Here is a 114546-nt window from a genome sequence, read left to right as displayed (position 1 = left end):
GCCACGACCATGTCGTCGCCTATCTCAACGGCCACAACCATGCCGGCAACTATGGCGAGCTCAAGGGCAGGCATTTCGTGAATTTCAAGGGCATGGTCGAGACGCCGGCCACGACCGCTTATGCGATCGTCGCCGTCCATGACGACCGCATCGAGATCCAGGGTGCCGGCCGCGAGGAGAGCCGCACGCTGAAGATCGGCGCGGTGGGTTAGGTCTATCGCCTCTTGTGGCCCGCTGAGATTCTGCATTATCGTCGCGTCAGTACCTCGGGGGCTACGGGGTTCAGGGCAGATGAGCAGCACATCGGCACCCGCGACGGGTGAAGCGGGCCACCGCGACCGCAAGCGCGTGGTCTGGGCCGGCATCGTCGGCAATGTGATGGAATGGTACGATTTCGCCATTTACGGCTTCTTCGCCCGCACCATCGGTAGCCTTTATTTCCCGTCCGAGGACCCGCGCACCTCGCTTCTCGCCGCTTATGCGGTCTTCGCCGTCGGCTTCTTCATGCGGCCTCTCGGCGCCATTCTCTTCGGCCATATAGGCGACCGGGTCGGCCGCGGCCCGGCCTTGCTGTGGTCGGTGGTGGCGATGGCGATACCCACACTTTTCATGGGCCTGTTGCCGACCTATGCCGATATCGGCATCTGGGCGTCGATCCTGATGCTGCTCTGCCGTATGATGCAGGGCCTGGCGGTGGGTGGCGAATTTACCAGCTCCGCCGTCTTCCTGGCCGAGACGGCGCAACCCGGACGGCGCGGAGCTGCGGCGGCCTGGGCGACTTTCGGCGCCACCGGCGGCATATTGCTCGGCTCCGCTGTTGGCGCCCTTGTCCTCAACATCTTGCCGCTCGAAGAGGTGGTGGCCTGGGGCTGGCGCGTGCCGTTCCTGTTCGGCGTGCTGGTGGGCGTGGCGGGTTTCCTGCTGCGCCGGCGCATGGAGTTCGACAAGCCGGCGGCCACGGAAGGTTCGCCGCTGATGAAGGCCTTGCGCGAGCACCCCGTGGCGATGCTGCAGGCGGTGAGCATCAGCCTCGTCAATGCTGTCGCCTTCTATCTGATCTTCGTTTATCTCGTCACCTGGCTGAAGCTCGCCGCCGATATGGGCGCGCGCACCGCGCTGCAGATCAACTCGCTCAATATGGTGATCCTGCTCGGCGTGGTGCTGTTCATGGCGCGCCTGTCGGACCGCATCGGCCGCAAGCCGATCCTCGCCGGCGCCTCGATCGGGCTTCTGATTTTCGCCTGGCCACTCTTCGCCCTGATGCAGACGGGTGAGGTCCTTTATGTCTTTCTCGGCCAGATGGGCTTCACCTTGCTCATCGGCTCCTATGGCGCGGTCAATGCCATAGCGCTCTGCGAAGTGTTTCCGCGCGAGGTGCGCTGCTCGGCGGTGTCGGCCGCTTACAATCTCGCTTTCGGCCTCGCCGGCGGCACCGCGCCCGCGGTCGCCACCTGGCTCATCGACACGACCGGCGATTTCACCATGCCCGCTTTCTACATCATGGCCTGCGCCGCCATCTCGGCCGCCGCCGCTCTGTCGGTGCGCGAGAGCCGCAGCGGATTGCTGAAGGACGAGGCGATCGCGGCGTAAGGGTCTCTCCCCAAACCGTTATCCCGGCGCAAGCCGGGATCCATTGAACGCCGGCAAATCAGGCAGCGCTGCCCGCGCTGCGCGAGTTTAATGGGCCCCGACTTTCGTCGGGGTGACGGAGAATAAAACCGCTACCGCCACCCGAGCCCCGGCGCCACATGCTTCAGGATCGCTTCGATGACATGTGCATTGTAGTCGACGCCGAGCTGGTTCGGCACGGTGAGGAGCAGCGTGTCGGCTTCGGCGATGGCTTCGTCCTTGGCCAGCTCCTTCACCAGCACATCGGGTTCGGCGGCGTAATTGCGCCCGAAGATGGCGCGCGTATCCGCCTCGATGAAGCCGATCTGGTCGCTCGACGGGTTGCCCTGGCCGAAATAGGCGCGATCGCGGTCGTCCATCAGCGCGAAGATGCTGCGGCTGACCGAGACGCGCGGCTCCCGTGTGTGTCCCGCGGCCTTCCAGGCTGCCCGATAAGCCCTGATCTGCTCGGCCTGCTGGATATGGAATGGCTTGCCGGTCTCGTCGAATTTGAGGGTCGAGCTTTGCAGATTCATGCCGAGCTTCGCCGCCCATTCGGCGGTGGCGTTGGTGGCCGCCCCCCACCAGATGCGCGGCAGCAGGCCTTCGGATAGAGGCTCGACGCGGAGCAGCCCCGGCGGGTTGGGGAACATCGGCCGCGGATTGGGCTCAGCGAATCCCTTGCCCTGCAGAAGCTGGAGGAACACTTCGGTGTGCTGGCGCGCCATGTCGGCGTCGCTTTTGCCTTGCGGAGGCACATAGCCGAAATAGCGCCAGCCATCGATGACCTGTTCGGGCGACCCGCGGCTCAGCCCCAGTTGCAGGCGCCCGCGGGAGATGAGGTCGGCCGAGCCCGCATCCTCCACCATGTAGAAGGGGTTCTCGTAGCGCATGTCGATGACGGCGGTGCCGATCTCGATGCGCTTCGTCCGGGCGCCGATGGCCGCGAGCAGCGGGAAAGGCGAGGCGAGCTGGCGGGCGAAATGATGGACGCGGAAATAGGCGCCGTCGGCGCCCAGCTCCTCCGCCGCCACCGCGAGGTCGATCGACTGCAGCAGCGCGTCGGCCGCCGAGCGGGTCTGCGACTGCGACGAGGGCGTCCAATGCCCGAAGGAAAGGAATCCGATTTTTTTCATGGGGAGACCGAAAGTTTGAGAATGGCCTTAGGTGGGCCCGGCGGCCCGGATCCGCAAGGGCGCCGGATGAAGGGCTGGAATGCGTCGCCGGCAGGCTAGAGCATCGGCCCGAAAAGTGTGCGCGGTTTTCGGGCAAGCCGATGCGCAGAAACAAAGAACTAGAGCGTCGTGGCGATTCCATCGGAACGCCCGGCGCTCTAGGACGCGGGTTCCGTCTTCCCATGTGGCAATTACCACGTGACATCGGCGCAAATCCTGTTATCAAGCCCCGCCGTCGCGATATTGGATAGCGGCGCGGGGCCGGGGAACATCTATCGAAAGTGATGGGACGGCCGGTGTGGTGCGGGCGTGATGCGCGCCGCGTGAACTCCGAATATGTGACGGTGGACATCAACGCATGGATTTTATCCGTTTCAAGACAGTCCTCATGGCAACCATCCTGGTCGCCTTGGCGTCCGGCATGGGGGCCACCCTCCAGGCCCGCGATGCCTCTCTCTGCGCGAGCGGCGGCGTGCCCGCCGGCGCGGCGGAGGCTGGCGCCGGGTGGTGTCTCGATGTGCCTGACGCCGCCGATGCCGCGACGGGAGCCAAATCTGGCAACCCGGTTCTGCAGAGCAACAAGCCGGCGGTGGGTTCCGTCATCCCCGGTCCGGTCACGCGCACCGGGCATTTCGTCTATCGGTGGCTGCGTCCTGAAGTACCGTCCGGCGAAACGATCGTGCTCCTGCATGGGTCGGGCGGCGACGAGGCGAGTTTGTTCAGGCTCGCCGCGCGCATCGCGCCCGATGCGACGCTGCTCGGCGTGCGCGGCCGCGTCGTCCAGAAGGGCATCAAGCGCTGGTATGCGCGGGTGACGCCGACCCGCTTCGACCAGGCCGACATCCGCACCGAGGCGCGCGCTTTCGCAAAATTCCTGACCGAGCGGATGGCGGCCGAGAAGCTCGATCTCGACCGCGCCGTCTTCATCGGTTACTCCAACGGCGCCAACCTGATCGCCGCGCTGACGCTCTTGCATCCCGATCTGGTCCATCGCGCCGTGCTGTTGCGCGCCATGCCGGTTCTCGACAAGGCTCCCGCCGCCGATCTGAAGGGGACGCGGTTTCTCTCCGTCGCCGGTGAGCGCGACAAGATCTACGGCCCCTTTGCGCCGGAACTCGCCGCTTTGCTGCGTGCGCATGGCGCCGTCGTCGACACCGCGGTGGTCGCCCGCGGCCATTTTCTCGGCGATGAGGACGTGAAGGTGGTCAGCGACTGGCTGAAGGCGGCAAATGCGGTGGCGGGCGGGACGGCGGACTCTACCAAGCCCAACTGAAGGATCCGGCGAGGGCCGGCCACAGCATCAGCCCGATGCCGACGATGCTGCTGGCGAAGAGCAGCGACCGCCAGCCGGTGATACCCATGGCATAGACGGGCAGATAGAGGAGGCGGGCGGCGAGCCAGAGGATGGCGCCGGCCGCGGTCCAGAAGCTGTTGAGCCCGCCCGCCTCGACGATGAGAATGGCGGCCGCGGCGATCGGGAAGGTTTCGAAGAAATTGGCTTGCGCACGTTTCATCCGGCCGACGACCGGCGTGGGCGGCGGCAGCGTCGCCTCGCGCGAGGAGAGCGCCCAGTCGAGCCCATATTGCCGGCGCGCCAGCTGTGCCGCGACGAAGATCTGGACGACGCCCAGGACACATCCCCAGGCGAGCACGGACAATTCGATGCTCATCGTTCTCCTTTCCCTGCCGTCGCTTCGTTTATGCTCGATCCTTTGTAAGTACCGCGCTAGCATTCTGTAAATACGGACAAAAAGGGTAGCGTGGAGGAAACGATGGCTGTGGCGGAAGCGACCTCGCAAGGAGCCGGCCCGAAAGTCTCGAGCCTGACGGGATTGGACATGAGCCACATCAAGCTGTGTCCGGCCATCGCCTTCAACCAGATCATCGGCGGCCGCTACAAGCTGCACATCCTCTGCGTCTTGAACCGCGGCGCGTCGCGTTACGGCGAGATCGGCCGATCGCTTCTCCATGGCGGCCTCGGCCGCCCGATCGCGCCACGCATATTGAGCCGCGAGCTGCGCCAGCTGGAAGAGCGCGGCCTCATCAGCGGCGCGGTCCTTTCCGTGGTGCCGAGAAGAGTGGAATACCGCCTGACGGAGCGCGGCCGGGCGATGCTGCCGATCCTGGCGGAGATCATCCGCTGGGGGGCGAGCGGAGCGCATGAGGAGATGATGATACGCACGAAAGGATAGTGCGCTTATACTAGTATCTTGCCTCCGCTCCCTGATACTCCCGGCCGCGGCCGGTGACCGTCATGAAGGCCACTGTCCCGACAATCAGGATCAGAAACAGCAGGCTGGTCAGGATCGTCCCGAAGCCCAGCCCGCCATATTCGACCGGTTGTGACAGGAGATCGCCGAAAGAGGCGCCCAGTGGCCGCGTGAAGATATAGGCGAGCCAGAAGGTGAGAACCGCGTTCGCCTTGAGCAGATAGGCGGCCCAGAAGGCCATGACGATGGCGAGGAAGAGCAGTCCGGTGGCCAGGTAGCCCAGCTCGAATTTCTCCGCCACCAGATCTCCCGCCGCGGTTCCCAGCGAGAAGGTGAAGAGAATGGCCAGCCAGTACCAGATCTCGCGTTGCGTCGTGACGATCGAATGGATCGACAGGGTCTCTTCCCAGAAGTACCAGAGGACGAAGGTGACGGCGAGCGCGGCGGCGAAGAAAATAGTCGTCGTTTCGAGGCGCACGCCGAGATTGTCGACCAGATTGTCCGTTATCAGCGTGCCGACGATGCTGATCATCACCACGCAGGTCCAGTAAGCCCATGGCACATAGCGCCTCTGGCTGAACTGCAGAATGATGAAGACCGCGAGAAGCGCGCTCATGATCACGGACGTCGTCGTCAGGCCAAGCCCGAGATTGACCGCCAGATAATCGGCGGCCGTCTCGCCCATTGTCACTGCGAGCAGCTTCACGAGCCAGAAATCCAAGGTCACGAGCGGGACACGGTTCGCGGCCTCGCCAACGCCATCAAGTGATTCCATACGCATTTGCGCGCCCTCCGGGCAGGTGGTTGAAAGTGGCTATTTCTTCGCCGTGATCTTGAGAGCGTCCTCGAAGAATTTGTCGGCCCGCTTGTCGTCGTCGGCGTTGCACCGCTCGATGCCCTTGGTCTCGAGCTCGGAGACTTGGGCTTTGTCGGCCGCGCTGAGGGTCGCCGTCTTTTCGGCATCGCGCAGTTTCTGGAGCAGATCCTCACAGGGCACGGTGGCGGCATGAGCCGCGGTAAGGCCGGAAGCGAAAAGCAGAGTCGTGGCGGCGAAAGTCGCAATCCTGTTCATGTGTACTCTCCTGAATGCCGGTTCGCCCGGCGCTGTGAAATTGGTGAGATGAGTCCCGTCCCGCATCCTTATCCGACGCGTGCTGACCTCACCTTGTCCGGAACCTTACGGATCGGTAATCGCCCGGTCGAAGTTTTGCGCCACCTTGATGGACAACTGAAAGGAGGAATCCAGGGGATCTCTGAACAATGAAAAACTTTATCCGCGTTGCGGTGGCCGGTGGTGTATTGGCCGTCGCCGCGTCTGCGAAAGCCGCCGATATGGGCCAGGCAGATGAATGTGGCGTGCCGTGTTTCGAGGTTTCCGGCTATGCCGAGCTGAATGGCGACTGGTATTTTCCCTCCGACAATTCGGTGGACAGCTCCCAGGATGTCCATCCGAAGTCCGAGGTCGAAATGAAATTCACCCCATTCGACCATTTTTCGGTATTGACCAACATCGTTACCGAGCCGGTGTCCGATCCGGAGCCCGGTGAGGATCGTTTCTTCAAGGACACCGGGACATATGCGGAAATCCTCCAGGGCCAGGTCGAGATCGGAGCTTTGACCTTATTTGGCGGGAAGATCCATCCGGCCTTCGGCCGAGCCTGGGACGTCACGCCCGGGCTGCACGGGACCGACCTCGCCGAGGACTATGAATTGTCGGAACGGATCGGCGGTGGCGCAAGCCTCGCTTTCGAAGCCCTCGGTCTTTCAAACGCCCTGAGCTTCAGCGCCTTCACGGCCGACCGGACCATATTGAGCGAGTCGCTCTTCACCAACCGCGGCAGGCTGCATCTGTCGGATGGCGGCGCCGGCAATACCGATGGCATCTCGTCAGTCGCGGTTGCCCTCGATGGCTGCCTCGGCGCCGAGATCGACAGCTGCTACGCGGAAGGCACATTCGGCTACCAGATCGCCGGCCGCTATCAGAAGGGGGGCGAAGACAGCGACGGGGATGAAACGGGCATCATCGGCAGCCTCAATAAATCATTCGAGGTCGGCGAGGACATGTCGGTTCTGCTGTTCGGCGAGGTCGGCTGGTTCCAGCATTTCGATGGCGGATCGGACGACGCCTTCACGCTGACGGGCTCCGGCGCCCTCAAGGATGGACCCTTTACCTATTCGCTCGCTTATACGCAGCTTCGCACCGACGCGACGGAGCACCAGGTCGATGCGTCGGCGATTTATTCGCTGGGCGACCTTGTCAGCGTCGCGGGTGAGACATGGTCGCTTGGCGCCGGCTATACATTCGACCGCGCCGATGAGGAGGACACGCACATCGTGGGATTGCGGTTGCGCGCGGACTTTGAGGGGGCGGCATCGCTTGCCAACTAATTCTGTATTCTGGTCGCGGGAAAGCGGACGATGGCGCGCAGCCCCGGCAGATTGTCCTCGAGCGCAACCTCGATCCCGTGCAGCGAAGCGACCGCGGACACGAGCGATAGTCCCAAGCCGTTTCCGGGCGTCGCCCGGCTGGCATCGAGCCGGTAGAAGCGCTCGAAAACCTTCTCCCGCTGATCGGTGGGGATGCCGGGTCCCGAATCCGCGACCTCGGCAAAGATCTCGCTTTCGATGGACCTGAGCCCCAGCTGAATCTGCGTGTCGCGCGGCGTATGATGAATCGCGTTCTCGACCAGATTGGCGAACATCTGAACCAGCAGGTCCTGGTCGCCGACAATGCGGATGCCGGGCTCGATCGCCGCGGCGAAAATCTTTCCCTGATCCTCGGCCACCGGCCGGTACGCCTCGCCGACCCGTTCAAGGACCTCCGAGAGCTCCACCGGCTTGAAGCCTTTGCGGCGCGACCCGGATTCGATCTGCGCAATCCGCAAAAGTCCTGAAGATATGGCCAGCAATCGGTCGGCCTCGTCGATCGCGCTGTTGATGGCCTGCTCCTGGATTTTCTTCGAGCTGCCGGGCTGTATGCTCGCTTCCAGCCCCTGCTTGAGCCGGCTCAACGGGCTGCGCAAATCATGCGCGATATTCGTCGTCACCTGCTTGAGGCTTTCCAGCAGGGATTCGTTGCTGTCGAAAAGCCGGTTCAGGTTGGCGGACAGCCGGTCGAGCTCGTCCGCGGTTCCTTCCGTGGGGATGCGTTCGCGCCGGCGCCCTTCCATGATCGCCGTGCTGGTGACGTTGATGGCGTCGATCTTGCTTAAGAAACGCCGGCTGGCGAAGGCCCCGGCCGCGATGGCGACGAGCAAGGCGATGACCAGCGACCAGCCGATGGAGGCCAGGATCGCTTCCTGCGTCGTGATGGTCGCGAAGGCATCCTGCCCGACGAACAGGAACGCCCCATCATCGAATTTTGTCCCCAGTCCCCAAAGCTCGTGGTCCTCATCCGTGAGGAGGCTGGCATCGTCGGTCTCGGCGGCGGTGAAAGGCCGGGTGATCCAGCCGGCTTGCGCCGTCATCGCCTTCAGATTTCCCGCCACGCGGTTTCCCTGCGCGTCGGCAAGATAATAATACCGCGCCGACCCGGCGGCGCTGCGCAGCCGCTCGTCGATGTCGCTGATGATGGACGAGAGCCCGTCCGTCCTGACTTCCTCCGTCAGGGTCTGTGCGTCTTCCTCCACCGTCTGGCGCACCTGATGGCGCATGGCGGAGCTTGCGGTGATATAGACGATGACGATGAGGATCGCGAACGACAGGGCGAAGACGGCCGCGAAGAGCACCGACAGGCGGAAATTCGTCGTTCTGATCGCTCTAAGCGTCTTTGCGTAGCGCATAGCCGACGCCGCGTATCGTATGGACGAGTGGGAACTTGTGACCCTTGTCGATTTTCCCGCGCAGGCGGCTGATATGTGTCTCGACGACGCTGGACTGCGGGTCGAAATGGAAATCCCAGACATGCTCCAGCAGCATCGTGCGCGTCAGGACCCGTCCGTCGCTCTGCATCATATATTCGAGCAGCCGGAATTCCTGCGGCTGCAGATCTATCGTCGTCCCGCCCCGGCGAACGACGCGCTTCAGCAAATCCATTTCGAGGTCGGCAACTCTGAGCACTGTTTTTGTATTGGAGATCGGCGGCCGCCGCAGCAAGGCGGACAGGCGGGCGAGGAGCTCCGACATGGCGAAGGGCTTGGTCAGATAATCGTCGGCGCCGGCATCCAGTCCTTCGACGCGATCGTCGATCCCCGACATGGTCGTGAGGAATATGGCCGGCGCGCTCGTGCCGGTCGCGCGCAGCATCTTGACGATGTTGAGGCCGTCGATGCCGGGCAGCATCCGGTCGATGATCAGGACATCGTATTTTTCGGTGGCCGCGAGATAGAGCCCATCCTTGCCGTCGGCCGCGCAGTCGACGACATAGCCGCGCTCCTTCAGGCCCTTGCAGACGAATTCCGCCGTCTGCTTGTCGTCTTCTATCAACAATGCCCGCACGCCATCTTCCTTACCGGTTGAGCGTTCTTTCGGGGAGGCCATCACTGTCGCTTAAGCACTCCCGCGCCGCATCTTGCGCCCAACCGCCATGGCTCGGCAATGTCGTTCCGCAAGTTAGGGGATGGCCATCGCCTGAGGATTTCCGGGATCTTACATAATTGTAAACTTGGGCGCCGGCGTGCCGTCTCCAGGCCTCATCCGGCAATGGCGCCGCCGCCTTATATCGACTACGTTGCCGCCTATGAGCAAACTCGAAACAGTGGATATCCGCCGCATCGGCGCCGAGCAGGTTGCCGACTATCGCGCCATCCGCCTCACGGCCTTGCAGCTCGACCCTGATGCGTTCGGCTCCACCTATGAGGTGGAAGCGGCGCGTCCTTTGACGTGGTTCGAAGACGCCACCCGCAACCTGGCGATCTTCGGCGCTTATGCGGACGAGCGGATCGTCGGCATGATCGGCTTCGGGCGTCATACGGGCGCCAAGATCCAGCACAAGGGATTCCCCTGGGGCATGTTCGTCCATCCCTCCATGCGCCGGCATGGCGCGGGGCCGCCTTGCTCCGCGCCGCCATCGAGCATGCCTCTCCCGTGGTGGAGCAGATCATGCTGTCCGTCGTGACGACGAACCAGGCGGCCATTGCCCTCTATGAGAAATTCGGCTTTACCCCCTATGGCCGCGAGACCCGCGCCTTGAAAATCGACGGAAATTATGCGGACGAATTGCTGATGGTCCGCTTTTGCTGAATTCGGCCGTGTCGTATGCGAGCCGGAATTGGATGACAGCGCACCCGCTCTAAGTGGCGTATCCGCCGAGGTGTTCGCCCTACGGCCTCAATCGAAGTCACTGTCACCGAAGCAAGATGTCAGCCTCCACTTGCCGGAGACCATCTCTGTCACGGTTGCAAGACCGTTCTCGGCAAGATTTGCTCATCCCGCCCTCCTCACTTGCAGGTAACCACTTACGCCTGCGTACGTATTGGCACAGCGCTTCTCCGATCATAGCTCTCTCGCGAACGACAAGCCGTCTCATGAGGAGAAGAATCGTGACGAAAGCAAAACCGGATACAATGCAGGCCGCCGCCATCGACCGCTTCGGTGGCGCCGAGCTGATTACCGTGCGCGCCGTTGCAGTGCCGGAGGTCGGGCCGCGCGATGTCCTGATCCAGGTTGAAATAGCGGGCGTGGCCTCGTGGGACGCGGTCGAGCGTGAGGGCCATTATGACGGGGCTTTCGGAATGCCGTCGACATTCCCCTATGTGCTCGGCTGGGACTGCGCCGGCACAGTGGCCGCCATTGGCAGCGAGGTCAGCCGCTTCAAGGAAGGCGACCGGGTATACGCTGCCTCCATGCCGCTCCCCAAGGGTGGAACCTACGCCACCTACGTCGCAACGGATGCGGACAACGTGTCGCTCATCCCCGCCAGGCTCACGATCGAGCAGGCGGGCGTCATGGGCTGGGATGCGTTGACCGCGCTCAGCGGCCTGGAAGAGATTGGCCTGAAGCGGGGCGATACAATAATGATCTTTGGCGCCAGCGGCGGTGTCGGGCATATGGCCGTCCAGCTCGCAAAACGAAAGGGCGCCCGCATATTCGCGGTGGCGTCGGGCGATGACGGCGTGGCGCTGTCGCAGCGGCTGGGCGCCGACGCCGTCGTCAATGGGCGCAAGGACGACGTGGTGGCGGCCGCTCGTGAATTCGCCCCTGGCGGCCTCGACGCTGCCCTCGTCACCGCCGGCGGCAAGGCGGCCGACCGCGCGCTGTCGTCCGTGCGCGACGGCGGCCGCGTCGCCTGCCCCCACGGCGTGACGCCCGACCCAAATGTCCGGCCCGGCGTGGACCTCATTCACTACAACGGCGCCCGCGGCCAGGATGCCACCGACAAGCTTAACCGCCTGATCGACTCTGGCCCGTTCGATGTCCATGTCGCCCGTACATTCCCGCTCGACCAGGTTGTCGATGCGCACAGGATGCTGACCACGCACTACCTCGGCAAGCTCGCTTTACGAGTGAGATGAGCATGTGAATGTCGGTGACAGTGAGCTTAATCTAATTGACGCATCCGCCGAGGCGTTCATTCCGCGGCCTCTATTAAATGCACTGTCACCGAAACCAAACGATGCGTTCAATACCTTGGTCAGGGAGGACAGTGCGGAATGTGACGATGCTGTATCTGGGCCACATTACTTGGAATCTTGAAGAGATTCCTGGCCGCACCTAGCCGAAAGATTGGGCGAGCGCCGGCCACAGCAACAACGCAATGCCGATATTGCTGGTGGCGAGGAGCAGTGAACACCAGTCGCGCGATTCTGATAGACCATCAGTTCCGATCTTAGTGCGAGATATCGACGTCACACTGCTGTTGCGTTAGGCACGTCGAAGTAGCTTTCAGAAAAGGTGGACAAAAGGCGATGATTGAGGAGCGCGCGCATAACGTCGGGACAGGTTTCGGGGGTAATTATGAGACGGCCTTGGGGGTCAAAAACCAGATTGAGCCCGCTTTGCTGATAGGTGTTGCGAAGGCGCGTCATATACACAGGGTCAGAGTAGTAGCCTTTTGCACGGATAGCGCACGCGCGTCGCAAGTGGAGCTTGTTGGTTCCGACATATTGGACAAGCGGTGCCATGTCTCTAAAGATCTCAATAAACGCTGGTTCGGCCTGAAGGGCTACGAAATCCTCCTCGTGCGCCGCCTTGTAGGAGAGAATGCTCTCGAAAGCACCCTTGTCGGTGATAATGATGTCATTGCCAACTATGAAGAAGTCCACATCGCGGGAGATGTTGAAGTCAGGTGCCGTATTAAGACCAAGCCGATCGTCCTCGAACAGAACGTTGAGGAGGTTCGTGGTCTTCTTGGATTTCCATGACTGATCAGTTTTTCGTACAGCATGGATGACCTGGTCACCATTGACGACCTTAACGACATAAAAATCGGTATTCTGTACGTCCTTGAGCCTCGTAGCTTTCTTAGTGGTGACTTCTGCGGCTGCTTCCTGTGTGACTAGCGTCGCGTGGGTTTCCATAGTATCGACATGTAGAGCCTGACCAACCTCGACGTTAGCAAGAAGCCCATACTCCTCAACCTCAAGGATGCTATTGCGTTTGGTGATTAGGGCACTCTTGAGTGCTTGATCAAGGTGTTCGTCGGTTTCGATCCACCGGCCTTTAAACCGGGGGAGGCCATTGGGAAAAGATTTTTTATAGAGCCACATGGACACAGTGGCGTTTGTGAAATCAAACTGCTGGAGAAGCGGCGGAATGGGCATGGAACACCTAGGTGGCAGAGCCGTTAGGTTTCAGGACCAAGACGTCCTCGACTGCGATCTGACTAAGCCGATCGCCAGTGACGATAGGCTCGGAGGAAAGGGCTCTGCTCGTGTGATCAATGGTGTCGGCCCCGTACCGATAGGTTAGGTCATAGAGGCGCCATCCAAATACTATGAGCACGGGATTTAGAAGAACTTGTCCTGATTTGTGAGTTATGAAAAAGACCCACATCAAGAAAATCAGGAATCCCACGAACTTGCCGGGCTCTTGGTAATCCAGACCCATAAACGATACGATGTAGGGCAGGGTATAGTTCATGAGGTCGGTAGGAACATGGCTCGCTGACGTAACCACGATTTCATGCTTTGGCTTGACGATCTTCAGGGTAAGTAGCGTAACAAGAAAACACACGACGCACGTCGCCAGGACCGTAATAGACAATGTGGGATTCTTGAGCGGGAGGGAGCAGCCATCCTCCCAGAAAGCCCAGCACATTGGACGGGACAGCGCTCCTTCGTCATAGTTTTGAGCAAGCAGAATCAAGCTCAGGGGGAGGTAGGAGCCGATAAAAATCATCAGTGAAGCCAGCAACCTAATCCGCATGTGTTACTTGCGCTTCTTGTTGGTAAGAGTGGGTGCTTATAGCACAGAAGTTGTCGTTAAGTTAAGTGTAGATGTTCGAATTTGCGCGAGTTGGCGGCAAACTCGCCGTTAGCGCGCTTTTCCCTCGATGCATTGCTGCAGATCGCGCTCCGCGTCGCGAAATGCCCGTCAATAGGCGCGCATAATCTCTACTTTATGGGTCGCAGGTTTCGGTGAGAGTGCGCTTAATAATCTAATGGGCATAATCTAATTGGCGCATTTGCCTGAGCATTCGCTCCGTGACCTCAACTAAATGCTAGTCACCGAACACTAGCTTCAGTTTGTCGGCGTGTCTTTGTCTGTGAGGTAACACAAAATAGATCTTTTAATAGATCTTTTTTCGAGGTATGACGTTTCCACTATGAACGCCATGCCAGCGCAGCCGCTACGTCCCGAACTAGGGCCTACATCGCTCCCTAAAGTGATCGGAGGATTCTCAACCGTTTTGGCTGACCCGCCGTGGCGCTTTTCCAACCGAACGGGAAAGGTAGCGCCTGAACATCGCCGCCTCGATCGCTATTCGACAATGTCGCTCGATGCAATCAAGCAGCTTCCGGTAAAAGACGTTACAGCGCGTAGCGCTCACTTGTATCTTTGGGTTCCGAATGCCCTCCTTCCCGAAGGGTTGGATGTAATGTCATCTTGGGGCTTTCGCTATGTATCCAACATTATTTGGGCAAAGCGACGGAAAGATGGGGGCCCGGATGGTCGCGGTGTTGGATTTTACTTCAGAAATGTAACTGAGATTCTACTGTTTGGCGTAAAAGGCTCCATGCGAACGCTTTCGCCTGGTCGGTCACAAGTCAACATGATTGAGACTAGGAAACGAGAGCACTCGCGCAAGCCCGATGAACAATATGATTTGATCGAAAGCTGCTCTCCCGGCCCCTATTTGGAAATATTTGCGCGACACCCCCGGCCTACATGGATCGTATGGGGAGACGAATCCGCAGAAGACCTCGTCCCAAGAGGGAAGGTTCATAAAGGATATTCCGGGGGGGAGATTTTGCCTCCGTTGGGTGCTAATGAGCACATCACGCCATCCGTCGCGACTGCCCTTGGCCTCGAATTGAAGCACCGGTATCGGGATGGTGCCAGTGTTCGGGAAATCTCCGAGGAGACTGGATATTCGATCCAGCGAGTCCGGAGTTTGTTGGCGGGGGCTGATACGTCAATGCGCCCACGAGGACGGCGCAGCGCCTAAGTCAAGCGTAAGGCAGCCCGTTCCATGTGTTTTCATTGGCGGCAATAATGAGGATCGGACAGGCTCCCATCACACCGCGCCGTACTCGCAATTGCGCTTTGTCGAAGGCCGTAACAGTTGACGTCGTCAAATCGATGGGCAGTTTTCTGACACGCTCTGCCTCGGGCAAGGTCATCTGATACTCTTCCCAAATACGCCTTGCGAGGGTCAACAATGCCAGTCGATCCTTGGTTATGATGACGCCCGCCGAAATTAGACCGGCATCGAACCATGATCGATAAGCGGCCAAATCGCGATCAAGATTACCGTCCTTGGCGTTCCATTCCACGTCGAGGACGATTCGATTCTTGAAGTTATCGACGAGATAGCCTGCTTGTCGAATTATCGGAAGTTCGCCAAGCGAGCCTCCATCCCTCGCAAAAAGAAGCCCCCTAGTTTCGAGATCCAATCTCGTTTCCCGCCAGCCGCGCTTGGAGAACTCGCCGTCGATCTGTTCTGCAATATCTCCCCTATTTCCGCCCGCCTTGAGCCAGAAGCGGGGGTCAAGACGGTAGGTTTCAAGCACGCTCACTATGTCCGCCCACTCATTGGGGCAGACCGCTTTCATCACTGCCGAAGCGGAGTTCGTCTCCATAAAGGTCCAGTGATCGCGAGCATTCGACGGAAGAACGGCTTGGTCATCATAGGTGAAAGTTTCATACATTCATCGACCATGGAGCTTTTGAAATCGGGAAACAAGCACGTCGGCCCCATCCATCAGCTTAGCCCCGGTTCTATTGAGACACAGCAAATTGTATCCCGCAAATGAACGCCGCTACGCTAATCCTGAGGGGCCGCGCAGTCTTTATCGGCTAACTTCTCGTCGCACGATGACGATTCGACAAATGAAACCACTTGAAAACCCGTTCGGCCCAAACTGTTACGTAATCCGCGTATCCAAAGCAGGATGGCGCACCCGACAGGATTCGAACCTGTGACCTCTGCCTTCGGAGGGCAGCACTCTATCCAGCTGAGCTACGGGTGCTTCTGAAAGGGTCGGGGCGACATATAGCCGAAGCCTTGGGCGCGCCGCAACCCGGCAAAGGTGCTCTCCGCCCCGTCGCCACCGCCCCTTCTTGCATTCGTGGTCGCAGCGGACGGATACCGGCTTCGTCGAAACCGTGCCGGAGACTCATCATGGCCACTCGCAAAATTCCCTGCTCGGCCCACCCGCGGTGCGCTAACCCGTTGATTTCACTCAGCCGACCGCCGCTTTTCCGAAATTTCCCTGTAAATCCCTGTAATTCCCTCTATCCGCCCTGTATCTTGGCGATCCGCCCGGTTGGACCCCGCCTTACACCTTATTCATATTCCTGAATGAGGGTTCATCTTCCCGCGTCCGGTGCTACTTTGACTTATCGGAAGTGGGGAAATCGATGGCGGTGAGACCATCAGCACCGGGACCGGCCGCCCCCAAGCGGGCGGGCAAGGCGGATTTGACGTCGGCCGGCGAACGCCGGCAGGTCACCGCTTTGTGCTACGACCTGGTCCAGTCCACCGACCTCATGCGCCGCCTCGATCTCGAGGACTATCAGGACCTGATGAGCGCCTTCCACGCCGCGGCGGCGGAAGCGGTCACCCGCAACCGCGGCGTCGTCGCCGACACCTATGGCGATGGCGGCATGGCCATCTTCGCTTCCCCCACCGACCCCAAGGACACCGCCTCGCACGCCGTCGAGGCCGGCCTCGCCCTCATCGAAGCCTGCCAGAAGCGGAGCCTGAGCGGCATTCGCTCCAGCGTCCCCCTCGAGGTGCGCGTCGGCATCGCCACCTCCATGGCCATCATCGCCCAGGCGCCGGGCGGCCAGGGCAGCCTCACGCCGGAAAAGGTGACGGGCATCGCCCCGGCGCTGGCCGCCAGGCTCCAGACGGTGGCGCGCCCCAACAGCGTCGTCGTCTCGCAGCTCACCCGCCAGCTCGCCGGGCGGGCTTTCTCCTTCCGCTTCCTCGGCAAGCAGACGCTCAAAGGCTTCGAGCCGGAAAGCGCCTGGCAGGCGCTGCGCCACAAAATGCAGCTCGACCGCTTCTTCGCCTTCGGCAAATTGCGCGCGCGCATCGTCGGGCGCGACCGCGAATTCGCCCATGGCCTCGCCTGCTGGGAACGCGCCGCCTCAGGGCAAGGCAATGTCCTCCTCATCGAAGGCGAGGCCGGCATCGGCAAATCGCGCCTCCTGCATGAGCTGCGCAAGGCGGCCAGGCCCACCCGCCGGCGCCTCCTGCTGTTCCAATGCGCGCCGGGCGGCGTGCATGAGACCTTGCACCCGCTGCTCCAGGCCTTGACCCAGAATGCCGGCCAGGCCGGGCGCAAGGTGACGACCGCCCGTGTCGAGGCGCTGTTCCGCCGCCAGGGCATCACCGCACGCGAGGTGACGAGCCTGTTCTCCTTCCTGCTCGGCGCCGAGGATGCCGACGAGGCCGGCCTCAAGGGCGCTTCGCCCGAAGCGATGCGCGAGAAGGTGGTGCAGGCGGCCGAGCAGTGTTTAAGCCAGCTCGCCGCCGAAGGCCCGCTCCTCATCGCCATCGAGGACGCCCATTGGATCGACGCGACATCCTATATGATCCTCGCCGCGCTGGCCCGCCGGGTGCAGAAATATCCCGTTCTCCTCATCGTCACCTCGCGCAAATTCGAGCCGCAGGCGCGCCCCGGCAATGGCGCCACGAGCCACATCCCGCTCTCGGCGCTGGACCGTGAATCGACCCGCATCGCGCTCGAGCAGAGCTGGCCGGAAGCGGCTCAGCGCCTGCCGCAGGACCTCATCGAGCCGATCCACGACCTCACCAACGGCAACCCGCTCTTCGTCGAGGAGCTCAGCCAATGGATGAGCGAGAACCAGGGCGCGGTCGAAACGCTCACCCGGGGCTCTACGCTGGCCCGCGGCGAAGCCCTGGAGAACATCCTCACCGCCCGCCTCGCCAATCTCGGCCCCGCCCAGGACATTGCGCGTTACGCCGCGGTCGCCGGGCGCGACGTCGACTATTCGCTTCTGTGCAGCATCCTGCCCGACATGGATGCCGTCACCATCCTCGAATCGCTGAAAGCCTTGGGCGATGCCGGCATCCTGTTGCGCAACCGCATCCCCGGTTACCCGTCCTATTCCTTCCGCCATGCGCTCATCCAGGAGACGATCTACAACAGCCTGCTGCGCAAGACGCGCCAGGTCGTGCATGGCCGCATCTTCCACATCGTCACCGAGAACCGCGACCTGGCGCCGTGGATCGGCTCCTCATCGCTCGCCGACCACGCCGAGCGCGCCGGTCTCGTCGAGGAAGCGATCGATGCCTATGTCGACGCCGGCAAGGAAAGCTCGGCCCATTCGGCGCTGGCGGAAGCGAAGCAGCTGCTCGACCGCGCTCTGGCTCTCGTCGAGGCGGCGGAGGAGGACCATCGCGACCAGCTGAAGCTCGGCGTGATCGCGGCTCTGTGCCCGGTGCTCACAGGCATCGAGGGATCGAAGTCGCCCAGGGCATCGGAGCTTTATGAGGAGGGGGTCGCTCTCGCCAAGCGCCAGCCGGCGAAAGACCAGGCGAAGCTCTTTCCGGTTTATTGGGGCTGGTGGTTCACCGCGCCCGATTTCGCCGCCCAGCGCGAGCGGGCCCAGGTCGCGCTCGCCGATCTCAAGAATGTCGAGGACGCGGAGGTGCAGCTCCAGGCCCGCCATTGTGTCTGGGCCATCGATTTCAATCTCGGCCATCACGAGGGCTGCATCGGCGCCGTCGATACCGGCATGGCGATCTACGAGGCGGGCGGCGGCGGCCAGAGTTTTACCTTGTTCGGCGGCCATGACGCCAAGGTCTGCGGCCTCGGCCAGCGCGGCCTGTCTTTGTGGCTCACCGGCCAGGGCAAGCGCGCGCTCGACTCGGTCGAGCAGTCCCTGGCCTGGGCCGAAGCGACCACCCATCTCGGCAGCATCGCGCATGCCTATGACATTGCCGCCATGCTGCAGCGCTATCGGCGCGATTTCGACGCGCTCGCCGCCATCATCGCGCGCATGCGCCGGCTCACCGGCGCGCATGATCTGCCGCCGCTCGCCGCCAAGGCGACGATCTTCGAGGGCTGGCGCCTTGGCGTGGTCGGCGATCCTGTCGAGGGGCGTGACCTGATGGAGCAGGGCCTCGCCATTCACGCCCGCATCGAGACGCCGGAGGATCTGCCCGTCTATAGCGACATGCTGGCGGAATTGCTGGGCCGCACCGGCGAGATCGAGGCGGGCCTGCGCCAGGTCGCCGCCGCGGTGGCGGAAGGCGAGCGCAGCGGCCACCGCTACTGGCTGGCCGAGCTGCATCACCGCAAGCTGCGCCTTTTGGCGCAGGGCGGCGCCCCGGTCTCGACCTTGATCGACGCCGCCGAAGAGGCCTTGCGTGTCGCGCTCGAGCAGAATGCGCTGACGCTGCTCATCGGCGTGCATGACACCATCGAACGGCTCGGCATCTCGCCGGAGCTCGCGGCGCGCTACCGCGCCCATATCGAGCGCGCCCGCAAGGCGGTCGAGCCGGGCAGCGTGCTGATCGTCAATCCGGAATCGCTGCCCGATGGCCGATAGCGGTCGCGACGGCCGCACCGGGCCTTCGCCGGCCGATCTGCTGCGCCGGCTTCTGCCGCGCCTTGCCGATTTCGGCATCACCCGCCTGGGCGATATCACCGGCCTCGACCGGCTCGGCATTCCAGTCATGCAGGCGGTGCGGCCGCTGTCGCTCTCCAACTCGGTGGCGCAGGGCAAGGGCGCCACGGCTGAAATGGCGGCGCTGTCGGCTGTTCTCGAGGCGGCGGAATGTTTCTTCGCCGAACGGGTCGCGCAATTCGACGTGACCGAGGCGTCGGGGACAAGCCTCGCCGTCGATCCGGCGCGTTTCCTGCGCCATGTGACGGCCGACTGCCCGCCCGGCTGGGCGGATACGGACATCGCCTGGGTCATGGCGGAGGACCTCCTGTCGCCGGTGCGCCGTCCTGTGCCGCTGGCCCTCGTGCATACGGCCTATACGCATCCCGCGCCCCGGCAGGATGCCTGGTTCGAGGCCTCGACCAATGGCCTCGCCGTGGCCGGCACCCGCCATGATGCGGTGCTGCATGGCCTCCTCGAATGTTTCGAGCGTGACGCACTGGCCGGCGCCCAGCGCAGGCATGGCTTCTTCCAGCGCTGCCGTATCGATCCCGCCACGATCGGTGATGCGGGCCTGAACGAGCTCATCGAAACCTTGCGCGCCGCCGGGCTGCTCGTCGCCCTCTGGCGGGCGCAAGCCAAAGGCGGCGTGCCGGTCATCTGGTGTCATCTGCTCGAAGAGGATGCGCATGCCGGCAGTCTGGTCCCGTTCCCGGCGGACGGCTCCGCCGCCGGCCTCGATCCCGCCGCCGCCGCTGTCCGCGCCATCAGGGAGGCGGCGCAATCCCGCCTCGCCGCCATTTCCGGCGCCCGCGAAGACATCACGCGGCTCTCATATCCTCGGTATCCCGACTGGGACATGATCGAGGCGCATCGCCGATTGCTGCGCGACGGCCCGCGCCCGGTTCATTTCGATTCTCTGATCACCGAGACAGGGTCGGATTGGCTCGCCGATCTCCTGGCGCGCGGCGCGGCGGCCGGACTGTCGTCGATCCTCGTCGTCGACCTCGACACCGCGCCCTTCGAAGATCTCGCGGCCGTCAAGGTGTTCGTCCCCGATCTCGAGCCGCTGGGCGAGGGGTGAGCCATGGCATCGTCGCCCGCCATCGTCTTTCTGGGGCCTACGCTGAGGATGGCGGAGGCGCGGCAATTCGCCGACGCGGTTTACCTGCCGCCCGCCGCGCAAGGCTCGATCATCCAGGCGGTGCGCCGTTACCAGCCCCGCGCCATCCTCATCATCGACGGGCTGTTCCAGTCGGAGCCGGCGGTGCGGCATAAGGAGATCCTCTGGGCGCTGGATCAGGGCATCCCCGTGCTGGGGGCGGCCAGCATGGGGGCGCTGCGTGCCGCCGAGCTTCATCGCTTCGGCATGACCGGCATCGGCCTCATCTATCGCTGGTACCGGCGCTGGCACGGCGCGCCCGACGACGCCGTTGCGGTTGTGCACACCCCGCCCGAGCTCGGCGCCGAGGCGTTGACGGTGGCGTTGATCGATCTGCTGATGACCATCAAGCGGGCCGGCCGGCAGGGCGCGGTCACGGCCGCTCAGGCGGCACAACTGGCGCAGGAAGCGCGCCGCCGCAATTTTCGTGACCGCGACATCGCCGCGATCGCGGCCGCCGCCGGGATCGATCCCGGCCGGCTCCAGCCCTATCTTGTCGAACAGAAGAAACAGGATGCCATCGCGGCGCTCCGCCACCTCCATAAGGTTAATCCGGAACCTCGTAAGGGCGCCTTCGTCTGGACGACCAACTTTGTCCGCGACCTCGCGCATGCGAAAATCGAATTGCCCGGCGAAGTCTCGTTCCCAATCGGCTGACCTTATGGTAAGATTTGGGGCATGAGGGGTCTGGGCGGAGATTTCTTGATGATGGAAGAGGACCGCGCGCCCTCCGCTCTCGGCTGCCGTTTTCTGATCTACCCGCAAGCGCCTTATCTGTCGGGCTATGAAAAGCCCGAGCCGGTGTGGATTTCGACGCCGCCCGGCAGCCTGCAGGCAGGCCCGGCCAACCGGCGCATGTATGTGCGCGATCCCATTCTGTCCAAGGAACTCTATGAGTTTCCCTATCTCCCGCCCTTCGTCGGCGCCACGCATCCGCCGGCCGAAGCGGGGCCGGACGGTCATTTCGACCACCTGCTGCCGGGCACCCGCCAGTTCATCGCCGCCCATGCCTTCGCCTCGGCCCAGCGCGTCCTCGATATCTTCGAGAGCTTCCTTGGCCATGAGATCCCCTGGTATTTCTCCGACACCTATGATCGCCTCGAGATCATCCCCTGGGTCGAATGGCGCAATGCCCAGTCCGGTTATGGCTTCCTCGAGCTCGGCGTCGACCGCGAGGGGGAGGACGAGGTTTCGCCTTTCGCCCTCAATTTCGACGTCATCGCCCATGAGGTCGGCCATGCAATCCTGTTCTCGCTGTTCGGCGCCCCGGAAAGCGGCTTGAGCGGCGGCGACTTCGGCGCCTTCCATGAAGCCAATTCCGATCTGATCTCGCTGCTCTCCTTCATGCATTTCGATTCGGGGCTCGACCGGCTGCTGCGCCATTGCGACGGCAATCTTCTCGTCCTCAACGAGCTCAACCGCATCGCCGAGCTGACCGGCAACCGCCAGATCCGCCTCGCCGGCAATTCCCGCCGCCTGAGCGAGGTGACGAGCGAAATTCACGACCGCTCGCGGCCCTTCACCGGCGCCGTCTTCGACACCATCGTCGACGGCTTCCATTGGCGCCTCGTCGAACGCGAGCTCGCCGACGAGGCGCTGCTCGATGTCGATATCCGTGAGCTCGGCGAAGCGCAGATGCGCCGTCTTTCGAGCTTCACCGCCGACGCTTTCCGGGCGCGGCCATATCTGTTCAAGACGGCGCTCATCGAGGCGCGCGACGAGGTCGCCTTGGCGCTGGCGCGTTCCTGGCCGCGCCTCGACCCGAATACGCTGAGCTTCACCGAAGCCGCCGACATCGTCTGCCGCCTGGGGGCGGCGCAATCGGCGGGGCTGGCGGCGCGATTCGAGACCAACTTCCGCTGGCGCGAGATCTTATGAGGGCTGTTTCAGGAGAAGACGATGAGTGATGATTTTCACAGACCGACCTACACCTCGGCGAATGCCGTAAACGAGCCGACCAATACCGACGGTCATTACAACCCGACCCAGGTGCGCCTCTATGGCATTCCCGGCAAGCTGGCGCGCACTTTCGCAGGGCCGCAGGCATCCATTTCGGCCTTCAACGACGCGGCTCAGATCAGGCTCGATCTCAGCAATCCCAAGAAGCTCGGAGAGGACATCGATCATGTGATCGAGGTGCTGAAGGCCCTGAAGAAGGACCCGAAGCGAGCGACCATCGAAGCGCGTGCACCGTGGTCCGGCGGCGATGCCTCCGAAGGCAGGAATTATCAGCTGGGGCTGGTCATGCAGCTGTTCGGCACTGTCTTTCTCGACTCCGAATCCCGCAACAAGGACAAGGAGCTCTCTTCCGGCATCATGTTCGGCTATGCCTATGAGGGGCATACTTACGATTTCCCCAAGCCGAAGATCATGCTCGTGCCGTCGCAGCCGCTGGTGGGCCGCATACCCCACGACGATTCGGGCTATGACAAGAAATTCGACGAAGGCTATCGCGTCTGGCTGGTCGACAAGCTCGATCAATGCGTCGAGGTCGAGGTCAATCAGGGCTTCGTCGATGAGATCGTTCTCGAGGCCAACCTGCCCGGCAAACGTTCGCCCACCATGTACGGCGCCAAGATGGCGCTCGCCCATCGCAGCGGCAGGCTGACGGAGTAGAAAGCTAGGCGGCACGCTTGCGGCTCCTGGAAACATTCAGCGCATATCTGAATGTGACCAGGAGCGCGATCAGCAGGACCGGAAGCACGATCAGGTTCACCGCCGTCCAGCCGAAATGGACGAAGACCGTTCCGGCCGAGAAGGCGGCGACGGTCACCGTCGAGTTGTTGATGAACTCGCCGATCGCCTGCACGCGGGCTCTGACGGCGGCGTCCTGCGGTTGTGACAGCAGCACCGACGCGCTGACAAACATGAAGTTCCAGCCGATTCCGAGCATCAGCAGCGCCAGTGTGAGATGCGGCATGGATGTGCCCTGCAGCGCGGTCAGGAGGCTGGCGAACAGCAAGGCGCTTCCGAGGAACAGGATCCGCACCTCGCCGATCCGGGCGATCAGCAATCCGGTCACCAGCGACGGTCCATACATGCCGAGCAGATGCCATTGGACGACGGAAGCCGCATCCGTCACCGAGTGGCCGAAATGCACCGTTGCCAAGGGTGAGGCGGTCATCACGAAGACCATCACCGAAAAAGCGACGGCGCCGTTGACCAGTCCGGCGACGATATTCGGCTGCCAGTCGATCTGCGGCCGCAGGGCGGCGGGCCTGGCCGGTTCGGCGCGCGGCCGCGGCATGTCGAGCAGGCCCGTGACCAGGAGTGAAACGACGCTCAGGCCGGCGACGATCAGGAAAGAGCTGGTGAAGGGCGGCAGCTGGAACAAGCCTTGGGTCAGGCTGATGAGCAGGGGCCCGACGAAGACGCCGACGATGCTGCTGCCCACCACCACGGAGATGGCAGTGCCTTTCGATGCCGCATCGACGCCTTCGGCCGCCGCATAGCGGTAGAATTGCGCGAAGGCCATGAAGGCGCCCCACAGGGCCACGCCGAGACAGAACAGGCTGAAGCTCGCCCATATGACCGCGAGGCTGGTGACGGCGCCGCTGAGGCAACCGAAGAGCGAGCCGAGCAGAAATCCCCGCTTGCGCCCGAAGCGGAGCATGAAGGCGGCGGCCGGCATGCTGAGCACCGCATTGGCCAGGCACATCAGCGCGAAGGGGAGCGTCGCGAGCGATTTGTCGGTGGCGAGCTGATGGCCGACGAGGCCGCTTAGCGTCAATATGATCGCCCCTGCCGAGAGCCAGATAAGCTGGCACGCCGCCAAGGTTGCGATGAGGCGATATTCCTTGCGCTGTATCATGACGGCGGCTCCCGCGAGCGAAGGTTCAGTTCATGCGGCGCATGATGGCATGCATGGCCGCCAGGAAATGCCGGACTTCTTCTTCCGTGTTGTAGATATACAAGGACACGCGCAGCATGTTCCCGGATATGCCGAGCCTTTCGGCAAGCGGATGGGCACAGAAGAAGCCGGAGCGCGTCATGATGCCGAAATTCTCGCTGAGCGAAACCGCGACGTCGTCGAGATTGAAATGCTGCGACGGGGTGAACAAAGCTCCGACCGGTATATGCGGCTGCCGATGAGCGATGACCGGCCGGCAGCCTTTGATATCGGCGAGGGTATCGCGCAGCACATCCGCCAGCCGGTGCTGATGCGCGTGGAGTCTCTCGAAACCGACGCCCTGGAGATAGTCGACCGCCGCGGCGAGCCCCAGCGCGCCGCTGATATTGGGCGTGCCGGCTTCCAGGCGATAGGGCAGCGCGCGCAGGCTGTAGCCCGTGCGCGTGACCCGCTCGACGGCGCCGCCGCCGAGCAGCAAGGGCTCGAGCCGCTCGAGCGCCGCCAGCGCGCCGGTCAGGACGCCGATGCCGGTCGGCGCCAGCATCTTGTGTCCGCTGAAGGCGAGGTAATCGCAACCGAGCGCGCCGACATCGATCCGCGCATGCGGCGCGAGCTGCGCGGCATCGATCAGAGTCAGGACGCCCCGCGCGCGCGCCAGCCGGCAGATTTCGGCGCTCGGATTGATCACGCCCGTGACGTTCGAGGCGGCGCTGAAGGCGAAGAGGCGCGGTCTTTCGCGATCGAGCGCCGCTGCGACTTGGGCTGGGTCAAGCGGCGCGAGAGGATCATGGTCGAGCCACAGGACGGTCGCTTCGCGCATCCAGGGCAGGATATTGGAGTGATGTTCGCCGATCGGCAGGAGGATCTTGTCGCTTTTGCTCAAGCCGAGGCCGCGGGCGACCAGATTGATCGCCTCCGTCGCATTACGCACGAAGCTGACCGCCGGCGGCGGGACGGACAGAAATCCGGCGATCCTTCTCCGCGCCGTTTCGTAGGCTTCCGAGGCTTCTTCCGACAGCAGATGTTTGCCGCGATGGACATTGGCGGTGAAGTCGGTCGAATACCGGCTTTCCTTGTCGAGAACGCTTTGCGGCTTCAACGTCGTCGCCGCCGAATCGAGATAGATGATCGGCCGGCCGGCGAAACGCCGCTTCAGAACCGGGAAATCCTGGCGAATGCCGATATCCGTGGCCTCATCCGCGCTCATGCGCGCGCCGTCAGGCGAAACTTCATCGACGGTTCCGGATCGAGCCGCTGCGCCGGCCGGATGATGACGTCGTTGACCGGCAATCGCGCCCGCACGAGCCGCTCGATCTCGTCGCGCCGGACAGCTGTTCCCGGCGCCGGCACGACATCGATCGTCAAGGCGGCGTCACCGGTCTGAGTGCAGCGATAGAAGTCGATGTCGGCGATCTCGGCGAGAATATCGTCGATCTCCCGTGTGGTGAACATCCGGCCACCAAGATGAAGCACGTCTTTGCGCCGGCCGTGAAACTCCAGGCATTGCCAATCGGACAAGGCGCAGTCGCAGTCGATATCGGCGAGCCGGGCGAGATCGCCGACCTCATATCTGATCAGCGGCATGAGCCGGCCGGCCACGACGGTCGTCACGACCGAACCGATTCCGTCCGGCGACGACATCCCGTTTTCGTCCATGATCTCGATGATCGCGTGATCCTCATAGACATGCCAGTGCCCGTTTTTGCACTCGACACCTATTCGGCAACCGCCGAGCTCGGTTGCCGAATAGGTGTCATAGACCGGCGCGCCGAATAACGTTGCGAGCGCGCGCTTGTGAATCTTCGATGCATATTGATAGCTGGTCAGGATGAGTTCGATTTTCGGCAGATCGAGCCCGAGTCTTTGCGCCTCGCGGCCGAACCACATGAGGTAGTAGGGATTGACCAGCAGGATTTCAGGTCGGAACGCCCATAATTCATCGGCGATATTCCGGATCAGGGCCTCGGGAGCGCTGAACAGATCTTCGGTCGAGTTGAGATAGAGGACAATCCCATGATGCACGCGCTGCTCGAGCGGCAGCTTGCCGAGATGGCATTCGGTCGCCGAGCACAAGGGCGTTGTCAGGATCGCGGTCCGCGGCGTCCGTCCGCCGAAATCGAGGCCCCAGACTTCTTCGTAATCGGGCGGCACCTGATCGATCGTGGTGTCGGAAATGACCTGGACACGCTCATCGGTGGTGCCGCTGGTGCGGGCGATGCGCAGGCGGCCTGAGGCCAGGCCCTCCGGAATATCGACGGAGTCCGCCAGGAGGCTGTCGAAATTCTCCCGCAGCGCGGCTTTGTTCAGGACCGGCAATGTCCTCAGGCCCTCGACGTCCTCTATGTCCGCGAGGCGATAGTGCGGATTGTTCCGGTAGAATGGCACATCGGTTCCGGCAAAGCGCAGGAAGTCCCGCAAGATCTCGTTGCGCAGCTCGCTCTGCATCTGGTTGCGGAACGGACGTTGACGTTTCCTGAGTTCGGGCTCCGGCAGATCGTCGGTGAATCCGAGATCGGTAAGCGCACGGAGTATTTCAGGATTCGGTTGTCGGCCTCCGTCACTCAATCCCTCTTCATGCTCGATGGAGAGATGGAAGCCGGTGCGGCCGTCGCGCAGCTCAGCCTTCGCCTCATCGAGAGAGACGATCTCGATTGCCTTGTGCAAGCCCCATTCTTTCGATGCGATTGCGAGCCTGTCCGACATATTCTGCAAGCGGAGCATCCCATTCTTGAGTTTGACAATCGAGCAGGCTTGCAACACTATGCTTGGGTTGCAATTCAAGAATCAATACACATTAGCAACTGGAGGAGCCCCATGAAACTCAAGCTTATCCGCAAGAAGCCGGTCACCAAGCCGATCGCCACCACGCCCGCCGCTTAGTCTGGTCTCTCCGCGTCACTCAGTGACGGCCTTTTAATTCGCACAATTGGAATATTCACTCTGCGCGCTGATTGCTTGTGGAGAGAATTGATTATGTTGGGCAAAGATACCTGATTTGACTGATGGAGGAAGCGCATGAAACTCAAGCTCATCCGTAAGAAGCCTGTCATCAAGCCGATCGCCACGACGCCTATCACCTAGTCCTTCCGACTTCGGAGATGGCTCTCCGAGTTCCTGTAATCGAGCGGCCTGCTCTGTGCGGCTTTCGAGTCGCGGAGATTGGATTGATATTTACCATGGGAGCAAACAGATGAAGCTGAAACTCATTCGTAAGAAGCCTGTCGCCAAGCCGATCGCCACCACGCAAGCGATGTAGTTCCTGATATTTGGAGAACAGCCATGAAGCTCAAGCTTATCCGTAAGAAGCCTGTCGCCAAGCCGGTCGCAGCAACGCCGCAGACGTAACCGGTCGGAGTCAGCTCTGGACTCCGTGACGTTCTAGATTTTTCAGCATCTCGATCGCCGGGAGCGTCAAGCTTGCGTTCAATCGCAAGCTAAGCTCCCGGCCGCGCCTGAAGCCGAGCCGCCGATAAAAGCCCTCGGCATTCAAGCTCGCGTGACATTCGAAGTGGGTCATCCGCTGGGCACGGACCGCGTCTTCGCACCATTGATAGAGCTGGCGGCCGAAGCCGTGCCGAACGGCGTCCGGACGGACCGCGAAATGCCTGATATGGGCAAGGCCCTCGACCATTTCGCCCGAACCCGGGCGCTCCAGGCTCCAGCCGCCGCAGGCCAGAAGCCGTCCCGCATCGTCCTCGATCAGGCCATAGCGGCCGGAGGCGAGGAGGACGGGATTGGCCTTGGTGATCATCGGCAGCGCCTGGGCGAGGAGGTCAGCCGGATAGGCGCCCGCCATCAGGACCCGGTAGGACAGGCCCAACAGATCGCTCACGGAAGCCCGGTCGTCGGGAGAAGCCGTCCTTAACCGTTCCATCACCTGATTTGAGCATGACTGTCCGCCGGCTGCCAACCAGGCCTCCGGCACAGGCTTTGCGTGACAGGGCCAAAGTCCGTGCCGCTATGGCACAGGGAGAGAGGCAAAATGTTGGCTGGGGTAAACGCGGCGGAAAAGCGGGTCGACTGGGTCGATTACGCCAAAGGCATCTGTATCATTCTGGTCGTCATGATGCATTCGACGCTGGGCGTCGAAAAGGCGGCCGGTGAGCTCTCCTGGCTCAACGGCTTCATAGAATGGGCGAGACCCTTCCGCATGCCGGACTTCTTCCTCATTTCCGGCCTGTTCCTGGCGGCGCGCATCGACCGCCCCTGGCGCACCTATCTCGACACCAAGCTCCTGCATTTCGCCTATTTCTACATCCTGTGGATGACCATCCAGTTCGGCATGAAGAGTTTGGGCATCATCCAGGCCGAGGGTCTTGGCGCCGCCCTCCAAGCCTATGGAATGGGCTTCGTCCAGCCTTTTGGCACCTTGTGGTTCATCTATCTCCTTGCCATCTTCTTCGTCGCCGCCAAGGCGCTGCGCCGTTTCCCGCCGCTTCTCGTCTTCATCGCCGCCGCCCTGCTTGAAATGGCGCCGATCGAGACCGGCTGGCTGGTCATCGACGAATTCGCCGGCCGCTTCGTCTATTTCTTCGCCGGCTACTGGCTGGCGCCCAGGATCTTCGCTTTCGCCCGTGAGGTCGGCGGCCTCAATCCGCTCGCCATCCTGGCCGGCCTTGTCGCCTGGGGCACGATCAACGCCATTCTGGTCGACAAGGGCTGGTCGCATCTGCCCGGCATCGGCCTGGCGCTCGGCTTCATCGGCGCCGGCGCCGTCATCTCGACCGGCGTCTTCCTGGCGCGCTTCAGGATCGCCGAGCCGATCCGCTATTGCGGCCAGAATTCCATCGTCATCTATCTCGCCTTCTTCATGTTCATGGCCGCCACCCGCACCGTGCTCTTGAAGATGGGCGTCGTCGACGATCTGGCCGTCATTTCCCTCATTGTCACGCTCGCTGGCGTCATCGGGCCGGTACTGCTCTTCTGGGCGGTGCGCAGGACCCCCTTGAGCTTCCTGTTCATCCGCCCACAATGGGCCAAGCTGCCTGCGACACCACGTAAGCCAGAACTTGTCAGCAGTGCGCCGGGAAGGCTGGAAGCCTGATCTCCGGGGTGGCATTATGGGGGCATGTCCCAACATCGCCCCCTTAAGTCCGGCGATCATGTCTATCTGATCGACGGGTCCGGTTACATTTTCCGTGCGTATCACGCACTCCCGCCTTTGACGCGCAAGAGCGACGGCCTGCCCGTTGGCGCCGTCCAGGGCTTCTGCAACATGTTGTGGAAGCTCTTGAAGGACATGAAGGCGGGCGAGAAGCCCACCCATCTCGCCGTCGTCTTCGACAAGTCGGAACAGACCTTCCGCAAGCGCATCTATCCCGATTACAAGGCGCACCGGCCCGACCCGCCGGCCGATCTCATCCCGCAATTCGGCCTCATCCGGCAAGCCACCCGCGCCTTCAATGTCGCCTGCGTCGAGCAGAGCGATTTCGAGGCCGATGATCTCATCGCCACCTATGCCCGTGAAGCGGCCGCCGTCGGCGCCACGGTGCGCATCGTTTCTTCTGACAAGGATCTCATGCAGCTCGTGCGCAAGGGCATCGCACTTTATGACACGATGAAGGACAAGGAGATCGGCGAGCCTGAGGTTCTCGAGAAATTCGGTGTCGCGCCCGACAAGGTCGTCGATGTCCAGGCGCTCGCCGGCGATTCGGTCGACAACGTCCCGGGCGTGCCGGGTATCGGCGTCAAGACCGGCGCCCAGCTCATCACCGAATATGGCTCGCTCGAAGAGCTGCTGGCGCGCGCCGCCGAGATCAAGCAGCCGAAACGGCGCGAAAGCCTCATCCAATTTGCCGAGCAGGCGCGCATCTCGAAACTGCTGGTGACGCTCGACCAGAATGTGCCGGTCGATCACAAGCTCGATACGTTCCTCGTCGATGAGCCGCGTGCTTCCGATCTCATCGGCTTCTGCAAGACGATGGAATTCTCCTCGCTGATGCGCCGCGTCGCCGCCGATCTTTCGGCCGATGCCGCGGCGATCGATCCTATACCCGTCGAGGTCAAAGGCTGGCCGCCGGAAGGTGGTGTGGCGACACCGGCGCCGGCCCCCGCCGCGGCACCCAAGGCGGAGAAAGCCAAGCCCGCCGCCGCTCAGCCGGAAGTGAGGCCGCAGGCCTCGGCTTCTTCCGAGCGCCTGCGCGCCATCGCCGTTAAATATGACGACTATGAAACGGTGACGACCAAGGACGCGCTCGAGCGTTGGGTAGAGCGTATCCGCCAGCAAGGCTTTGTCGCACTCGACAGCGAGACGACCTCGCTCGACCCGATGCAGGCGAATGTCGCCGGCATCTCGCTCGCCACCGATCCGGGCCAGGCCTGCTACATCCCGGTCGGCCATCGCGCCGGTGACGGTCTCGATTTTTCCGGCGCCGAGATCAAGCAGCTGCCGGTCGCCGATGTCATCTCGCTTCTGAAACCGGTGCTGGAGGATCCCTCCATCCTCAAGATCGGCCAGAATCTCAAATATGATCTGCTGATCTTCCGCCGCCTCGGCATCGAGGTGGCGCCGATCGAAGACACGATGCTGATGTCCTATGCCTTGGAAAGCGGCCTCAACGGCCATGGCATGGACGAATTGTCGGAGAAACATCTGGGCCATAAGCCCATCGCCTATAAGGAAGTCGCCGGCTCCGGCAAGAGCGCCATCACTTTCGACAAGGTGCCGCTCGACCGCGCCACTCACTACGCCGCCGAGGATGCCGACATCACGCTCAGGCTCTGGATGTTGTTCAAGGAACGTCTGGCGCGTGAGCACAAGACCACCGTCTATCAGACGCTGGAGCGTCCGCTCGTGCCGGTGCTCGCCAATATGGAGTGCGAGGGCATTCTGGTCGACCGTGCCGTGCTGGCCAGGCTTTCGGGTGAGTTCGCCGCCTCGGGGGCCGAGATCGAGAAGCAGACCTATGAGCTCGCCGGCGAGCGTTTCAATATCGGCTCGCCCAAGCAGCTTGGCGACATATTGTTCGGCCGCATGGGATTGCCCGGCGGGCGCAAGACCGCGACCGGCGCCTGGAGCACCGATTCCGATGTGCTCGAGGATCTCGCCAATCAAGGCATCGAATTCGCCCGCAAGGTGCTCGACTGGCGCCAGCTCTCAAAGCTGCGCTCGACCTATACGGATGCGCTGCCGACTTTCATCAATCCCGAAACGGGGCGCGTCCACACCTCCTATTCGATGGCCTCGACATCGACCGGGCGCTTGGCCTCGACCGATCCCAATCTGCAGAACATCCCGGTCCGCACCGAGGAAGGCCGGCGCATCCGCACCGCCTTCATTGCGCCCAAGGGTTCGAAGCTGATCAGCGCGGACTACAGCCAGATCGAATTGCGCGTGCTGGCGCATGTCGCCGACATCCCGCAATTGCGCAAGGCGTTCGCCGACGGCCTCGACATTCACGCCATGACGGCATCGGAAATGTTCGGCGTGCCGGTGAAAGGCATGGATCCCTTGATCCGCCGCCAGGCCAAGGCCATCAATTTCGGCATCATCTACGGCATCTCGGCCTTCGGCCTCGCCAATCAGCTGTCCATCTCGCGCGAGGAGGCGGGGAGCTACATCAAGACCTATTTCCAGCGCTTCCCCGGCATCCGCGATTATATGGAAGCGACGAAGAAGACGGCGCGCGAGACGGGATATGTCGAGACGATCTTCGGAAGGCGCTGCCATTTCCCGCGCATCACCTCGCCCAACGCGTCGGAGCGCGCTTTCATGGAGCGCGCCTCGATCAACGCGCCGATCCAGGGTGCCGCCGCCGACATCATCCGCCGCGCCATGACCCGCATGCCGGCCGCTCTGGCCAAAGCTGGCTTAGGCGCCCGCATGCTGCTGCAGGTGCATGACGAGCTCATTTTCGAGGCCGTCGATGCCGAGATCGAGGCAGTGAAGGAGCTGGTCAAGAACGTGATGGAAAAAGCCCCCGAGCCCGTCATAAAGCTCGCCGTGCCGCTTCAGGTCGATGCCCGCGCCGCCGACAACTGGGAAGCGGCGCACTGATCCTGTTACGCCGCCACCATCTCCTTCAGCCCCGGCAGTCCGATAACGTCGGTCACGCCGACATCTTGGCCCGCTTGCGTCAGGAGAGTCGTGATCTGGCCGCGATGATGCGTCTGATGATTGAAGAAATGCATCACCAGGACCGAGGCCGGATAGGTGTAGGTGGCGGGGGTCAGGACGCTGGTGAAGGTGAAGGGCTGCGCCAGCCAGGCGGCATCGATGCCCGCCGCCCAGTCCGTGATCTCCGCATCGACCGCGATGCGCTCGGCGCGTAAGGGCTCGAGCGTCGGATGGCGCAGGGATCTGAGGTCGGTGAAGCGCAAGGGCCGGCCTTTGAAACGGTCGATCCACACCATGTCCGCAGCGAGGAGATGATTGAGCGTGCCGAGGATCGATTTGAAGAAGGCGCCGCGGTCGCGGGCGATCTCCTCGGCGCTGAGCTTTCCGGCCGCATCGTAGATCTTGCCGTTCATCCAGCTGTTATAGCTGGCCATGCTCCGCAGATAGGTCCGCGTGATCGGTGTTTCGCTCATGACGTGATGGTCTCCTTCCGCTGGCGCTTGCCATAGCAGCAGTTTTCGCGGTAACCAACAGGCCGGATCAAACATCATACAATTGGGAGCGAGAGGCATGACAGCGGCCATCTATCCGAGCCTCAAGGGCAAGACGGTGTTCATCACCGGCGGCGCCATGGGGATCGGCGAATCCTTCGTCGAGGAATTCGCGCGGCAGGGCGCGAAGGTCGCCTTCATCGATATCGCCAAGGAAGCGGGCGAGAAGCTGAAAAGCCGTCTCACCGGCGATGTCTGGTTCGGCCAATGCGACGTCACCGACATCAAGGCGCTGCAGTCGGCCATCGCCGCCGCCGCCAAGGCGCTGGGGCCGATCACCATCCTCGTCAACAACGCCGCCCATGACGAACGCCATGCCTGGGACAAGATGACCCCCGACTACTGGGACCAGCGTGTCGCCATCAACATCAAGCATCAGTTCTTCGCCGCCCAGGCGGTCATTCCGATGATGCAGAAGGCGGGCGGCGGTTCGATCATCAATCTGGGATCCTGCTCCTGGAAGATCGGCCAGGGCGGCATGGCCGCCTATACCGCGTCGAAATCGGGCGTCACCGGCCTGACCCGCTCGCTGGCGCGCGATCTGGGACCCGACAATATCCGCGTCAACACCATCTCGCCCGGCTGGATCATGACCGAACGCCAGCTGAAGCTCTGGGTCACGCCCGAAGGCGAGAAGAAGATCATGGAGCACCAGTGCCTCAAGCGGAAGCTCTACCCGATCGATATCGCGCGCATGGCGCTGTTCCTGGCTTCGGATGAAGGGTCCGGCTGCACCAACCAGGATTTCACGGTCGATGGCGGGTGGGTCTGATCTCGACCGTCATACTCAAGCCCTCACCCTGAGGTGGCCGCGCAGCTGCCCTCGAAGGGTGGCAGGCGGCAAGAACCTTGTATCTGGATCATGCTTCGAGGCTCGCTTCGCTCGCACCTCAGCATGAGGGCCACTGAATCACCCCTCCCGGAACTGCCACTCGATGCGATGGTGGTAGGTCTCGCCCGGCTTCAGCAGCGCTGAGGGAAAGTTGGGCTGGTTGGGTGCGTCGGGCCAGTTCTGCGGCTCGAGCGCCACCGCGCCGAAGCGGCGCAGGCCTTCGCCTTTTTTGCCCTTGAAGGCGGGTCCCCAATGGCCGGCGGTATAAAGCTGCAGGCCGGGCTCGGTGGTGAAGAGATCGAAAGCGCGTCCGCCGGCTGCAAGCGAGGCCGCGTGATGCAGCGTGTGGCGCTCGCCTTCGAGGCAGAAATTACCGTCGAAGCCGGAGCCGTCTTCGAAGGCCTCTTCCAGGAAAGTCGGCTCGCGGAAGTCGTAATTGGTGCCGGAGACGAAGCTGACCGCTCCCGATGGGATGAGCTCGGCATTGGTCGGCGTATAGGCCTGGGCCGAGATCTGCAATTCGTGATCGGCCACGATCTCGGCGCCGGAGAGATTCCAATAGACGTGATTGGTGAGATTGACGACGGTGGTCTTCTTGGTCGTCGCCTCGATCTCGCAGCTCAACGTGTCGCCGTCGAAGCGATAGCTGCAGCGGGCGCGCAATTTGCCCGGATACCCTTCCTCGCGATTGGGCGAAACGAGCGAGAAGACCAGCGCGTCGTCGATGATCTCGGCGACCCAGTTCTTCCGGTGGAAGGCCTCGACACCGCCATGCAGATGATTGGGCGGCGCGTTGACGGTGAGCTGGTGCGCCGTGCCGTCGATGGTGACGAGACCTTTTTCGATGCGGTTGGCGAAGCGCCCGCAAATGGCGCCGGCATAGACATCGCTTTCGAGCATGTCCTCGATGCGTTCAGGTCCGGCCACGACATCGAAGCCGTCGGGAAATTCGAGCGCCATCAGCCGGGCACCCACCGCATTGAAGGTGGCGCGGAAGCCTTGATCGCTGACGATCTCGAAATTGCGCGCCGCCTCGCTGCCGAAGCTTCCAGGTTCGAGCTCGGCGAGGCGTGCCGGCATCAGTGATTGTCGCGCGGCAGGCCCTTGGACTGCGCGATCTTCTGATATTTGACGGCCGGTTTCAGCACCATGCCTTCCGACAATTGCTCGACATTGGCGCGGAAGATCTCCTGCCACGGCGTCTGGCTCTCCGGAATATTCGTATAGCCGCCTTTGGCCTTGAGCTCGGCGCGCCGCTTCTCGAGTTCTTCCTTGGAGATCAGGATGTCGGCGGTGCCTTTGTTGAGATCGATGCGCACCCGGTCGCCGTCCTTCAAGAGAGCAAGGCCGCCGCCCGCCGCCGCTTCCGGCGATGCGTTGAGGATCGAAGGCGAGCCTGATGTGCCCGATTGCCGTCCGTCGCCGACGCAGGGCAGCGAATGCACACCCTTCTTCAGGAGATCGGTGGGCGCCCGCATATTGACGACTTCCGCCGCACCCGGATAGCCGAGCGGCCCGGTGCCGCGCATGAACAGGACCGTATGCGCGTCGATGCCGAGGGACGGATCGTCGATCCGCTTGTGATAATCCTCCGGCCCGTCGAACACGACCGCCTTCGCTTCGAAGGCATTGGGGTCCTTGGGGTCGGAGAGATAACGCTCGCGGAATTCTTCCGAGATCACGCTCGTCTTCATGATCGCCGCATCGAAGAGATTGCCCTTCAGCATCTTGAAGCCGGCATGTTTCTTGATCGGCTTGTCATATTCCTTGATCACCTCGCGGTTCGAGGCGAATTTGCCGGTGCAGTTTTCACCGATCGTCTTGCCGTTGACGGTGAGCGCGTCGGTGTGGATGCGCTTCGCCTTGATGAGCTCGGCGACGACGGCGGGCACGCCGCCGGCGCGGTGATAGTCCTCGCCCAGATATTCGCCGGCCGGCTGCAGATTGACGAGGAGGGGAATGTCGTAGCCGTGTTTCTCCCAGTCGGCGACATTGAGCTCGACGCCGATATGGCGCGCGATGGCGTTGAGATGGATCGGGCAGTTGGTCGACCCGCCGATCGCCGAATTGACCGCGATGGCATTTTCGAAGGCCTCGCGGGTGAGAATCTTCGACGGCGTCAGATCCTCGCGCACCATGTCGACGATGCGTTTGCCGGTCATGTAAGCGAGCTGGCCGCGCTCGCGATAAGGTGCCGGGATGGCCGCATTGCCGGGCAGCGTCATGCCGAGTGCCTCGGCCAGCGAATTCATCGAGGTCGCCGTGCCCATGGTGTTGCAGAAGCCGGTCGAGGGCGCCGAGGAGGCGACCAGCTCGATGAAGCCTTCATAATCGATGTCGCCGGTGGCGAGGAGCTCGCGCGCCTTCCACAGGATGGTGCCCGAGCCGGTGCGCTCGCCATTGTGCCAGCCATTGAGCATGGGGCCGGAGGACAGCGCGATGGCCGGGATATTGACGGTCGAGGCCGCCATCAGCGCCGCCGGTGTCGTCTTGTCGCAACCGATGGTCAGCACCACGCCGTCGATCGGATAGCCGAACAGGACCTCGACCAGGCTCAGATAGGAGAGATTGCGGTCGAGCATGGCGGTCGGCCGCTTGAGCGTCTCCTGGATCGGATGGATCGGGAATTCGAGGGGTACACCGCCCGCCGCGGTGATGCCGTCGCGCACCCGTTTGGCGAGTTCGAGATGCGCCCGGTTGCAGGGCGCGATATCGGAGCCCGTCTGCGAGATGCCGATGATCGGCTTGCCGGACTGCAATTCCTCGCGGGTGAAGCCGAAATTGAGCTGGCGCTCGAGATAGAGCGCCGTCATGTCGATATTGTCGGGATTGTCGAACCAGGCTTGGGATCTGAGGCGGGGCGGGGATTTTTTCATGTCATACAAATAGCACGACCCCTGGGCCCCGATGCAAGCCCGGAAATCGCGAAATCCGGGTCGGCTGCAACCCCTTGGCGCAGGCCGTCGGGCCCGCTATTCACTCATCCTATGAAGACCTTCGCCGCCGACCTCATCACCTTGCGCGACCTTTTGCGCTTCGCCGTCAGCCGGTTCACCGAGGCGGGCCTCGCCTTCGGCCAGGGCACCACGGGTGCCGTGGACGAAGCGGCCTTCCTTATCCTTGAAAGCCTGCATCTGCCGGTCGACGACATCAATCCCTGGGCCGACGCCCGCCTGACGGTTCCTGAGCGCGAAATGCTGCTCGCCCGCATCGAGGAGCGCGTCGTAAGCCGCAAGCCCGCCGCCTACCTCACCGGCAAGGCCTATATCCAGGGTGTGCCCTTCCATGTCGATGAACGCGTCATCGTGCCGCGCTCCTTCATCGGCGAATTGCTGTTCACCGATCTCTTCGGCGGCGACGGCTTCACCTTGGTGCCGGACGTCACCGCGGTTGGCCGCGCGCTCGACCTGTGCAGCGGCTCCGGCTGCCTCGCCATCCTGGCGGCGCGCATTTTCCCCAATGCCGAAGTCGATGCGGTCGAATTGTCGGCGCAGGCCATCGAGGTGGCGCGCGCCAATATCGCCGATTCGGGCTTCGCCGACCGCCTCAACCTGTTCCAGGGCGATCTGTTCCAGCCGGTGGCGAGCGAGCGCTACGACCTCATCATCACCAACCCGCCCTATGTCGATGCCGAGGCGATGGACGAGCTGCCGGCGGAATTCCGTCATGAGCCGGCGATGGCGCTCGATGGCGGCGAGGATGGGCTCGACATCGTGCGCCGCATCCTGGCCGAGGCGCCGCGCCACTTGAATCCGGGCGGCGGGCTTCTCTGCGAGATCGGCCGCGGCCGCGAGATCCTCGAGGATGATTATCCCGAGCTCGATTTCTTCTGGCTCGACACCGAGGAGAGCGCCGGCGAGGTTTTCTGGCTGACAGCGGACAAGTTCGGGCGCTGATCGGAGGGGTTGGACCAAGGGGCAATTGCCGGACCTGGACCGTTCGCCGGAAACTGGTTCCTCTCAAGGAGGAGCCCTGCCATGGACAAGCCAGTCTCGAAGATTGATGTCACACGGCGCAGCGTCCTGATGGCGGCGCCCGCCTTGGCGGCGATGCCGCTCGTCACCGCTACAATGCCAGAGGCCCTGGCCGAGGAAGCTTCGGTGCGGGTGCCTGTTTCACCCAATTGGGCCAGGGCCATGCCGCCCGCCCCCGACACGCGGGTCAAGATCACCGCCGAATATGCAAAGCATGTCGGGCGCGACGCCTATTTCTGGGCTTGGCCGCTGGTCAATATGTATAACCGCCGGCTGCATTTCGCACAGGTGAAGGAAATCGGCAGGTCGGGACCGCTGATGCAGGCGCCACTCAACCAGCTTGCCATGTTGACCGATTATGTGGCCCCCGAGGAGCGCTCCATCGCCTGTCCGAACCAGGATGTTGTTTATGGTATCGGATCGCTCGCCCTCGACGTCTCGCCAGTGGTCATCCAGGTGCCCGATTTCGGAGATCGATTCTGGGTCTATCAGATCGTCGACCTGCGCACCGACAGCTTCGTGCAACTGGGCAAGATGTACAATACCACGCCCGGCTTCTATCTGCTGGTCGCGCCGGACTGGCAGGGTGACGTGCCCAAGGGTATCACCAAGGTTTTTCGTTCGCCGACGAATACCGGCCTCGCCGCACCACGTATCTTCATGGACGACACCGACGATGATCGCCGCGCCATTCAGTCGGCGCTTACCGGCATCACGATGTATCCGCTTGCCGATTATGACGGTACGATGAAGAGCAAGGATTGGACGCATCTGCCGGAAGCACCGCCGCCACCGCCCAGCGAAGAAGAATCCCGCTGGGTATTCCCGGACAAGTTCGTCGACGAGCTGCCGCTGGTTCTCGCCGATGCGCCGCCATTGCCGGGCGAGGAGGCGCGTTATGCCCAGGTCCTCGCCGTGCTGGCCGCCGCCAAGGCAAATCCTGAGCTCAAGCAGGCGATGACCGACGGCGCCCAGGATGCCGATGAGAAGCTGGTGACGCCCTTGTTCCAGTTTCGCAATTACGGCCAGCAGCTGCCGCATCATTGGAGCACGATCTCGAATGAATCGGCCTTCGGCACCGATTATTTCACCCGCACCGCCGTCGCCAAGTCGAACATCATGGTCAACTCGCCCAACGAGACGAAATATTTCTATCAGGATTTCGATGCTGACGGTGCGCGGCTCAACAGCGCCAACCGCTACGCCGTGACCTTCGCCAAGGACGCGACGCCGCCGGTGAACGGCTTCTGGTCGCTGTCGATCTATAATGAGCATCATTTCTTCATCGCCAATCCGATCAACCGCTTTTCGGTTGGCACCAAGAACAAGGACCTCAAGCGCGCCGCGGATGGATCGCTCACCATCCATGTCCAGGCGGAAGCGCCGAGCGATCCCGACCAGCGCGCCAACTGGCTGCCGGCGCCGAAAGGCGACTTTTCGCTTTATGTCCGTTCCTATTGGCCGAAGGCGGAGATTACCGAGGGCAGCTGGACGCCGCCGCCCGTCCTCAAGGTGGCATGACGTCGGATCAGACCGCTTTGCGCCCGCTGGGTGAGGTCCCAAAACTCTCGCGGTAGCGCCTGGCAAAATGTGAGCGTGAGACATACCCCGCGGCTTCGGCGGCGCTGAGGCTCGAGGCGCCGGCCGCCAGGGCCGCGCGCCCGGCACGCAGGCGCTCGGCGCGCAGGATGGCGCGGAAAGGCCGGCCCTCCTGGGTGAGGCGCCGGCGCAAGGTCGACGCCCCGAGGCCGGTCGCTTTCGCGACCCGTTCCACGGTCCAGTCTTCGGAGGGCGCGCTGGCGATGAGCCAGGCCACCTCGTCACCGAGCGGTGCGGTGAACAGCGCCCGCGCCTCGGGCAACGGACGCAGCAGCGTCAGCACTTCCCGGAGACGTAACGTCTTCACCTCTTCGCTCATCGCCTCGGCACGGATCGTCGTCGCGGCATGGCTCAGCGCCTCGACCAGGTCCTCCGTCAAGGTGACGCTGAAGGTGGGTGAAATGGTCTCGCGCTCGAGTCTTTCGGCGAGCGTCAGGGGCGGCACGCCCTCGGGCAGCATCGGCACTTCCAGGATGAGTGATTCATAGATGCCGGTCTCGCCCGGAATATTCACGACATCCATGGGAATGTTGCGCGGCAGGATGATCACCGATCCGGGCCCGAAGGTCCGGCCCGCATCGCCGAGCCAGACTTCCTTCCGGCCTCTCAATACGATGCCGATCAGCGGATGCGGCAGCTTGATGGCGGCAAGCCTTTCACGCTCGAGCGCGCAATAGGAGAAGAGATTGTGGGCATGGGTGTGGACACCCGAGGCGGCAGGCGCCTCGAAACTTTTCAGCCGCGCGACAAGGCGCTGGCGCAGCCGGTCTCCGGTCGGAACATGGTGGATATTCATAGGCTGAGCTTAGCGCCGGCGGCGTCCTGAAAAAACCAGAGAGATGAGCGTTTCGGGCTCGAGCCTAGGCGCTTTCGGCCCATGTCTCCAGCGCCTTTCGGGGAGAGTCGCGGGAAGATCCCAAGGAGACTTGTCGATGAAATTCCTCTCTCTGATCCTCGCCGCCGGCGCGGCGGCTCTGTCCTTTGTGAATCCGGCCCGTGCCGCCGATCTGGAATTGTGGCGTCTCGACTGCGGCCGCATCGAGGTGCGCGATCTGTCCTTCTTCTCCGACAGTTTCGCCTATGGCGGAAAGTCGCGCAGCCTGACGGACAGCTGCTATCTCATCCGCCATGAGACGCAATTCATGCTGTGGGATACGGGCCTGCCCGCCGGCCTGATCGGCGCCAAGCTCGACCCGAAGGCGACGCTTGCACCCACACTCGCTGCCGATATTCCGAGCCAGCTCGCCAGGATCGGCGTCAAGCCGGAGCAGGTCGCGTTGATCGGCATCAGCCATAATCACTTTGATCATGTCGGCCAGGCAGCGGCCTTTCCCGGCGCGCGGCTGCTCATCGGCAAGGCCGATTTCGATGCGCTCAAGACCTCTCCGCCGCCCTTTGGCGTCGAACCGGCGCTATTGTCGCCCTGGCTCGAGGGAAAATCGAAGGCCGAGCCCGTCATTGGTGATTATGACGTCTTCGGCGACGGCAGCGTCACGATGCTGAAGATGCCGGGTCACACGCCGGGCGAGATGAGCCTTCTGGTTCGCCTGCCGAAAACCGGTCCGGTCCTTCTGTCGGGCGATGTCGTGCATTTCCACGAGCAGCTGGCGCGTCACGGCGTGCCGCCCTTCAACAGCGACCGCGGCGAGAGTCTCGCTTCGATGGACCGCCTGTCGGCGATCGCCAAGGAGCTTAACGCGCGCCTCATCGTCCAGCATGACGAGACGCATATCGGCAAGCTTCCCGCCTTTCCCAAGAGCGCGCGATAGCGGAGTGAAAGAGGAGGGATTGAAGGTGTCACTTCTTATCAAGAAAGGCACGCACCATTGTGACGGTCGCTTCTGGGTTCTCTTCCATGATCCAATGGCCCGATCCCGGCACGATACCTTCCTCCACATTCTCGGCGGCGAAGCGCATGATCGTGGCCATCATCGGGCCGAATGATTTTTCGCCGCCGATCGCCAGCACCGGCATTTTGAGCTTCCCGCCTTTGCTGAGAAATGCCTGGTTGTCGAGCGCATCCTGATCGAAGGCGGCGAACTGCGAGAAGCCTGAATGCATGGCGCCCGGCAACGCATAGAGCTTGGCATAATGTTCGCGCGCCGCTTCGCTGAAGCGGGTGCGGTCGGCGGAGAATTCGTTCCAGAAGCGATCGAGATAGATGCGTTCGCGCCCGGCCACGAGCCGTTCCATGTCGGGCCCGCCGAAACGGAAATGCCACAGCAACGGGTTCTTGAGGACCTCCTCCCAGGGCCCGATGCCGGGCAGCGGCGCATCGATCAGGACGAAACGTGTGACCCGTTCCGGATGCTGCGCGGCAAAGGCATAGCCCACCATATTGCCGATATCATGCGTGACGAGATCGGCCTTCTCGATTTTCAGTGCGTCGAGGACGCCGGCGACGTCGCCGGCCTGCGTCTTCTTGTCGAAGCCGTCGGCGGGCTTGGCCGAGAGGCCGAGGCCACGCAGATCGGGCACGACCACGGTATGGTCGCGGACGAGATCGGCTGCCATCGGCGCCCACATGTCGCCGGTCTCGCCATAGCCATGGAGCAGGACGACGGCCGGACCGGCTCCCCCGACGCGCACATGGATCGTGGTGCCGTTGGTGGCGATTTCCTGTGTCGTGAAGCTTGCCGGGAAAGGCGGGACCTGCGCCGCGGCGGGAATGGCAAGCGCCATGGCCAGGCTGACGGCGGTGACGAAGTGGCGGATCATGATGAACTCGTGCGCTGGGCGGGCCGCAATGGCGCGTCTTCTGGGGCAGGAGCTTAGGCTCACCCCACAATCCCCGCCAGCCCGCCGGACCGAATGGGATAGACGGTCAATTCATCTCTCACCTTTGCGATAGGGGATCATCAGCGCACGCGGATAGGAAGCGCGCCGCGACATGATGATGAGCGCCAGGATGGAGAGCGCATAAGGCAGCATCAGGAAGATCTGATAGGGCACGAAGGCGCCGGCGAGCTGCTGCAGCCGCAGCTGATAGGCATCGAAGGCGGCGAAGAGCAGGGCGCCGAGCAGCGCCTTGCCCGGCCGCCAGGAGCCGAAGACGACCAGCGCGATGGCGATCCAGCCGCGGCCATTGACCATCTCGAAATAGAAGGAGTTGAAGGCCGACAAAGTCAGGAAGGCGCCGCCGATGCCCATCAGCGCGCTGCCCGCCACCACGGCAAGGATGCGCACCTTGGTGACGTCGATGCCTTGCGCCTCGACGGCGGCTGGATTTTCGCCCGCGGTCCGGACCGCGAGGCCGGCGGGCGTGCGGTAGAGGAACCAACCGACGAGCCCCGCCGCGATGAAAGCGAGATAAGTGAGCGGCGTCTGGCGGAACAAGGCTTCGCCGAAGAAGGGAATATCGGAGAGGACGGGAACGGCCCAGGGCTGGAAGGGCTCGATCTTGGGCGGCGAGGTCACTTCCGGGAAAGCGAGGCGATAGGTGTAATAGGTAAGGCTCGCGGCGAAGAGGGTGATGCCGATGCCGGTCACATGTTGCGACAGGCCGAGCGGCACGACCAGGATCGCATGCAGGAGGCCGAAAGCCGAGCCGGCGAGTGCGGCGACGAGCACGCCGAGCCACAGGTCGCCGCCCTGATAGACGGTGAACCAGCCGGCAAAGGCGCCAACCGTCATGATGCCTTCGATGCCGAGATTGAGCACGCCGGCGCGTTCCGAGATGAGCTCGCCCAAGGTCGCGAAGATCAGGGGCGAGGCGATGCGGATGGCGGCGGCCCAGAGCGAAGCGGAGAAGAGCAGTTCGAGCGCGTCCATGGGTCTATTTCCAGCGCAGGCGATAGCGGGTGAACATCACCGCGGTGACCATGGCGAGCAGAGCGGAGGCCACCATCACTTGCGCGATATAGCTCGGCACTTGCGCCGAGCGGCTCATCGCATCGGCGCCGACGAAAATGCCGGCGACGAAGATCGCCGCGGCGACGACGCCCAAGGGATGCAGCAGCGCCAGCATGGCGACGACGATGCCGGCATAACCGAAGCCCGGCGAAAGATCGAGGGTGAGATTGCCCTTGAGGCCTGAGACTTCCGAAAGCCCGGCAAGGCCGGCGAGCCCGCCCGATAGCAGCGCCGTCTTCAGCATCACCCGGTCGACCTTCATGCCGGCAAAGCGCGACGCGCGCGGATTGAAGCCCACCGCTTTCATCTCATAACCGAGCGCGGTGCGGGTATTGATGACCCAGACGGCGACCGCCGCGACGAGCGCCAGGATGAAGCCGAAATGCAATCGCTTGCCCTGGATGAGCTTCGGCAATTGCGCCTCGGCGATCACCTTTTTGGTCTGCGGCCAGCCCATGCCCATCGGATCCTTGAGCGGACCTTCCAGCAGGAGGCTGACGAACAGAATGACGATGAAATTGAGAAGCAAGGTCGTCACCACTTCATCGACGCCGAAGCGCACTTTGAGGAAAGCGGGCCCGAGCAGCGTGAGCGCGCCCGCCAGCGTCGCGACGATGAGCAGGATGGGGATCAGGACCGGCGACGGCAGCGGCAAGAGCCCGGTGCCGAAGACGACGGTGGCGACGGCGCCCATATAAAGCTGCGCCTCGGCGCCGATATTCCACAGCTTGGCGCGGAAGGCGACCGCCGCCGCGAGTCCGGTGAAGATCAACGGCGTAGCGCGCGTCAGCGTCTCGAAGAGAGCGAATTGCGACCCGGCCGCCCCCTTCAGCACGAGGCCGAAGACGGAAAAGGGATTGGCGCCGCTCAGCGAGACGAGGAAGCCCGCGAATACGAAGACGGCGAGGACCGCCAGCGCCGGATAGGCGATGGTGATGAGGAGCGACGGCTTCTCGCGCGGTTCAAGCCGCATGGGCGTCTCCCTCGGAGAAGCCATGGCCCGCCATCATCAGGCCGAGCTCCTGGATCGTCACCTGCTGGCGGGGCAAAGGCTCCGAGATGCGGCCGCGATAGATCACCGCCACGCGGTCGGCGAGCGCCAGGATCTCATCGAGATCGTCGGAGATCAGCAGCACCGAAGCGCCGCTTTTGCGCGCTTGGATCAAGCGTTCATGCACATAGGAGACGGCGCCGATATCCAGGCCGCGCGCCGGCTGGCACGCCAGGATGAAGCGGGGGGCCAGCGACAGAGTGCGGCCGAGAATGAGTTTCTGCATGTTGCCGCCGGAGAGCAGCCGCACCCGTGTCGTGGGTGACGGGCATTTGACATCGAAGCCCTTGATGATCTCCTCGGCGAAACCTTCAGCGGCGCGCCAGTCGAGAAAGCCGCGTTTGTTGAAGCGCGGCTCGCGATAGATCTCGGCGATGACATTTTCGGTCACCGACATGTCGGCGACCAAGCCTTCGGCGTGCCGGTCTTCCGGAATGCGGGCGATGCGTTTCCGGGTGACGAGGTCGGGCGTCCAGCGCGCGGCGTCCTCACCGAAGATATGCAGCGTGCCGCTCTTGGGAGGACTGAGGCCGCTCAACAGATTGGCGAGCGCCGTCTGGCCATTGCCGGAGACGCCGGCCAATCCCAGTATCTCGCCGCCATGCAAAGTGAGGTCGGCATGATCGAGCCCGTCCGCCGTCGTGACCGCGCGGATCTCGACATGGATGTCGCCGTGCGGCTGCGGCTCGATCTTGGGCTCAGCGATCGGCCGGCCGACCATCAGCTCGGCCAGCTCCTTGCGCGTCGTGCCTTTCGTCGGGCGCTCGGCCACGAGCCTGCCGGCACGCAACACGAAGATGCGGTCCGAGACGCTCAGCACTTCGTTGAGCTTGTGCGAGATGAAGATGATCGAGAGGCCTTGTGCGGTGAGCTTCTTGAGCGTGGCGAAGAGGCTCTGGCTTTCCTGAGGGGTGAGCACCGCGGTCGGCTCGTCGAGAATGAGGATGCGCGCCTCGCGATAGAGCACTTTCAGGATCTCGACGCGCTGGCGTTCACCGACCGAAAGCTCGGCCACGGTCTTGTCGGGCTCGATGGCGAGGCCGAAATCCTGGGCGAGTTTCGTGAGGCGCTGGCGCGCTTCCGATTTGCGCGAGGAGAGGCGCCACGGCTTCTCGGTGCCGAGCATGATGTTGTCGAGCACGGTGAGATTGTCGGCGAGGGTGAAATGCTGATGCACCATGCCGATGCCGGCCTGGATTGCCGCGCGCGGCTGGCCGGGAGGCAAGGACTTGCCGAACACGCTGATCGATCCGTCATCGGCGACATAATGTCCGAACAGGATATTCATCAGCGTCGTCTTGCCGGCGCCGTTCTCGCCCAGCAAAGCGACGATCTCGCCCTGCTTCAGGTCGAAGGAAATCGCGTCATTGGCGATGAGCGCCCCGAAGCGCTTGCTGATCCGGTCGAGGCTGAGAACAGTGTCGGTCATGAGTTACCCTCGCCCGTCGTCAGTTTCCTCCTCTCCGGTAATCGGAGAGGAGGAAGCAGGAGAGGGCTTTGCGGGCCCTTATATCACGACGATTTCGGTTCCGAATCGTCCACCGCGACGGTGAAGGCGCCGGATTTGATCTCAGCCTCACGCGCCGTGACCTTGGTCATCACATCGGCCGGCACCTTGCCGTCGAACGTGCCGAGCGGGGCCAGGCTGCAGCCGCCATGTTTCATGAAGGAATACTGGCCATAGTCATCGGCCTTGAAGGCCTTGTCCTTGATCGCCTTGATGGCGGCATCGAGGGTCGGCTCGAAATGCCACAGCGCCGAGGCGACGACCGTTTCCGGATAATCGGCCTGGGTGTCGATGACATTGCCGATGGCGAGGATCTTGCGTTCCTTCGCCGCGTCCGACACGCCGAAGCGTTCGGCATAGAGGATGTCGGCGCCGGCATCGACCTGGGCGAAAGCGGTTTCCTTGGCTTTCGGCGGATCGAACCACGAGCCGATGAAGGCGACCTGGAATTTGACGTCGGGCTTGGTCTCCTTCACGCCGGCCATGAAGGCGTTCATCAGCCGGTTCACTTCCGGGATCGGATAACCGCCGACCATGCCGATATTGTTTTTCTGCGTCATGGCGCCGGCGATCATGCCGGTGAGATAGGACGCGTCCTGGATGTAATTGTCGAACACCGCGAAATTGGGCACCGCCGCATCGGGCTTGAAGCTTGAGCCGATGAGGAAGGCGCGGTCGGGATAATCCTTGGCGACGGCGCGCGCCGCGTCTTCCACCGCGAAGGCCTCGCCGACGATCAGCTGATGGCCGGCCTCGCAATATTCGCGCATCACGCGCTCATAGTCGGTATTGGCGACCTTTTCCGAGAAGGTGTATTCAATGTCGCCGCGTTCCTTGGCGGTGAGTGCGGCCTTGTGGATGCGGCTCACCCATTGCTGCTCGACCGGCACCGTATAGATGGCGGCGGTTTTGATCGCACCCTCGGCGCGGGCAAGTCCCGAAAATGATCCGATGACGGGCAGCGACGCTGCCGAAGCTGAGAGCTGCAGAATCTTCCGGCGTGACAGACGCATAGTTCCCTCCTCTGTTGTATTTTTACCAGTTGATCAAAAGCCTTCCGTACTGTCAATTGGCCGTCCCAGGTTGTTTGCAGCAAAATATTCTTTTGCCGCGCTTCCCGTCAAAGTTGCTCGACTTCGGCGACAAGGAAGCGCGCCAAAAAAGGGGAATAGAGCCTTCCCGGATATGGAATTCCAATTGGGAAGGCTCTATGGCTCCGACATGGGACGCGCGGGTGAGGCTGCATGGCGAAATTGAATCTGGTGGGCGACATTGGCGGGACCAATTCGCGCTTCGGCCTGGTCGAGCCGGGTTCGATGACGGTCACCCACATCGAGCGGCTCAAGAATGATGATTTCGCCTCATTGGAAGAGGTGGCCGCCGCTTATCTCGAGCGCCAGGGCATCGCCGCTCTGGGGACCGCCGCCCTGGATGTCGCCGGCATCGTCACCGAGGATGATTTCCCGCTCACCAACCGCGACTGGATGGTGCGCCGGGCCCCGCTCAAAGCCGCCCTCAAGGCCGACCGCCTGATCATCCTGAATGATTTCCAGGCTTTGGCCATGTCGCTGCCCTATCTCGACGCGGCCGATCTCATCCAGATCGGTGGTGAGGCGCCGGACAAGCCGTCGGTGAAGCTGGTGCTCGGACCCGGCACCGGCCTCGGCATGGCGTCTCTGGCGCCCTTGCCGCAAGGTGGCTGGATGGCACTGCCGGGCGAGCTCGGCCATGTCACCTTGCCGGTCGTGACCCAGGAGGAATTCGATCTGCGCGCGGCGATGACCGAGCCTGGCACCGTCTTCGAATCGGAATTCGCCATCACCGGTGGCGGCCTGCATCTCATCTATACGACGCTTGCCCGCATGGCCGGCCGCAAGCCGGCGCTGGAGACGCCCGAGGCCATTCTCAAGGCGGCGCTCGCCGGCAGCGACGCTGATGCGGTCAGAACGCTCGACCATTTCATCATCTGGCTCGGCCGCCTCGCCGGCGACGCCGCGATGATGATGCAGGCCCAGGGCGGGGTCTATCTGGCCGGCGGCATCGCGCCGTCGATCGTCGGGGAATTGCAGAAAGGCCCGTTCCGCCACGTCTTCGAGGAGAAAGGCCGTCTCGATCTCCGCCATGTGCCGCTTTACGTCATCATGGACGAATATCCAGCTTTCAAGGGCTGCGCCGCCGCCCTCATTTCCTGATAGGCGTACATCAAAAATTGACAAGATCGCCGCGTTCGGCTCAATTGCCCGGCGATGGGAAAAATCACGATACTCGATGTCGCCCAGTCGGCCGGGGTGAGCGTCGCCACGGTCGACCGCGTCCTCAACCGGCGCAACGGCGTGCGCAAGGTGACGGTGGAGCGCGTCGAATCCGCCATCCGTCAGCTCAATTACCAGCCCGACCGGCTCGCCGCCCGCCTCGCCCGCTCGCGCGATTACCGCTTCTGCTTCGTGCTGCCGACCGGCAACAATGTCTTCATGGTCACGCTGGGCGAGGAAGTGCGCGCCGCCGCCGAGCGCATGGCGCCCGAGCGCGTGGTGATCGACATGCGCCTGACCGACGTCTTCGACGGTCATGCGCTGGCCCACACGCTCGACCAGATCGGCGACATATATGACGGCGTCGCCGTCGTCGCCCTCGATCATCCGAGCGTGCGCGAGGCGATCAGCGGCCTGACCCAGCGCGGCGTCACCGTGGTGACGCTGGTCTCCGACATTCCGGGCTCGAAGCGTGTCCATTATGCCGGCATCGACAACACAGCCGCCGGGCGCACCGCGGCGAGTCTCTTGGGCAAGTTCCTTGGCAGCCGCCAGGGCGAGGTCGGCCTCATCGCCGGCTCCCTCGCGCTGCGTGATCACATCGAGCGCCAGTTCGGCTTCGAGCAGATCATGACGCATGAATTTCCGCATCTCTCGATCCTGCCGGTGCGCGAGGGCCGCGACGACTGGCAACGCGTCGAGGAAGTGACGACGCAGCTGATGAAGGAGCATCCCAATCTCGTCGGCCTCTACAATGCCGGCGGCGGCACGCGCGGTATCATCTCGGCGCTCGAAAAGGCCAAGCGCGAGCGTGATATCGTCTTCATCGCCCATGAGCTGACCGATCACGCCCGCAAAGCACTGATCCGCGGCACGGTCGACGCCATCATCAACCAGGATGCGGGCCACGAGGTCAGAAGCGCGGTGCGCGTGCTTCTCGCCAAGGCCGACAATGGGCCTTTGATCGAGGCGCAAGAGCGTATCCGCATCGACATATTCCTGCGCGACAACCTTCCATGAGATGAACCCATGTATCTCGGTCTCGATATCGGCACCTCCGGCGTCAAAGCGATCCTGATCGACGCCAAGCAGCGCATCATCGCCAGCACCACTGCGCCATTGAAAGTCTCGCGGCCCAAACCCGGCTGGTCGGAGCAGGCGCCGGAAGACTGGTGGAAAGCGTGCGGCGTCGCGGTGAAGGCGATCGCCAGGCAGAAGCCGAAGGCCATTGCCGCCGTCGAGGGCATCGGCCTGTCCGGCCAGCAGCACGGCGCCACCTTGCTCGACAAGGCCGACAAGGTTCTGCGTCCGGCGATCCTGTGGAATGATGCGCGCTCCTTCGCCGAATGCCGAGACATCGAGGAACGCGAGCCGCGCGCCAGAAAAATCGCCGGCAATATTCCACTCGCCGGCTTCACCGCGCCGAAGCTCGTCTGGGTCAAGAAGAACGAGCCGCGGGTTTTCGACAAGGTCGCGAAGGTGCTGTTGCCCAAGGATTATGTGCGCCTGCGCATGACCGGCGAGCACGCTTCCGACATGTCTGATTCCTCCGGCACCTTCTGGCTCGATATCGCCAAACGCGCCTGGTCGGACGAATTGCTCGCCGCCACCGACATGTCGCGCGACCAGATGCCGAAGCTCTATGAAGGCACCGAGGCGACGGGAAGATTGACCGTGGCTGTGGCCAAGGCCTGGGGCATGCCGAAGCGCCCCGTGGTGGCGGGCGGCGGCGGCGACAATCCGGCCTCTGCCTGCGGCATCGGCGCCGTCAAGCCGGGCGAAGCCTTCGTGTCGCTCGGCACGTCGGGCGTGCTTTTCGTCTCCAATGAGCGGTTCATGCCCAATGCGGCGCGCGCCGTTCATGCTTTCTGCCATGCGGTGCCGGGCGCCTGGCATCAGATGGGTGTCATCCTCTCCGCCACCGCGAGCCTCGAATGGCTGGCGGGCCTCCTCAAGACGCCGGCGCCGAAACTCACCTCAAGCTTAGGCAAGACGCTGTCAGGCCCGTCGCCCGCTTTGTTCCTGCCTTATCTCTCGGGCGAGCGCACGCCGGTGGCCGATGCGCAGATCCGCGGCTTGGTGATGGGCATCGGCCATGAAACCGATGCGAAGATTCTCACCCACGCCGTGCTCGATGGCGTCGCTTTCGCCTTCCGCGACAGTCTCGAAGCGCTGAAGGCGGCGGGCACCGATATCGGCCGGGTGATGGCAGTCGGCGGCGGCACACGCTCCGAGCTGTGGCTCAAGATCATCGCGACGGCGCTCAATCTTCCCGTCGACGTGCCCGCCGATGGTGATTTTGGCGGCGCCTTCGGGGCGGCGCGGCTCGGCCTCATCGCCGCGACCGGCGCCGATTTCACTGAAGTCTGCACGGCGCCGCGCATCGCGCGCAGCATCAAGCCCGAGGCCAAGGCGCGCGGCGCCTATGAAAAGGCCTATGACCGTTATGTCGAAATCTATCCAGCCATCCGGGAGATTTGATTCATGCGCTTCTATTCCGTGACCGAGCCGGTCAAATATGAAGGACCGGACAGCACCAATCCGCTGGCCTTCCGCTACTATGATCCCAAGCGCAAGCTCCTCGGCAAGAGCATGGCCGAGCATTTGCGCTTCGCCGTGTGCTACTGGCACACGCTGTGCTGGCCGGGCCTCGATCCTTTCGGTGGCGAGACGTTCCTGAGGCCGTGGCATCAGGCGGGCGACCAGATGGATCATGCCCGCCGCAAGGCCGATATGATGTTCGAGACGCTGCGCCTGCTCAATGTTCCCTTCTTCACCTTCCATGATCTCGACATCGCGCCCGAAGGTTCATCGCTCAAGGAGTTCAACCGCAATGTCTCGACCATTGCGAGCCATCTCCTGAAGAAGATGGACGAGACCGGCGTGAAGCTCCTGTGGGGCACCGCCAATATGTTCTCCAACCGCCGCTTCATGGCGGGAGCCGCCACCAATCCCGATCCCGACGTCTTCGCTTATTGCGCCGCGCAGGTGAAGCATTGCCTCGATGTCACCAAGGAGCTGGGCGGCGAGAACTATGTCATGTGGGGCGGGCGTGAAGGTTATGAAACGCTGCTCAATACGGATTTGAAGCGCGAGCTGGCCCAGGCCGGCCGCTTCCTCAACCTTGTCGTCGACTACAAGCACAAGATCGGCTTCAAGGGCCCGATCCTGATCGAGCCCAAGCCGCAGGAGCCGACCAAGCATCAATATGATTACGACGTGGCGACCGTCTACAGCTTCCTCAAAGCCAATGGCCTCGAGAAGGAAGTGAAGGTCAATATCGAGCAGAACCACGCCATTCTCGCCGGCCATACGTTCGAGCATGAGATCGCGCTCGCTTCGGCGCTTGGCATTTTCGGTTCGATCGATCTCAATCGCGGTGATTATCAATCGGGCTGGGACACCGATCAGTTCGCCATGAATGTGCCCGAACTGGCTTTGGCGCTCTACGAAATATTGAAAGCCGGCGGCCTCACCACCGGCGGCATGAATTTCGACGCCAAGATCAGGCGCCAGTCGATCGACCCCGACGATCTGCTCCATGCTCATGTAGGTTCGATGGATGCCTGCGCCCGCGCTTTGATCGCGGCGGCGAAGATGATCGAGGACGGCCGCCTCAAGGCGGAAGTCGACAAGCGTTATGCCAAATGGGACGAGCCGAAGAACCAGGCGATGCTCCACGGCAAGGAAAGCCTCGCCGACATCGCCGGCCGCGTTCTGTCGGAGAATATCGATCCCAAGCCGCGCTCCGGCCGGCAGGAATATCTGGAGAATCTGCTCAACACATACGTCTAAACAACAAAAACGGGAGAAACGGAATGGCGAAGAACATCAAGGGCCCGGCGATTTTCCTGGCCCAGTTTGCAGGCGATCAGAAGCCCTTCAATTCATGGGACGCAATCTGCAAATGGGCGGGAAATCTCGGCTACAAGGGCGTACAGATTCCGACCTGGGACGGCCGGCTTTTCGATCTCAACAAGGCGGCCCAATCCAAGACCTATTGCGACGATATCAAGGGCGTGGCCAAGAGCCATGGCGTCGAGATCACCGAGCTCTCCACCCATTTGCAGGGCCAGCTCGTCGCCGTGCACCCGGCTTTCGACGAGGGCTTCGACGCCTTCGCGCCGGCGGCCGTGCATGGCAAGCCGAAGGACAGGCAGAAATGGGCGGTCAAGCAGGTCATGGCCGCCGCCAAGGCGTCGCGTAATCTGGGCCTCAACGCCTCGGTGACTTTCTCCGGCGCACTCGCCTGGCCGTTTGTCTATCCCTGGCCGCAGCGCCCGCAAGGTTTGATCGATACCGCTTTCGCCGAGCTGGCGAAACGCTGGCTGCCGATCTTCGATGAATATGACAAGCATGGCGTCGATGTCTGTTTCGAGCTTCATCCGGGCGAGGATCTGTTCGACGGCGCCACTTTCGAGATGTTCCTCGAGCAGGCGAAGAACCATAAGCGCTGCAACATCAATTACGACCCGTCGCATTTCGTGCTGCAGCATCTCGATTATCTGGCCTTCATCGACATCTATCACGAGCGTATCAAGGCCTTCCATGTGAAGGATGCCGAATTCAATCCCGACGGCCGCCAGGGAGTCTATTCGGGCTTCCAGCCCTGGGTGAAGCGCGCCGGGCGCTTCCGTTCGCTGGGTGACGGCCAGGTCGATTTCGGCGCCGTCTTCTCCAAGCTCGCGGCCTATGACTATGACAGCTGGGCGGTGCTCGAATGGGAATGCTGTCTGAAGGACTCTCAGCAGGGTGCCGCCGAAGGTGCGCCTTTCATCGCGAGCCATATCATCAAGGTCACCGAGAAAGCCTTCGACGATTTCGCCGGCGGTTCGGTCGACAAGAAGCAGATCCAGCGGATGCTGGGAATCTGAGCCGGCGCCATGGGCCGAACGCTGATGCGCTATGCGATCACTTTCGCCGTAGTCTATATCGCGGGTTACCTGGCTTTCCGCATGATGCAGCAGGAAGTCTGGACCGGAGACGGGAAGACCTATGTGATTTTTCCCGAGGGCACCCTGGTGCTCTATTATTTCTGGCGGCCCTTGATGTATCTCGACGGCACGCTCACCGGCATGGCCTTCCATATCGGCCCGCACTGACCAGACATTTGCAAATCTCAGGAGGAAACAATCATGGCCATCGAAGGAAGAAGCGACGCCAAGCAAGGCGGGCGCATCAGGCTCGGCATGGTGGGTGGCGGCCAGGGCGCCTTCATCGGCGCGGTACACCGTCTCGCCGCGCGTATGGACGATCAATATGAGTTCGTCGCCGGCGCTCTGTCGTCGAGCCCCGAGCGCTCACGTGCCTCGGGCGCCGAGCTGGGGCTTGCTCCCGACCGCATCTATACCGACTACCGCGAGATGGCGAAGGCCGAGGCCAACCGCAAGGACGGCATCGAGGCGGTCGCCATCGTGACGCCCAACAACATCCATGTGCCGGCGGCGAAAGCTTTCATCGAGGCGGGCATCCATGTGATCTGCGACAAGCCGCTGGCACTGTCGCTGAAAGAGGCGAAGTCGCTCGAGACCTTGCTCAAGAAGAAGAATGTCGTCTTCGCGCTGACCCATAATTACTCGGGCTATCCGATGATCCGCCAGGCACGCGAGATGGTGGCGAAAGGCGAGCTCGGCCAGATCCGTCTCGTCCAGGCCGAATATCCACAGGACTGGCTCACCGAGGACATCGAGAAGTCCGGCCAGAAGCAGGCGGCCTGGCGCACCGATCCGAAGCAGTCGGGCGGCGGCGCCATCGGCGATATCGGCACCCACGCCTATCAGCTCGCCTGCTTCGTCTCGGGCCTCACCCTCGACGAACTCGCCGCCGACATGACCAGCTTCGTGAAGGGCCGCAAGGTTGACGACAATGTCAATGTCATGCTGCGTTTCAAGAACGGGGCGCGCGGCATGTTGTGGGCAAGCCAGGTGGCGCCCGGCAATGAGAACGGCCTGCGCCTGCGTGTCTATGGCACCAAGGGTGGCCTCGACTGGACACAGGCCGACCCGAATTATCTGTGGTTTACACCGTTCGGCCAGGAGAAACGTCTGATCACCAGGGGCGGCGCTGGCTCGGGCGCCACGGCCGGCCGCGTCACGCGTGTGCCGCCCGGCCATCCGGAAGGGTATCTCGAAGGTTTCGCCAATATCTACACCGAAGCCGCCCGCGCCATCATCGCCCGGCGTGCGGGCAAGAAGCCCGACAAGGACGTCAATTTCCCCGGCATCGAGGACGGCGTCGCCGGCATGGCCTTCATCGAGGGCTGCAAGAAGTCGTCGGCCAGGAACGGCAAGTGGACGAAGGTTTGAACATCTCTCTCACCCGTCATCCCGGCGAAAGGCTGGGATGACGGTGAGGGGTCATGTGTCGGCGCGCTTCTCCATCAGCTCGATCCGGTTGCCGAAGGGATCATCGACATAGACCCGGTCATAGCCGGGCAATGGCTCGTCCCGCCGGGCAACGACGCCGCCTTCCGCCAGCCGCGCAACAAGCCCGGCGAGATTTTCCACCAGGAACGCCGGATGCGCTTTTCGGGCCGGCCGGAAATCCGCCTCGACGCCGAGATGGACCCGGATCGTGCCGCGCTCGAACCAGCAGCCGCCCCGCTTCTTGAGATTGTCCGGTTTCTCCACCTCAGCGAGGCCGAGAAGCGCGCCATAGAAGTGGCGCGCCTGATCCTCGCCGCCGGCCGGCATGGCGAGTTGGATGTGGTCGAGCTGAAGCAGCGGCATGTCACGATTCCCGTCTTGCGGTCGACCCCGATTTAGCATAACAGGCGAGCCCCAATCGAGGATCGCGAGGCCATGGCGGTGCGTGAAGGCGAGGTGCTTCTGGTCATCGACGTGCAGAATGATTTCTGCCCCGGCGGCCGCCTCGCTGTGCCCAAGGGCGACGAGGTCATCCCCGTCATCAACCGGATGGCGCGCGGCTTCCGCCATGTGGTGCTGACCCAGGACTGGCACCCGGACGGCCATTCCTCCTTCGCCTCCACGCATCCCGGGCACGACGCCTTTTCGACCATCGCCATGCCTTATGGCCAACAGACCTTGTGGCCGGATCATTGCACCTGGGAGAGCGCCGGCGCCGCATTCCATCCCGGTCTCGACATCCCGCAGGCGGCGCTCGTCATCCGCAAGGGCTTCCGCCCTGAGATCGACTCCTATTCCGCCTTCTTCGAGAATGACCGCAAGACCCCGACCGGCCTTCTGGGGTATCTGCCTGAGCGCCAGCTGACCCGCATCGTCTGCGTCGGCCTCGCTTTTGATTACTGCGTCCGCTACTCGGCCGAGGACGCCGCCCAGCATGGTTTTGACACGATCGTGGTCGAAGAAGCCTGCCGGGCTATCGATTTGAACGGCACCGCCGCCCAAACCAAAGCGGCCTTTCGTGACAAAGGGATCAAGCTCACATGAATCTCCGTGACCGCGTCCTCGATTTCGTCGTCGACCTCGCCCCCTTGCCGGCCGTGCCGGTGGCGGGCACCCGCAAGACTTTCCCGGTGCGCCGGCTTTATTGCATCGGGCGCAATTACGCCGAGCATGCCCGCGAAATGGGCCATGACCCCAAGCATGAAAAACCCTTCTTCTTCCAGAAGGCGCCGGATTCGGTCGTGACCGACGGTGTCTTTCCCTATCCGCCGGCCTCCGCCGACGTTCAGCACGAGATCGAACTGGTGGTGGCGCTGAAAGCGGGTGGCCACAATGTTCCCGCCGCCAAGGCGAAGGACCTCATCTATGGCTATGCCGTCGGCCTAGACATGACACGCCGCGATCTCCAGGCCGAGGCCAAGAAGCAGGGCCGGCCCTGGGAGACCGCCAAGGCCTTCGACCGCGCCGCACCCATCGGCGCCATCACGCCGGTCGAGCAGACGGGCCTTCTCCTCAAGGGGCCGATCACCCTCGATGTGAATGGCGAGCGCCGCCAGTCGGGCGATCTCGCCGACATGATCTGGCCGGTGGCCGATGTCATCGCTGAATTGTCGCAGTTCTTCATGCTGGCGCCCGGCGATCTCATCTTCACCGGCACGCCGTCCGGTGTCGGCGCCATCAAGCGTGGCGACAAGCTCCATGGCGAGATTGTCAAGCTGGCGCCTCTCGATGTGACGGTGACCTGATAAAGCTATCCTCCCTCCGCCGCCCAAGGCGGGGAGGGAGATTCTCCACGCACCGCTTTTCACATCGCGTTGATATAGGACGTCTTGGTCGCGGTGTAGAATTCCGCCGCATGGCGGCCCTGCTCGCGCGGACCATAGCTCGAGCCTTTGCGGCCGCCGAACGGCACGTGATAGTCGACGCCCGCCGTCGGCAGGTTGACCATCACCATGCCGGCCGCCGAATTCTTGCGGAAGTGATTGGCATATTTGAGCGACGAGGTGCAGATGCCGGAGGACAGGCCGAAGCTCGTGTCATTGGCGATGGCCAGCGCCTCGTCATAGGACTCGACCTTGATCACCGAGGCGACCGGTCCGAAGATTTCCTCGCGGTTGATGCGCATCTTGTTGGTGGTGTTCACGAACAAAGCCGGGCTCAGATAGTGGCCCTTGGTGTCGCGGTTGAGGAGTTCGCCGCCCCAGGCGAGCTCGGCGCCTTCATGCCGGCCGACATCGATATAGGAGAGATCCTGCGCCAGCTGGTTTTCGTCGACCACCGGGCCGATCTGGGTGCCGTCCTTCAGCGCATGGTCCACTTTAAGCGCTTTCAGCGCCGCCACCGTCTTGTCGATGAAGGCGTCATGCAGCTTGCTCTGTACGATGAGGCGCGAGGAGGCGGTGCAGCGCTGGCCGGTCTGGAAGAAGGCCCCGTCGACTGCGGCCGCCACCGCGGTGTCGAGATGGGCATCGTCGAGCACGATCAGCGGGTTCTTGCCGCCCATTTCGAGCTGGAACTTGGCGCCGCGGGTGGCGCAGGCCTGGGCGACGCGGGCTCCCGTCGCCACCGAGCCGGTGAAGGAGATGGCACTGACGTCCTTGGAGTCGAGCAAGGTCTGGCCGACCACCGAGCCCTTGCCCATCACCAGATTGAGCACGCCCTTCGGCAGACCGGCGCGGGAGAGGATCTCCACCAGCGCCCAGGCCGAGCCCGGCACCAGATCGGCCGGCTTGAACACCACCGTATTGCCGAAAGCGAGCGCCGGCGCCATTTTCCAGGCCGGAATGGCGATCGGAAAGTTCCACGGGCAGATGAGGCCGACGACGCCCAGAGGCTCGCGCGTTACCGTGATATCGACGCCCGGGCGCACCGAGGCGATGGCGACGCCCTCGACGCGCAAGGTCTCCTGAGCGAAGAATTTGAAGATCTGGCCGGCCCGCATCGTCTCGGCGATCCCATTGGCGAGCGGCTTGCCTTCCTCGCGGGCGAGCAGCTTGCCGATCTCGTCCTTGCGGGCGAGGAGCTCGACGCCCGCCGCTTCCAGGATGTCGGCGCGCTGCTGCGGCGTCGTGGCGGCCCAGGCGGGAAAGGCGGCCTTGGCGGCGGCGATGGCGGCTTCGGCGTCGGCCGCATTTGCCTGCGTATAAGAGCCGATGATGTCGGAGAGGTCGGACGGGTTTATATTGTCTTTGGCATGGTCGCTGCCGACCCACTCGCCATTGATGAAATTCTTGTGCAGTGTCATTAGGGTAACCTCTCCCGATTTGCGGCGGCGGAAGCTATAGCATCTGATTGCCGCGATGCGAAAGGACGCGAGATGAAGGTCGGTTTCATCGGTCTGGGGTTGATGGGGTCCGGCATGGCCGGCCATCTGATGGCGGAAGGCCATGAGTTGTGGCTCATGGCGCATCGCAACCGCAGCTTCATCGATCCCTTGCTGCAGAAGGGCGCGCATGAAGCGGCGGATTTCAAGGCCCTCGCCGCCAATACGCAAGTGATGATTCTCTGTCTCACCACCGCCAAGGTGGTGGAGGAGACCCTCACCGCGCTCAAGCCTCATCTGGGCCGCGGTCAAACGATCATCGACACCGGCACCACCAGACCGGAGACGACGCGGCGCCTCGCCCATGAGCTCAAGATGCTGGGTGTCGCTTATGCCGATGCGCCGATGGCGGGCGGGCCGGAACAGGTGGCGAAGAAGGAGGTGGGCGTCCTCATCGGCGCCGAATGGGAAACCTACGAGGCGATCCTGCCGATCGTCTCCGCCTATGCGAGCCGCGTCAAATATTTCGGCCCGCCCGGTTCGGGCCATGTGGCCAAGCTCATCTCCAACTATCTGGTCATCGGCATGATCGGCCTCGTCGCCGAGGCTTTCCGCACCGCTCATGCCGCCCAGGTCGACTGGCAGGATCTCTATGAGGTGATGCAGAACGGCTCCGGCAATTCGGGTGTCCTGCGCAAGATGATGGATGCGGCCTTGGCCGGCGATTTCGACGGCTACAAATTCTCGCTCGCCAATGCCGCCAAGGATATCGGCTATTATGCGAGCCTCGCCGACGAGCTCGGCCAGCTGACGCCGCTCACTCAGGCGGTGGAGCAGATCTTTGCTGAAGCCGTCGCCACCGGCCATGCCGGCCGCAATGTCAGTCACCTTCTCGATCCAGCAATCGATGATGTGACATAATTTTCAACTCTCCAGGAAAAGTCGCAGGACAATGCTCAAGCTCAATCCCAACATCACCGTCATCGAAGAGGAAGGCGCCTTCGCCGTTCTCGACCGCGCTTTGGCGCTCAAGGCGAAGGGCGCTCCCGTCATCAATCTCGGCATCGGTCAGCCGGATTTCTCGCCGCCGCGCCACATCTTGGAAGCAGCCGAGAAGGCGGTGCGCGATGGGCCGCATGGCTATACGACGCCAATCGGCATTCTGCCTCTGCGCGAAGCGGTGGCGGCGCATATTGCGGGCCGCTTCAAGGTTCCGGTCAGCGCCGATGAAGTCGTCATCGTGCCGGGCGGCAAGGTGACCTTCTATTTCGCCTGTCTTCTTTTCGGTGGGCCGGGCGCCGAGATTCTCTATCCCGATCCGGGCTTCCCGCCCTATCGCGAGGCCATCCGTTCGGGCGGCGCCAAAGGCGTGCCTTATCCGATCCGCGAAGAGAAGGATTTCGGCTTCGATGCCGATGAGGTGCTTTCCCTCATCACACCTCAGACGCGCCTCATCATGATCAATTCGCCCGCCAACCCGACCGGCGGCGTCGTCGATGCCAAGGAGATCGAGAAGCTCGCGCAGGGTCTGGCGAAACATCCCAATGTCGCGATCCTGTCGGACGAAATCTACAGCCATCTCGTTTTCGCAGGCGCCAAGTTCACGAGCTTCCTGAGCTTCCCCGAATTGCGCGACCGCACCATCATCCTCGACGGCTGGTCGAAGACCTTCGCCATGACCGGCTGGCGGCTGGGCTTCGGCATCTGGCCCAAGGCGCTCGTCGATCACGTGCGCAAGCTCATCACCGTCGATCATTCCTGCGTCAATGTCGCGGCCCAGATGGCGGGTCTCGCGGCGATGACTGGGCCGATGGACGAGATCGAGGGTTTCCGCAAAAGCTTCGAGAAGCGCCGCGGCATCGTCGTCGATGGCTTGAATGCGTTGAAGGGCGTCAGCTGTCGCATGCCCGGCGGCGCCTTCTATGCCTTTCCCAATGTGAAGGGCACCGGGCGCAATTCCCGCGATCTCGCGCGTGAGCTACTGAACGAAGCGCATGTGGCGCTCATCCCGGGCGAAAGCTTCGGCGACAATGGTGCCGGCTATCTGCGCCTCTCTTATGCGGCGAGCGAGGCCGAGCTCAAGGAAGCGCTGGCGCGGATGAAGAGCTTCTTGGGATAGGCCCAGCGCCGGCACGCCGCCGTGAACTGATCGCATTTTGGCTGGATGGCCGGGTCAAGCCCGGCCACAAGAAAGGGCCATGCCGGGCGCGCGATCCTTTAAGGGGCTGAGGGTGAAAAGGCGGCGCCGGCATGGCGGGGCAGTCGGGTGATGCCAGGAAATAGGGAACGCAACTGACGCCTCCTGGTGTTCTTAACCTGCCTTTAATTTGTGACAGGGGAATGACGCGCCCTTGCTACAGCGGATGATTCACGCCAGCCTGAGCGCCACGGCCCCTATCACGATCAGGACGGCGCCGAGCAGCCGGAGGCCCGTCACCTTTTCCTTCAGGAAATAGGCCGACATCAACATGACGAACAGGATGCTGGTTTCGCGCAGCGCCGCCACGGCGGCGATGGGCGCCAGGCTCATGGCCCAGATGACGATCCAATAGGCCGCGCCCGAAAAGAGGGCCGCGGTCACGCCACTTTTCCAGGACGGCAGCACCTGCGCGAAGACTTTCGGGCCCCGCATGATGAGCGCGGCCATGATCATGAACACGCCGTCGAGCACGAACAACATGCCGGCATAGGCCGAGGCCGAGCCCGACAGGCGGGCGCCCAAGCCGTCGACCAGCGTATAGGCGGCGATGAAACCCGAGGTGCCGAGCGCGAAGAACAGCGTGAGGCCGTCGAGCCGGATCGACCGGCTGCCCGGCCTGGCCGTGAGCCAGATGCCGGCGACGAGGAGCAGGATGCCGAGCGCGCCGAAGCCGGTCACTGCCTCTCCGGCAAGGACCCAGGCGCCGATGAAGGTGAGAAGCGGCGCCGTACCGCGCGCGATCGGATAGACCTGCGAGAGGTCGCCGGTGCGGTAGCTGCGGGCCAGGAAGATATTATAGCCGGTATGGAGCAGCCCCGAGGCGATGATATAGGGATAGCTTTCGGCTTTAGGCCACGGAAATACGCTGAGCATCACGGCGCCCATGACCACCATGACGCAGGAGATCAGGAGCAGCGCCAGGAAGCGGTCGAGATCGAGCTTGACCAGCAGATTCCAGCTCGCATGCAGGAGGGCTGCGACCAGGACGGCGAGAAAGATGTGAAGTTCCACTTGGGCCCGAAGTCAGATGTCCGGCGTGGGGCCGGATTTCATGATTTGAGCTGCTCTATACCGCAAGTCGCGCCGTCGGCAAATTGCTGGAATACAGGGCTGATCCGAACGTGCCGTCTCAGCTGCAGCCGGCGGTGCAGTCGAGCGTCTTGCCGAGCCGCGGCCGCATGCTGATCTGATAGGTCATGGTCACGGCCTTGAACTTGAAGACGCTCAACACGATGGGCTGCATCGTGGTGCACACTTCGGCGATCAGGATGTCGTTGGCCTCGGTCATCTCGCCGGTTGCGATGGCCAGCAGTCCTGCGGCATCGGGAGCATTGCTGCAATCGGCCCCCCGGCTATAGCTCCATTGCCGTTTGGCGCTGCCGCCGTCCTTGCGAAAGTTGCGAATGGTCAGATTGACATTGGAGAGGGTGAGCGGGGCGATGATGTCGCCGACCGCCGTCCAGTATTGGCCGATCTGCGTGCCCGTCACGGTGCCCGGATTCTGGGTGGTGAGATCGGCGATGGTGCTGCCCGCAACCACCAGCCGGCGATGCGCCATATACCAGTTTGTGAGGTCGACGGCGCCGAAATAGATGAGCAGCAGCAAAGGGGCGATCAGCGCGAATTCGATCGCGGCGAGGCCCTTCTGGTCACGGGCGAAGCGGCTGATCTTGCGGACGGGCTGGCGCATGGTTTCACCCGCCAAAAGGTTCGTTGCGGAACAGGGCGCCGGCGACGATGCGGCGTGTGTTCTCGTCGACATTGCCGAGCATGCTGATCTTCGGAATGAACAGCTTCCAGTCGTAGCTCACCTGCACCAGGGTCCATTCCGAGGCCGCTCCCACCTCCCAGCGCTGCTGCGTCGTCGCGGTCGCCGTCATCAGATTGGTGCGGTTGGTGAAGGTCGGCGTCGAGGATTTGGTGACGAACACCCGTATCTTGGAGCAGTCGAGATAAAAGGCGACATTGCCGCACAGGATCTCGCGGAAGCGCCCCTGGCTGATCCCCTGGGTCTGCACCTGTCCCGTGCGGATGAGCCTGGCGGTCTGATTCACGCCATTCTGCAGCGAAATGTCGGTGAAGAGCATCGTCGCCGTCTCGAAGACAAGGGAGATCAGCGCGAAGAAGGGAAGCGCGATGAAGGCGAATTCAATGGCGGTCGCACCATCGTCCTTGCGACGGAAAAGCCGAAGCCGTTGCTTGAAGCCCTTGATGCTGCGCCGCCCCATGGGAGATTCTGGCCCTGTTCAACCGATGAGTATCGTGGCGGCCGGTGTATCAGCCCGCCATTGCGGTGGATTGAAGAAATTCATTCAAATTTTAGGGAAATCCGGGTGAACGTGGATTACTCCGCCTTGGACGAGCCGTTCGCCAGGTCGGCCTTGGTCTGTATCTCTTTCGAGAGCGGATCGAATACACGCACCACGTCATCGCCCACTTGCAGAGTCTGCTCGCAGGTCGGTGCGCAAGCCAGGCTCATGCGCCCACCCGCCTTGAACACATGGACGGCGTTCTTGTCGGTGATCTGGACCGTGACATCGAGCGCGGCGAGCTGATTGCCTTCGCGGTCGAGAATGATGAGATTGGTCACACCATAATTGCGGCCCATCAGCACCACCTGGTCGCCACGCACCGTGACATCGGCGATATTGGGATTGCCGACCACCACCATGCCGGGCTGGCCGCTGACACTGATGATCTTGGCCTGGTCGGCGTTGATCACCACATCGCTCGCGGCGAGCGCCGGCGCGGTCAGGGCGGTGAGGATGGCGGCACAAGCGAAACTGGTTAAGGAAAGCTTAATCATGGGGAGGACCCTCATAGATCACGATCAGGTCAGGTCGGTTCCCGATCTGAGCTGATAAACGTGATCGAATCTCGATTTGCGCGTAATCGGACGGAAAACCGGCAGCCAATTTTCCTGATCACGCGCTAGCGGGTGCGATTTGACCCGAGAATGGTGAATCTTCCCTTACAGGCGAGGCTTTACTTCCGCCCGATGGCCTTGAACTTCCGCGTCTGCTCGATGAGGGCGCGTTCGACCGGCAGGCGCTCCATCGACGAGGCGCCGTAGAAGCCGTGGCAGCCGGGGCAGGATTTCAGGATGAAGTCGGCATCGGCCGGCTCGGCGATCGGTCCGCCATGGCAGAGGATGATGATGTCGTCGCGGATCTTGCGCGCCGCCTTGATCATCGCATTGATGAGCTTGGCGCTGTCGTCAAGCGTGAAGGCGGTGGATGCCCCGATGGCGCCGCCGGTGGTGAGCCCCATATGGCAGACCAGGATATCGGCGCCGGCTTCGGTCATCTGCACCGCCTCGTCCACGGTGAAGGCGTAAGGTGTCGTCAGCATGTTCTTCCGATGCGCCAGCCGGATGAGATCGACCTCGAGCCCGTAGCCCATGCCGGTCTCTTCCAGATTGGCGCGCATCCGGCCGTCGAACAGGCCGACGGTGGGAAAATTCTGGACGCCGGCGAAACCGAGCGCGCTCAGCCGGTCGAGGAAGTCGTCGAAGATACAGAACGGGTCGGTGCCGTTGACGCCTGCCAGCACCGGCGTCTTCTTGACGACCGGCAGCACTTCGCGCGCCATGTCGAGCACGATGTCATTGGCATTGCCATAGGCCATCATGCCGGCGAGCGAGCCTCTGCCCGCCATGCGGTAGCGGCCTGAATTGTAGATGATGATGAGATCGATGCCGCCCGCTTCCTCGCCCTTGGCGGAAAGGCCGGTGCCGGCGCCGCCGCCGATGATCGGCTCGCCGCGTTTGATCATGTCGCGGAAGCGGGCGATCAGCTCTTCACGTTTGAAACGGCTCATGAGGTCTCCGTGATCTCGCGGAAGGCCGTGACCAGCGCATCGGCGAAGTGAGGGTCATTGATATGAAGCGGCAGCTTGATCAGAAGGTGATCCGGGCTCGCCTCGAAATCCTGCTCGATCGCCCTGAAGAGCGCGTCATCCGCCGCTTCGTCGCAGAAAGGCTTGCCGGCCTCATCGAGCGCGGAAACGCCTTTCATCGGCAGGAGGAAGCGCACTTTGCCCTTCATGCGGTTGAGCTTCTGCGCGATGAACCGGCCGATCCGTGCATTCTCCTGGGGCGTGGTGCGCATCAGCGTCACATTGGCATTGTGGATATGGAATTGCCTTTCGCCGAACTGCGCCGGCACGGTGTCGCGGGCCCAGAAATTCACCATGTCGAGCGCGCCGACGGAGCCGACATACGGAATGGCGTGCTCGGCGAAGACATCGAGGCGCCGGGGCCCGGCGCTGAGCACGCCGCCCACGGTCTCATCGGCGATCTCGGTGGTGGTGATGTCGAGCACGCCGGTGAAGAAGCCCGATCCGGCCAGCGTCTCGAAGGACTGTCCACCCGATCCGGTGGCGTGGAAGACGATGCAGTCATATCGCTCGTCGAGCAGCTTCGTCACCGCTTGCACGCAAGATGTCGTCACCCCGAACATGGTGAGGCCGATGGCGGGCTTTTCGTCGGCACCAGGAAGCGGTTGGGCCCGCATCATGCCGGCAAGCGCTCCCGCCGCATTGGCGAGGACCGTGCGCGAGATGCGGTTGAGCCCCGAAATATCGGTCACCGGATAGAGCATGGCGATGTCGGAGGACCCGACATGCGGACGCACATCGCCGCTCGCGATGGTGGAGACCATGAGTTTCGCGACACCGACGGGCAGCGCCCGCATCGCCGGCGTGGCGAGCGCCGTGGCGCCGGATCCGCCGGCGGAGATGAGGCCACCCAGATCGTCGCGCGATTTGGCGAAGATGGCGAAGGCTTCCGCCATGCGGGCGACGGCGCTGCCGCGTTCGCCGGTGAAGACGGCTTGCGCCGCCAGCGGATGAAAGGTCGCGACCGTCGTCGCGGCGATGTCGGCTTCGGCCGGGCTTTTGGCGCCCGACGTCGAAAGGTCGACGGTCACCGTGTCGATGCAGTGTCCTTTCAGGCAGTCGCGCAAATAGAGCAGCTCACGCGCTTTGGTGTCGAACGTGCCGGCGACATAGGCCCGCTTGGTGTCGTGTTTCCCCGCCATGGGTCGACTGTGCATGAGTGGCGGCGCCTCGGCAATATGACTTCCGTCGGTCGGGGTTAATCTCGTTCGCGGTCGTGATTTTGGCAATGCGGCATCTGCCTGTACTATGCGGACCATGATCAGAACCTTGCTCAGCTCCGGCCTCTTGTTCCTGGCTCTTACCGGCAATGCCCTGGCGGCGCCGCAGAAGGAAACCTTCCGCGACTGGGCCGCCGGCCTGGACGAGGTCAATACCGGCGAAGACCTGCGCAAGACCTGTCGGGCCGAGACATCGACGTCGGCTGATGGCGGCCAGACCGCGACGCTCGCCATCGCGATCGGCGATGGCGATGTGCTGCCGCCCGATGCCTATCCGGCGATCACGATTTCCATGACCGCGCCCGCGCCCGCGGGCGAGGGTATCCCGGTGGCTTTCGAAATCGGCGGCAAGCGCCTCGACATTCAGGCGGTCGGCGACGGCAAGCAGGTGACCATCAATAATGCGAAGGAAACGAGCCTCACGCTGTTGCGCGCCATGGCCGCGGGCAGCACGATCGATATCACCGTGGCGGGCAAGCCGGTTCCGGCTCTGTCGTTGAAAGGCTTCACCGCCGCTTACCGCCAGATCGGCGCCTGGTGCGGATTCCCAACTGGCGACGTCGCGAAATAGGAGAGCTGCCATGTTCCGGTCCAGTCTATGCGCCGCGGCCGTCGTGGCAATCCTTGCCGCGTTGTCTTCCGTCGCTTCGGCCGCAAGCTTCGATTGCGGCAAGGCGGCGAAGCCCGACGAGATTGCCATTTGCAAGACGCCGGACCTCTCTGCGCTCGACAGCGAGATGGGCGGTCTGTGGTTCGCCTTCCGCAAGGTGCCGATGCTGATGGGCGGCAGCGGCGCGCGCATGGACGACGCCCAGAATTTTCTCCAGGCGCGCACTCAATGTGGCGGCGACCTCGCTTGTCTGCGCAAGCTCTACGAGGCACGCATCGCCACGCTGAAGGAGCAGATCGCCCAGGCGATGCAGAATGTCTATGACCAGGAGAATGCCGATCCGGTGATCGAGCCCTGGTCGGTGGGCAACCTGCCCGAGGCGTTGCAGGAGACCGCCGGAACTTATGGCGAGGAGTGCCGCAAGCTCGGGGGCGCCCTGAAAACGGGCGCCGATCTGCCGCGGCTTCTCACCGGCGATCTCGATGGTGACGGCCTGCAGGATGTCGTCTTCGATCCGCAGGCGCTCGACTGCACAGGTGCTGCCACCGCTTTCTGTGGCAATGGCGGCTGCACGATCAAGGTCGCCGTCTCCGGCAACGACTATCGCGATCCGGTCGAGATATTGGGTGCTGCGCCCACATTGACGCTGACCCAGGACGCATCTTCGCTCGATCTCTGGGTCGACAAGACGAATTGCAATTTCACCGGCCAGGACAAAGCCTGCTGGGCCACCTATCGCTGGCCTAAGAGCGGGCGGCCCGAGGTGACATACGCGCTCCGTCCGCTGCCGCAATAAAGAAAGTCAGCGTGGCCTCCTCGTCTCCACGTAAGCGATGGCCTTTGCCAGTGCTTCTTCGCGGCTGAGGTCGGAGGAATCGAGCACATAGGCATCGCTCGCGGGAATGAGCGGCGCGTGGGCACGGCTGCTGTCGCGCGCGTCGCGGGCTTTGATCTCGGCCAGCACGACATCGAAAGCCGGCGCCGCGCTGCGCTCGGCGATCTCGGCGAGCCGGCGTCTGGCGCGCACCTCCGCCGATGCGGTGACGAAAATTTTTGCTTCCGCGTCCGGGCACACCACGGTGCCGATATCGCGTCCGTCCAGCACCGCGCCCGGTTCCTTGCGGGCAAAAGCGCGCTGGAAACCGAGCAGGGCGGAACGAACTTCAGGGTTGACGGCGACGATCGAGGCGGCTTCGCCCACCGCCTCGCTGCGCAGATCCGCGTCATTCACCTTGTCGGGCCGCAAGCTTTCGGCCGCCTTCAGCGCCGCCGCCGCATCGCGCGGATCGCCGCCGGCGCTCACGACACCGAGCCCGACCATGCGGTAGAGCGCGCCCGTATCGAGGAAATGGTAGTTGTAATGCTGCGCCAATGCGCGGGCGAGCGTGCCTTTGCCGGCGGCGGCGGGGCCGTCGACGGCGATGATCATGACAGAGGCTCGATGCGGCAGCCGAGGCCGTTCATGAGGCCGGAGAAGTTCGGGAAGCTGGTGGCGATCATGGCGCCGTCATCGACGCGGACCGGCTTCAGGCTGGCGAGGCCCATGACCAGAAAGGACATGGCGATGCGATGATCAAGATGAGTGGCGACGAGGCCGCCGCCTTGAACCTTGCCGCCTTCGACCTCGAGCCAGTCGGGTCCGGAGCGCGTCGTCACGCCATTGGCGTTGAGACCCGCTTCGACGGCGGCGAGCCGGTCGCTCTCCTTCACCCGCAATTCGTCGAGCCCTGCCATATGGGTGACGCCTTGGGCGAAAGAAGCGGCGACGGCGAGGGCTGGATATTCGTCGATCATCGACGGCGCGCGGCCGGCCGGCACCTTGATGCCTGTGAGCTTCGAGGAACGAACGCGCAGGTCGCCGACTTCCTCGCCGCCCGCCAGTCTCTTGTTCTCGATGGTGATATCGCCGCCCATTTCGATGAGCGTGGTGATGAGGCCGGTGCGCGTCTCGTTCAGCATCACATTTTCGATGGTGATGTCGGAGCCTGGCGCGATGAGGGCGGCGACGATCGGGAAGGCGGCCGAGCTCGGATCGGCCGGCACGTCGATGATCTGCGCCGTGAGCTCGCGCTGGCCGGTGATGGTGATATGGCGGCCGTCAGCCTTGTTCTCGATCGAGATATCGGCGCCGAAGGCCTTCAGCATGCGCTCGGTATGGTCGCGCGTCGCCACCGGCTCGATCACGGTGGTGCGCCCGGGCGTGTTGAGCCCGGCAAGCAGCACGGCGGACTTGACCTGGGCGGAGGCGACCGGAAGCTTATAGGTGATCGGCACGGGATGGCGGGCGCCATGCAGCGTCAAAGGCAGCCTGCCGCCTTCCGCCGTCTCGAAGCGGGCGCCGATCTCGGACAGCGGCACGGTGACGCGGCCCATGGGCCGGCCTGACAAGGAGGCATCGCCGATGCAGCGCGCGGTCAAGGGGGTGGAGGCCATGAGGCCCAGCGCCAGGCGCACGCCGGTGCCGGAATTGCCGAAATCGAGGTCGCCTTTGGGGCTCATCAGGCCCGAAACGCCGACGCCCTGGACGTGCCAGACACCGTCATCCGTGCGCTTCACCTGGGCCCCCAGGGCCTGTACGGCCTTGGCGGTATTGACCACATCCTCGCCCTCGAGGAGCCCTGAGGCGCGGGTTTCACCGACCGCGATCGCCCCCAGCAAGAGCGAGCGGTGCGAGATGGATTTGTCGCCGGGTACCCGCAAGCGGCCTTTGAGGCCCTGGCTGGCTGAGGATTGGAGCGGCGCTGGGCTTGAGCCGTGCACGGAAATATCCACAAATTAACGGGTTTATTTGTCGGGATGGGCTCCTAACATAGGGGTTTTCGCCTGTCACCTTTGCTTTTGACAAGCCAGGCCGGCCATGGCATGGAGCCCCCATCACTCTCATTTTATTAGCCTGTAAAGGATCAACCGTGGTCAAGGCTGAACTCGGAACCAAGCGTATATGCCCGTCCTGCGGGTCGAAATTCTATGATCTCCTGAAGTCGCCGATCATTTGCCCGAAATGCGGGGTGAGCTTCATCGCCGCGCCGTTGCTGCCGTCGAAGGGCGAAGTGCCGCAGGCGGCACCCAAGCGCGAGATACCGAAGCCGGCGCCGGAAGATGCCGAGGAGGTCTCGGAGGTCGAACTCGTCAGCCTCGAGGAGGTCGATGAGGGGGGCGATGGGGATGACGAAACCGCCGCCGTCGCCGATGTCGATCTGGGCGAAGAGGACGATGGCGCCGAGGCCGAAGAGGATTCGACCTTCCTGGTCGAGGACGAGGAAGAGAATTCCGACGTGACCGGCTATCTGGACGGTGGTCCGGGCGGTTCCAAGGAAGGCGAGGAAGAGGTCTAGAGCGCTTCCCGCCAAAGTTGCCCGACTTTGGCGATAAGGAAACGCTCCAGGGGATGGCTCCAAAGCCACCCTTGCCCTGTCGGTAAAACTATCTCGCGCGCCGGCGCAAGTTTTGCTTGATAAATCATGAGGGCGGCACTAGGTTCCGCCCGCTTCGCAAGGCAACCGCCTTGCGGGGCTCCCAATTCGAGGGCCGGACTTAAAGCCCTTGGAAACCCAGTGTGGGGTCATAGCTCAGTTGGGAGAGCGCTTGAATGGCATTCAAGAGGTCGTCGGTTCGATTCCGTCTGGCTCCACCATTTCCCTCTCAAGGGATAAACTCAAAATAATCAGCGATAGATCGTCCGGCGCCTGTTGATGCCGGTGACGGCCCTATTGGCCTTCGCCCATATCGCGAATGAATCTCTGCAAGACATGGACGGCGACGGTGACGTCGGGAGCCTCGACCGCTTCGAGCGGCGAATGGCTGATTCCTTTTTCCGCAGCGCACGAAGATCATCGCGATCCGAGCAAGAGTCGATCCCGGCGCTGCGGATCGCGTCATTCAGTTTGCCGATGTTGCAGTTGGGGAGCAGCGCGGCCGTCGTCGACCTGTTGCGGATGAGCGTCAGTCCATTTTGGGGCAAAAAGCCATATTGTTAGTTACGTAGGATTACTCGCTTGAGTGAAAGCAATTCTTCTCTTAGATCGAAGAGGGGGATTCGAGACTGGGCTGACTCAGTAATGCGTCAGCAGAGTTGCAACATGGAGTTGCACCGGGCCTGCGGCGCTTGCCGATAGAGTACGGTTCTTACAGGGGCGGGACAGTCTGAATATGGTGAGGTGGCTCAAAGCTGCGTGGAACATCTGCGCGCAGTTTCAAGGCAAGGCGCACGCCGTGGCGCTCGCGCTGCCGGCGATCCTGATCCTTCTCTCGCCGATCGCGGCCAAGGCCGCCGACGGCGACGGCTGTAACTATCTCAGGAACAATCTCACCTTCTACGACAACGCAAACTACAACGTCAGCAGCACCGGCCCAACCACCATCATCAATCAGGCGCCGTTCGGACCGCAGACCGGCATCACCAACTTCGCGGCGGGAACCGTAGTCTACTACGAATATACGGTTTCCAGTTCTGCGGTGAACGCCAGGCTGAACCGCGCGCCTCTTGCCGGCGTCGCGACCGTCTTCGTCGATACAAACATCAGCGGCAGCGGTTCCATAACATTGCCGGTGGCCACGCGTTCCATGGCGGCTTCGGCCTATGTGCCGGGCGCCGGCTCCGGCACGGTGACCTGGACGATCTATTGCGGCGTCCGCGCAACCCAGGCCGTCGCTTCGACCTCGGGCACGGTGGGCACGGCGCTGAGCTTCACGCCGGTCACAGCCACTTTCGGCCGCGGAACGCACAGCTATGCGCTGAGCGGCGGCACGCTGCCCGCCGGTCTTTCGTTCAACACCGGCACCGGGGCCATTACCGGCACGCCGACCGCTGCGCTCGCCGCCACCACCTTCACCGTCACCGTGACGCACCAGGGAACGGGTTCCGATTCCAAGACTTTTGAGCTTGCCGTCAATGCGTCAGCGCCGACGATCGCTGCAGCCTTCAGCCCGACCTCCATCGTCACAGGCGGGTCCTCGACCCTGACCGTGACGATCAGCAATCCGAATGCCGGGATGCAGCTGACGGGCGTAGCGGTGTCGGCATCGGCGCTGCCGGCTGGCCTCACCGGATCGAGCCCGACGACGACCTGCACCGGCGGCACCGCCACGCTGGCCGGTGGCGCGCTGAGCCTGTCCGGCGCGACGCTGAATGCGAGCGCTTCGTGCACGGTGTCGATCACCGCCTCGTCCGCCACGCCGGGCAATTACAGCTATACGAGCGGCACGGTCTCGGCCACCGGCCCAGCCCCCGTGTCGGGAAGCACGGCAACGACGCCGACCCCGCTCACCGTCACAGCACCCGCGCCAACGGTGACGTCCGTGGCGCCGGCATCCGGCCCAACCGCCGGCGGGACAAGCGTCATCGTCACGGGCGCCAATTTTACCGGCACGACGGGCCCGGGCGCCGTGCGCTTCGGCGGGACCAATGCGGCGACCTACACGGTCGACAGCGATACGCAGATCACGGCGGTTGCGCCGGCTCATGCCGCGGGGGTGGTCGATGTTACAATCACCGCGCCGGGCGGCACCAGTGCCACGAGCGCCGCAGACCAGTTCACCTATGTTGCGGCGCCGGTCGCCAGCTCGTTCACCGCTTCGGCGCTTGCTTATGACGTCAGTGGCGCGACCTTCAGCGTCGCCGGCCATGCGACGAACAGCCCGACCAGCTATGCGGTGGGCTCGGCGACCACAGCCCAGGGCGGTTCTGTATCGGCCGATGCGGCCGGCCTCGTCACCTACAGCGCGCCGGTCGGCTTCCGCGGCAATGACAGCTTCACTTTCACCGCGACCAATCTGGGCGGCACCTCCAGCCCGGCGACGGTCACCGTGCCGATCAGCAATCCGGTGCTGGTCTCCGTCTTCCCTGTCGGTAGCGGCCAGCGCGGCATTGCGCTTTCGGGCGTGCAGATCAACACCACCGGCGGCAGGTCGCCGCACAGCTGCTCGACCACGCTGAACACGGGCGCCCTGCCTGCCGGCACACAGCTCAACAGTGATTGCACCATCACCGGAACGCCGGCGGCCAGCGGCATCTTCACTTTCACCGCCAATGTGACCGACAGCTCGCTCGGCACCGGCCCCTTCACCCAGGCAACCGGTCCGCTTGTGCTGACCATCTCCGCGCCGACGATCACGCTGTCGCCGGCGGCCGGCGCGCTGCCCGGTGGCTCGGCCGGCGCCGCGTATTCGCAAAGCTTCACGGCAGGTGGCGGCACTGCTCCCTACAGCTATGCGCAGACGTTGGGAACGCTGCCCACAGGCATGACCCTGACCGGCGGCACGCTGTCGGGCACACCGACCACAACCGGTACCTTCAATTTCGATATCACGGCAACCGACAGTTCGACCGTGGGCAGCGGCGGGCCGTACACCAGGGTGCAGTCCTACAGCATCACCGTGGTCCAAGGCGACCAGACGATCAATTTCGGCGCGCTGCCCAATGCCTCGCTCTCGGCCTCGCCACTGACCTTGTCGGCGACGGCGTCGTCGGGTCTGACGGTCGGCTTCGCCTCGTCGACCCCGAGCATCTGCACGGTCTCGGGCACCACGCTCACTTTGCTCCAGACAGGCACCTGCTCGATCACCGCCAGCCAGGCGGGCGACACTGACTGGAACGCGGCGAGCGACGTCGTGCAGAGCTTCACCGTGACCCCGGCCAATCTGGTGCTCAGCACGGGCGGCGTGTCGGGCAACCAGGTGGGCGCCAGCTACAGCCAGTCCAACACGGCCTCGGGCGGCATCGCGCCTTATACATATGCGCTTAATGCCGGGGCTTTCGTGCCGGGCACCAGCCTCGATTCGAGCACCGGCCTGGTGTCGGGCACGCCGACCATTGCCGGCACGTTCAGCTACCAAGTCAGGGTGACCGACAGCCAGGGCACGCCCGTCACCACCATCGGCTCGATCACCACGACGACAATCGCCAAGGGCGACCAGACGGCCAGCTTCACGTCGACCGCGCCCAGCAGCGCGGCGGTGGGAGGTAGCGCCTACACCGTGACCGCGACGGCGACGTCCGGGCTTGGGGTGGTCTTCTCGCCCGATGGCGCCAGCACCGGTTGCGCAGTGACGGGCAACTCGGTCACCTTCACCAGCACCGGCACCTGCCAGATCAACGCCAACCAGCCGGGCGATACAAACTGGAACGCGGCGCCGCAGGTCCAGCAGAGCTTCACGGTCGGGCCAGCCGCGGCGATCTCCGCGTCGGTCACCTTTGCGCCGGCCACTGTGAGCGCTGGCGACACCGGGGCGGTCACCATCACCTTCACCAACACCAATGCGTCCAACAGCCCGGCCTTCAACGCGCTGCTCACCTCGCCGTCGCTCGTCGAGCGGGTGATCGGCGCCCCGGGCGGCACCTGCTCGATCGGCTCGACCTCGATCCCGACCGCGACGACCGTCCAGTTCACCAACATCGTCGTGGCGCCGGGCAACTGCACCATCACGCTCGACTATACCGGCGCCACCGCCGGCTCGACCTCGGGCTTCACCCTCGGCGCCTTCACGCCGGGCGGCTACCCGACCACGTCCGCGACCGCCGGCAACGCCTTCACGGTGGCGCCGACGGTGACCGGCGTGTCGCCGCCTTCGGGACCCGTCAGCCAGGTGGTGACGGTCTCCGGCACCGGCTTCAGCACGACGCCGGGCGACAATATCGTGATGTTCGGCGCCGTCGCCGGCTCCGTGACCGCGGCGAGCGCGACCTCGCTCACCGTCACCGCGCCTGCGACCGGATCGGGTGCGGCGACCGTCACGGTCACCGTCAACGGCCAGACCAGCACCGGCTCCGCGACCTACACCTTCATCGACAAGCCGGTCGCGGCGGACAGGCCGGGCGTGGTCGTCGCCTTCAACAGCCCCGGCACGGCGATCGACCTGTCGGGCTCCATCTCAGGTGGCCCGCACAGCAGCATCTCGATCGGCACGGCTCCGGCAAATGGCACGACGTCGATCGCCGGCGATGTCGTGACCTACACCCCGGCCACCGGCTATTCGGGGCCTGACAGCTTCACCTATACGGCGACCGGTGCCGGAGGCACATCCAACCCTGGCACCGTCTCGATCCAGGTGACCGTTGCGGTTCCGACTGCATCGCCGCTCTCGATCAACGCGCTGGCCGGCCGCACGGTCACCGTCGATCTCACTGGCGGCGCGGCCGGCGGACCGTTCACCGGCGGCGCGCTCGTGTCGATTACCCCGGCCGATGCCGCCGACGTGGAGCTGATTGAGGGCGGGACGGCGATGAACCGCACCTACAGCCTGCAATTCACCTCCCGCACCAACACGGAGCAGGCGGTGACCGTACTCTACACTCTGAGCAATGCCGGCGGCACGTCGGCGCCGCTCACTTTGACCATTCAGGTCGGCGCGCGGTCCGATCCGTCGGACGACCCCGAAGTGCGCGGGCTCGAGGCTGCCGAGACGGGCGCCGCCCGCCGTACGGCCGCGACGCAGATCCGCAATTTCGGCCGCCGCATGGAGCAGTTGCACGACGGTCGCTGTACGCAAGGCATGGGCGCGCGCCTCAGCCTTGGCATCCCGATGTCGGACGACGCGGCGCCGCAGCAGCAGGTCGATGACGACCCGACCCAGCCTGAGCGGATCGACTCCGCCGACGGAACGGCGAGCGACAGCCCGCCCGCAATGGCCGGCGCGGACAGCCAGGACCCGGCCGTCAACTGCGACCTGCGTGATCCGGGCAATATCGAGCTGTGGACCGATGGCACCGTGACGATCGGCAGCCGCGACGCGACCGGTGGTGTGAATGGGTTCGACTTCTCGACCTCCGGCCTTAGCGCTGGTGCGGACATCGTCCTGGCCCCCGGCGTCACCTTCGGCATCGGTGTTGGCGTCGGCCGTGACCAGACCGATGTCGGCGACAATGGGTCGGAGGTCGAGGCAAGCTCGTGGGCCGTCGGCGCCTATGGCAGCTTCCGGCCCGTCGAGGACGCGTTCATCGACGTCCTGGCCGGCGTCGGCGGGATCGACTTCGATCTCACCCGCTACGTGACCGATACGGGCGGTTCCGCCACCGCGGAGCGCAAGGCCGACCTGCTGTTCGGATCGGTCCGCGCCGGCATCGACCGCAATGACGGGCCGCTGCGCTGGTCGCTGTTCGGCGGGATCGAGGCCTCGCGCACCAGCTTCGACTCTTATGTCGAGGACGGGCCAGAGAGCTATTCGCTCGCCTATGACGAGCGGGAGATGGATACGATCAGCGGACTCCTCGGCGGACGGTTCGAATACAGCTTCCTGGCGGGCCACACCATCCTGACCCCGCGCGGCCGGTTCGAATATCGCTACGATTTCGAACAGGCCGAGGGGCAGCGCGTGCGGTTCAGCGACTGGCTGACCGGACCGTCTTACCTGATCGAGGCCGACGGCTGGTCACGCAGCCAGGTGGCGGTGGAGGTCGGCATCGGCGCCGCGTTCCCGACGGGCTGGCAGCTGGGAGCCGATGTCACCGGCGACCTGTCGGGCAACAGCCGGTCGATGGGACTGCGGCTGGAAGTCTCGCGGGGCTTCTGAGCTCCGCGAGTTTGACTGCAAGCCTTATTGGCCTTCACCCATGTCGCGAATGAATTTCTGCAGGACCTCGACGGCGACGGTGACGTCGGGAGCCTCGACCGCTTCGAGCGGCGAATGGCTGATGCCCTTCTCGCAGCGCACGAAGATCATGGCGATGGGAGCTAGGCTGGCGATCGCCATGCCGTCATGACCGGCGCCGCTCGGCAGATGCAAGGGTTCGATTCCGGCGCCGCGGACCGCCTCATCGAGCTTGCCGATCAAGTCGGGCGAGCAGGGCGCGGCGCGCGTCTCCAATATCGTGACGGTCTTCAAGACGACGCCGCGCGCTTCAGCGATGCGGGTGACCTCACCATCGATCCGGGCGACCATGCCCGTCAGGATCTCATCGCTGCGCGCCCGCATGTCCAGGCTGATCGTCACATGCCCGGGGATCACATTGATGGCGCCGGGCTTGACGTCGACCTGGCCGACGGTCGCCACGGCGTCGGGGATGCCGGCGGCGATCCGCTCGGCCGCCAGGGCGATCTCCGCCGCGGCAAGAAAAGGATCATGGCGCAGCCGCATCGGCACGGTGCCGGCGTGATTGGGCTCGCTCGTCAAGGTCACGCGTTTGCGGATCTGCGCGCTGATCGAGGAGACGATGCCGACCGGCAGATTGCGGTGCTCGAGAACCGGTCCCTGCTCGATATGCAATTCGACATAAGCAAGAATGTCCTCGGCCTTGCGCGCCGCTTCGCCGATGCGTGCCGGATCGATGCCGAAGTCGCGCAGTGCCGTCGCGATCGACACGCCATTTCTGTCCTCGATCGAAAGCTCGTTCGCAAGGAGCGAGCCGGCGACGGCGCGGCTGCCGATCAGCGTCGTTCCGAAGCGTGTTCCTTCCTCATCGCCGAAAGCGATGATCTCGATGCCGAAGGGCAGGCGGCGTTTCTCCTGGTGGAGCACGCTGACGCAGTCGATGGCGCATATGACGCCCAACGGCCCGTCATATTTCCCCGCATCGATCACACTGTCGATATGTGAGCCGAGGACGAGGGAGGGATTTCCCTGCTGCGCCGGCGCGTAGCGCCCGACGACATTGGCGGCGGCGTCCACATGCACTTCCATGCCGGCTTCGCGCATCCAGCCGGAAACGAGCTCGATGGCGCGCTTGTGCTCGTCGGTGAGATAGAGCCGGATGACGCCGGCGCCGGGCTTGCTGATGGCGGCCAGCTCGTCGCAACGGCGCAGGATGCGGGTGCCGGGATCGGCTTCGCTGAGATAGGAATGCATGTCGGATTAAGGTGAAAGCTGCATGGAGATCATCTTTGTAACTTGCGCCCCGGCTGGTCGCAAGGGAAGGCGGAATCTGGCTCTGCGTTGACTTTTGCGGATGGCCCAATTAGGCCTTGCGCATTCAACGAGGTGGTCATGCGACAGAGTCTTGGCGAAACGCGTTCTTCGGTCGGCACACGGCATGCTTTGATCTGCCCCGACAGCCATGAGCGCACGACCTTGCCCGGCTGGCCCGGTTCGCAGATCATCATTCTCGCCTCGCCGCAGATCGGTGCCAAATTCGTCGAATATTTCGTCGAGATGGCGCCGGGGACGAAGGCCGGTGCTCCGGCCGCGGGCATCGAGAGATTCTTCTTCGTGCTCGAGGGCGAGGCCGCTCTGTCGCTCGACGGCGAGAACCACGCCATGACGGTCGAAGGTTATGCCTTCCTGCCCGCCGGCAAGGCGCACACAATTTCTTCGGCGGCGGGCGCCAAGCTGGCGGTCATCGAGCGCCATTATGTCCGCCTCGAAGGCACCGCGGGTCCGAAGCCGCTCGTCAACAATGCGCGCAACCTGCCGGTGGCCCGCTTGAAGGGCGATGACCGTCTGCCGCTGCAGAAGCTTCTGCCCGAGGACCTGGCCTTCGATTGTGAAGTCAATATCATGGGCTTCGAGCCGGGCGCTTCGCTCCACTATGTCGAGACCCATTTCATGGAGCATGGCCTGGTGATGCTGGATGGCGGCGGCGTCTATCGCCTCGACAATTCCTGGTATTCGGTCAGCGCCGGCGATTTCATCTGGATGGGCCCGTTCTGCCCGCAATGGTTCGGCGCGATCGGCCGCACCAATGCCCGCTATCTCATCTACAAGAACTGGAATCGGACGCCGTTCGAATCCTGACGAAGGTCCGCTTCCTGAAGCGGCAGCGCCCGCGGGAGGAAGTATGTTTCTGAGCGTATTCGAGCTGTTCAAGATCGGTATCGGACCGTCGTCGTCCCATACGATGGGGCCGATGACGGCCGCGGTCCGCTTTCTCGACCAGTTGCGCGACCGCGCCAGGCATGAGCCGGACGCGCCGCCGCCGGTGGCGCTGCGGGCGACGCTTTATGGATCGCTGGCTTTCACCGGCAAGGGCCATGCGACGGACCGCGCGGTTCGCCTGGGGCTCCTGGGCTTTCTGCCGGCCGAGATCGAGATGACCGCTGCCGAACAGGGACTCGGCGAGCTCGCCGTCACCAAGACCTTGCGGCCGCCGGGACTGCCGGCCATGGCCTTTGATCCCGACAAGGATGTCGTCTTCGATTTCGGCCCGGCGCTCGCCGGCCATGCCAATGGCCTCGTCTTCGAAGCCTTCGATGAAGCGGGCGAAGTCTGCTGCGCCGGGACTTATTATTCGATCGGTGGCGGCTTCGTCGTCAGCGAGGCGGAGCGTCTGCATCCGGCGTCGGCATCGGCGGATGAGGCCAAGGCCTGGCCTTATCCCTTCTCATCTGCCGAGGGCATGCTGCTGATGGCGCAGCAATCGGGCAAGAGCATCGCCGAGATGAAGCGGGCGAACGAGCTCGTCGTGAACTCGACTGATGCGCTCGATGACGGCCTGGTCCGGATCTGGGGGACGATGTCGGACTGTATCGATCGCGGCCTGGCGCTCGACGGCGAATTGCCGGGCGGATTGAAGGTCAGACGGCGGGCCAAGAACATTCTCGGCCAGCTGGCGCGGGAGGCCGGCTCCAACCGAATCCAGCCGCATGTCGCCTCCGACTGGCTCAGCGTCTATGCGATGGCGGTCAATGAGGAGAACGCTGCCGGCGGCAAGGTGGTGACGGCGCCGACCAATGGCGCGGCCGGCGTCGTTCCGGCGGTGCTGCGTTATTATCTCGATCACTGCGTCGGCGCCGAACGTGGCCGCGTGCCCGAATTCCTGCTGACGGCGGCCGCCATTGGCGGCCTGATCAAGCACAATGCTTCGATCTCCGGCGCCGAGGTCGGCTGCCAGGGCGAGGTCGGCTCGGCGGCGGCAATGGCGGCGGCCGGCCTGTGCGCGGTTCTCGGCGGCACCCCAGCACAGGTGGAGAACGCCGCCGAGATCGCGCTCGAGCATCATCTCGGCATGACCTGCGATCCGGCCGGCGGGTTGGTGCAGGTGCCGTGTATCGAGCGCAACGGCATCGGCGCGATCAAGGCGGTGGCGGCGGCGTCGCTGGCGCTCAGAGGCGACGGGTCGCATTTCATGCCGCTCGACAATTGCATCGAGGCGATGCGCCAGACCGGCGCCGAGATGAACAGCAAGTTCAAGGAGACGAGCCTCGGCGGCCTCGCGGTCAATCTGCCTGAGTGCTGAACTGGCCGCCGCGCCGCCTTGATTTCGTCGCCAGTGTCCCGGATAGTCGCGGGCTGAGTTTCCGGATCGGACGGCATGCGATCTTCACTCTGCGCGTTGGGCGCCATCGGCGATAGGCGGATGGGCGGGCGGCTGGTTTTGCTGCTTGCCCTGTTGGCGCTGCTATTCGTGAAGACCGCAGTGGCGGAGGAGAAGCCGCTGCGGGGCGTCGCTCTCGTCATCGGCAATGGCGCATACGAGCATCTCGCCAAATTGCCGAACCCCAGCAATGACGCGGATGCGATCGAAGGTCTGCTGTCCGATCTGGGTTTCGATTCCGTGCGCCGGACCGACCGTGGCGGCGCCGAGCTCAAACGTGATCTCGAGCGTTTCGCCGAGGATGCCCGCGATGCCGATGTCGCGGTGCTGTATTATTCGGGCCACGGCATCGAGGCCGCCGGCGAGAATTACCTGGTGCCCGTCGATGCCGATCTGTCGGCGCTCGACGCGGCGGGCGAGAAGCTGGTTCCCGTCTCGGCCCTGATCGCGAAACTGCAGGCCGAGGTCCCGGTCCTCATCGTGATGCTCGATGCCTGCCGCAATAATCCGTTTCCGCCGGATGCGCTGGTGCGGGTCACAGCCGGCGCCGCCGCTGTGCCCATGACCGCGGGCGGGCTCGGCCAGATACGCAGCGCCGCGAGTATCGAAGCCGAAGGCGCCACCGCCGCCGCCACCGAGAATGTCGGGTCCGTCCTGGCCTTCGCGGCGGAACCCGGACAGGTCGCGCTCGATGGCGATGCCGGCGGCAACAGCCCCTATGCCGCCGCCGTGCTGCGCCACTTTTCGGCGATGAATGGCGAGGAATTCGGTCTCGTGATGCGTCTGGTGGCCGAGGAGGTCTATCTCAAGACACAAGGCCGCCAGCGGCCCTGGATGAATGAGAGCCTGCGCCGGCTTTTGCATTTCGGCGGTATGCCCAAGGAGGCCGACGGTGCCGAGGGCGACATCCTGCGCGAGCGCCGCAAGCTTCTCGTCACCATATCCACGCTTCCCGATGCCGAACGCCGTCGCATCGAAAAGGTCTCGGCCGAAGGCGGCGTGCCGATGGATGCCGTCTTCGCCATGCTGAAAGCGATGGGTGAGGAGGCGCCGTCCGATCCGGCCGCGCTCGAGGCGGCGTTGCGCCGCAATGTGGAGGTCCTGCGCGAGATGACCGCCGAGCGCCAGGCGCTCACCACCACCGAGCCCGAGATTACCCGCCTGATGGGGCTCGCCGATCGCGCCGTCGCCGAAGGCGCGCTCGAGGCCGCGATGGCGCTCCAGGCGCAGGCGGCCGAGCTTGCGGACAAGCAGCGCGGCAAGATCGAGGACATCCAGAAGGACATCAATGCGCGTTTACTCGACCTGGCTTCCGTCGACGAACGCCGGGCCGAGACCTTCCTCATCGCGTTCAAGCATCGTTTCGCCGCCGAGGAATATGAATTCATCGCGCGTGACCTGCGTGATCTCGATCCCGACCGGTCCTACCGTCTCGCCCGCAAGGCGGTCGCCGCTTACATCGATGCCGGCCGTTACGGCCGTGGCGCCATCGAGCAGGTCGCCGGCTATGACCTCGCCCGCGAGACGCTCGACCTCGGGCAAGGCAAATATGACGAGATCGAGACCGCGGATCTCAAATCCGATCTCGCTTATCTCCTCTATCTCAATGGCGAGGTGGTGCGGAATACCGCTCAGATCGAGGAGGCGAGGACGATCTTCGCGGAGATTTTGCCCGTCGTGGATCGCGCCGGCACGCTGGCGCAACGCATCGAGCTGCGCCGTCGGCTGGGCGCCCTGCAACTGGCGCTCGGAAAGCTGACGGGCGAGGAGGCGGCGGTTGCAAGTGCGGTCGACCTGCCGGAGCAGGCCTTGGCGCTGTTTCCCGCTGACGGCGCGACGGCGCAACGTCTGGGCGTCGAGCGTGTGCTGGCGACGGCGCTTGCGCGCCTGGGCAGCGTACGTGGAGAGGCCGAACCGATCGAGCGCGCCGTATCTCTGCTCGAAGCCCAGCTCACCGGCCTCACCGCGCAAGATGCATCGCTCGAATGGGCGGCGGCCCAGGATGCCTTGGGCGAGGTCAAGCGGACACTCGGCGTGCTGCGGGGCGACAAGGTGGTTCTCGCTGCGGCGGTCGGGCATTATCGCGGAGCACTCAGCGCGCGTTCCAAGGAGAAGATGCCGCGCCAGCACAATGACACGCTTTTCGCTCTGGCTGAAGCCTTGCGCGAGCTCGGGCTTAGGGAAACCGGTGACACCGCGCTGCGCGAATCGCTGAAGCTGCACCAGGAAGCCCTCGCCGACAGATTCTCCGACTATGAGAACACCCGCTGGACCGACAGCATGATCGCGCGCGGTCTTGCTTTCCAGGCTTTGGCGGAGCGCAGCAAGGACGCGGCCGATGCGGCCGACGCTGTCGCTTCCTTCAACGAAGCCTTCTATCTTTTCCGGCGCGTCGGCGAAATGCCGGACCTTCCACGCTTCATCGACAACTCCATACGTATCGCCGTGGCTTTGGAGGATCTCGTCGCGCTCGACGGCAAGGCGTCGCGTCTGGCGCTTGCCGTCGAAGCGCGCCGCAATGCGCTCGATACCGCTCGCAGCCTGCCGGACCGTGCGGCCGAATTGCCGGCGCTCGAAGAGGCGCTGCGCAAGACGCAAGCGCGGCTTGCCGCGGCGGGTCCCATTTCATTCGCGGCCGATGGCCCGATCCGCGCGCGGTTCGAGACCGAGGCCGATGCCTGGTCGGAGAGCCGGCTCAGAACGGGGCTGGAGCGCATCGACCAGGCGCGCGCTGAGCAGACGGCGCCGCGCTGGAGCGACGCTTCATTGACGCTACGAACGGCGCTCGATTCGAGCTTCGTCGGGGTGACACCGCTCGACCGCGCCCGCATGCGGCTCGGCTTCGCGGAGAGTCTGGCCGGCGCCGCCATGCTCGATCCCAAGGCGGCGGCGATGGACCCGTTGCTCGTGGCGAGCGAGGAGGCCTTTGCCGATGAAAGCACGCTGGGCGCGAACGCACTCGCACCGCTGCGCGTCGATCTTGGCTATCTCCTGGCCACCCGCTTCCAGGCCGCGGCCGATGTCGGCCAGCCGACGGCGCAGGACATGACGGGGCTCATCGCTGCAGCCCGGCATCTCCGCATGGCGCTCACCGGCACGCCGGCCGGCAATATCGGCGCCAACTGGACGGAGCTCGCCGATTTCGTCGTCGACAGGCTGACCTCCTTCAGCGCCGCGGCGGCCGATCAGGATGCGCTGGCCGTCGAAATGGTCGGGCTCGCCAGGACGACGCTGGCGGCGACCGCCGCATCGGATAAGCCGGCGACGGCGAAGCGCGAAAAGATGATGGCCGATGCGGTCTTCCGGGCCGCCTATGAGTCGGATACCGCGGCGGTCGCGCAAGCCGCCGGGCATGCGCGCCGTGCCTTGGCACTTTATGGCGAGCTCGCTGAACCGCTGAACACGGCCTTCGCCCATGACACGCTCTGCTCGATCGTTTCCTTCCAGGCGAAGAAGGCGGCGGACAAGGCGATGGCCGATGAAGCGATCGCGGCTTGCGAGAAGGCCGTCACTCTCGCGGCCACGGACCCGAATGGTGTCAACTGGAAGGACTATCTCGACGGACAATTGGAAGCAGTGCGCAAGATCAAGGCCTCTATCCCCTGATCTCTGTAACTTAAACGTTACATGTCGTGAAAGCGGTTGATCTGGTCCATTTTTTGCCGAATATCCTCGTCATACCTTTCATGTAAGAGAGAAGGAATCTTAGCCATGTCCATCATCGCCGCGGCGCTCTGGTATCTCGTCGTCTTCGATACGGATGGTGGCTTGGTGACGACGCCGATGCCGTTCGAGAACGACGAGCAATGCCAGATGGCGAAGACCGAGTTCCAGGAGAAATATCCGACCGCGACCTGGGACACCGAGTGCATCACGTCCGATCAGTAATCCTGCCGCGCAACAGGCCGAGGGCTTCGTACCGGCTGGCGCGCGTCCGGTCGGGATCTTCACGACAGGCCGTCGCACTGAGGTCTCGCACGATCTTCTCGTCGAATGCATGCTCGCGCGCGCCGGCGAGGATCAGCGCCAGATACCAGTCATAGGGTTGCAGCGTCTCGTCGAGATCGGTGGCGATATAGGTCGCCGCTTGCGTGATCTTGCCCGTGTCCCTTAGGCGAACGATGAAATCATTGGCCCGCCGATAGCCCCGCCCCGCGCCTTCGAAGCCGTCAAGCGCGATGAGGTCATCGGGGCTGAGTGTGAACAGCACGCCTGGCTGCGCCAGGCCGGGGCTTGCGGCGAGATGGCCCTTGCCCGACCCGTCGCGCCCTCTTTTCCAGAAAGTCAGCCGATGGTTATCCGCAAATGCGATACCGGCGGGGCGGGCGCTAGGGCAGCGCGCCTGGAGCCGCGCCGTCATCATGTTCGAGCCATAGGCGAAATAGAGCAGCGTGGACATTGGGGCATTGGTCCGAAAAGTGCAAAGTGGTTTTCGGATAAACGGATGCGTAAAGCAATGCGGTAGAGCGCCGGACCGTTTCCGAGAGAGGGGCCTGCGCTCTACCGGCCGACAACGCCTTCGATCTGCTTGAGAAGGTCCGCATAACGCGGATGCCGCCGCAGCGCGGTAAAATCCGGATCGCTGAGGAACCACAATTTGGAATCGCGCGCCGCGTGATGGACCCAGATGTCGAGCAGATCGAAAGCTTTGTCGAACTCGCCCAGCATCGAATAGACGCAGGCCGCGTTGTAACGCACGTGATTGTCGTCGGGATCGATCTCGAAAGCGCGCTTGATCCATGCCTCGGCATGCTGGCGCTCGCCCAGATAGGCATGGATATTCGCCAGGAGCTGGGCCGGACGGGGATTTTCGGGCGTCTGGCTCAGCGCCTGCTTGGCTCTCTTCACGGCGATCTGTGCGTAGGTGACGCCCTCTGCCCGACGACCCAATGCTTCCAGCGTCATCGAGAGGAAGGTCACCGACTCGTAATCCTCGGGCTGCAATTCCATCGCCCGCAGGAACAGGGCCAAAGCGGACTGGAAATCGCCGATGGTGAAATAGAAACGGCCGAAATGATAGGTGGCTTCCCAGTTGTTCGGATCGCTCTCCAGCGCCTTGCGGAAGGCGGCGATGCTCTCTTCCCGCCGGTCGTCGATGGCGAAGACGATGCCGCGCGCCGCATGGGCTTCGGCCAAAGCGGGATTGATCCGCAATGCCTTGTCGATCGTTGCCAGGATCTCGTCAGCGGTGATGTCGAAGCCATGGAAGGACTTGAGATAGGAGGCGCAATTGGCGAGTCCGACATAGGCCATTGCGTAGGATGGATCGAGCTCCAAGGCGCGCGCATACATCTGCCGCGCCCGCACCAGCGACTGGCGGGTCCCGACCCGGAAGATCTGCTTGCCTTTGAGAAAGGCGGTATAGGCCTCGATATTCTGGGTGGGCGCGTCCTCGATCGCGGCACGCTCGTCGGGCAGCAGCTTGACGCGCAATTGTGCCACGATGGTCTTGGTGATCTCGTCCTGCACGGCGAAGATGTCGGTCAGGTCACGGTCGAAACGTTCGGCCCAGAGATGATGGTCGGTGGCACCTTCGATCAATTGCGCGGTGATCCTCACCTTGCTCCCGGCCTTGCGCACGCTGCCTTCGACCAGATATTCGACGCCGAGCTGCCGCGCCGTCTGCTGCAGATTTTGCGCCTTTCCTTTGAAGGTGAAGACGGTATTCCGGCTCAGCACCTGCAGGCCTGAGACCTTGGAGAGATCGGTGATCAGATCCTCGGTGATGCCGTCGCTGAAGAATTCCTGCTCGGCATCAGAGCTCATATTGGCGAAGGGCAGGATGGCGATCGTGGGTTTGCCGCGATGCGCAGGAAAGGGCGCGTGCTCCTCGGCCCGGACCGGACCAACGAAGTAGACATGTAGCGGTTGGGCGATGTTCTTGACCGCCTTTTCGCCCTGATCGACGAAATCGATATCGAGCTTGTGGCCGACATGGTCGCGCACCGCCGCCGAGCAGGCGATGCCGCCGGGTGCGGCGAGGCCCTCGAGGCGGGCGGCGATATTGACGCCGTCGCCATAGATGTCGTCGCCTTCGACGATCATGTCGCCGACATGGAGTCCGACGCGGAACTTGATGTGGCGGTCCTCGGGAAGCGCCTCGTTACGATGCGGCATGCCCCCCTGCACCTCCATGGCGCAGCGCGTGGCATCGATCACGCTGCCGAATTCCACCAGGAAACCATCGCCGATCGTCTTGAAGATGCGGCCCCGGTGCTTGGCGACCGCCGGATCGAAGAATTCGTGCCGCAGCTGGCGCAGCGAGGCCAAGGTGCGCTCCTCATTGGCCTCCATGAGCCGGCTGTAGCCGACGATATCCGCCGCCATGATCGCCGCCAGGCGGCGTGCAGTTTCAACCTCAGCCAAGCCAGCACTCCACCGCGGGAACCAGGATCGGCCAAGCATATCACCCGGGCCGACCGATCCACAACCGCTGGCCGCAGGCTCGCCAGGCGGTTAGAAGATCGGGCATTGCCGCGTGCGAGGAAGTGCCCCGATGTCCGCCGATCACTACACCGCCATTCTCAATCTGTGCCGGAACCTGCCCCCGGTGCCGACCGCTGTGGTCCACCCGGTGAAGTCCAACGTCCTCGAGGCGGTGGCCGAGGCGGTGAAGGAAAAGCTCATCATCCCGGTGCTGGTCGGTCCACGCGCCCGCATCGAGGCGGCCGCAACGGAAGCGGGCGTCGCCATTGCCGGTTACGAGGTCATCGACACCGAGCACAGCCATGAGGCAGCGGCCCGTGGCGCCGAGCTCGCCGCGCAGGGCAAGGTCGGCGCCATCATGAAGGGGGCGCTCCACACCGATGAATTGCTGGGCGCGGTGGTGCGCATCGCCTCAGGCCTCCGAACCGAGCGGCGCATCTCGCATGCCTTCCTGATGAGCATCGGCAATTATCCCAAACCCTTCATCATCACCGATGCGGCGGTCAATATCGAGCCCGACCTCGCCGCCAAGGCCGATATCGTGCAGAACGCCGTCAATTTGTGGCGTGTCGTCTTCGGCTTCGACAAGTTGCCGAAAGTCGGCGTGCTGGCGGCGGTCGAGACGGTCAATCCGAAGATGCCGGCGACGCTCGATGCCGCTGCTCTGTGCAAGATGGCCGATCGCGGCCAGATCGCCGATGCGGTCATCGACGGCCCGCTCGCCTTCGACAATGCCATCAGCGCCGAGGCCGCGCGCGAAAAGGGCATCATCTCCCAGGTCGCGGGCGATGCCGACATCCTGCTCGTGCCCGACATCGAATCCGGCAACATGCTGGCCAAGCAGCTGGTCTTCCTGTCGGGGGCGGATGCCGCCGGCATCGTGCTCGGCGCCCGCGTGCCGATCATGCTGACGAGCCGCGCCGATGGTCCGCGCTGCCGCCTTTTGTCCTGTGCGCTTGCCGTGTTGATGGCTGACGCGCGCCGGAAAGGTCAAGTGAAGTAAAGATAATCTGCTTTCAAAACAATCAGATAGGACTATTTCTCTCAAGTCTCAAAAAATTTGTTGAACGTCCAACAAATTTTTCATAGCGTTAGGACCAGGCAGGAAACAAAGCGTTCCGCCGAATGGGAGGAGACAATGAAGAAGTTCGCTCTGGCATGTACGCTTGGCGTCGTGCTTTCGATTTCATCCGCATCGGCCGAGGACACGGTGGGTTACGCCTCTTATGGCGGCGCCTATCAGCAGGCGGTGCGCAAGGCGTTCCTGGATCCGATCACCGCCGATCACGGCATCAAGATCCGCGACTACAGCCTGCAGGGCGGCCTGCCCGAGGTGCGGGCCCAGGTGGCGGCGGGCGCTGTCGAATGGGACATTGTCGAGCTTTACGCCGGCCAGTGCCAGCAGGCCGCCAATGAAGGTCTGCTCGAGCCGCTCGACTACACCGTCATCAAGAACACCGCCGGCATCCCCAAGCATCTCGTCGCCGATCATTGGGTGGGCTTCACCGCTTATTCGACGGTTCTCGCCTACAACAAGGATGTCTATAAGGACAATCCGCCGAAGAGCTGGGCCGATTTCTTCGACGTCGAGAAATTTCCCGGCACGCGGGCTTTGAGCGGCGTCTCGCCGGCCGCCAATCTCGAGATCGGCCTTCTCGCCGCCGGAACGCCTAAGGACAAGATCTATCCGATCGATTTCGATGCAGCCTTCAAGAAGCTTTCCGAAATCAAGCCGAATATCTCGGTCTGGTGGGGCACCGGCGCGCAGGCGGCGCAGCTGGCGCAGAGCCAGGAAGTGGACATGCTGGCCATCTGGGCGGCCCGCATTGATGCCGCCATCAAGGAGGGTGCTCCTTATGCCTATACGATGAATCAGGGCGTCATCGACGTCGAATGCCTGATCGTGCCCAAGGGTGCACCCCATAAGGACGCGGCGATGAAGGTGATCAACTATCTGACCTCGCCCGAATACCAGGCCAATCTGCCGCAATATATCCCCTACGGCCCGATCAACCAGGACGCCTTCAAGACCGGCAAGATCACGCCTGAGCAGGCCGAGAATGTGGTGACGAGCGAGAAGAATCTTCCGCTGCAGATCATCATCGACAAGCCCTTCTGGGCTGAGAACGGCCAGAAGGCGCAGGAGATGTGGGACAAGTTCATGCAGCAATAAGGACCTTGCGCCGCCGCGCCAGCGGCGGCGTGATCATCGCTGTCAGGCATTTTTTGCAGGCCAGATCATGAGCACCCCATCAAGGCACGCTCTGCCGGTGAGCATCCGCGCATTGAGCAAGCACTACGGTACCGTCAAGGCCGTCGATGATGCTTCGCTCAATATCGAAGCCGGCGAGCTCATGACGCTGCTCGGCCCTTCCGGCTCCGGCAAGACGACCTTGCTGATGATGATCGCCGGCTTCTCGCGCCCGACGCAGGGCTCGATCCGCATCGGCGCGGAGGAGATCGTCCATCTGCCGCCGCATAAGCGCGATATCGGCATGGTGTTCCAGAACTACGCGCTGTTTCCGCATATGAATGTCGCTGGCAACATCGCCTATCCCCTGCGGATCAGAGGGCTGGGTGCGGCCGAACGCGAGGCGCGGGTGAAGCGCGCGCTCGATCTGGTGCAGCTTGTCGGTTATGGCGAGCGCCGCATCGACCAGCTCTCGGGCGGCCAGCGCCAGCGCATCGCCCTTGCCCGCGCCATCGTCTTCGAGCCGCGCATCCTGCTGATGGACGAGCCATTGTCGGCGCTCGACAAGCAGTTGCGCGAGACGATGCAGATCGAGATCCGCAAGCTGCATGATCGTCTCGGCATGACGACGATCTCGGTCACCCATGACCAGCGCGAGGCGCTCACCATGTCGAACCGCATCGCCGTCTTCTCGCAAGGCCGCCTGATGCAGGTGGCGACGCCTGACCGGCTCTATGCCAGGCCGGAGAGCCGTTTCGTCGCCCAGTTCATCGGTGAATCGCATTTCCTTGCCGTGACGCCTTGCGCGCGCGGCCTTTGCTATCAGGGAACCGATCTGAAGCTCGCCGAACCCGACAAGGTAGCGGTTGTATCGCCGCTCTTGATGCTGCGCCCGGAACGTTTGACGCTGGCGCCCATCGGCGAGCGCGCGACGGCCAATGACTGCAACGTCTTTGCGGGCCAGGTGGTCGAGCGCATCTTCCAGGGCGACAGCCTGCTCGTCACCGTAAGGCTGGGCGGCGGCGAGATGGCGCATCTGCGCCTGCAGAACCGGGCCGGCAATGCCGGCTTCTCGCCCGAGGCCGGCACGCACGTGAATGTGCTCTTGCACCGCGCCGACGCGCATATCGTTTCGGCGGAGGCCTAGATGGCCGGCGCGATCGCCTTCAACACCGATCTCCTAGCGCGCCAGGAAAAGCGCGAGCGCGCCAATATCCTGCGTCTGGCGCTGCCGGCGAGCCTGCTCGTGCTGATCCTGCTTTTCGTGCCGATCGGCTGGCTCATGTCGCTGTCCTTCTTAGGCGCCGACGGTGGCCTGTCCTTCGAGAACTACACGCGCATCTGGACCGAGGGCGCCTATGTCGCCATCTTCGTGACCACGTTCCAGGTGAGCCTGTGGGTCACCCTCATCTGCGTCCTGCTCGGCTATCCGGTCGCCTATACGCTCAATCTCCTGCCCGAGAAGATCAGCAACATCCTGATGCTGGCGGTGCTGATCCCATGCTGGACGTCGCTTCTGGTGCGCACCTATGCCTGGCTCGTCCTGCTGCAGCGCCGCGGCGTCGTCAATTCGGCCCTGATCGATCTGGGCCTCATCGACCAGCCTCTGCAGCTCGTGCACAATATGGCGGGCACCGTCATCGGCATGGTGCATATCATGCTGCCCTTCCTGGTCCTGCCGCTCTATGCCGCGATGCGCGCCATCGACGGCAATCTGCTGCGCGCCGCCGGCAATCTCGGCGCCTCGCCGAGCCGCGCCTTCCGCGACATCTTCCTGCCCTTGTCGGCGCCGGGCCTCATCGCCGGGGCGATGCTGGTCTTCGTCATGTCGCTCGGCTTCTACATCACGCCCGTCATTCTGGGTGGCGGCAAGGTGCAGATGATCTCGCAACGGATCGAGGCGTCGGTCTCGTTGTTCCCGACCTGGGGGCCGGCCTCGGCACTTGCCGTCGTGCTTCTGATCCTCACGGCGGCATTCCTGCTGTTGAGCTGGATCGCGGTGCGCAAGCTGACACCGGTCGAGACGGAGGCGCAATGATGGAAAGCCATGTCGATCCCAAACGCCGGCTCTGGCTTTTCGCCCTGACAGGGCTTGTCCTGCTGTTCCTGGTGGCGCCGACCTTGATCGTCATCCCGATGTCGTTTTCGTCGTCGAATTCGCTTACCTTCCCACCGCCCGGCTATTCGCTGCGCTGGTACGAGACTTTTCTTACCAGCGAGAAATGGCAGCTGGCCACCAGCGTGTCGCTGCGCATGGCGTTGGGCGCCATGGTGCTGGCGACCGTTTTCGGCACCATGGCGGCCTATGGTTTGCATGTCACGCGCCATGCCTTGCGCGGCGCGCTTTATGGCACGCTGGTCCTGCCGCTCATGGTGCCGTCCATTCTCATCGCCATCGGCACCTTCTTCGCCTATGCCGCGTTGGGCCTGCTCAACACCGTCACCGGGCTCGTTCTCGTCAACACGATGATCGCCATCCCCTTCGTGCTGGTGACGGTCGGCGCCGGTCTGCGCAGCTATGACATGAACCAGGAGATGGTGGCGCGGAGTCTGGGCGCCAACCGCCTGGTCGCCTTCCTCACCGTGACCTTGCCGCAGATCAAATATTCGGTGATCTCGGCGGCGCTGCTCAGCTTCATCGTCGCCTTCGACGAGGTCGTCGTTGCCGTCTTCATTTCCAAGGGTGAAAAGGCGCCCCTGACCCAGGTGATGTTCTCGACCTTGCGCGACGAGGTCGATCCGACCATTGCCGCCGTCTCGACCTTGCTGATCGCGCTCGCCACCATCCCGCCGCTCGTGCTCCAATTGCTGGCCAACCGCAAGAAGGAGAGCCGGCCGTGATGCCGAACACGCAAGGATTGATCGAAACGCAGGAATTCGGCGCCGTGCTGGAGATCCGCATGGTGAAGCCCAAGGTCAATGCGATCTGCCGCCGTTTGAGCCATGCCATCTTCACCGCGGCGACCTATCTGCAGCAGACGCCGCATCTGAATGTCGGCATCCTGACGGCGCCGGGCGATCGCGCTTTCTCCGCCGGCTGGGACTTCAATGAGGTCGCCGCCTATGCCGGCGACGAGGCGGGAGAAACGGTGCCCGGCGGCTTCGGCGGCATCACCTCTTTGTGGAGCCTCGACAAGCCGCTGATCGCGGCGGTGAACGGTCCGGCGGTCGGTGGCGGCTTCGAGCTGGCGCTCGCCTGCGACATCATCCTGATGGCGGACCACGCGTATTTCCAGCTGCCGGAAATGCGCCGCGGCATCCTGCCCGATGCCGGCGGGCTGCAGCGCCTGCCCAAGCGTATTCCCTACAATGTCGCGCTGGAAATGATCTATAGCGGCCGCCCGATGCTGGCCGACGAGGCCTTGCGCTGGGGCCTTGCAAACACTGTCTGTGCGCGCGCCGAGCTCGATGACCAGGCGCGCCGTCTCGCCGCACAAGTGGCGGAAGGCGCGCCGCTGGCGCTGCAGGCCTTCAAGCAGGTGATGCGCGCCATCGACGGCATGCCGATCACCGAGGCGATGCGGATCTCGCGCTCGCCGGATGATGGGCTCGCGACCTATCGCGCCATGCAGAAATCTGAAGATGCGATCGAAGGGCCGCGGGCCTTTCTCGAAAAGCGGCCGCCGCAATGGCGGGGCCGCTAGCCACCGAGAGGAGTTTGACCATGGAAAGTCATATCGAGATCGAGCGCCACGGCGATGTCGGAGTCATCGCGCTCAACCGGCCGCGGGCGCGCAACGCCCTCAATACGGCGCTGCTGCTTCAGTTGCGCAAGGCGATCAAGGAGGCCTCCGCCGATCCGAAGATGCGCGCCGTCATCCTGACCGGGCGCGGCGGCGGCTTCTGCGCCGGCGCCGATGTGCGCGAATGGGCCGACAAAAATGCCGGCATCGATCCCTTTCCCAATAATGACTGGGTCGAGGAGTGCATCAAGATGGTGCAGGACGTCGCCCGCTGCCCGAAGCCGACCATTGCGATGATCGATGGCGCTGCGGTCGGCGCCGGCCTCGACATGGCGCTCGCCTGCGACTTTCGCTACGCCTCGGAACGCGCGAAATTCGTCTGCTCCTATATCCGCGTCGGCTTCGCGCCCGACTGCGGCGGCACCTGGCTGATGCCGCGCATCATCGGCGTCGAGCTGGCCAAGCGCTTTGCCTTTACCGGCGAGCTCTGGGATGCGGCCACCGCCAAGGCCAACCGCCTCGTCGGCGACGTGTATCCGGTGGCCGAGCTCACCGACCGCACGCTCGAATTCGCCAGCCGCCTGGCCGCCGGGCCGACAGTCGCCATCGCGCTTACCAAGAAGCTCATCGACAGCGCTTTCGGCCGCAGCCTGCCCGAGCAGCAGATCGAGGAGCAGGCAGCCGGCAGGATTTGCGTCACCACCAGGGACCATGCCGAGGGCCTGGCCGCCGCCAATGAGCGGCGCGAGCCCAAATTCATCGGCGCATGAGGGGGAGTTCATGGATTTCTCACTGACTTTCGAGCAGCAGACTCTTGTCGACGCGCTCACCGACTTCGTCGAGACGGAGCTCTATCCGCATGAGGCGGTCGTCGAGGAAACGCGCGCCGTGCCGCAGGAGGTTGCCGACGACATAAGGACCAAGGCGAAGGCGGCCGGCTATTACGCCATGAACATGCCGGAGGAGCTCGGCGGTGGCGGCCTCGACTACCAGACCATGGCGCAGGTCGAGCGCGTGCTCGGCAAGCCGTCGGCCGCTCTGTCGCTGCTCATCAAGCGTCCGACCAAGATCCTGCTCGGCTGCAAGGGCGATCAGGTCGACGAATATCTGATGCCCGCCATTCGCGGCGACAAGATCGACTGCTTCGCGCTCACCGAGCCGGGGGCGGGTTCGGATGCGCGCGCCATCGTGACCAATGCCAAGCGCGACGGATCGGACTGGGTCATCAACGGCGTCAAGCAGTTCATCTCGCATGCCGATGTGGCCGACTTCATCATCCTCTTCGCCGTGACCGGCATGGACGAGACGCCGAAAGGTCCGCGCAAGCGCTTCACCTCCTTCCTGCTCGACCGCGACCTGCCCGGCCTGCGCATCGAGCCGATGAAGTCGATCTGCACCCGCGGCTACAATCCGAACATGATCTATCTCGACAATGTGCGGGTGCCTGAGACCAAGATCCTGGGCGAGGAGGGGGGCGGCTTCAACTTCGCCAATGACTGGCTCTATTCCGGCCGCGTGATGCTGTCGGCACATTGTCTCGGCCGCGCCGAGCGGGTCTTCGCCATGGCCTGCGACTGGGCCGCCAACCGCAAGGCCTTCGGCAAGACGATCGGCGAATTCCAGGGCACCGGCTTCAAGATCGCCGACATGGCGACCGACATCAAGATCGCCGAGCTGATGGTCAAGGAGGCGGCCTGGAAGATGGATGAGGGCAGGCTCACGCGTGACGAGGCCTCGATGGTCAATCTCTTCGCCTCCGAGATGGTCGGCCGGGTCACCGACAATGCGTTGCAGATCTTCGGCGGCATGGGCGTGATGGAGGATTTCCCGATCCAGCGCTTCTGGCGCGATGCGCGCATTGAGCGTATCTGGGAGGGCACTTCCGAGATCCACCGTGATGTCATTGCGCGCGATACTCTCGGAAAGTACAGGCGTTAATGCCCGGGATCATTGAAGGCGGCTCATGCGAAATCTCCATCCACCCCATTCTCGTCATCCCGGCGAAAGCCGGGATCCACTAAATTCTTGCCGAGCGGACAACGTCGCCCATCTTGCACTTGTTCAATGGATCCCGGCTTTCGCCGGGATGACGGGCTGAGGAAAGCGCGCATGAAACGGGCCATCAAGCGGGTTCTCACCATCGAGACGCGGCGCAACGACCTCATCCTGGGCACGCTGCGCTCGATCGAGAAATACGGCTACCAGAACTCGACGGTCCAGACGATCTGCGAGGAGAGCGGCGTGTCGCGCGGCCTGATCGGCCATTATTTCGAGAGCAAGGACGACCTCTTGATGGCGGCCTTCCAGCATTTGAATGCCGAGCTCGACAAGGAGGCGCGCCTGGCGGTCCGCGCCGCCGGGCCAGATCCGTTCCGCCGCCTCATCGCCGCCGGCCTCATCACCTTCGCCCAGGAGCGCCGCTATTCGCAGGTGACGCTGCATTTCTGGAGCACCGCGCTGTCGAACCCGAAATTGCTCGAGCATCATCGCAATCTCTGGGCGCGTTTCCGCGCCTCGACCGAGCGGCTGATGACCAGGGCGGCGGCCGAGCGCAACATGGAGATCGACATCCGCCACTCGGCGCTGATGTTCACTCAGCTGATCGACGGCCTGTGGCTCGGCTGGACTCTCGAAAAGAGCTACGACCTCGAGACCTGCCGCATGCTGGTGCGTGACTGGATCTGCAAGCTGTTCAACGAGGACCCGGCCAATTATCCAACCACCATGCCGGTCCGGGAGGAAGGAAGCCCACATGTTCAAGGATGATCTCCTCGCCGGCAAGCGCGTGCTGGTGACCGGCGGCGGCACTGGCATCGGCCGCTCGATCACCCAGCGCTATATGGCGCTCGGCGCCCATGTGGTGATCTGCGGCCGGCGCGAGGAGGTGCTGGCGAAGACGGTGGCTGAGCTCGTGGTGCTGGGCCGCGGCAGCGCCGAGTTCATCCGCTGCGATATCCGCGATCCCGACCAGGTCGATGCAATGTTGTCGGCGATCTGGGAGAACGGCGCGCTCGACATCCTCGTCAACAATGCCGCCGGCAATTTCACCGCACCGACCGAAAGCCTGTCGCACCGCGCCGTCGATGCGGTACTGGGCATCGTGCTGCATGGCAGCGCCTATGCGACGCTCGGCTGCGGCAAGCGCTGGCTGGCGGCGGGGCATGCCGGCACGGTGCTGTCGATCGTCACCACCTATGCCTTCACCGGCTCGGCCTTTGTCGTGCCCTCGGCCATGGCCAAGGCCGGCGTCCTGGCGATGACGCGCTCGCTCGCGGTCGAATGGGGCGGCCGCGGCATCAGGCTCAATGCCATCGCTCCCGGCCCCTTTCCCACCGAAGGCGCCTGGGAGCGCCTGGTGCCGAAGCCCGAGCTCGCCAAGGAATTCGAGGAGAAGAACCCGCTGCGCCGTGCCGGCCGCCATGACGAGCTCGCCGATCTGGCCGCCTATCTCGTCTGCGACCAGGCCGCCTATATCAATGGCGAATGTGTCACCATCGATGGCGGCGAATGGCTTCAGGGCGCCGGGCAGTTCAATTTTCTCGGCCGGTTGATGAGCGCCAAGGATTGGCAGGACGTGAAGGCGGCGCGCAAATGAACATGCAAGCGCGGCCCGGCGATACCATACTGAGTGCCGCGCGCCGGGCCAATCTCGCCCGCCTGCTGGCGCCCCGGCACATCGCCTTCATCGGCGGCAAGTTCGCCGAGATGGCGCTACGCTCCTTGCGCAAGCATGATTTCGCGGGCGAGGTCTATGTCGTCAATCCGGGCCGCGACGAGATCGCCGGGCATAAATGCTATCGCTCGCTGGCCGACCTGCCGGTGGCGCCCGACGCGTCCTATCTGGCGGTGCCGGCCGAGGCGACCGTCGCCGCGGTGGCCGAGCTGAACCGAATGGGCGCCGGCGGCGTCATCTGTTATGCCGCCGGATTTTCGGAACAGGGCGAGGCGGGCGCCGAGCGCACGCAGAGGCTTATCGCCGCGGCGGGCGATCTCGCGGTGGTCGGACCCAATTGCTACGGCCTGATCAATTATGCGAACGACGCCAGCATGTGGACGTCGGAGTATCTGGCGCTTCCGGCGCGGCGCGGCGCCGCCGTCATCGGCCAGAGCGGCAATGTCTGCATCCACCTGTCCGGCAGCCAGCGCGCGACGCCCTTCAGCTACATGATCAGCGCCGGCAATCAGGCGGTGCTCGGCTTCGAGGACTACATCGATTTCCTCATCGATGACCCGAATGTCACCTGCATCGGCCTGTTCATGGAAGGCATCCGCAGCGTGCCGGCTTTTGCCAAGGCCTGCCTGCGCGCCCGCGCCGAGGGCATGCCGGTGATCATCTGCCGGACCGGAACGTCGGAGCTCGGCGCGCAATTGGCGGTGAGCCATACGAGCTCGCTCGCCGGGCGCAACGAGCTTTACGACGCGCTGTTCCGAAGGCTCGGTGTCATCGCCACCGAGACGGTGCCGCAATTTCTCGAGATGCTGAAGCTCGCTTCCTTCGCGCCGCCTTTCACCGGCAACCGTACCGCCGTCTTCTCGAGCTCCGGCGGCGACAACGGCCTGGCCGCCGATTTTCTCAGCGCCGCCGGCCTCGCTCTGCCGCAGCCCACTGAGGCGCAGAAGGCCGCCATCGCGCCGCAACTGCCGAGTTACGGCCATGTCTCCAACCCGCTCGATTTCACCGCCGGCTATTGGGGCGCCGAGGATCTCCTGACGCCGATCTTCACGGCGCTGCTGTCCGACGGCTACGACCACGGCATGATCGTGCTCGATCCGCCGCCGCTGCAGTTGGGGACCGAAATAGCCGAGCCGCTCACCGCCATGGTCCGCGCTTTGGCCAAGGCGGGCGAGGCCACCGCCAAGCCCGTCATCCTGGCCTCGGTCAATCCGGAATCGATCTCGGGCCCGATGCGCGCGGCGGCGCTCGGCATGGGCGTCGTGCCCTTGCAGGGTCTGCATGACGCCGGCAAGGTCATGGCGCATTGGGCCGATTATTCGGCGATGCGGCGTGCGGATTCCGCGCGCGGCCTTCCCGACTTGCCCTATGCGCTGGCTCCGCTCACCGGATCGGCGGAGACGCTGAATGAAAGAATAAGCAAGCAGGAGCTGGCGGCCTACGGATTGTCGGTGCCGCCGGGCCACGTCGTCACCTTGGATGATCTGCGAAACAATCCGCCGTCCCTGGACGGCCCTGTCGCGCTCAAGGTGCTCGACGACCGCTTGCCGCACAAGACCGAGGTCGGTGGCGTATCACTCAATCTCACGACCGCCGACGAGCTTTGCGCCGCAGCGCAACGGATGGCCACCAATGTGCTGAAGCACGCGCCCGGCATCGCGCTTGATACCTTCCTGATGGAGCCGATGCAGCCGGCGCCCTTGGCCGAGCTGATCGTCGGCGTGAAGCGCGATCCGCTCTTCGGCATGGTGCTGGTGATCGGCGCCGGCGGCATTCTCGTCGAGTTGATGGAGGATGCCCGCCAGCTTCTCTTGCCCGTGAGCCGCGCCGACATCGAAACGGAGCTGCGGCAGCTGCGCAGCTTCAAACTGCTCGACGGCTTCCGCGGCAAGCCCAAGGCCGATATCGCCAAGGTCGTCGACGCGATCTGTGCGATTGCCACCTACGCCGCCGATCATCTCGATGACCTGATGGAACTCGACGTCAATCCTCTGATGGTCTATGCCGACCGCGCGGTCGCCGTCGATGCGCTGATCGTCAAGCAAACACTACGTTAGGGGGCACATAGGATGAACGGTGCGGAAACACTCGTGCAGACGCTTGTCGATTCGGGCGTCAAGGTCTGCTTCGCCAATCCGGGCACGTCGGAGATGCATTTCCTGGGCGCGCTCGATTCCAATCCCGACATTCGCTGCATTCTCTGCCTGTTCGAAGGTGTCGTCTCGGCGGCGGCCGATGGTTATGCCCGCATGGCGGGGACGCCGGCGGCGACGCTGCTGCATCTGGGGCCGGGTCTCGCCAATGCCGGCGCCAATCTCCACAATGCGATGCGCGCCGCGACGCCGATGGTGAATATCGTCGGCGATCACGCCACCTATCATCGCCATCTCGACGCGCCGCTGACCAGTGACATCGAAGGCTTGGCCCGTACCTGGTCGGTCTGGGTCAAATCGGCGCGTGATGCCGCATCGGTTGCCGGCGATGCGGCCGAAGCGGTGCGCCGGGCGCAGGAAGGTGCCGGCGGCATCGCCACGCTCATTCTCCCGGCCGACACGGCCTGGAACCCGGCGCAGGAGCCAGCACCACCGCAAGCCGTCGCCAGACGGCCGGTGCCGGGGCCCGAGCGCATCGATACTATCGCCGCCGTGTTGCGTAGAGGCGAACCGACACTTCTCCTCCTCCATGGTGATGTGCTGAGCGATCCCTCGGCGCTCGACAATATCGACCGCATCGCGCAAGGCACCGGCGCCGAACTGCTCACCGAGACCAGCAATGCGCGGGTCGAGCGCGGCGCCGGCCGTGTCGGCCTGGACCCCGTGCCTTATCCGGTCGATGACGCGGTGAGGCGGCTGAAGCACTTCAAGCGCTGCATCCTGATTGGTTCGCGCCCGCCGGTCGGTTTCTTCGCTTACCCCGGCAAGCCCGGCAAGCTCCTGCCTGATGATTGCCAGGTCCATGTCCTGGCGCATCCCGATGAGGACGGCCGCGCGGCGGTGGCGACTCTCGCCGCCGCTTTGGGCGTCGAAGGCAAGACACCGCGCCATGTGACGGCGGAGAAGGCGCGGCCGCTGCCCAAGGGCAAGCTGACCAGCGCCGCGATCGGCGCGTCTTTGGCCAACCGTCTCCCCGCCGATGCGATCATCTGCGATGAGGCTTTGACGACCGGCGGCCCGATCCATGCGGCCTTGCGCACCGCCCCGGCCTTCACCCAATTGCGCCTGACTGGCGGTGCCATCGGCATCGGCCTGCCGCTCGCCATCGGCGCCGCCGTCGCCTGTCCGGAGCGCAAGGTCGTCGTGCTGCAGGCCGACGGCTCCGGCATGTATACGAACCAGGCTTTGTGGACGCATGCGCGGGAGAAGCTCGATATCGTGACCATCGTGCTGTCGAACCGCTCTTATGCGATCCTGCGTCATGAGCTGAGCAATGTCGGCGTCGTCAATCCGGGCCCCAAGGCGCTCGCCATGACATCGCTCGGCGATCCCGACATCGACTGGCCGTCTCTGGCGAAAGGCATGGGCGTGCCGGGCGGCGCGGCGAAGACGGCCGAGGAATTCGACGCGCTGCTCGCCAAAGCGATGGCGCAGCGCGGACCGTTCCTGATCGAGGCCGACCTCGCGGCTTGAGTAAGGCGAGCTACGTCGAGTTTTTCCCTTCGCCCGTTGCGAAGCAATGGGAGAAGGTGGCCGAAGGCCGGATGAGGGCTCTTTTCTTGATCTAGCTTGCGCAATCGGAAGAGCCCTCACCCGCCCTGTCGGGCACCCTCTCCCATCCTGCGGACGGGAGAGGGGGAAGCCCTGAGGACTTCAATCGATCGCGACGCTCACCGTCGATGTATTCGCCGCATTGGTCTGCACCGTGCCGGAGCGCGCCGACACCTTGCAGTAGATCTCGGCCCGGCTTTCATAGAAGGGCTCGCAGTTGTTGAGCTTGGACGCCGGCACGATCACGCTCAGGATGAATGGCCGCGGCGAGGTGTCGTGCACGCCGATCTGAAAGCTCGTATCGGTGAGGAGCAGATCGTCATCGGCGGTGTCGCTGTCCATCACCCTGACGGTGACGCCCATCAGCCGGCCGGCGACGGCATTGACCGCCTCCTGATTCAACATGATCGTTCCGCCGACCGTGAGGTTGAGCACGTCCCGGGTCGAGCGGCTGGGATTGGCGACGTGAATCCACGAGCTCAGCATTTTAGCCTGTGCGGCCATAGTTCATTCCTTTCCAATGTCTATTTCCTGCAGGACCACCGCTACCCAGCGGTTGCGGAGCATTTTGGAAAGGAATGCTTCAAACCTAGAGGGATCGCTGCAATGACGGGCACGCTAGGCGATCCTGCCTGTCGGTTTGCTGAATCAGTTCTTCAGGTCTGGTTCAGATTTACCACAAGATGAAGCGATGATCAATTTAAGGGTGTGAAGCGGCTAGGTTTAACGGCGTGGTCGTGCCGGACGCTTATGCCGCTGCGGCAACGGGTTGCGCTTTGACACTGCCCGATCAATTCTGTCTAGTGTGCTGAACGCGAAGTTCCTGATATCAGGCGGCTTGCACCGACAGGAACTTCGCGTTCAAAAGCACACTAGAATCATTAAGTTTTCTAGTGTCCTTCCGAATCCGAAGTTCGCTCGGAAGGTGCCGCTGGCAGTGGCGAACTTCGGATTCGGGACACTAGTGCGCTCGTCGTCATGCCGGAAGCGGGAGAAAATTTTGAGCGAATTGGCAACGATCAAGACGATTATCGCGCGCGCCTTTTTTATTCCGGCCGACGCGATAGCGGATGACGCCGATATCGCCGAGATCAAAGGCATGGACAGTCTTACTTTCGAAGCATTGATGCTGGAGATCGAGGAGGCCACCGGTCAGGAGCCTGATCCGGTGGCGCTGATGGATGTCCGCACCGTCGCCGATCTCGCCCGGATGATCGAAGAGATGAAGGCTGCTGCGCAACGTGCATAGCGGCCGCGCTGAGGACGATCTGGCGGAGCGGCTCTTCCGGCTGGCGGATGAGTCTAACGGCCGCAATGTCGAGATCGATTTCGGCGGCCGTTCCTTCCTGGTCGTCCAGGATCCCGCCGACGCCGAGCGCATCCTGCGCCTCAGGACGGAGCGTTACGAAAAGGCGCTCGGCTGGCTGAGCCAGGTCATCGGGCCGTCGCGCCTCACCGAGAATGGCGAGGCCTGGCAGTCGCGCCAGAGGCTCAGTCAGCATCATTTGAGCAAATGCGACCCGGCCCGCATCTTTGCGTTGAGCCGCCATCATGGCCGGCTGGGTGCCGATTTGCTGCTGGCCGAGGCTGCGCGGAAAAGTCCGCGTCTCGATGACGGCCTGTTCCGCATCATCACCAGCGGTATCCTGATGGAGGCCCTGTTCGACCGCTCATGGGCGAGCCTCGGCTTCTCGGATTTCTCCGAAATCGCCGCGATGCTGGATTATGCGGTCGACTATTCCTTCTTCTCGGCGCGCCATCGCCTCGATGCGGCAGCGCGCGTGCCGATCGATCCCGGCCGCACAAGAGCCTTTCTGGCGCTCCGCCATCAGGCCTTGCAACGGCTGAGCTCGATCCGCCGGACCATGACGCCGGCCGACCCTATGCTGTCGGACTTCCTGCGCCACGAGGAGACCGACAAGACATTCAAGCTCGAGCATGAGCTTCTGATGTTCCTCGCCGCGGGCTCCGAGACATCGGCCGCCGCCATCGGCTGGGGCATCTACCTGCTGGCGCGCGAGCCGGAGCTTCAGGAGGCCCTGCGCGCGCGCCTGCGTGACGTCTGGCGCTCGGACGGCGCCACGCTCGCCGGGCTGCAGCGCGATGAAGAGTTCAGCCGCTTCGTGACGGAGACGATGCGCATATTCCCACCGACGCCGGTGCTCATCTTCAGAGCACTGGCCGAGGACCCGTTGAGCGACCGCGTCGTGGCGCCCGGCGATCTCGTCCTGATCTCTATCATTGGCATCAATCATGCGCGCGATCGGTGGCCCGATCCCTGGCGTATGCATCTGCAGGCGGACCCCGCACAAGGCCGCGCGCCGAAGTTGACCTTCTCGACAGGCCCGCGCGTCTGTGGCGGCCGGCATTTCGCCACCGCCGAGGTCATGACCGTTCTGGCCGCCATCCTGAACGAGGTTCGCCTGGAATTGACGTCGCCGGAAGCCCCGTCCTTCCGCTGGTGCCTGAGCCTCAATCCGCGGCACGGTCATCCGGTTCGGGCGGTGCGTCTGTGATCCCTTTACGAATGAGACGAAAGACATGACCCATCCAGGCCGCCGTTTAGTACCGGGCAGCATCCAGGCGACGGGAGGTGGCCGGCGAACTCCGCCCGGCGGCAGGCCGCTCGCCATCGAGACGGAGAATTTCCGGCTGCGCAGCATCGGCGCCGAGGCCGCGAGCGCCGTCATGCAGGGCTGGCTCGCCGACCGCGACGTGCTGGAGGGCATCAATCTGCCCAAGGTTAACTGGACGATCGAGCGTTTGCGCGCTTTCCTTGCCGCCTATGACAATCGCGCGCGTTATGCGATCGGCATCTCCCGGAAAGACACTTCGGCGCTGATCGGCTTCTATACCGTCGACGTCAATCTGCAGCACAAACGCGCCATGCTGACCGCCATCATCATCGACAAAGCGAGCCGCGGCAGCGATCTCATCTTCGAGACCACGCGGGCTTTGAACTTCCATCTTTTCGATGAGCGCGACATCGACAAGGTCTCGGTCGGTGTGCTGGCGACCAATCGCCGGATGCTGTTCCACATGATGCGCGCCACCCGCATCGACGGACCGCGCGAGATGCGCTTCGAGGCGCGTTTGCGCCGCGAGGTCCTGCGCCCGGACGGCGCCCGCCTCGACCTGCTGGTCTTCGCCGCCCATAAATAAAGCGCCCATTCCGGTTCTCGGAATGGGCGCCTGAAGGCTGGGATTGATCAGTTGCCGAGCAGATAGCTGATGCCGACCCTGACCGCATGGGTCTCGAGATCGATCTTGCTCGAATCACCCGGCTGATTGGCGACGGGCGTCGGCAGGAATTTCTCCGAGCCATAATCGGTATAGCGATATTCGACATGGCCGATCCAATTGTCGCTGAAGGCATGGGCGATGCCGCCGCCCACCGTCCAGCCGAACATGGTCCGCTTGTCGTCCTGGTCGAACATCGGTGTCTCGGGCAGGATCTCTTCCGAATAATGCAGCCGGGCGAAGGAAATGCCGCCGGTGACATAAGGCATCGTGCGGTCGAAGGCATAACCGAAGCGTGCTCTGAGCGACGATTGCCATTTGAGCTTGGCCTCGCCATCGGCATCGGGGAACGGATTGAATTCCGGCGTGTCGGTCTGATCCAGCCCGCCATCGGCCCAGACCTTGTCGAAATCGGCTTCAAGGCCGAGAACGAGATTGCTGTCGAATTGATGCAGATAGCCCGCATGCGCGCCGAGGAAGCCGCCGGCAGGATCGTAGTTCTTGCCGAAATCGGCCGAGAGCGTGTCGTGCTCGGCATCGGCATCGCCCCAGAGATAGCCGCCATGGACGCCGGCATAGATGCCGTCCCATGCGAAAGCGTAATCGTCGGTGAGATCGGCGGCCGCCGCCGGCGCCGTGAGCGATGAGCCCAGCAGCAATGCGCCGGCGCAAGCCAAGTAGAATGATTTCATGCCTCTGTTTCCTTGAGTTTGTTGCAAATTCACGGCGCTGCCCGCCGAGTCGCCGTCTCAATCTTCTTGTTTGTAATTACGCAGAGGAATTTGCTGGCATCTGCGTACATAACATTATTCTCCCTCTCTGCGAGTGTCGGTTATTCGTCGCAACTCGAATTCGATGGTGAGCGCACGTGAATCCTCAGTGTTGCATATAGGCAACTCTGTCAACCAACTCAGGACGGAGCCGGCAACGGGTGGTCAACTCAAGGATGTCTGAATCTTATGTGCGACGGCAGGGTAGTCCCGGCGCTGGCGCGGGATGCGAAAAAGCGGATGCCGGCTTTTTCGCGAATCCCGCGCTGACATATGAATCGATCACGCCGATGACTTTGGGTCGATTAGATCCAAAATTCATCGTGATCTAGCGGATGCGGGCGCCCGTCGCCGTGTCGAACAGGAAGACGGCTTTGTCGGCGAAGCCGATATTGATGGGCTCGTCCATCTCATAATGGGCCGATTTATCGGCCTTCACGGTGACGGTCTTGTCGCCCACCTGGCACATGATCAGCGTGTGGTCGCCGATGAGCTCCAGCCCATAGACGCGCGCGCTGATGCGGCCTTTGTCGGCCGTCGTCACCTGGCAGTCCTCCGGGCGCAGGCCCACGGTCACTTTCGAGTGATCGCGGCGCGTTCCGGTCTTGAAGCGCCCTTCCGGCCAGACGAAATCGCCTTGTTCGAGATCGCCTTCGAGAAAATTCATCGGCGGCGAGCCGATGAAGCCCGCGACGAAGAGATTGGCCGGGTCGTCATAGATGCGCCGCGGCTCGGCGATCTGCTGCACCACGCCCTTGTTCATGATGGCCACGCGATGAGCGAGCGTCATCGCCTCGATCTGGTCATGGGTGACATAGATGGTGGTGACGCCGAGCTCGGCCTGCAGCCTTTTCAGCTCCGAGCGCATGGCGCCCCTGAGCTTGGCATCGAGATTGGAGAGCGGCTCGTCCATCAGGAAGACGGAAGGGCGCCGCACCATGGCGCGGGCGAGCGCCACGCGCTGACGCTGGCCGCCCGACAGCTGGCGCGGAAAGCGGTCGAGATACTCCTCGAGATGCACCTTCTGCGCCGCGCCGCGGATCGCCGCCTGGCGGTCGGCGTCGGGCACTTTGCGCATCTTGAGCGGATAGCCGATATTGTCGGCGACCGTCATATGCGGATAGAGCGCATAGGATTGAAACACCATGGCGATGTCGCGATATTTCGGCAGCACCTGGGTCACGTCGGTCTCGCCGATCAATATGCGCCCCGAGGTCACCGTCTCGAGCCCCGCCACCATGCGCAGCGCCGTGGTCTTGCCGCAGCCGGAAGGTCCCAAGAGCACCAGGAACTCGCCATCGGTGATTTCGAGATCGAGGCCTTTGACGACCTGGACCGGCCCGAAGGATTTGTGGATCTGGGAGAGGGTGACTTTCATGGGGTGGACTTTCTCCCTATCCCTTCACCGCGCCGACCAGCAGCCCGCGCGCAATATGCTTCTGCAGCACGCTCGCAATGACGATGACCGGTGCGATCATCACCACGATCAGCACCGACATGTTCCACCATTGCGGGCCCCGCGTTGTATTCTGTGCCGAGACCAGCACTGGCATGGTCTGCGCCTTGGCGTTGGAGAGGAAGAGGGCCAGCAGATATTCGTTCCAGGCGAGGATCAACACCAGCAGGAAGGTCGCGACGAGGCCGGAGCGCACCAGCGGCAAGGCAATCGTCAAGAAGACGCGCAGCTTCGAGGCGCCGTCGATCTCGGCACTTTCCTCGAGATCGATCGGGATGGCGGCGAAGAAATCCCGCGTCAGCCACACCACGATCGGCAGGTTGACCGCCGTATAGGTGGCGATCAGCGCGGCCTGCGTGTCGAGGAGGCGCAATTGCTGGAACATCACATAGATCGGCAGCACCGCCACGATGGGCGGCATGATGCGGTTGGATATGATCCAGAATTCGATGTCGTTGTTGCCGACCGCCGCTTTCATGCGCCCGCGCAAGGTGAAGAGTCCGATGACGAACAGCGCCAGGGCCACGGTCAGGGCCACCAGCCAGCCGACGCCGAAGCTCGTCACCGCGATGATGAGGGCGACGAGCAACAGAATGAACAGCGCGACCGCGGCGAGCTTCACCTCGAAGCGGATGCGCACCAGGGAATAGGCCGCGAGCGCGCCGATCGTCACCGCCAGCACCGTGCTCGCCAGCGCCACCACCACGGAATTGAGATAGGGCCCGAGCGTATTGTTCCGCAGCAGCATGAAGTCCCAGGCGGCGAGCGAGGGCTGGAAGTCGACGAAGGGAATATAGAACGGCCCGTTATCGACCTCGCCCGGCCCCTTGAAGGAGGTGATCAGCACCCAATAAAGCGGCACCAGCACGACGAGCGACCAGACGAACAGCATCGCATAGGTGACGACGCGCCCAACCGGCGACTGCTCGTCGATCGCGGGCGGCTCGATGAGGCGGCGCAGCAGGGACCTTTCGGGAGCGCTGCTCATGTTTCGGACCCTCGCGCCGGCCGCACCACGAAATTGAAGAAGGACACGCAGATGACGGTCGAGATGAACAGCAGAGTGTAGCCGACCGCCGCCGACCCGCCGAGATCCTGGGTACGCCAGGCGATGAAGGAATGGAGCGTCAGCGACTCGGTGGCGAGGCCGGGGCCGCCACCGGTCAGCACATTGGGAAGATCGATGATCTTGAAGGCCTCGATGAGCCGGATCAGCACGATGGTGGCGGCGACGGGCGCGATGGCCGGCCAGGTGATGTCGCGGAAGACCTGCAGGCCATTGGCGCCGTCGAGCCGCGCCGCCTCGACCTGGTCGCGCGGCTGGTTCTCGATCGCCGCCAGCAGCACGATGAACATGAAAGGCGTCCATTGCCAGGTGTCGCCCACCAGCACCATGAGGCGCGCCGACCAGGCTTCCGTCGCCCACGACCATTCGGTGATGCCGAGGAACTGGGTGATGGGCGCGAAGGGGCCTTTCTGCATGTCGGCCAGCATGCGGAAGGTGTAGGCGATGCCGACCGGCGTCACCATCAGCGGAATGAAGAACAGGACGCGGAAGAAATTGCGCCCGCGGATCGGCTGGCCGCAGAGCAGCGCCAGGCTTAAGCCCAGCGCGAACTGAACCGCGACGCCGACCACCACATAGAGCAGCGTGTTGACGACGGTGCCGGGCACGCCGCCGGTGGCGCTGGTGGCGATGGCGAGCGTCGCCAGCCCCATCACCATGGAAGCGGTGATGAGCCTGCCGACGACACCCAGGATCGTCGGCCTGCCGCGGGTGAAATGACGCCAGAAACCATGGACGAGGAGGCCCGCGACGAGCGCCAGCAGCAACCATTGAAAGACGCTCAAGGAACCGAACGTGCCGAGCAGATGATATTGCTGCGACCCGGTGATGAGCTTCCTGAAATTGGCGAGCCCGACGAAACGCAAGGTGAAGCCGCCTTGTGCCAGCGCGAAACGCGACAGCGCCAGATAGGCCGAGATGATGAGCGGGAAGAGCGCGAAGCACAGGATCACGATCACCGCCGGCAGCACCATCACCGGCCCGCAATGCCGGTCGAGCCATTCGGCCCAGCCGGTCGCCTGCGGTGCGGCCTGTGCGCTGTCAGCGGAAGCGGTCAATGGTCCTCCCCTCCGGCCACTGTCTCATGCTTTCCCCGTTTCGTCACGCTGCTTCCCCCTCTCAGTTCCGTCATCCCGGCGAAAGCCGGGACCCATTAAATTCTCGAGTTGCGGGCAGAGTTGCCGGAACAACTCCCACCTGAATGGATCCCGGCTTTCGCCGGGATGACGGATGAGAGTGGGATCGCGGATAAGAGCAGATGACCGACGATGAAGTGACGAAAAACCCGGCGCCGCTCTCGCCGCGCCGGGTCGGTTTCAGATCGTCCTACTTCGCGCCGATCGTGGCCTTGTAGAACTCCAGCTGCTGGTCCTTGCCGATCTCGTCATTGAGCTCGTTCCAGCCGTCGGCGACCGCTTTCACCGTCGCCTCCTTGTCGATCTCACCGGCGAGGAAGCGCGACACCGCCTCGTCCAGCACCACCTGCTGATATTTCTGGTTCTGCGGGATGCGCAGATCGAGGATCATGTTCGGGCTGCTCATGCTCTGATTGATGGCGCCGAGATAGATCTTCGCTTCGTCCTCGCTCATGCCGGCGCCCTTCCACAGGTCGCTATAGGAGAGCTGCGACGTGCGATAGGGGTTGAAGCCGGTGCCGCCGATGGTCACGTCGGAGTTCGACTGCGCCGGCTGCGTCATAAAGGAGAAATAGGCATAGGCCGCGTCCTTGACTTTGTCCTGCGCCTTGGCGTTGATACCGCCGCCCCAGCCGCCGAAGGCCGCGAAGGGCGCGTGGTTGACGCCGTCGACCGCATGCGGACAGGCCTCGGCCGAGCAGGCTTCGAGCTTGCCCGTATCCCAGTTCAGCACTTCCTTCGAGCCCGGCATGATGGCCGCGCCCCATTTGCCCATCACTTTCGACTGCTTGGCGTCGATGGCGATGGTGCCGACATCACCCCAGTCGAGATTGAGGGCGCAGCGGCCGGAAGCGAAGAGCGGGCGGGTGTCGGACACGTCGAGATTGAGCTCATCCGGCGGCCCGTATTGGGTCGACTCCTTCAGGAAGTCGAGTGCCTTGCGGAACGCCTCGTTGTCGACCAGCGGCGTCATGTCCTTGGTGTTGAAGAAGGTGCCTTGATTGGTGCCCTTGGACTGCGTCATGGCGCCGACGACGTCCATCACGAACCAGTAGCTCTGGGCATTGCGCTTCTTGGCGATGCACGAGCCGAAGTCCGGTGTGCCGTCGCCATTCATGTCCTTGCCGTGGGTGGCCTTGGCGACCGCCAGATATTCGTCCCAGGTGGTCGGCACCTTGAGGCCGGCGGCTTCCAGCACATCCTTGCGGTAGTACATCATGTGGAAGTCGCCATCGAGGGTGATCATATAGGTCTTGCCGTTGTACTTCTCCGAGAAGTCGCGGAAGAAGGCGCCGACATCGTCCTGTTGTATGTCCTTGTCGGCATCGACGCGTGGCGTCAGGTCCTCGAGATAGCCGCCGGCGATATAATCGACCATCCATTGCGGCGCGAAGACCGCGGCGTCGACGGAGTTGGTGCCGCTCGCCCAGTCGGTCAATACTTTTTGATAGAGGTCGGAGAAGGGCACCGCGATGACATTGATCTTGGCGCCGGTGAGCTTCTCGAAATCAGGCGCGCGGCGCTGCAGCGGCTCCTGAATGGCGCCGGTCTGGGTGATGACATTGACGGTCACCCCTTCGAACGGCTTGTCCTGCGCCGAGGCGCCCAAAGGCACCAGCGCTACAGCGGCAGCGCAAATGGCCGAAAACCCGGCCAGCAACGATCCAAGCTTCATGCAATCCTCCCATTGAGCGAAGTTCTAAAAGGTCGACTTCTTATCTCCGGGCGACAAAGCACCCCGCCGAGAAACCCCGCCAATGGGCCCGGCCCGGAAGTTTGTCATACAATATGGGAAATGGGAGGGGAGTCCAGGGGGTTGTGGGCGAGATGTTGCTATCGGGAAGATCGCTGCCCATTATTTCACCATCACACTTGGTAGGGCATTAATTGATCCGATTACTTACGCCGCCCGAATATCAGTTGCTTCCAGCGTCAACTTTGTTGACCGTCTTCATTGCCTCGCCAGTCGAGAAGCCCGTGATTCCGATATCGAGATGTAGATCTTCGGCGAGCAGCTTCTCCAATTCGTCACCTAACACCTTCCGTTCCCATCCCGCACACAGCGCCAGCTTGTTATCGGCGATCACATAGGCGCGCTTCTCCGCCTCGCTCATTGTGTCGATACGTAGCGCGGGTACGTCCTCAAGACTCATCGTGCGCGCCGCTTCGACACGACCATGGCCGGCCAGGATCTGGTAGTCCTCATCGATCACGATCGGATTGATGAAGCCGAAGCGCCGGATGCTTTCGGCGATCTGGCGGATCTGTTTCTTGGAATGCGTTCGCGCGGCGCCGGGCCAGGGTTTGAGATCGGCGAGGCTGACATAGCGGATGGGGGGCATGCCACTTCTCCTTGAGAGCAAGGCCGCGTATTTGGGCGGCGCGTTGGGAGCGGCAGGCTGTTTATGGCCGTCGTGAACGGGACATCAAGAGTTATTCGAGGAGGCTCAGAATGCGGTCGACCGTCTCGTTGGTTGGGCCGCTCGTGCTGATCTCATGATGCGCAGCCTCGCGTAGGAGCGGTTCGATGGTCGCGATGAGCGCGGCGATCCTGGCTCGCTCTTCAGTCGTATGGCCGCAGCCGTCAGGGGAACGCTTCTCCAATCGCGCCATGATCGCATCAATCGGCGCCGACAGCAGGAAAATCCGGTCGATCAGTGGATAAAGCCTGTGCATGTTCTCGGCGCAACCGCTGATGAACAGCAGTCCGTCCTGCGGGGCCGACAGCAGCGCCCGCACGCGGTCTTCCTGCCAGATCCAGTCCTTGCCGTCGGCCGGCGTCAGACCGTCGGCGGGAGCGGCGGCCACCCAATGCGACCATTCCGGCGTGTCGAGATCGATCGCCGCGAAGCCACGTGTCTTCAGCTCGCTGATCACCGCTGTCTTGCCGGTGCCGGACATGCCGGTGATCAGGACCTTCACGGCTTTTCGGCGCGGAACTGGCTCGGCGCCTGGCCGATGATGCGCTTGAAGGCGCGGCTGAAGGCGGCTTCCGATTCATAGCCGAGATTGCGTGCCACCACCGAGATGCGCAGGCGGTCGCGCATCAGCCACAGCCGCGCCTGGTGCATGCGCACCTCGGCCACATAACGCGCCGGCGTTTCGCCGACGATCGCCGCGAAACGCTCGGCGAAGCCCGAGCGCGACGCGCCCATGATCTTCGCCAGCGTTTCGACGCTCCAGTCCTCGGCCGGGTTGCGGTGAATGGCGGCCAGCACCTTGCCGATATCGGGATGGCGCGCCGCCGCGATCCAGCCCGTCGCGTCGCCGCAGCCGCGCTCCACCCAGGCGCGGATGATCGCCGCCGCCACCACATCGGCGAGCCTGGCGAGAATGCCGCCCGATCCCGGCCGGTCGAGCGTCACCTCGCGCGCCATCGCTTCGAGGAGATGCGGCAGCGCCGGCTCATGGGTTTCGAGATTGGAGGCGCGCATCAGCTCCGGCATCATGCGGAGCAGCGGATGGGCGCCGTCGATATTGAAATGCAGGCTGCCGCGGAAGAGCAGCGTGCTCTCGCCCTCACCGCCGCCCTGCATGTCATAGACATTGTTGCACACCTTCGTGACATTGAGGCACTGCGTCTGCAGCGTCTGCGCCCCGGGTGCGCTGGCGAGACGGTGCTCGGCGCCACGCGGCAACAGGATCGCATCGCCGGGCTGCAGTTCCACCCATTCCTTGGACGGCGTATAGAGCCAGCAGGCGCGCCCGCCGATGAAATGGAAGCGCGCCGCCTCCTGCGCCGGCATCGTCACGCACCACGGCTCGCGCAGCACGCAGCGGCCATATTCGACGCCGTCGAGGCGCAGGCCGCGCAGCATTTCGCTCAACGGGTCACAGACGATTTCCGACGGCGGTTTGGACGAATGATCATGCATTCTGGGGTATCTATCATGGAAACTCCAGAAACGCATCTCCATTTCCCACCTTCATCTTCGGGAGATCGAAATGGACAGTGCAGCAGCTACCGCAACGGCAAGTCTTGGCGCCGGCAAGGCCGAGACATCAACCGATGAGGCTTCCCCCGCCTGGGCTGCCGTCGTCTCTTTATCCTTAGGGGTTTTCGGTCTCGTGACGGCGGAATTCCTGCCGGTCAGCCTGCTGACGCCGCTCGCCGGCGATCTCGGCATCAGCGTCGGCGCCGCCGGCCAGGCGGTGACCGCCACCGCGGTCGTCGGCGCCGTCGTCGCGCCGACCATGGCCATCATGACCCGCGGCGTCGACCGGCGTTACGTGATGTGGGCCTTCAGCCTTGGTTTGCTGGTCTCGAACCTCATCGCCGCCTTCGCCACCAACTTCGCCATGCTGCTCACCGCGCGCATCATCTTAGGCGTGGCGCTCGGCGGTTTCTGGTCGATGGCGGCCGCCATGGCCATGCGCCTGGTGCCGATGCGGCTGGTGCCGCGCGCCATGTCGATCATCCTCACCGGCGTCTCCTTCGCCACGGTGAGCGCCGCACCCATCGGCGCTTATATCGGTGACGTCTGGGGCTGGCGCACCGCCTTCTTCAGCGCCGCCGGCGTCGGCCTTCTGGCGCTCATCGCCCAGCTCGCCACCTTGCCGAGCCTGCCGCCGATCGGCTCGCCCAGCATCGCGACACTCTTGGCGCTGCTCAAGCGGCCGAGCCTCAGGCTCGCGCTCTTCACCGTGCTGCTCGCCGTGTCGGGCCACTTCGCCGGCTTCACCTATATCCGCCCGCTCCTCGAAGAAGTGCCGATGCTGTCGGTCACCTCGATCTCGCTGGTGCTGCTGGGCTTTGGCATCGGCGGCTTCTTCGGCAATTTCGCCGGCGCCTTCCTGCTCGAGCGCAGCCTCAGGGTGGAAGTGGCGCTCGGCGCCTTCGCCATCGGCCTCATGGCGGTGCTGCTGATCTTGTTCGGTGCCTCACCTTGGCTCGCCGCTATCGCCGTCACCATCTGGGGCTTCGCCTTCAGCATGCTCCCCGTGGGCCTCTCCACCTGGATGGTGCGGGCGGCGCCCGATGAAGCCGAAGGGGCGGGCGGTCTTCTCGTCGCCACCTTCCAGATCGCGATCGCCTCCGGTGCTTTGCTGGGCGGCGTCTTCGTCGACGGCTTCGGCGCGCTCGGCGCCACGACCTATGCCGCCATCGCCGCACTGCTCGGCGCGGCGCTGGTGTTCACCCGCGGCCGCAATGGCGGGGTGCCGAATAGTTGATAGAAACACCCCACCCGGCTCGCTTTGCTCGCCACCCTCCCCGCAAGAAGCGGGGAGGGAGCAGTCTCCTCCCTCCCCGGCACGGGGAGGGTGGCGCGAAGCGCCGGGTGGGGTGACTATAGTCGCTACGCCGCGCGGTCTCTGCGCCCGCTCGCCTGTTCCAGCGCCTGGTCGAGATCGGCGATGATGTCGTCGATATGCTCCAGGCCCACCGACAGCCGCACATAGCCGGGCGTGACGCCGGTGGCGTGCTGGTCTTCTTCGCTCAATTGCGAATGCGTCGTCGAAGCCGGATGAATGGCGAGCGAGCGCGCATCGCCGATATTGGCGACATGATAGAACATCTTGAGCGCGTCGATGAAACCTTTGCCGGCTTCCATGCCGCCCGCCAACTCGAAGCCGACGAGCCCGCCGCGGCCGCCTTTGAGATAGGCACCGGCGCGCCGGTCGGTCTCTTTGGCCTTGTGCATGCCCGGATAGATGACGCGTATCACCGCATCATGCCGGCTCAGATGTTCCGCCACGCTTTGCGCATTGCGGCAATGCTCGCGCATGCGCAGCGGCAGCGTCTCGAGGCCCTGGATGAACTGGAAGGCGTTGAACGGGCTCATGCAGGCGCCGAGATCGCGCTGCAAGGTCGTGCGCGCCTTGACGATATAGGCGATCGGTCCCAGGGGCTTCACTGCTTCCGTCCAGATGGCGCCGTGATAGCTGGGATCGGGCTGGTTCAGCATCGGGAAACGTTTGGCATTCGCTTCCCAGTCGAAATTGCCGCTGTCGATGATGGCGCCGCCGATCGACGTGCCATGGCCGCCGATATATTTCGTCGTCGAATGCACGACGATCGCCGCGCCATGCTCGATCGGCCGGCAGATGACGGGTGCTGCCGTATTGTCCATGATCAGCGGAATGCCGAGGCTCTTGCCGATACGCGCCACTTCCGCGATCGGGAAGACGGCGAGCTTCGGATTGGGCAAGGTCTCGGCATAATAGGCACGCGTGCGATCATCGCTGGCGCGGCGGAAGGCGTCCGGATCGGCGGGGTCGACGAAACGCACCTCGATGCCCATCGTCTTGAAGGTGTGGGCGAAGAGATTCCACGAGCCGCCATAGAGATCGGTCGAGCTCACGATATTGTCGCCGGCCTGGCAGATATTCTGCACCGCGATGGCCGAGGCCGCCTGGCCGGAGCTCATCGTCATCGCCGCCACGCCGCCTTCAAGGGCCGCGAGCTTGAGCTCGAGCGCTTCATTGGTCGGGTTGGTGATGCGGCTGTAGATATGGGCGATCTCTTTCAGCGCGAAGAGGTCGGCCGCATGTGCCGTGTCGCGGAACTGGAAGGATGTCGTCTGATAGATCGGCACCGCCACCGCGCCCGTTTGCGGCTCGGCGCGGGGGCCGGCGTGAAGCACAAGGGTTTCGGCATGTCTGCTGGCAGTCATGTTGGTCTCCGTTGGATGAAGGAAAACGAAAGTGTCAGGCGACGCGCGGCGTGGCGTCGGGCATCCTCGCCTCGACCGCATTGAGATGCGTGCCGATGAGCCGTGCCGCCATCGCCGCATGGGTGACGGGCAGCATGTGGCCGGCGCCGGCGATGGGCAGCACCTTCGCTTGAGGCATCTGGCCGGCGACGAGCCGGATCAGATGCTGGCTGAGCAGCGGTGAGTTCTCGCCATAGAGGCCGAGCATCGGACAGGTCACGCGGGCGCATTCCTCGAGCGGCCAGGTCTCCTGGTGGAGGGCTGAGAAATTGGCACGGATGAGGGGCATCCGCGCGGTCACCCGCTCACGGGTTTCCGGCGCATATACGGCGAAGCTGCCCGGCCCATTCCAGAAGTCGACGAAGCGGGCCGCGCCCCAGTCGGGCCGGCCGGCGGCGGCCGCGATGCCGATCTCCTGGGCGAGGCGGGCGATATGGGCGAACATCTGGCGCTCGACCGGATGGCCGTCGCGCAGGAGATGGAAGATCGCCGGCTCGAACAGCGTCAGGCTCTGCACCATGTCGGGCCACTTGACCGCGATGCGCAGCGCCAGCGCCGCCCCGTAGGAATGGCCGATAAGATGGACCGGCCGTCCAAGTGCCCGTAATTTCTGCAGGATCATATCCGCCTCGGCGCTGAGGCTGCGTTCGGCCTGCGGCACTTCATGGGCGGTGTAACCCGGCAGGTCGAGCGCCAGGTTCTCGAAACCGCCCGGCAGCCGGTCGATCAGATCTTGCCACTGCCGGCGGCTGCCCGCCGTGCCATGCAGGAAGACGACCGGCGCGCGGCGGCTACTGGTGAGGACATTAGCCATGGCGTTTACCCCGGCCATGCGATGCCGCCATGATGTCGGCGCGGGAGACGCCGATATCCTTCAGCATGAAATCATTGAGCGTGTGGGCCGGGCGCGCGCCGTGATTGCGCCCCAGGCGCACTCTCAGTACGCTGAAGACCGTGGTGGTGAAGCCGGAACGCACTTTGCCCGCTGCGCAGGACGCAGGGGCTGCACCGCTTCCGAAGGAAGCTTTGCTCATTGCAATCTCCATAAAGTGTAGTGTATGAGGCCGTTCTTTCCCGAACAGGGAACAACCCGCCTTTGCGCCGCTGCCACGCGGCTCATCTCGCAGGGTGGTTTCTAGGGAATTGGGCGTCGCTTTTGAATGACCGCGACGCCGGAAGAATTGACTGATCAGCCGGGGCAGAAAAGGTATCGCGGGTGTGAAGGACACGCTTTCCGAGATATTTCGCACGCTTAGACTGACGGGCGGCATTTTCCTCGATGCCCGCTTCACGGCACCCTGGTGCGTGATTTCACATGTCACGCCTGATGACGTTCGTCCATTCATCACCTCGCCGAAAAATATCGTGACGCTCCATTATGTCGTTACCGGCCGCACTTATGTCGGTATCGGCGATGGCGAGCGTCTGGAGATCAATGAAGGCGAGCTCGTGCTCCTGCCGCGCAGTGACGAGCACATCATGTCGAGCGGCCTCGACGGTGAGCCGATCAATTCGCATCACCTCATCGAGATGTCGCCCGATGGCGGCCTGGCACGCATCGTTCATGGCGGTGACGGTGAGCCCACACATATCGTCTGTGGCTTTCTCGCCACAGAGGACCGTTTCAATCCGCTGATCGCGGCCCTGCCGCGCATCCTCAAGGTGAATATCAGGGAAGGCGTGTCGCGCGATTGGATCGAATCCTCCGTGCGCTTCGCCGCGGAGTCGATGTGCAAGGGCGAAGTCGCATCATCGCCGATCATGGGCCGTTTGTCGGAACTGCTCTTCGCCGAAGCCGTGCGCGCCTATGTGAACGGCCTCCCGGAGCAAGAGCGCAGCTGGCTCAAGGGCCTCAACGACCAATATGTCGGGCGCGCCCTCGCCGCGCTGCATGACCGCCTCACCGAGGACTGGACGGTCGAGGCACTGGCCGACGTCGCCGGCCTGT

Annotated in this window: 102 protein-coding genes, 2 tRNA genes and 1 pseudogene (2 of these 105 only partly in view); 58 read left to right on the top strand and 47 right to left on the bottom strand. The window is 63.5% G+C overall.

Annotated features, from left to right (window positions below):
• Both JHL16_RS35175 and JHL16_RS34310 read left to right on the top strand, forming a co-directional pair.
• Window positions 1-212, top strand: the 3' portion of a protein-coding gene (locus JHL16_RS35175; protein ID WP_246771254.1) for a metallophosphoesterase family protein. The gene continues 79 nt to the left of window position 1, outside the view; the window shows 212 of its 291 coding nt (coding positions 80-291); its start codon lies off the left edge, out of view; it ends in the stop codon at window positions 210-212.
• 79 nt (window positions 213-291) lie between these two features.
• Window positions 292-1590: an MFS transporter gene (locus JHL16_RS34310; protein ID WP_200189436.1), complete on the top strand. Its 1299-nt coding sequence runs from the start codon at window positions 292-294 to the stop codon at window positions 1588-1590.
• A gap of 131 nt (window positions 1591-1721) precedes the next feature.
• On the opposite strand, the gene JHL16_RS34305 is transcribed toward JHL16_RS34310, so the two are convergent.
• On the bottom strand, window positions 1722-2744 hold the full coding sequence (locus tag JHL16_RS34305; protein WP_200189434.1) for an LLM class flavin-dependent oxidoreductase: 1023 nt from the start codon (window positions 2742-2744) through the stop codon (window positions 1722-1724).
• 397 nt (window positions 2745-3141) lie between these two features.
• Here JHL16_RS34305 and JHL16_RS34300 point away from each other — a divergent pair, with 397 nt between their 5' ends.
• Entirely contained in the window at window positions 3142-4056 is a 915-nt protein-coding gene (locus tag JHL16_RS34300) for an alpha/beta hydrolase (protein ID WP_200189432.1), read from the top strand.
• Here the strand turns inward: JHL16_RS34300 and JHL16_RS34295 are convergent.
• On the bottom strand, window positions 4040-4453 hold the full coding sequence (locus JHL16_RS34295) for an MAPEG family protein (protein WP_200189430.1): 414 nt from the start codon (window positions 4451-4453) through the stop codon (window positions 4040-4042). The genes JHL16_RS34300 and JHL16_RS34295 overlap by 17 nt on opposite strands.
• A 102-nt stretch (window positions 4454-4555) precedes the next feature.
• Here JHL16_RS34295 and JHL16_RS34290 point away from each other — a divergent pair, with 102 nt between their 5' ends.
• Window positions 4556-4975 (top strand): winged helix-turn-helix transcriptional regulator, encoded by a 420-nt coding sequence (locus JHL16_RS34290; RefSeq protein ID WP_200189428.1) that lies wholly within the window; start codon window positions 4556-4558, stop codon window positions 4973-4975.
• 10 nt (window positions 4976-4985) lie between these two features.
• Here the strand turns inward: JHL16_RS34290 and JHL16_RS34285 are convergent, their stop codons facing one another.
• Together JHL16_RS34285 and JHL16_RS34280 are read right to left on the bottom strand one after the other, a co-directional pair.
• Complete coding sequence (locus JHL16_RS34285) at window positions 4986-5774, bottom strand: COG4705 family protein (RefSeq protein ID WP_246771253.1); 789 nt, start codon at window positions 5772-5774, stop codon at window positions 4986-4988.
• Window positions 5775-5807: 33 nt separating this feature from the next.
• Window positions 5808-6065 carry a hypothetical protein gene (locus JHL16_RS34280; protein ID WP_200189427.1) on the bottom strand — a complete coding sequence of 86 codons (258 nt, stop codon included), beginning with the start codon at window positions 6063-6065 and terminating at the stop codon, window positions 5808-5810.
• A 188-nt stretch (window positions 6066-6253) separates the two neighbouring features.
• Between JHL16_RS34280 and JHL16_RS34275 the strand changes: the two genes are divergently transcribed.
• Window positions 6254-7381, top strand: coding sequence for a hypothetical protein (locus JHL16_RS34275; protein WP_200189426.1), 1128 nt, complete (start codon window positions 6254-6256; stop codon window positions 7379-7381).
• On the opposite strand, the gene JHL16_RS34270 is transcribed toward JHL16_RS34275, so the two are convergent.
• Window positions 7378-8775: a sensor histidine kinase gene (locus tag JHL16_RS34270; RefSeq protein ID WP_200189425.1), complete on the bottom strand. Its 1398-nt coding sequence runs from the start codon at window positions 8773-8775 to the stop codon at window positions 7378-7380. The two genes, JHL16_RS34275 and JHL16_RS34270, sit on opposite strands and share 4 nt — an antisense overlap.
• On the bottom strand, window positions 8753-9430 hold the full coding sequence (locus JHL16_RS34265) for a response regulator (RefSeq protein WP_200189424.1): 678 nt from the start codon (window positions 9428-9430) through the stop codon (window positions 8753-8755). The genes JHL16_RS34270 and JHL16_RS34265 overlap by 23 nt, the downstream gene beginning before the upstream one ends.
• 241 nt (window positions 9431-9671) lie before the next feature.
• Between JHL16_RS34265 and JHL16_RS34260 the strand changes: the two are divergent.
• From JHL16_RS34260 to JHL16_RS34250, 3 genes and pseudogenes are all read left to right on the top strand, one after another.
• Window positions 9672-10033, top strand: a pseudogene (locus JHL16_RS34260) (GNAT family N-acetyltransferase); the annotation flags it as partial.
• Window positions 10034-10174 carry a GNAT family N-acetyltransferase gene (locus tag JHL16_RS34255; protein ID WP_348647331.1) on the top strand — a complete coding sequence of 47 codons (141 nt, stop codon included), beginning with the start codon at window positions 10034-10036 and terminating at the stop codon, window positions 10172-10174.
• 299 nt (window positions 10175-10473) lie between these two features.
• A complete protein-coding gene (locus JHL16_RS34250) occupies window positions 10474-11445 on the top strand; it encodes a zinc-binding dehydrogenase (RefSeq protein ID WP_200189418.1) in 972 nt (323 codons plus the stop codon).
• Between the two features lie 333 nt (window positions 11446-11778).
• Here the strand turns inward: JHL16_RS34250 and JHL16_RS34245 are convergent, their stop codons facing one another.
• Window positions 11779-12693: a Kiwa anti-phage protein KwaB-like domain-containing protein gene (locus JHL16_RS34245; RefSeq protein ID WP_200189416.1), complete on the bottom strand. Its 915-nt coding sequence runs from the start codon at window positions 12691-12693 to the stop codon at window positions 11779-11781.
• Window positions 12694-13697: 1004 nt separating this feature from the next.
• On the opposite strand from JHL16_RS34245, the gene JHL16_RS34240 reads away from it, so the two are divergent.
• Window positions 13698-14540, top strand: coding sequence for an MT-A70 family methyltransferase (locus JHL16_RS34240; RefSeq protein ID WP_348647321.1), 843 nt, complete (start codon window positions 13698-13700; stop codon window positions 14538-14540).
• Between the two features lies 1 nt (window position 14541).
• On the opposite strand, the gene JHL16_RS34235 is transcribed toward JHL16_RS34240, so the two are convergent.
• A complete protein-coding gene (locus JHL16_RS34235; RefSeq protein WP_200189414.1) occupies window positions 14542-15243 on the bottom strand; it encodes a BglII/BstYI family type II restriction endonuclease in 702 nt (233 codons plus the stop codon).
• Window positions 15244-15487: 244 nt separating this feature from the next.
• Window positions 15488-15564 (bottom strand) — tRNA-Arg (locus tag JHL16_RS34230).
• 391 nt (window positions 15565-15955) lie between these two features.
• Here JHL16_RS34230 and JHL16_RS34225 point away from each other — a divergent pair.
• Genes JHL16_RS34225 through JHL16_RS34205 form a run of 5 tightly spaced genes read left to right on the top strand, consistent with a single transcriptional unit; the run spans window position 15956 to window position 22955 of the window.
• A complete protein-coding gene (locus JHL16_RS34225) occupies window positions 15956-19120 on the top strand; it encodes an ATP-binding protein (protein WP_200189412.1) in 3165 nt (1054 codons plus the stop codon).
• Entirely contained in the window at window positions 19110-20261 is a 1152-nt protein-coding gene (locus tag JHL16_RS34220) for a YcaO-like family protein (RefSeq protein WP_200189410.1), read from the top strand. Before JHL16_RS34225 ends, JHL16_RS34220 begins: the two co-directional genes overlap by 11 nt.
• Before the next feature lie 3 nt (window positions 20262-20264).
• Window positions 20265-20996 (top strand): TfuA-like protein, encoded by a 732-nt coding sequence (locus JHL16_RS34215; protein WP_200189408.1) that lies wholly within the window; start codon window positions 20265-20267, stop codon window positions 20994-20996.
• 48 nt (window positions 20997-21044) lie between these two features.
• The gene (locus JHL16_RS34210) at window positions 21045-22217 is read left to right on the top strand and encodes a gluzincin family metallopeptidase (protein WP_200189406.1); all 1173 of its coding nucleotides are present in this window, start codon (window positions 21045-21047) and stop codon (window positions 22215-22217) included.
• Between the two features lie 21 nt (window positions 22218-22238).
• Window positions 22239-22955: a hypothetical protein gene (locus JHL16_RS34205; RefSeq protein WP_200189405.1), complete on the top strand. Its 717-nt coding sequence runs from the start codon at window positions 22239-22241 to the stop codon at window positions 22953-22955.
• A 4-nt stretch (window positions 22956-22959) separates the two neighbouring features.
• On the opposite strand, the gene JHL16_RS34200 is transcribed toward JHL16_RS34205, so the two are convergent.
• From JHL16_RS34200 to JHL16_RS34185, 4 genes are all read right to left on the bottom strand, one after another.
• Window positions 22960-24150 (bottom strand): MFS transporter, encoded by a 1191-nt coding sequence (locus tag JHL16_RS34200; protein ID WP_200189403.1) that lies wholly within the window; start codon window positions 24148-24150, stop codon window positions 22960-22962.
• A 25-nt stretch (window positions 24151-24175) separates the two neighbouring features.
• Window positions 24176-25396 (bottom strand): aminotransferase class V-fold PLP-dependent enzyme, encoded by a 1221-nt coding sequence (locus JHL16_RS34195; protein WP_200189402.1) that lies wholly within the window; start codon window positions 25394-25396, stop codon window positions 24176-24178.
• On the bottom strand, window positions 25393-26853 hold the full coding sequence (locus JHL16_RS34190) for a phenylacetate--CoA ligase family protein (protein WP_200189400.1): 1461 nt from the start codon (window positions 26851-26853) through the stop codon (window positions 25393-25395). The genes JHL16_RS34195 and JHL16_RS34190 overlap by 4 nt, the downstream gene beginning before the upstream one ends.
• A 691-nt stretch (window positions 26854-27544) precedes the next feature.
• Complete coding sequence (locus JHL16_RS34185; protein WP_200189398.1) at window positions 27545-28009, bottom strand: GNAT family N-acetyltransferase; 465 nt, start codon at window positions 28007-28009, stop codon at window positions 27545-27547.
• Window positions 28010-28171: 162 nt separating this feature from the next.
• On the opposite strand from JHL16_RS34185, the gene JHL16_RS34180 reads away from it, so the two are divergent.
• Both JHL16_RS34180 and polA read left to right on the top strand, forming a co-directional pair.
• Window positions 28172-29233 carry an acyltransferase family protein gene (locus tag JHL16_RS34180; RefSeq protein ID WP_200189396.1) on the top strand — a complete coding sequence of 354 codons (1062 nt, stop codon included), beginning with the start codon at window positions 28172-28174 and terminating at the stop codon, window positions 29231-29233.
• Between the two features lie 24 nt (window positions 29234-29257).
• On the top strand, window positions 29258-32185 hold the full coding sequence (gene polA, locus JHL16_RS34175; RefSeq protein ID WP_200189394.1) for a DNA polymerase I: 2928 nt from the start codon (window positions 29258-29260) through the stop codon (window positions 32183-32185).
• Window positions 32186-32190: 5 nt separating this feature from the next.
• Here the strand turns inward: polA and JHL16_RS34170 are convergent, their stop codons facing one another.
• A complete protein-coding gene (locus JHL16_RS34170; protein WP_200189392.1) occupies window positions 32191-32718 on the bottom strand; it encodes a DinB family protein in 528 nt (175 codons plus the stop codon).
• A gap of 97 nt (window positions 32719-32815) precedes the next feature.
• On the opposite strand from JHL16_RS34170, the gene JHL16_RS34165 reads away from it, so the two are divergent.
• Window positions 32816-33568 (top strand): SDR family NAD(P)-dependent oxidoreductase, encoded by a 753-nt coding sequence (locus tag JHL16_RS34165; RefSeq protein WP_200189390.1) that lies wholly within the window; start codon window positions 32816-32818, stop codon window positions 33566-33568.
• A gap of 138 nt (window positions 33569-33706) precedes the next feature.
• On the opposite strand, the gene JHL16_RS34160 is transcribed toward JHL16_RS34165, so the two are convergent.
• Window positions 33707-34708, bottom strand: a complete 1002-nt coding sequence (locus JHL16_RS34160) for an aldose epimerase family protein (protein WP_200189388.1) — start codon at window positions 34706-34708, stop codon at window positions 33707-33709.
• Window positions 34708-36504 carry an IlvD/Edd family dehydratase gene (locus JHL16_RS34155; RefSeq protein WP_200189386.1) on the bottom strand — a complete coding sequence of 599 codons (1797 nt, stop codon included), beginning with the start codon at window positions 36502-36504 and terminating at the stop codon, window positions 34708-34710. The genes JHL16_RS34160 and JHL16_RS34155 overlap by 1 nt, the downstream gene beginning before the upstream one ends.
• A gap of 111 nt (window positions 36505-36615) precedes the next feature.
• On the opposite strand from JHL16_RS34155, the gene prmB reads away from it, so the two are divergent.
• Together prmB and JHL16_RS34145 are read left to right on the top strand one after the other, a co-directional pair.
• Window positions 36616-37524, top strand: a complete 909-nt coding sequence (prmB, locus tag JHL16_RS34150) for a 50S ribosomal protein L3 N(5)-glutamine methyltransferase (protein WP_200189385.1) — start codon at window positions 36616-36618, stop codon at window positions 37522-37524.
• 81 nt (window positions 37525-37605) lie between these two features.
• Window positions 37606-39123 carry a DUF1254 domain-containing protein gene (locus tag JHL16_RS34145; protein WP_246771252.1) on the top strand — a complete coding sequence of 506 codons (1518 nt, stop codon included), beginning with the start codon at window positions 37606-37608 and terminating at the stop codon, window positions 39121-39123.
• 7 nt (window positions 39124-39130) lie between these two features.
• Here the strand turns inward: JHL16_RS34145 and JHL16_RS34140 are convergent, their stop codons facing one another.
• On the bottom strand, window positions 39131-39997 hold the full coding sequence (locus tag JHL16_RS34140; RefSeq protein WP_200189384.1) for a helix-turn-helix domain-containing protein: 867 nt from the start codon (window positions 39995-39997) through the stop codon (window positions 39131-39133).
• A 136-nt stretch (window positions 39998-40133) separates the two neighbouring features.
• Between JHL16_RS34140 and JHL16_RS34135 the strand changes: the two genes are divergently transcribed.
• On the top strand, window positions 40134-40970 hold the full coding sequence (locus tag JHL16_RS34135) for an N-acyl homoserine lactonase family protein (RefSeq protein ID WP_200189382.1): 837 nt from the start codon (window positions 40134-40136) through the stop codon (window positions 40968-40970).
• A 28-nt stretch (window positions 40971-40998) separates the two neighbouring features.
• Here JHL16_RS34135 and JHL16_RS34130 read toward each other — a convergent pair whose 3' ends face one another.
• The 5 genes from JHL16_RS34130 to JHL16_RS34110 form a co-directional block, all read right to left on the bottom strand.
• On the bottom strand, window positions 40999-41919 hold the full coding sequence (locus JHL16_RS34130; protein WP_200189381.1) for an alpha/beta fold hydrolase: 921 nt from the start codon (window positions 41917-41919) through the stop codon (window positions 40999-41001).
• A gap of 111 nt (window positions 41920-42030) precedes the next feature.
• Window positions 42031-42972 carry an ABC transporter permease gene (locus tag JHL16_RS34125; RefSeq protein ID WP_200189380.1) on the bottom strand — a complete coding sequence of 314 codons (942 nt, stop codon included), beginning with the start codon at window positions 42970-42972 and terminating at the stop codon, window positions 42031-42033.
• 4 nt (window positions 42973-42976) lie between these two features.
• The gene (locus tag JHL16_RS34120; RefSeq protein ID WP_200189379.1) at window positions 42977-44026 is read right to left on the bottom strand and encodes an ABC transporter permease; all 1050 of its coding nucleotides are present in this window, start codon (window positions 44024-44026) and stop codon (window positions 42977-42979) included.
• Complete coding sequence (locus JHL16_RS34115) at window positions 44016-45533, bottom strand: ABC transporter ATP-binding protein (protein WP_200189378.1); 1518 nt, start codon at window positions 45531-45533, stop codon at window positions 44016-44018. Before JHL16_RS34115 ends, JHL16_RS34120 begins: the two co-directional genes overlap by 11 nt.
• An 83-nt stretch (window positions 45534-45616) precedes the next feature.
• On the bottom strand, window positions 45617-46624 hold the full coding sequence (locus tag JHL16_RS34110) for a BMP family protein (protein WP_200189376.1): 1008 nt from the start codon (window positions 46622-46624) through the stop codon (window positions 45617-45619).
• A 231-nt stretch (window positions 46625-46855) separates the two neighbouring features.
• On the opposite strand from JHL16_RS34110, the gene JHL16_RS34105 reads away from it, so the two are divergent.
• Genes JHL16_RS34105 through JHL16_RS34075 form a run of 7 tightly spaced genes read left to right on the top strand, consistent with a single transcriptional unit; the run spans window position 46856 to window position 54168 of the window.
• The gene (locus tag JHL16_RS34105) at window positions 46856-47803 is read left to right on the top strand and encodes a glucokinase (protein WP_200189374.1); all 948 of its coding nucleotides are present in this window, start codon (window positions 46856-46858) and stop codon (window positions 47801-47803) included.
• 54 nt (window positions 47804-47857) lie between these two features.
• Window positions 47858-48883, top strand: coding sequence for a LacI family DNA-binding transcriptional regulator (locus tag JHL16_RS34100; protein WP_200189373.1), 1026 nt, complete (start codon window positions 47858-47860; stop codon window positions 48881-48883).
• Window positions 48884-48892: 9 nt separating this feature from the next.
• Complete coding sequence (xylB, locus tag JHL16_RS34095; RefSeq protein WP_200189371.1) at window positions 48893-50344, top strand: xylulokinase; 1452 nt, start codon at window positions 48893-48895, stop codon at window positions 50342-50344.
• A 3-nt stretch (window positions 50345-50347) separates the two neighbouring features.
• A complete protein-coding gene (xylA, locus tag JHL16_RS34090; protein ID WP_200189369.1) occupies window positions 50348-51658 on the top strand; it encodes a xylose isomerase in 1311 nt (436 codons plus the stop codon).
• A 23-nt stretch (window positions 51659-51681) separates the two neighbouring features.
• Window positions 51682-52737 carry a sugar phosphate isomerase/epimerase family protein gene (locus JHL16_RS34085; RefSeq protein ID WP_200189367.1) on the top strand — a complete coding sequence of 352 codons (1056 nt, stop codon included), beginning with the start codon at window positions 51682-51684 and terminating at the stop codon, window positions 52735-52737.
• A gap of 9 nt (window positions 52738-52746) precedes the next feature.
• Window positions 52747-52965 (top strand): hypothetical protein, encoded by a 219-nt coding sequence (locus JHL16_RS34080; RefSeq protein WP_200189365.1) that lies wholly within the window; start codon window positions 52747-52749, stop codon window positions 52963-52965.
• Between the two features lie 33 nt (window positions 52966-52998).
• Window positions 52999-54168, top strand: coding sequence for a Gfo/Idh/MocA family protein (locus tag JHL16_RS34075; RefSeq protein ID WP_200189363.1), 1170 nt, complete (start codon window positions 52999-53001; stop codon window positions 54166-54168).
• A 51-nt stretch (window positions 54169-54219) separates the two neighbouring features.
• On the opposite strand, the gene JHL16_RS34070 is transcribed toward JHL16_RS34075, so the two are convergent.
• The gene (locus JHL16_RS34070; protein ID WP_200189361.1) at window positions 54220-54591 is read right to left on the bottom strand and encodes a VOC family protein; all 372 of its coding nucleotides are present in this window, start codon (window positions 54589-54591) and stop codon (window positions 54220-54222) included.
• Window positions 54592-54663: 72 nt separating this feature from the next.
• Here JHL16_RS34070 and pncA point away from each other — a divergent pair, with 72 nt between their 5' ends.
• Window positions 54664-55272: a bifunctional nicotinamidase/pyrazinamidase gene (gene pncA / locus JHL16_RS34065; protein WP_200189359.1), complete on the top strand. Its 609-nt coding sequence runs from the start codon at window positions 54664-54666 to the stop codon at window positions 55270-55272.
• Complete coding sequence (locus JHL16_RS34060) at window positions 55269-55973, top strand: fumarylacetoacetate hydrolase family protein (protein ID WP_200189357.1); 705 nt, start codon at window positions 55269-55271, stop codon at window positions 55971-55973. Before pncA ends, JHL16_RS34060 begins: the two co-directional genes overlap by 4 nt.
• A gap of 59 nt (window positions 55974-56032) precedes the next feature.
• Here JHL16_RS34060 and JHL16_RS34055 read toward each other — a convergent pair whose 3' ends face one another.
• On the bottom strand, window positions 56033-57472 hold the full coding sequence (locus JHL16_RS34055; RefSeq protein WP_200189355.1) for an aldehyde dehydrogenase family protein: 1440 nt from the start codon (window positions 57470-57472) through the stop codon (window positions 56033-56035).
• 72 nt (window positions 57473-57544) lie between these two features.
• Here JHL16_RS34055 and JHL16_RS34050 point away from each other — a divergent pair, with 72 nt between their 5' ends.
• Window positions 57545-58411, top strand: coding sequence for an NAD(P)-dependent oxidoreductase (locus tag JHL16_RS34050; protein WP_200189353.1), 867 nt, complete (start codon window positions 57545-57547; stop codon window positions 58409-58411).
• Between the two features lie 31 nt (window positions 58412-58442).
• Window positions 58443-59609 carry a pyridoxal phosphate-dependent aminotransferase gene (locus JHL16_RS34045; RefSeq protein WP_200189351.1) on the top strand — a complete coding sequence of 389 codons (1167 nt, stop codon included), beginning with the start codon at window positions 58443-58445 and terminating at the stop codon, window positions 59607-59609.
• Between the two features lie 249 nt (window positions 59610-59858).
• Here JHL16_RS34045 and JHL16_RS34040 read toward each other — a convergent pair whose 3' ends face one another.
• The 6 genes from JHL16_RS34040 to JHL16_RS34015 form a co-directional block, all read right to left on the bottom strand.
• A complete protein-coding gene (locus JHL16_RS34040) occupies window positions 59859-60701 on the bottom strand; it encodes an EamA family transporter (RefSeq protein WP_200189350.1) in 843 nt (280 codons plus the stop codon).
• 118 nt (window positions 60702-60819) lie between these two features.
• Complete coding sequence (locus JHL16_RS34035) at window positions 60820-61380, bottom strand: TadE/TadG family type IV pilus assembly protein (protein WP_200189348.1); 561 nt, start codon at window positions 61378-61380, stop codon at window positions 60820-60822.
• A 4-nt stretch (window positions 61381-61384) separates the two neighbouring features.
• Window positions 61385-61918: a TadE/TadG family type IV pilus assembly protein gene (locus JHL16_RS34030; RefSeq protein WP_200189346.1), complete on the bottom strand. Its 534-nt coding sequence runs from the start codon at window positions 61916-61918 to the stop codon at window positions 61385-61387.
• A 116-nt stretch (window positions 61919-62034) separates the two neighbouring features.
• Window positions 62035-62496 carry a pilus assembly protein N-terminal domain-containing protein gene (locus JHL16_RS34025; RefSeq protein ID WP_200189345.1) on the bottom strand — a complete coding sequence of 154 codons (462 nt, stop codon included), beginning with the start codon at window positions 62494-62496 and terminating at the stop codon, window positions 62035-62037.
• 179 nt (window positions 62497-62675) lie between these two features.
• Window positions 62676-63509 (bottom strand): phosphoenolpyruvate hydrolase family protein, encoded by an 834-nt coding sequence (locus JHL16_RS34020; protein WP_200189344.1) that lies wholly within the window; start codon window positions 63507-63509, stop codon window positions 62676-62678.
• Window positions 63506-64744 (bottom strand): Tm-1-like ATP-binding domain-containing protein, encoded by a 1239-nt coding sequence (locus JHL16_RS34015; protein WP_246771251.1) that lies wholly within the window; start codon window positions 64742-64744, stop codon window positions 63506-63508. The genes JHL16_RS34020 and JHL16_RS34015 overlap by 4 nt, the downstream gene beginning before the upstream one ends.
• 100 nt (window positions 64745-64844) lie before the next feature.
• On the opposite strand from JHL16_RS34015, the gene JHL16_RS34010 reads away from it, so the two are divergent.
• Both JHL16_RS34010 and JHL16_RS34005 read left to right on the top strand, forming a co-directional pair.
• A complete protein-coding gene (locus JHL16_RS34010) occupies window positions 64845-65378 on the top strand; it encodes an invasion associated locus B family protein (protein WP_200189343.1) in 534 nt (177 codons plus the stop codon).
• Window positions 65379-65388: 10 nt separating this feature from the next.
• Window positions 65389-66213 carry a lysozyme inhibitor LprI family protein gene (locus JHL16_RS34005; protein WP_200189342.1) on the top strand — a complete coding sequence of 275 codons (825 nt, stop codon included), beginning with the start codon at window positions 65389-65391 and terminating at the stop codon, window positions 66211-66213.
• A gap of 6 nt (window positions 66214-66219) precedes the next feature.
• Here the strand turns inward: JHL16_RS34005 and cmk are convergent, their stop codons facing one another.
• Complete coding sequence (gene cmk / locus JHL16_RS34000; RefSeq protein ID WP_200189340.1) at window positions 66220-66846, bottom strand: (d)CMP kinase; 627 nt, start codon at window positions 66844-66846, stop codon at window positions 66220-66222.
• Window positions 66843-68177, bottom strand: a complete 1335-nt coding sequence (gene aroA, locus JHL16_RS33995; protein ID WP_200189338.1) for a 3-phosphoshikimate 1-carboxyvinyltransferase — start codon at window positions 68175-68177, stop codon at window positions 66843-66845. The genes cmk and aroA overlap by 4 nt, the downstream gene beginning before the upstream one ends.
• A gap of 149 nt (window positions 68178-68326) precedes the next feature.
• Here aroA and JHL16_RS33990 point away from each other — a divergent pair, with 149 nt between their 5' ends.
• From JHL16_RS33990 to JHL16_RS33975, 4 genes are all read left to right on the top strand, one after another.
• The gene (locus tag JHL16_RS33990) at window positions 68327-68752 is read left to right on the top strand and encodes a TIGR02300 family protein (protein ID WP_200189336.1); all 426 of its coding nucleotides are present in this window, start codon (window positions 68327-68329) and stop codon (window positions 68750-68752) included.
• Between the two features lie 223 nt (window positions 68753-68975).
• Window positions 68976-69051: transfer RNA gene (locus JHL16_RS33985), tRNA-Ala, on the top strand.
• Between the two features lie 58 nt (window positions 69052-69109).
• Window positions 69110-69394 (top strand): hypothetical protein, encoded by a 285-nt coding sequence (locus tag JHL16_RS33980; protein WP_200189334.1) that lies wholly within the window; start codon window positions 69110-69112, stop codon window positions 69392-69394.
• Between the two features lie 172 nt (window positions 69395-69566).
• On the top strand, window positions 69567-74924 hold the full coding sequence (locus JHL16_RS33975) for an autotransporter domain-containing protein (protein WP_200189332.1): 5358 nt from the start codon (window positions 69567-69569) through the stop codon (window positions 74922-74924).
• Window positions 74925-74948: 24 nt separating this feature from the next.
• Here the strand turns inward: JHL16_RS33975 and JHL16_RS33970 are convergent, their stop codons facing one another.
• Window positions 74949-76196 carry an allantoate amidohydrolase gene (locus JHL16_RS33970; protein WP_200189326.1) on the bottom strand — a complete coding sequence of 416 codons (1248 nt, stop codon included), beginning with the start codon at window positions 76194-76196 and terminating at the stop codon, window positions 74949-74951.
• Window positions 76197-76334: 138 nt separating this feature from the next.
• On the opposite strand from JHL16_RS33970, the gene allE reads away from it, so the two are divergent.
• The 4 genes from allE (at window position 76335) to JHL16_RS33950 (ending at window position 82488) form a co-directional block, all read left to right on the top strand.
• Window positions 76335-77081 carry a (S)-ureidoglycine aminohydrolase gene (gene allE / locus JHL16_RS33965; RefSeq protein WP_200189325.1) on the top strand — a complete coding sequence of 249 codons (747 nt, stop codon included), beginning with the start codon at window positions 76335-76337 and terminating at the stop codon, window positions 77079-77081.
• Window positions 77082-77124: 43 nt separating this feature from the next.
• Window positions 77125-78522 carry an L-serine ammonia-lyase gene (locus tag JHL16_RS33960; RefSeq protein ID WP_200189324.1) on the top strand — a complete coding sequence of 466 codons (1398 nt, stop codon included), beginning with the start codon at window positions 77125-77127 and terminating at the stop codon, window positions 78520-78522.
• Window positions 78523-78597: 75 nt separating this feature from the next.
• Window positions 78598-82206 carry a caspase family protein gene (locus tag JHL16_RS33955; protein ID WP_200189323.1) on the top strand — a complete coding sequence of 1203 codons (3609 nt, stop codon included), beginning with the start codon at window positions 78598-78600 and terminating at the stop codon, window positions 82204-82206.
• A 105-nt stretch (window positions 82207-82311) separates the two neighbouring features.
• Window positions 82312-82488: a hypothetical protein gene (locus tag JHL16_RS33950; RefSeq protein ID WP_200189322.1), complete on the top strand. Its 177-nt coding sequence runs from the start codon at window positions 82312-82314 to the stop codon at window positions 82486-82488.
• On the opposite strand, the gene JHL16_RS33945 is transcribed toward JHL16_RS33950, so the two are convergent.
• Together JHL16_RS33945 and JHL16_RS33940 are read right to left on the bottom strand one after the other, a co-directional pair.
• A complete protein-coding gene (locus tag JHL16_RS33945; RefSeq protein WP_200189321.1) occupies window positions 82472-82999 on the bottom strand; it encodes a gamma-glutamylcyclotransferase family protein in 528 nt (175 codons plus the stop codon). The two genes, JHL16_RS33950 and JHL16_RS33945, sit on opposite strands and share 17 nt — an antisense overlap.
• A gap of 101 nt (window positions 83000-83100) precedes the next feature.
• Window positions 83101-84927, bottom strand: coding sequence for an adenylate/guanylate cyclase domain-containing protein (locus JHL16_RS33940; protein ID WP_246771367.1), 1827 nt, complete (start codon window positions 84925-84927; stop codon window positions 83101-83103).
• Window positions 84928-85096: 169 nt separating this feature from the next.
• On the opposite strand from JHL16_RS33940, the gene JHL16_RS33935 reads away from it, so the two are divergent.
• From JHL16_RS33935 to JHL16_RS33880, 12 genes are all read left to right on the top strand, one after another.
• Window positions 85097-86029, top strand: coding sequence for a bifunctional enoyl-CoA hydratase/phosphate acetyltransferase (locus tag JHL16_RS33935; RefSeq protein WP_200189318.1), 933 nt, complete (start codon window positions 85097-85099; stop codon window positions 86027-86029).
• 135 nt (window positions 86030-86164) lie between these two features.
• On the top strand, window positions 86165-87199 hold the full coding sequence (locus JHL16_RS33930) for an ABC transporter substrate-binding protein (protein WP_200189316.1): 1035 nt from the start codon (window positions 86165-86167) through the stop codon (window positions 87197-87199).
• Window positions 87200-87266: 67 nt separating this feature from the next.
• Entirely contained in the window at window positions 87267-88364 is a 1098-nt protein-coding gene (locus tag JHL16_RS33925) for an ABC transporter ATP-binding protein (protein WP_200189314.1), read from the top strand.
• Window positions 88365-89255, top strand: coding sequence for an ABC transporter permease (locus JHL16_RS33920; protein ID WP_210346114.1), 891 nt, complete (start codon window positions 88365-88367; stop codon window positions 89253-89255).
• Window positions 89252-90058, top strand: a complete 807-nt coding sequence (locus JHL16_RS33915) for an ABC transporter permease (RefSeq protein WP_348647320.1) — start codon at window positions 89252-89254, stop codon at window positions 90056-90058. The genes JHL16_RS33920 and JHL16_RS33915 overlap by 4 nt, the downstream gene beginning before the upstream one ends.
• On the top strand, window positions 90058-90861 hold the full coding sequence (locus JHL16_RS33910) for an enoyl-CoA hydratase-related protein (protein WP_200189313.1): 804 nt from the start codon (window positions 90058-90060) through the stop codon (window positions 90859-90861). The genes JHL16_RS33915 and JHL16_RS33910 overlap by 1 nt, the downstream gene beginning before the upstream one ends.
• Window positions 90862-90881: 20 nt before the next feature.
• On the top strand, window positions 90882-91670 hold the full coding sequence (locus JHL16_RS33905; RefSeq protein ID WP_200189311.1) for an enoyl-CoA hydratase/isomerase family protein: 789 nt from the start codon (window positions 90882-90884) through the stop codon (window positions 91668-91670).
• A 10-nt stretch (window positions 91671-91680) separates the two neighbouring features.
• Complete coding sequence (locus JHL16_RS33900; RefSeq protein WP_200189309.1) at window positions 91681-92838, top strand: acyl-CoA dehydrogenase family protein; 1158 nt, start codon at window positions 91681-91683, stop codon at window positions 92836-92838.
• A gap of 171 nt (window positions 92839-93009) precedes the next feature.
• Window positions 93010-93666, top strand: a complete 657-nt coding sequence (locus JHL16_RS33895; protein WP_200189308.1) for a TetR family transcriptional regulator C-terminal domain-containing protein — start codon at window positions 93010-93012, stop codon at window positions 93664-93666.
• The gene (locus JHL16_RS33890; protein ID WP_200189306.1) at window positions 93653-94495 is read left to right on the top strand and encodes an SDR family oxidoreductase; all 843 of its coding nucleotides are present in this window, start codon (window positions 93653-93655) and stop codon (window positions 94493-94495) included. The genes JHL16_RS33895 and JHL16_RS33890 overlap by 14 nt, the downstream gene beginning before the upstream one ends.
• A complete protein-coding gene (locus JHL16_RS33885) occupies window positions 94492-96630 on the top strand; it encodes an acetate--CoA ligase family protein (protein WP_200189304.1) in 2139 nt (712 codons plus the stop codon). Before JHL16_RS33890 ends, JHL16_RS33885 begins: the two co-directional genes overlap by 4 nt.
• 12 nt (window positions 96631-96642) lie before the next feature.
• Window positions 96643-98199 carry an acetolactate synthase large subunit gene (locus JHL16_RS33880; RefSeq protein WP_200189302.1) on the top strand — a complete coding sequence of 519 codons (1557 nt, stop codon included), beginning with the start codon at window positions 96643-96645 and terminating at the stop codon, window positions 98197-98199.
• Window positions 98200-98379: 180 nt separating this feature from the next.
• Here the strand turns inward: JHL16_RS33880 and JHL16_RS33875 are convergent, their stop codons facing one another.
• Window positions 98380-98781, bottom strand: a complete 402-nt coding sequence (locus JHL16_RS33875) for a hypothetical protein (RefSeq protein ID WP_200189300.1) — start codon at window positions 98779-98781, stop codon at window positions 98380-98382.
• Window positions 98782-99277: 496 nt separating this feature from the next.
• On the opposite strand from JHL16_RS33875, the gene JHL16_RS33870 reads away from it, so the two are divergent.
• Genes JHL16_RS33870 through JHL16_RS33860 form a run of 3 tightly spaced genes read left to right on the top strand, consistent with a single transcriptional unit; the run spans window position 99278 to window position 101439 of the window.
• Window positions 99278-99526: an acyl carrier protein gene (locus JHL16_RS33870; protein WP_200189298.1), complete on the top strand. Its 249-nt coding sequence runs from the start codon at window positions 99278-99280 to the stop codon at window positions 99524-99526.
• Entirely contained in the window at window positions 99519-100793 is a 1275-nt protein-coding gene (locus JHL16_RS33865; RefSeq protein WP_200189296.1) for a cytochrome P450, read from the top strand. The genes JHL16_RS33870 and JHL16_RS33865 overlap by 8 nt, the downstream gene beginning before the upstream one ends.
• A 25-nt stretch (window positions 100794-100818) precedes the next feature.
• The gene (locus JHL16_RS33860; RefSeq protein ID WP_200189285.1) at window positions 100819-101439 is read left to right on the top strand and encodes a GNAT family N-acetyltransferase; all 621 of its coding nucleotides are present in this window, start codon (window positions 100819-100821) and stop codon (window positions 101437-101439) included.
• Window positions 101440-101486: 47 nt separating this feature from the next.
• Here the strand turns inward: JHL16_RS33860 and JHL16_RS33855 are convergent, their stop codons facing one another.
• The 8 genes from JHL16_RS33855 to JHL16_RS33820 form a co-directional block, all read right to left on the bottom strand.
• A complete protein-coding gene (locus tag JHL16_RS33855; protein ID WP_200189283.1) occupies window positions 101487-102209 on the bottom strand; it encodes an outer membrane protein in 723 nt (240 codons plus the stop codon).
• A gap of 406 nt (window positions 102210-102615) precedes the next feature.
• On the bottom strand, window positions 102616-103665 hold the full coding sequence (locus tag JHL16_RS33850) for an ABC transporter ATP-binding protein (protein WP_200189281.1): 1050 nt from the start codon (window positions 103663-103665) through the stop codon (window positions 102616-102618).
• A gap of 16 nt (window positions 103666-103681) precedes the next feature.
• Window positions 103682-104731, bottom strand: coding sequence for a carbohydrate ABC transporter permease (locus JHL16_RS33845; protein WP_200189279.1), 1050 nt, complete (start codon window positions 104729-104731; stop codon window positions 103682-103684).
• Window positions 104728-105867, bottom strand: coding sequence for a carbohydrate ABC transporter permease (locus tag JHL16_RS33840; protein ID WP_200189277.1), 1140 nt, complete (start codon window positions 105865-105867; stop codon window positions 104728-104730). The genes JHL16_RS33845 and JHL16_RS33840 overlap by 4 nt, the downstream gene beginning before the upstream one ends.
• Window positions 105868-106135: 268 nt before the next feature.
• On the bottom strand, window positions 106136-107620 hold the full coding sequence (locus tag JHL16_RS33835; RefSeq protein ID WP_200189275.1) for an ABC transporter substrate-binding protein: 1485 nt from the start codon (window positions 107618-107620) through the stop codon (window positions 106136-106138).
• Window positions 107621-107861: 241 nt separating this feature from the next.
• A complete protein-coding gene (locus tag JHL16_RS33830; protein WP_200189270.1) occupies window positions 107862-108287 on the bottom strand; it encodes a ParB/Srx family N-terminal domain-containing protein in 426 nt (141 codons plus the stop codon).
• A 91-nt stretch (window positions 108288-108378) separates the two neighbouring features.
• Entirely contained in the window at window positions 108379-108867 is a 489-nt protein-coding gene (locus JHL16_RS33825; RefSeq protein ID WP_348647319.1) for an AAA family ATPase, read from the bottom strand.
• Window positions 108864-109820, bottom strand: a complete 957-nt coding sequence (locus JHL16_RS33820) for an AraC family transcriptional regulator (RefSeq protein WP_200189268.1) — start codon at window positions 109818-109820, stop codon at window positions 108864-108866. Before JHL16_RS33820 ends, JHL16_RS33825 begins: the two co-directional genes overlap by 4 nt.
• A gap of 70 nt (window positions 109821-109890) precedes the next feature.
• Between JHL16_RS33820 and JHL16_RS33815 the strand changes: the two genes are divergently transcribed.
• Window positions 109891-111117: an MFS transporter gene (locus tag JHL16_RS33815; RefSeq protein WP_200189266.1), complete on the top strand. Its 1227-nt coding sequence runs from the start codon at window positions 109891-109893 to the stop codon at window positions 111115-111117.
• A gap of 125 nt (window positions 111118-111242) precedes the next feature.
• Here the strand turns inward: JHL16_RS33815 and JHL16_RS33810 are convergent, their stop codons facing one another.
• From JHL16_RS33810 to JHL16_RS33800, 3 genes are read right to left on the bottom strand one after another with little or no spacing between them, the layout of a single operon-like run.
• Window positions 111243-112559 (bottom strand): O-acetylhomoserine aminocarboxypropyltransferase/cysteine synthase family protein, encoded by a 1317-nt coding sequence (locus tag JHL16_RS33810; RefSeq protein WP_200189264.1) that lies wholly within the window; start codon window positions 112557-112559, stop codon window positions 111243-111245.
• A gap of 34 nt (window positions 112560-112593) precedes the next feature.
• The gene (locus tag JHL16_RS33805; protein ID WP_200189261.1) at window positions 112594-113412 is read right to left on the bottom strand and encodes an alpha/beta fold hydrolase; all 819 of its coding nucleotides are present in this window, start codon (window positions 113410-113412) and stop codon (window positions 112594-112596) included.
• Window positions 113405-113632, bottom strand: a complete 228-nt coding sequence (locus JHL16_RS33800; protein WP_200189260.1) for a DUF1127 domain-containing protein — start codon at window positions 113630-113632, stop codon at window positions 113405-113407. Before JHL16_RS33800 ends, JHL16_RS33805 begins: the two co-directional genes overlap by 8 nt.
• 184 nt (window positions 113633-113816) lie before the next feature.
• On the opposite strand from JHL16_RS33800, the gene JHL16_RS33795 reads away from it, so the two are divergent.
• A protein-coding gene (locus tag JHL16_RS33795; RefSeq protein WP_200189258.1) for a cupin domain-containing protein crosses the window boundary here: on the top strand, window positions 113817-114546 show its 5' portion. 224 nt of this gene lie beyond the right edge of the window; only the first 730 of its 954 coding nucleotides appear in the window; it begins with the start codon at window positions 113817-113819; its stop codon lies beyond the right edge, outside the window.

This window comes from Taklimakanibacter albus (assembly GCF_016595235.1).
GTDB lineage: Bacteria > Pseudomonadota > Alphaproteobacteria > Rhizobiales > Aestuariivirgaceae > Taklimakanibacter > Taklimakanibacter albus.
The sequence above is the reverse complement of the archived record's forward strand: the minus strand, read 5'-3'. Positions and strand labels throughout refer to the sequence as shown.

Coding starts and splice junctions, on each gene's coding strand:
- JHL16_RS33890 (WP_200189306.1), top strand. CDS start 93,653: ATGTTCAAGGATGATCTCCTCGCCGGCAAGCGCGTGCTGGTGACCGGC.
- JHL16_RS34105 (WP_200189374.1), top strand. CDS start 46,856: ATGGCGAAATTGAATCTGGTGGGCGACATTGGCGGGACCAATTCGCGC.
- JHL16_RS33845 (WP_200189279.1), bottom strand. CDS start 104,731: ATGAGCAGCGCTCCCGAAAGGTCCCTGCTGCGCCGCCTCATCGAGCCG.
- JHL16_RS34275 (WP_200189426.1), top strand. CDS start 6,254: ATGAAAAACTTTATCCGCGTTGCGGTGGCCGGTGGTGTATTGGCCGTC.
- JHL16_RS34005 (WP_200189342.1), top strand. CDS start 65,389: ATGTTCCGGTCCAGTCTATGCGCCGCGGCCGTCGTGGCAATCCTTGCC.
- JHL16_RS33820 (WP_200189268.1), bottom strand. CDS start 109,820: ATGCATGATCATTCGTCCAAACCGCCGTCGGAAATCGTCTGTGACCCG.
- JHL16_RS33860 (WP_200189285.1), top strand. CDS start 100,819: ATGACCCATCCAGGCCGCCGTTTAGTACCGGGCAGCATCCAGGCGACG.
- JHL16_RS34215 (WP_200189408.1), top strand. CDS start 20,265: ATGGCATCGTCGCCCGCCATCGTCTTTCTGGGGCCTACGCTGAGGATG.
- JHL16_RS34240 (WP_348647321.1), top strand. CDS start 13,698: ATGAACGCCATGCCAGCGCAGCCGCTACGTCCCGAACTAGGGCCTACA.
- JHL16_RS34015 (WP_246771251.1), bottom strand. CDS start 64,744: ATGCACAGTCGACCCATGGCGGGGAAACACGACACCAAGCGGGCCTAT.
- JHL16_RS33885 (WP_200189304.1), top strand. CDS start 94,492: ATGAACATGCAAGCGCGGCCCGGCGATACCATACTGAGTGCCGCGCGC.
- JHL16_RS33810 (WP_200189264.1), bottom strand. CDS start 112,559: ATGACTGCCAGCAGACATGCCGAAACCCTTGTGCTTCACGCCGGCCCC.
- JHL16_RS33850 (WP_200189281.1), bottom strand. CDS start 103,665: ATGAAAGTCACCCTCTCCCAGATCCACAAATCCTTCGGGCCGGTCCAG.
- JHL16_RS34075 (WP_200189363.1), top strand. CDS start 52,999: ATGGCCATCGAAGGAAGAAGCGACGCCAAGCAAGGCGGGCGCATCAGG.
- JHL16_RS34235 (WP_200189414.1), bottom strand. CDS start 15,243: ATGTATGAAACTTTCACCTATGATGACCAAGCCGTTCTTCCGTCGAAT.
- JHL16_RS33935 (WP_200189318.1), top strand. CDS start 85,097: ATGTCCGCCGATCACTACACCGCCATTCTCAATCTGTGCCGGAACCTG.
- JHL16_RS34110 (WP_200189376.1), bottom strand. CDS start 46,624: ATGCGTCTGTCACGCCGGAAGATTCTGCAGCTCTCAGCTTCGGCAGCG.
- JHL16_RS33925 (WP_200189314.1), top strand. CDS start 87,267: ATGAGCACCCCATCAAGGCACGCTCTGCCGGTGAGCATCCGCGCATTG.
- JHL16_RS33930 (WP_200189316.1), top strand. CDS start 86,165: ATGAAGAAGTTCGCTCTGGCATGTACGCTTGGCGTCGTGCTTTCGATT.
- JHL16_RS34130 (WP_200189381.1), bottom strand. CDS start 41,919: ATGATCCGCCACTTCGTCACCGCCGTCAGCCTGGCCATGGCGCTTGCC.
- cmk (WP_200189340.1), bottom strand. CDS start 66,846: ATGATCATCGCCGTCGACGGCCCCGCCGCCGCCGGCAAAGGCACGCTC.
- JHL16_RS34280 (WP_200189427.1), bottom strand. CDS start 6,065: ATGAACAGGATTGCGACTTTCGCCGCCACGACTCTGCTTTTCGCTTCC.
- JHL16_RS33955 (WP_200189323.1), top strand. CDS start 78,598: ATGCGATCTTCACTCTGCGCGTTGGGCGCCATCGGCGATAGGCGGATG.
- JHL16_RS33940 (WP_246771367.1), bottom strand. CDS start 84,927: ATGGCGGCGGATATCGTCGGCTACAGCCGGCTCATGGAGGCCAATGAG.
- JHL16_RS34220 (WP_200189410.1), top strand. CDS start 19,110: ATGGCCGATAGCGGTCGCGACGGCCGCACCGGGCCTTCGCCGGCCGAT.
- JHL16_RS34125 (WP_200189380.1), bottom strand. CDS start 42,972: ATGGACGCGCTCGAACTGCTCTTCTCCGCTTCGCTCTGGGCCGCCGCC.
- JHL16_RS34080 (WP_200189365.1), top strand. CDS start 52,747: ATGGGCCGAACGCTGATGCGCTATGCGATCACTTTCGCCGTAGTCTAT.
- JHL16_RS34120 (WP_200189379.1), bottom strand. CDS start 44,026: ATGCGGCTTGAACCGCGCGAGAAGCCGTCGCTCCTCATCACCATCGCC.
- JHL16_RS33900 (WP_200189309.1), top strand. CDS start 91,681: ATGGATTTCTCACTGACTTTCGAGCAGCAGACTCTTGTCGACGCGCTC.
- JHL16_RS33855 (WP_200189283.1), bottom strand. CDS start 102,209: ATGAAATCATTCTACTTGGCTTGCGCCGGCGCATTGCTGCTGGGCTCA.
- JHL16_RS33945 (WP_200189321.1), bottom strand. CDS start 82,999: ATGTCCACGCTGCTCTATTTCGCCTATGGCTCGAACATGATGACGGCG.
- JHL16_RS34195 (WP_200189402.1), bottom strand. CDS start 25,396: ATGAGCGCGGATGAGGCCACGGATATCGGCATTCGCCAGGATTTCCCG.
- JHL16_RS33970 (WP_200189326.1), bottom strand. CDS start 76,196: ATGCATTCCTATCTCAGCGAAGCCGATCCCGGCACCCGCATCCTGCGC.
- JHL16_RS34170 (WP_200189392.1), bottom strand. CDS start 32,718: ATGAGCGAAACACCGATCACGCGGACCTATCTGCGGAGCATGGCCAGC.
- JHL16_RS34165 (WP_200189390.1), top strand. CDS start 32,816: ATGACAGCGGCCATCTATCCGAGCCTCAAGGGCAAGACGGTGTTCATC.
- JHL16_RS34255 (WP_348647331.1), top strand. CDS start 10,034: ATGCTGTCCGTCGTGACGACGAACCAGGCGGCCATTGCCCTCTATGAG.
- JHL16_RS34010 (WP_200189343.1), top strand. CDS start 64,845: ATGATCAGAACCTTGCTCAGCTCCGGCCTCTTGTTCCTGGCTCTTACC.
- JHL16_RS34310 (WP_200189436.1), top strand. CDS start 292: ATGAGCAGCACATCGGCACCCGCGACGGGTGAAGCGGGCCACCGCGAC.
- JHL16_RS33980 (WP_200189334.1), top strand. CDS start 69,110: ATGCCGGTGACGGCCCTATTGGCCTTCGCCCATATCGCGAATGAATCT.
- JHL16_RS34085 (WP_200189367.1), top strand. CDS start 51,682: ATGGCGAAGAACATCAAGGGCCCGGCGATTTTCCTGGCCCAGTTTGCA.
- JHL16_RS34225 (WP_200189412.1), top strand. CDS start 15,956: ATGGCGGTGAGACCATCAGCACCGGGACCGGCCGCCCCCAAGCGGGCG.
- JHL16_RS34140 (WP_200189384.1), bottom strand. CDS start 39,997: ATGAATATCCACCATGTTCCGACCGGAGACCGGCTGCGCCAGCGCCTT.
- JHL16_RS34050 (WP_200189353.1), top strand. CDS start 57,545: ATGAAGGTCGGTTTCATCGGTCTGGGGTTGATGGGGTCCGGCATGGCC.
- JHL16_RS33915 (WP_348647320.1), top strand. CDS start 89,252: ATGATGGAAAGCCATGTCGATCCCAAACGCCGGCTCTGGCTTTTCGCC.
- JHL16_RS33815 (WP_200189266.1), top strand. CDS start 109,891: ATGGACAGTGCAGCAGCTACCGCAACGGCAAGTCTTGGCGCCGGCAAG.
- JHL16_RS34290 (WP_200189428.1), top strand. CDS start 4,556: ATGGCTGTGGCGGAAGCGACCTCGCAAGGAGCCGGCCCGAAAGTCTCG.
- JHL16_RS34070 (WP_200189361.1), bottom strand. CDS start 54,591: ATGCCGCTGCTTCAGCTCGACCACATCCAACTCGCCATGCCGGCCGGC.
- JHL16_RS34155 (WP_200189386.1), bottom strand. CDS start 36,504: ATGAAAAAATCCCCGCCCCGCCTCAGATCCCAAGCCTGGTTCGACAAT.
- JHL16_RS33875 (WP_200189300.1), bottom strand. CDS start 98,781: ATGGCCGCACAGGCTAAAATGCTGAGCTCGTGGATTCACGTCGCCAAT.
- polA (WP_200189394.1), top strand. CDS start 29,258: ATGTCCCAACATCGCCCCCTTAAGTCCGGCGATCATGTCTATCTGATC.
- JHL16_RS34210 (WP_200189406.1), top strand. CDS start 21,045: ATGATGGAAGAGGACCGCGCGCCCTCCGCTCTCGGCTGCCGTTTTCTG.
- JHL16_RS34035 (WP_200189348.1), bottom strand. CDS start 61,380: ATGCGCCAGCCCGTCCGCAAGATCAGCCGCTTCGCCCGTGACCAGAAG.
- prmB (WP_200189385.1), top strand. CDS start 36,616: ATGAAGACCTTCGCCGCCGACCTCATCACCTTGCGCGACCTTTTGCGC.
- xylA (WP_200189369.1), top strand. CDS start 50,348: ATGCGCTTCTATTCCGTGACCGAGCCGGTCAAATATGAAGGACCGGAC.
- JHL16_RS34270 (WP_200189425.1), bottom strand. CDS start 8,775: ATGCGCTACGCAAAGACGCTTAGAGCGATCAGAACGACGAATTTCCGC.
- pncA (WP_200189359.1), top strand. CDS start 54,664: ATGGCGGTGCGTGAAGGCGAGGTGCTTCTGGTCATCGACGTGCAGAAT.
- JHL16_RS34135 (WP_200189382.1), top strand. CDS start 40,134: ATGAAATTCCTCTCTCTGATCCTCGCCGCCGGCGCGGCGGCTCTGTCC.
- JHL16_RS33905 (WP_200189311.1), top strand. CDS start 90,882: ATGGAAAGTCATATCGAGATCGAGCGCCACGGCGATGTCGGAGTCATC.
- JHL16_RS34180 (WP_200189396.1), top strand. CDS start 28,172: ATGTTGGCTGGGGTAAACGCGGCGGAAAAGCGGGTCGACTGGGTCGAT.
- JHL16_RS33835 (WP_200189275.1), bottom strand. CDS start 107,620: ATGAAGCTTGGATCGTTGCTGGCCGGGTTTTCGGCCATTTGCGCTGCC.
- JHL16_RS34020 (WP_200189344.1), bottom strand. CDS start 63,509: ATGAGCCGTTTCAAACGTGAAGAGCTGATCGCCCGCTTCCGCGACATG.
- JHL16_RS34285 (WP_246771253.1), bottom strand. CDS start 5,774: ATGCGTATGGAATCACTTGATGGCGTTGGCGAGGCCGCGAACCGTGTC.
- JHL16_RS33880 (WP_200189302.1), top strand. CDS start 96,643: ATGAACGGTGCGGAAACACTCGTGCAGACGCTTGTCGATTCGGGCGTC.
- JHL16_RS34025 (WP_200189345.1), bottom strand. CDS start 62,496: ATGATTAAGCTTTCCTTAACCAGTTTCGCTTGTGCCGCCATCCTCACC.
- JHL16_RS33975 (WP_200189332.1), top strand. CDS start 69,567: ATGGTGAGGTGGCTCAAAGCTGCGTGGAACATCTGCGCGCAGTTTCAA.
- JHL16_RS34200 (WP_200189403.1), bottom strand. CDS start 24,150: ATGATACAGCGCAAGGAATATCGCCTCATCGCAACCTTGGCGGCGTGC.
- xylB (WP_200189371.1), top strand. CDS start 48,893: ATGTATCTCGGTCTCGATATCGGCACCTCCGGCGTCAAAGCGATCCTG.
- JHL16_RS33950 (WP_200189322.1), top strand. CDS start 82,312: ATGTCCATCATCGCCGCGGCGCTCTGGTATCTCGTCGTCTTCGATACG.
- JHL16_RS34245 (WP_200189416.1), bottom strand. CDS start 12,693: ATGCCCATTCCGCCGCTTCTCCAGCAGTTTGATTTCACAAACGCCACT.
- JHL16_RS33895 (WP_200189308.1), top strand. CDS start 93,010: ATGAAACGGGCCATCAAGCGGGTTCTCACCATCGAGACGCGGCGCAAC.
- JHL16_RS34030 (WP_200189346.1), bottom strand. CDS start 61,918: ATGGGGCGGCGCAGCATCAAGGGCTTCAAGCAACGGCTTCGGCTTTTC.
- JHL16_RS34045 (WP_200189351.1), top strand. CDS start 58,443: ATGCTCAAGCTCAATCCCAACATCACCGTCATCGAAGAGGAAGGCGCC.
- JHL16_RS33960 (WP_200189324.1), top strand. CDS start 77,125: ATGTTTCTGAGCGTATTCGAGCTGTTCAAGATCGGTATCGGACCGTCG.
- JHL16_RS33805 (WP_200189261.1), bottom strand. CDS start 113,412: ATGGCTAATGTCCTCACCAGTAGCCGCCGCGCGCCGGTCGTCTTCCTG.
- JHL16_RS34100 (WP_200189373.1), top strand. CDS start 47,858: ATGGGAAAAATCACGATACTCGATGTCGCCCAGTCGGCCGGGGTGAGC.
- JHL16_RS34295 (WP_200189430.1), bottom strand. CDS start 4,453: ATGAGCATCGAATTGTCCGTGCTCGCCTGGGGATGTGTCCTGGGCGTC.
- JHL16_RS34055 (WP_200189355.1), bottom strand. CDS start 57,472: ATGACACTGCACAAGAATTTCATCAATGGCGAGTGGGTCGGCAGCGAC.
- JHL16_RS33920 (WP_210346114.1), top strand. CDS start 88,365: ATGGCCGGCGCGATCGCCTTCAACACCGATCTCCTAGCGCGCCAGGAA.
- JHL16_RS33800 (WP_200189260.1), bottom strand. CDS start 113,632: ATGAGCAAAGCTTCCTTCGGAAGCGGTGCAGCCCCTGCGTCCTGCGCA.
- JHL16_RS34300 (WP_200189432.1), top strand. CDS start 3,142: ATGGATTTTATCCGTTTCAAGACAGTCCTCATGGCAACCATCCTGGTC.
- allE (WP_200189325.1), top strand. CDS start 76,335: ATGCGACAGAGTCTTGGCGAAACGCGTTCTTCGGTCGGCACACGGCAT.
- JHL16_RS34205 (WP_200189405.1), top strand. CDS start 22,239: ATGAGTGATGATTTTCACAGACCGACCTACACCTCGGCGAATGCCGTA.
- JHL16_RS34305 (WP_200189434.1), bottom strand. CDS start 2,744: ATGAAAAAAATCGGATTCCTTTCCTTCGGGCATTGGACGCCCTCGTCG.
- JHL16_RS33830 (WP_200189270.1), bottom strand. CDS start 108,287: ATGCCCCCCATCCGCTATGTCAGCCTCGCCGATCTCAAACCCTGGCCC.
- JHL16_RS33910 (WP_200189313.1), top strand. CDS start 90,058: ATGCCGAACACGCAAGGATTGATCGAAACGCAGGAATTCGGCGCCGTG.
- JHL16_RS34115 (WP_200189378.1), bottom strand. CDS start 45,533: ATGACCGACACTGTTCTCAGCCTCGACCGGATCAGCAAGCGCTTCGGG.
- JHL16_RS34160 (WP_200189388.1), bottom strand. CDS start 34,708: ATGCCGGCACGCCTCGCCGAGCTCGAACCTGGAAGCTTCGGCAGCGAG.
- JHL16_RS34145 (WP_246771252.1), top strand. CDS start 37,606: ATGGACAAGCCAGTCTCGAAGATTGATGTCACACGGCGCAGCGTCCTG.
- JHL16_RS34060 (WP_200189357.1), top strand. CDS start 55,269: ATGAATCTCCGTGACCGCGTCCTCGATTTCGTCGTCGACCTCGCCCCC.